The sequence below is a fragment of the Novosphingobium rhizovicinum genome (genome assembly GCF_040813635.1).
In the GTDB taxonomy this organism is placed as follows: domain Bacteria; phylum Pseudomonadota; class Alphaproteobacteria; order Sphingomonadales; family Sphingomonadaceae; genus Novosphingobium; species Novosphingobium rhizovicinum.
In genome coordinates this window covers 1-113,413 of record NZ_JBFNXR010000017.1, presented here as the reverse complement: position 1 = coordinate 113,413, position 113,413 = coordinate 1, and the positions used below count along the sequence as shown (strand labels likewise).

Genomic DNA, 113,413 nt, shown 5'->3' with positions numbered 1-113,413 from the left:
CCCCTCGGGAGCGAAGCCCTTGTGCCCGGCAACGTCGAACTGACACCACCCGGCTTCACATTCGCCCAACAGTCCCACCACGCCTGGCTCCACGCGCCACTGCAGGCCTGCGGTCGCCGTGGGCGCAGCGCGTATTTCCGCAAGCCCCTCACCTTTTACGATGGCGCTGCGTTGCCGCGACAATAGCAGGTCGCGCATCCATCCGCGGTCACCTGCGGGATCCTCGATCAGGCGCCACGGCCCTTCCCTGCGTACAACCTTCACCGGCAGATGCTGGCGACGATACACCCAGGAGATACGATAGCTGTCTCCTGGGCCGACGCGCATGTTCGCAATTTCGGCGTCAATCGACGCCCAGTATGGTACTCCGTCCTCCTCCGCCCGAGCAGGGGCGGCTAAAGCGCAGAACACGGCGGCGACAAGCAGGCAGAGGCGCTGTGCAATCATTCGCGATGCATAACCCTGCCTTGGAGCCGGCTTCAAGGCATCTTGTGTCGGAACAGTGTGCGCCAAGAGCCTCCTGAGCACACGCTTAGCCGGCGCCCACTCACGACAGCGGCCACTCAGTCGCCGGTAAGAATACGGTCGACAAGCTGCTTTACCGAAGGGGTAAAGCCGTTCGAATAGAACGGATCCTGCTTGAACTTGTAAGCCGCATGCCCTGCGAACATCAGGTTCTCATCGATCGGGCCACCGTGCGCGATGTCCTGCAGTGTCTTCTGGATGCAGAAGCTCCGAGGATCGGCGAGGCGCCCCGTAGTGTAGTCGTCATGGTCCTTCCAAGACGAAAACCCGCAGTGTGAGAGGCAGCCCATGCAGTCCGCCTGATCCTTGCGGATGACGTCCCGCTCAACCGAGTCAACGAACACGATGGTATCATCGGGAGTGCGCAGCCCTTCGGTGTGACCTTCTGCCGCCCAGGCGCGAGCCCGTTCCAGATCACGCGGGGTAACCCAGAAGTTCTTGCCTTTCACTCCGACATCCAGGCGAACCGTGTGCTCACCCGCCTCCACCTTGGAGTACGGAATTTGCCTGTCCGAACGAGCCTCCAGGTTGCGCAGGAACGGGTTGCGAACGGCCGAGGAATAGAAGCCCGTTGGTGAGAAGCGATGCAGAAGAACGTCGCCGGGCTCCAAGTCGCGCAGAGCATCCTTCCACTGCTGCGGGATCGGGCTCTCATGGGTGAGCAAGGGGCGAGTTCCGTACTGGAATGCAATCGATCCCAGTTCCGGATTGTCGATCCAGTCCTCCCAGTCGCGCAAGTACCAGACGCCGCCCGCCATGATGATTGGCACGTCGTCCGAGATCCCCTCTTTGCGCATGGTGTCGCGCAGCGCCTTGACGCGGGGATAGGGGTCCTCGGGCTTGTTCGGGTCCTCTGCGTTGGAGAGGCCGTTGTGCCCACCGGCAAGCCAGGGATCCTCGTAGACCACGGCTGCCATGAGGTCCGCGACCTTGTGATAGGCGCGCTTCCAAAGAGCACGAAAGGCTCGGCCTGAGCTGACGATCGGAAGGTAATTGACGTTAAAACGGGCCGCGATCTCGGACAGCTTGTAAGGCATGCCGGCCCCGCAGGTCACGCCGGTAACCATCCCGCGAGTCTTCTCAAGCACGCCTTCAAGCACGGCCTGCGCGCCGCCCATTTCCCAAAGAACGTTGATGTTTATCGCACCTTGGCCCCCGGCAATGTCGTAGGCGCGGCGCACCTGTTCCACGCCGCCGTCGATCGCGTATCGGATCAGCTGTTCGTGGCGTTCCTTGCGGGTGAGTGCATCATAGATCTGAGGGACGATCTTCCCCTCGGCATCGTAGCTGTCGGCATTCACCGCGCTTACGGTGCCGATGCCGCCTGCCGCCGCCCACGCTCCCGAACTTGCGTGATTGGTCGCGGACACGCCCTTACCGCCTTCCACCAACGGCCAAACTTCGCGGCCGCCGTAAATGATCGGCTTGAGACCCTTGAAACCCATCTTTCCTTCGTCTTTCCTCTGGAGCGCGCCTGTTCAGCTTGCTGCGGCCGGAGCGCTGCCAGCCAAACGGCACGGACGTATCGCGTCAGGCGCAGGCGCGGGTCCCGCCGCCTCAAGACGCGCATAATAACCTTGCATCTGGGGCTTACGCACAAATTCGGCCAAACGGAAGCCCACCGCTTCGAATTCGCAGAAAAGTAAGGCGGGCGAGATGCCGTGACTGTCGGTGGGTCGATCCACGTCGACCACAATCACGCTGCCCCCTTTGCGCAACGCTGGTCGCAAGCGCCACAGGAACGCGTAAGGCTCCGTCACTTCGTGGTACATATGGACGAGAAAGACCCTGTCGAAACTGTTGGCCGGCAGACGCGGGTCATCCTCAGCGCCCAGCTTGATCGAGACGTTATCAAGGCGTTCGCGTTCGATCCGCAGCCCCAGATCACGCACCGCGTCCGGATCAATGTCCTGTGCAAGCACACGTCCCTCGGAGCCCACGCGTTGCGCCAGACGGACTGTATAGTACCCCTCGCCCGCGCCAATATCCGCTACGGACATGCCCTCGGTGATATCCGCCAGATCCATGACCGTCTGCGCCTCGTTGACGCTATCGCGTTCAGTCTCGGACGAGAAGCCGTTGGCGCCGAGATTTGACACAGGACGATCGGCGCGAGGGAAGGCGCGCGCGCTGGACAAGCGGCCATCGTCCTGCGGCTTGTCACAGCCGGCGATCACCCCGGTGAATGCCAGAACGGCAAACAGAAAGATGCTTCTACGCGCAGGCATGCCGCCCCTTAGCGGCTCACTTGCTGCTTGGCAAAAGACACTCCTTGCCGGGTCCGCATCAGTCGACGTCTTCTACCTCAACCTGTTCGCCCGAAACCCGCTGCGACAGCGCCGCTGCCATGAACGCATCGAGTTCGCCATCGAGCACATCGCCAGGCGCTGTCGAAACAAGACCGGTGCGCAGATCCTTCACCTGCTGGTAGGGCTGGAGCACGTACGAGCGGATCTGATGCCCCCAGCCGATATCGCTCTTGCTGGCATGCTCGGCGCTGGCCGCCGCCTCGCGCTTCTGCATCTCTTCTTCAAACAAACGCGCCTTGAGCATGCCCATGGCAATTTCACGGTTCTTGTGCTGCGAGCGATCGATCTGGCTGGCAACAACGATGCCGGACGGCTGGTGTGTGATGCGAACGGCTGAGTCGGTCGTATTCACGTGCTGACCGCCCGCGCCCGAGGCGCGATAGGTATCGATCTTGAGATCCGCCGGGTTGATGTCGATCTCGAAGCTGTCGTCGATCACTGGATAGACCCAGACGCTGGAGAAGCTGGTGTGACGCCGCGCGGAGCTGTCGTAGGGGCTGATGCGAACCAGGCGATGCACGCCGCTTTCCGTCTTCGCATAGCCGTATGCGTTCTCACCCTTGATCAGGAGCGTCGCGCTCTTGATCCCGGCGGCCTCGCCCACGTGATAGTCGACCAGTTCTACCTTGTAGCCTTTGCGCTCGGCCCAGCGGGTGTACATGCGCTGGAGCATCTCTGCCCAATCCTGGCTCTCCGTCCCGCCGGCGCCTGCGTGGATTTCAAGATAGGTGTCGTTGCCGTCGGCCTCGCCGGCCAGCAGTGCCTGCACCTTGTCGCGATCGGCACGCTCGGCCAGAGCCGCGAGCGTCGCATGTCCCTCATCGACGGTGGCGGCGTCGCCTTCCATCTCACCAAGCTCGATGAACTCGACCGCGTCGTTCATCTCGCCCTCGATCTCCTTCACCGCTCCGATCGAAGCCTCGAGCCGCCGACGCTCCTTCATCACGGCTTCGGCTTCCTTGGGCTTGTCCCAAAGGGTGGGATCCTCCACGCGAGCGTTCAACTCGTCGAGCCTGCGCACGGCGCGGTCCCAGTCAAGGAACTTGCGGACGAGCGCCATCGCCTTGTGAATACGCTCAATATGGGCCTGCCCTTCGGCACGCATGACGGCATAACTCCAGAACAAAGGGGATCGCCTCGCTTAGCGAAGCGGCCAGGATTGTAAAGCGACCGCGCGGCAGTCGGTTGCGCGTCGGCTAACGCTTGCCTGACTTGAGCGCCTTTACAGCCTCAAGTGTGAGCCGGACATGGTCTCGATAGTCCAGATCAGAGTGGACGAACGCAATACGGCCATCCGGCGCAATCACGTAGCTCGTACGGTCAGTCATCTCGGAAGCCATGCCGGGCCGCTTCAAAGCGACATCGTAGGCTTCGATCAGGGACGGCGTTGCAACCCCGACCGCAAATTTGTCCCGGCAGGCCTCCGTCGAGAACTTGCGCAATGTCGGCAGGTCGTCCGCGGACATTCCGACTACTGATGCGCCATGCTTCGCAAACTGAGGCGCCGCTTCCGCAAAAGCGTGAGCTTCCAGCGTGCAGCCTTGCGTGAAAGCCTTGGGATAAAAGTAGAGGACGACCGGTCCTTTGCGCAGCGCCGTACGCAAGTCAAACGTGAAGTCCTTGCCCGCAAGCGCAGCACTGGCCTTGAAAGCCGGAGCCTTGGCGCCGATGGGCAAATCGGCATTCGCCACCCCGGGCAGTGCCAAGGCGGCGAATGCAGTGAATGCGATTAGGATCGTGCGCATTCCGGTAGTCTGGACCCGGTTACTGACCGCGTCCAGTCCTGGAAGCAACTTATTCGATATAGCCGAGAACCGTACCGACCTCGTAAGTCTCACCCGTGGATGCGGTGATTTTCAAGGTACCCGACGCAGGGGCTTCCACTTCGTTGGTAGACTTGTCAGCCTCAAGCGAGAACAGCGGCTGTCCTTCGGTGACCTGGTCACCATCCTTTGCGAGCCACTCAGCAATCTGGCCCTCCTGCATCGAGAAGCCAATCTTGGGGAGCAGGATTTCAACGGCCATGTCTGTTCGATCCTCTTGTAGCGGATGAGCCGGTCAGTCACGACCGGTGTAATTATCGTCCGTTTGCGTAGCGCATACGGCGCCGCAGGCAAGCCCCCGATGGAAACGACCCGAGGGGGCTTGCCAAATTACGGCACGGCGATGCTTCGCCTCCACTCACAAGATCGTAGCAGAGGACGTTCAAACAGGGGCCGTACCATCCTCGTGCGCCATCCAGTGGACGAACCGGTGCAGCGGATACATCGCGTCATGCGGATTGCCGATGGTGGAAGGCCCTGCCTCGCCAAGATGAACGATCCGCTGAGCCCCGCCGGCAGCCAGCCGATCACGGTAGTCAGCCATGCGATCGAACGGATAGAAGCCGACGGTCTGCGTCGCAACATTGATCCACTTCACCGCATCGTCAAGCGAATCTACACGCACCACGTTTGCAGTCTTGTTGATGGGGTGGAAGTCGACCGGCTCGTCGGAGCGAATGACGAGGCCTTTGCCGTCAGTGCGCCCCCATACGCCATACTCGTCGTCCATCATCAGCATGGATTCGACCTGCTCGCGCATGTCCATGTCGAGCGGGCGTATGTCTCCGCTCGCAGCCGCGCGGCGGGCGATATGGTGATGAAGGCGCTCGCAGAAGCGATCCACTTCCTCCTGAGGCCCCTCCACAAACTGGAACCGGCTCGCAACGCAAGCCTCCTGGTTCAGCGTCATCACGTCCGCCGAGCACAGGTCGGCCACGCGGTCCATCGTGGCCTCGTCCGCGAGCGCCTCTTTGCCGACCATCGAAATCGACGTCTTCGGATCGAACGAAACGAGTTGAAAGCCTGGGCCCAAGTACTTGATGACGTTGTTGATCGCATCGCCACCGCCCCAGGCAACGATCTTGTCGAAGTACTGGGGCCGATAGAGCACCCGCTCCACTGCGTCGTCACCGCCACGCCAGTACACTGCCGACATGGATCGGACGATGGGATGGTTCGGATCTATGTCCGCCATCGTGCGCAGGATCGCCACCATGGTAAACGGGTCGGCCGAAGGCATCTTGAACAGATTGACCGCCTTGACCATCGCACCCTGGGCGATCGATTTCACCGCCACGCCAGGAGAGTTGCCCGGCATCACGTGGATCAGGCGTGGCGCGAAGGCTCTGACGAAGCTTTTGCGGCCGGTAAAATCCTGCTTGGGCACCCATGTGTCGAGCGCTCGCGGATCGGGGAAGCTCTGCTCGACTTCGGCCATGAGCACACGCTTGTCGAGGTAGCTTGCGGCGTGGTGCACCGAGTTCTCGACCACCGCGCGCGGCAGGATGTGCGTCGTGCACATCCGCTCAACACACTCCTGCATATACGTGTTATCCGGAGCGAGGAGCCGCTGGCCGGTCTCGACCAGGAAGTCTACGATCTCCGCAAGCGGTACATTAAGCAGCGGCGGCACCTCGGTCCGGGGAGCGACCGCTTTATCGAGGGGAATCTTGGGCGTCGCGAAAGTCACTCCCAGATCCCGTGATTTCTGGATCACATCGTCTCCGAAGAGCACCTCGCCACGCAGGAAGAACGGTGCGGAGATCGCGGCTTCTTCTGGCTTCATTTCTTGAACCTGGCTCATGAAAGCCCCCTTACGTAGGCGTCAACGGTTCCTGCGCAGCCGATCTTGTCATCACCTTCAAGGTCAGCATAGCGTGCGATATCATCGCGGATTGAGGGTGATTTGGAGCCGCAGGCACAGGGGCTGAAATCAACGTGAATTCGGTCTCCCGAGATCACGCCGCCCCAGCGGCCATCCAGCGATAGGTCGAAGAACGCGGCTCTGCACTCAATCTCGCCCTTGCGCTCGAGAAGCGCGTCGCCCTCCTTGTTGAGCGGCAGCATCACAACCCATGGCGGCACGTGATAGCGGTGCCCCGCCTGGCAACGCGGCATGGAAGAGCTCAACTCCTGCATGCCATACATATGATAAATGAATCGCGGGTGGAGATTGAACGTCTCGTAGATGAACTCGCGATAGTCGTCCGGCAGCTGCGCCCGCTTCAGGCCGCCACCGACGTACAAACCATTCTCGGGATGGAAGTCGCTTCCGCTGAAACCTCTCTCCCGCACGGCCTTCGCAAACGGGTAAAGCGCGCCCCACATGCCGGTGATGTAGAGCCGCTGCCCCCGCTTCGCGATGATGTCCTCAACCGCGCCCTGCTGGGCTGCATCGAGAGCGGCCTGCCGGCCAGCTGACTCCGCTTCAAAAGCTGCCACCTCGTCGGGCTTGGCGTTCCCATCGGCGATCGCCTTGCGCAACAGGACCATCTTCATCAGCGAACCGATGGTGACAGGCGGCAAGCCAGAGTCAAAGCGGGGCGCCGAAGGATCGACAAACGCCTGCATCATTGCCTGCCCCGTAGCCGCATTGCGCGGCGTGTAGGCCACGGCACTGGCTGCACCGGCCGGCGTGCGCATGTCGCCCGTGCGGATATCCGAGCCCCACTCCACGGCGTCGACACCGTCACGGCTGACGAAGTCGAGATCCGCCCGAGACGCGACCAGCATCGCCGACTTGCCGGTCGTGCCGCTGGAGCAAGAGACATACAGCCCCGCGCGCCCGCACGCCTCCACCCACTGGTCGATATTTTCAACACCGGTGAGATCGACATTATCGGTCGGGTAGCTTGAAACCGTGCCCAGCCACTTCGTCAGCTTGTCCCATTTCCCGCCAGACAGAAAGCTCTCGGGATAGGACTTGTAGGCCGTGTGCGGCAGCAAAAGAGGCACGGCGTCTTCCAGGCGCCGGATCGCCGAGATCTCGGCGTCTCTTGCTCGGAAGCCTACCAGACGGATGCGCTCCACACGATCCTGCAGCCGCTCATCAAGGGCGGCGATCTGTGTCTCCAGAAGCTCTTCGGCGGAATGTTGGTAGCAATCATCCTCTTCCAGCATGGCCACCAGCCGATCGACATTCTTTCCCATGATCTTCTTCCCCTACACTGTTTGCTTGGCGCCAGGGCATCGACTCATTAATAGCACCTTGTGAGTTTCGTTTTTCATGATTCGATGTTGGGAGCAAGCGTTTTCGAACGAGCAGGCGTGAACCTCCTCCATTCGAAAACGAGCGCTCATCGCCGTTGCCTTTAACGCGAAGCTATCTCTACAAGAGCCCAGGCCGCGCAAAAAAGAACAAGGCCGAATGGAGAGATGTGATGATGTACTTGGTTGGGCTTCCCGCACTCGGCTTCAGCCGTATGCGCGGCGCGCTAAGCACCGATGGGGCTGAACACCCACCCACCACATGACCCGCCTGCTTGCTTCGTCGCTTCTGCCAAGGTCGATGACCGGATGCCGTGCTGATGGGCTGACGTGCCCGCCCAACTTTTGGTGATCGGCTAGCCACACCACCGCCATATCAGCGGACCAAACCCATTGAGGAGTTCCAATCCATGAATGCAGTTGCACCAGATCGCGTGGTCGTCATCTCAGGTGCAAGCTCCGGTATAGGGCTTGCCAGTGCGGAGGCTTTCGCGCGTGACGGGTGGCACGTGATCGGCATCGGAAGGGATCCGGGCCGCAGCGAGCAGGCAAAGGCAAAGATCCGAAGTGTCGCAGCACCTGGGGCCAAAGTGGATTTCCTGCGCGGCGACTTCTGCGAAATGAGCGAGGTAAAACGCATCGCCTCTGAGATTGCAGGCCTTACCGACCGTATCGACGTTCTGGTGAACAATGCCGGCGGTGTGCGCGACGCGATCTATACCACAAAGGAAGGTCTGGAGGCGACATTCGCTGCCAACCACCTCGCCCCATTCCTCCTCACACGTGAGTTGCTGCCGCTGCTGGAGCATGCCGCCGCTGCCCGTGCGCCCGGCGCCGTCCGTGTTATCGCAGTTTCATCGCTGGCGCACGAGTACTGCCCCGGCATGAACTGGGACGACCTCATGTTCCGTAATGGCCCTGCCGGTGCAGCCTACTGCCAGGCGAAGCTCGCCAACGTGCTTTACACGCGGGAGTTGAACCGCCGCCTCACGCAGAAAGGGATCGTGGCGCAAGCGATGCACCCGGGCATGGTGCACTCCAACTTCGCCAGCCATGGCGACGAAGCGATGCAGGAGCATTTCACGACAAATGCAGACAAGGGCCTGCAGCCCGCCGACGCCGCGCGCACAATCTTCTGGCTGGCGACGTCGGAGGAAGGCGGCAAGGACGGCGGACGCTACTTCCACGATCTCGCAGAGGCGCCCATCGCTCCTCAGGGCCGCGATGATGAGGCAGCAGCGCGCCTCTGGAACGAAAGCGAGGCACTGTTGAGCACGCTTGGCTACTGAGCCGTCTTTGAGTTCGCCGCCAATCACGCTAGCACGCGCCGATGGAAACGAACCTGCGTCCGCGCCGCAGCGCGCTTTATCTCCCCGCCTCTAACGCCAAGGCCATCGCCAAGGCGCGAGCCCTGCCATGCGACATGGTCATCCTCGATCTTGAGGATGCCGTCGCACCGGAGATGAAGGCAGAAGCGCGGGCCGCGGCAGTGGCTGCGGTAAACGAAGGCGGTTTCGGCCACCGTGAGGTGGCCATCCGCGCCAACGGATTGGATACCGAATGGGGCGAGGCAGATCTCGCCGCCATTGCCGGAGCAAAGGTGGACGCCGTACTCGTCCCCAAGGTCAATGGCCCAGAGGACATAACCACTTATGAGAGAGCGCTGGCAGGTGCTCCAGCGCACGTGCAGCTTTGGACGATGATCGAAACCTGCGCGTCCGTGGCCAACTTGCCTGCAATTGCGGCAATGGCTGGAACCACCCGCCTCTCGCTATGGATCATGGGCACCAACGATCTGGCGAAAGAAATGCGCGCGCAGTTGACGCCGTGCCGCACACCCTTCCTTCCATTTCTGTCCATGGCAGTGGCTGCCGCACGCGCAAACGGCGTCGCCATCCTTGACGGCGTATGCAACGAATTTCGTGATCTGGAAGTCTTCGAGGCCGAAGCCCGTCAGGGACTGATGTTCGGCTTCGATGGCAAGAGCCTTATCCATCCCGCACAAATCGAACCGTGCAACACGGTCTTCTCGCCAAGCGAGGCAGACTTGGCCTGGGCCAATGCGGTGATTCAGGCGTTCTCGCTTCCCGAGAACACCGGCAAAGGCGCCATCAAGGTGGACGGTAAAATGGCCGAACTGCTTCACCTGGAGCAGGCTCGGCGACTGGTGGCCGTGTCAGAAGCTATTACCGCTAACGGCTGACCGGCGCGTACGTTTGGCGGCTTCTCGCGGGAGAGGGAGTGAAGGCCACGCCCTCACTCCCCGCATTCTCCCGCAATGACCGAAGGCTGCGTGCGATCAGACGCTCAGTTTTCCGAACGCCTTGGCACCTGCATAGTGCGCAGACCTGCCGAGCTCTTCCTCGATGCGGATCAGCTGATTGTACTTCGCGAGCCGGTCCGAGCGGGCGAGCGAGCCGGTCTTGATCTGACCGCAGTTGGTTGCAACCGCCAGGTCCGCGATTGTCGCGTCCTCGGTCTCTCCCGAGCGGTGCGACATGACGGCTGTATAGCCGTTGCGCTGCGCGATCGACACGGCCTCCAGCGTCTCGGTGAGTGAACCAATCTGGTTGACCTTGACCAGCAGCGAGTTGGCCAAGCCCTTCTCGATACCCATCGTGAGCCGCTTCGGATTGGTGACGAACAGATCATCCCCGACCAGCTGCACTTTCCCGCCGACCTTGTCGGTCAGCGCCTTCCAGCCCTCGAAGTCGTCCTCGCTCATGCCGTCCTCGATCGAGATGATGGGGTATGCGTCGCAAAGGTCAGCGAGATAGGTAGCGAAGGCCTCAGGCTCGAGCGAAAGCCCCTCACCGCTGATCTCGTACTTGCCGTTCTTGAAGAACTCGGTCGAAGCACAATCGAGCGCTAACTGGATCTCGCTACCGGGCTTGAAGCCGGCTTTCTCAATTGACGCCATGACGAAGTCGAGCGCATCGCGAGTGCTGGCAAGGTTCGGGGCGAAGCCGCCCTCGTCACCGACAGCCGTGGCGAGGCCTTTCTCGTGCAGACCTTTCTTGAGAGTGTGGAAGATCTCGGCGCCCCAGCGCACGGCCTCTGCAATGGAGTCCGCGCCAACCGGCATGATCATGAATTCCTGGAAGTCGATCGGGTTGTCGGCATGTTCGCCGCCGTTGATGATGTTCATCATCGGCACCGGCAGCACGTGTGCGGAAACGCCGCCGACATAGGCGTAAAGCGGCAAGCCGCGCGCGTCGGCTGCTGCCTTCGCCACGGCGAGCGAGGTGCCAAGGATTGCATTGGCTCCCAGACGGCCCTTGTTCTCGGTACCGTCAAGCTCGATCATGGCGAGGTCCAGGTCGCGCTGGTCCTCGGCGTCCATCCCCACAAGCGCTTCTGCGATCTCGTCGTTGACGGCGTTGACTGCCATGGTAACGCCCTTGCCGAGGTAACGCCCCTTGTCGCCGTCGCGCAGCTCGACAGCCTCATGTGCGCCTGTGGACGCGCCCGAAGGCACCGCGGCCCGTCCGAAACTGCCGTCCTCGAGCAGAACATCGACTTCGACAGTCGGGTTTCCGCGGCTATCGAGGATCTCGCGGCCATGGATGTCGATGATTGCAGTCATGCGGCTCACACTCCTTGTTGGGCATCGGCCCGGCTTCGCGCGAGGTCGCGCGGTGGAACTGCCGCGCTCTTAGCAGGGGAACTTTCCCTGACAAGTTGCGTTGCAGCAAGGAAGCTCACGTTGTGTTACACATTGCGGACAAGCCGCACCGTTGCTTATGAGCGGGGCAAGATTCAGGAGGATGGACCATGGTCGAGACTGTAGCGAACCCGGGCGCGACTGCTAGCGGAACCGATGCCGCCAAGAACCACTTCGCCAAGGCCATGGAAGAAGCGCTGGCGGGCGCCCGCGCCTTGGGTGAAGAGGCGCAAAGCCGTGCAGGCGAGTACCGCGAGAAGCTGTACCAGAAGAAGGACGGACTCTCAGGCGAAGCAAAGGTCCGCTCTGACGAGTATAAGGACAAGGCCTTCGGTTTTGCCAATGATGGGAAGAGCAAGGCGTGCACGGCACTATCCAGCCTAGGCCAGCTGATCACCGAGAATGCCGGAGCACTCGATGAGAAAGTCGGCGTCAAGTATGGCGATTACGCGCGCAACGCGGCACAGTCCGTGCAGGACACCGCCAAGCGGCTGGACGAGAAGAGCCTCGACGAACTAGGCGACGACGCGATTGAGTTCGTGCGGACGAGTCCGGCTCTTGCACTCGGCATGGCTGCCGCAGCGGGTTACCTGATCGGCCGCGTGCTGAAGTAAGCGCGTCATTACCAGTAGCCTGGACATGCAGGAAATCGATCCGGCGGCCGCTCCCTTGCTGAGCGAGGCGAGGGAACGCTCGCTCAACGAGGACCTCCAACAGCTAGCGCAGGACGCACGCGCCTACGCGGAAGCAGAATTCCAGTTCCAGAAATCGCGTGCAGCCTACACCGCTAACTCGGCGAAAAGCATAGCGGTTCTCGGCATTGCAGCGCTGGTTGTGCTTTTCTTCGCAGCCATCGCGCTGGTAGTTGGGCTTGTGATCGCACTGGCCCCTCTGCTTACCGCTTGGGGATCGACTGCCCTGGTGACGCTCGGGCTGCTCGGTTTGGCCGGCTTCCTTCTTCTGCGCGCTAAGAAGCGTTATGATCGGATGATGGCGGTCGTGGGAGAGGAGAAGGCAGCATGATGGCGGGCACAGAGAGCAAGGTGCTCGCCGACAAGGCCCTGCGGGACCGGACAAAGGCCGCATTCGATACGCGGCTCGCTCAGGTCAAGCTCGATCTTGAAGCGCGAGGCGTAGCCGGGAGAGTGGCCGACGAAGCGGTCGAGAAGGCGAAGGTCGTGTTCGATGAGGCCGCTGACGTAGCGCAAGAGCACCCCGGAGTGATTGGCGGAACTATCGCCGCACTGATGCTTTGGATCTTGCGTAATCCCATCATCGGCTGGCTCGACGAACTCCTCGGGCCGCGTCGTTAGTAGCACCTAAATCTTGCGAGGTATGTGTGACCGAGAACCAAGTCGTCCCGACCAATGATGGCGAAGCGACCTCCAACAATGTCGTTACGCTGCCGGCACGTTCTGAACCCGAGACTTCATCGGAGAAGGCGCTAAGCTTCGTTAAGAGGCATCCCGTGATGACAGTGGCAGGCGGCGTGGCTTTGGGGTTCGCAATCAGTGCGCTCATCCCGCGCAGCTACAGCCGCAAACTGGCCAAGCGGGCCTACCGGATGGCCGAGGCAGGCACTGCCGCAGCGCTCGCGCTCGGTAAGGATGCTCTGGACCGGGCGGAGGATGGAGGAGCCGTGGCTCGTAAGAAGGCTGGTGTCCTCGCTCATCGCGCCGAAGATCTCGGCGAGCGGGCGATGACCAAGGCAGAGAAGCTCAGCGTCGCTGCGCTTGGCACTGCGAGTGTCTGGGGCCACGCCGCAGCCGAGCGCGCAGAGCAGCTGGGGCATTCAGCCGCTGAACGGGCGGAAAACCTCGGTAGCCGAGCGTCGGAACGCCTGAGCCAACTGGGAGACAAGGCGCGCGTCCAGTCCGGCAAGCTGCTGGGTCACCCCAAAGCCCCTGAGAGCATTGCCGACCGGATTATGGACAAGGCGCATGACCTAAAGGCAAGGGTTCGCGCCTGAGGTTCCGCCTGACGCTTGCGCATCGCCCCGGCGAACGGTTAGGGGGCCGTATTGATTAAGACAGGAATCGGTCCTCTCCATGCAGAAGCTCCACCTCGTTATGGGCGGACGGGTCAAAGATCCGCGCACGCTCGAATTCGCTGACCTCAATTCACTCGACTTGGTTGGCGTGTTCCCGGACTACCATTCAGCTGAAGATGCTTGGCGCGCGAACGCGCAGCGCACGGTTGACGACGCCGAAATGAAGTACGTGATTGTCCACTTGCACCGGTTGCTCGAACCCGATCTGCCGGGCGAGTGATCCGCACCTTCCGGCCGGGCGATCAACACGCGCTCCGCAATATTCACCTCTCGTCGATTACGCGGGTTGGTCCGTTAGCGTATAGTCCAGCTCAGGTTGCGGCTTGGGCTGGACGTATTCGCGACACCGAAGAATGGCTGGAATGGCATAGATTCGGAGATCGCATCACGGTCTCCGTGGCGTCCGATGGCCAGCCAGTCGCCTTCGCGCTCCTGGAAGCCGACGGGCACCTCGACATGCTTTACTGCCACCCTGACCACCTTCGGCAGGGGCATGCTCTGCGTCTTGTCGAAGAGGCCAGCGCCTTCGCCCGGTCCGTGGGACTGTCTATGCTCTATACGGAAGCAAGCGAACTCGCCCGCCCCGTGTTCGAAGCGGGCGGCTACAAGGTCGAACACCGTCAGGATTTCCTCCTCGACGGTGTTCCGATCCACAACTATGCGATGAGCAAGGTTTTCACGCCAGCCGCGACATCGCAGCTGGCCGTGGCGGTCAAATAAACTCGATTTTCTCGACCACGAAAAACTTGTCTCCGGACGGGACAGTCACCTCGACCTCGTCGTCCACCTTCCGGCCGATCAGCGCCTTGCCCAAAGGCGAGTTGTAGCTGATCCGGCCGGCCTTGGCGTCTGCCTCATACGGACCGACGATCTGATACTTCACCGGCTTGTCATCATCGTCGAGCAGAGTGACTGTCGCGCCGAAGATGATCTTGTCGCCGGAAAGTGTTGCCGGATCAATGATCTGCGCTCGGCTGATCTTGTCCTCCAGATCAGCGATCGTGGCTTCAACCTGCCCCTGCCGCTCTTTCGCAGCATGATATTCCGCATTCTCCGACAGGTCGCCGTGAGCACGCGCCTCCTCGATCGCATCAACGATGCGAGGGCGCTCTTCACGCAGCGCCTTTAGGTCGGCGGTCAGCCTTTCATAGCCTTCCGCGAGCATCGGCAACTTCTCGATACTGGCCATCGCTTCGCTTTCATCCTTGTATTGCCGCCCACTGCGACTAGTCCGCTACCCCACCCCGAACGGAGCGGGCCGATCGCTAATAATGTGGGGAAGGCGATATTGGTTTCAGCTATAATAATCTTGTAGTGATCGCACTTCAAGCTGCCTGCCGCGCAGAGCGGCTATTGCCTCGCTGGCCGCTCTGCTTGCCGCCGCAGTGGTGAAGTAAGGCACCTTCGCGGTCAGCGCAGAAGCACGGATCGACTGTGAATCCTGAAGGCTCTGCCAACCTTCGGTCGTGTTGAAGATCAGCGCGATTTCGCCGTCGACGATCTTGTCGACGATGTGCGGACGCCCTTCCGCAACCTTGTTTACAAGCTCCACCGGGATGGCGGCATCTGCAAGGTACTTCTGCGTCCCCGCCGTTGCGAGGATGCGGAAGCCCTGCTCCACAAGCCCACGTACCGCAGGAAGGATAGCCGCCTTGTCACTGCCCTTGACCGACACGAAAACCGTGCCGCTCTCTGGCAGACGCATCCCCGCACCAAGCTGGGCCTTGAGAAACGCCGTCGCGAAATCGGCGTCGATACCCATGACTTCGCCAGTCGATTTCATCTCCGGGCTCAGGACAGGATCAACTCCCGGGAAGCGGTTAAACGGGAACACCGCCTCCTTGACCGCCATGTAAGGCAGGTCGCGCTTGAACGGCGGGAAGGTAGACAGCTTTTCGCCCGCCATCACCCGAGCGGCCACCTTCGCAACCGGCTGCCCGATAGCCTTCGCAACGAAGGGCACGGTGCGGCTGGCACGGGGGTTCACCTCGATCAGATAAACCTGACCGTCCTTCACGGCGAACTGGACGTTCATCAGCCCCCGTACACCAAGGTTCATCGCCAGCAGTTCAGCCTGGCGCTCCATCTCCGCGATGACTTCAGCGGGAAGGCTATAAGGCGGCAAAGTGCAGGCGCTGTCACCCGAGTGGATGCCCGCTTCCTCGATGTGCTGCATCACGCCCGCGACGACCACCTGCTCGCCATCGCACAGGGCATCGACGTCGCACTCGATCGCATCGCGCAGATACTGGTCGATCAGTACCGGGCTTTCGCCGGAGACCTGCACAGCAGTAGCGATGTAGTTGTCGAGTTGCTGCTCAGAGTCGACAATCTCCATCGCCCGACCGCCCAGAACATAGCTGGGCCGCATCAGAACCGGATAGCCGATGCGGTTCGCCACGGCCACGGCCTCATCACGGCTGCGGGCGATCCCGTTCGCCGGCTGTTGCAGCTTGAGCTTGGTGACGAGCGCGGCGAAGCGCTCACGGTCTTCGGCCAAGTCGATCGCATCAGGCGAGGTGCCGAGGATCGGAATGCCCTCACGCTCCAAAGCCGAAGCGAGTTTGAGCGGGGTCTGGCCGCCGAACTGCACGATCACGCCGACCAGCTCGCCCGACTGCTGCTCAACGCGCAGGATCTCCAGCACGTCCTCGGCGGTCAAAGGCTCGAAGTAGAGGCGGTCCGACGTGTCGTAGTCGGTCGAAACCGTCTCAGGGTTGCAGTTGACCATGATGGTCTCGAACCCTGCCTCCGCCAGCGCAAAGCAGGCGTGAACGCAGCAGTAGTCGAACTCAATGCCTTGACCAATACGGTTGGGACCGCCGCCCAAGATGACGATCTTGCGCCGGTCCGACGGCATCGCCTCATCCTCAGGCTCACCAAAGAAAGGTGCCTCATAGGTCGAGTACATGTAAGGCGTGATCGCCTCGAACTCAGCTGCGCAGGAATCGATGCGCTTGAACACTGGCAGCACGCCGAGCTTGTGGCGCAGCTTGCGAACTTCCTCTTCGCTGGTGGCCCCGGCCATTGCGCGCAGAGCGTCATGCAGCAGTCCAGAACGCTTCGCCTGGGTTTCGGCAAGTCCCCCAGCCACATGCACCGAGCGCACGGCGAGGGTCGCCAGCCGCTTGTCCGAGAAGCCCATTGCTTTCAGGCGCCGCAAACCAACCGCGTCGATCGGCAGACCATCGGCGATGATCTTTTCTTCTTCGCGCACGATCTCTTCGATGTGGCGGAGGAACCAGCGATCATAATGCGTGATGGCGTGGATCTCCTCCACGCTCAGCCCCTCACGCATAGCCTGCGCGGCGACGAGCAAGCGGTCCGGCGTCGCTTTCGCAAGGGCAGCGGTGATCACATCGCGACCCGCGCCTTCCAGCGCCGGAACGCGATTGAACCCGTCGAGTCCGGTTTCAAGGCCACGCAGCGCCTTCTGGACTGACTCCTTGAAGTTGCGGCCAATGGCCATGACTTCGCCGACCGACTTCATCGCGGTAGTGAGCTGCGGGTCGGCCCCCTTGAACTTTTCAAAGGCGAAGCGCGGGATCTTGGTGACGACGTAGTCGATCGTCGGCTCGAAGCTCGCCGGGGTAGCGCCGGTGATCTCGTTCATGATCTCGTCGAGGGTGTAACCCACCGCCAGCTTGGCCGCGACGCGAGCGATCGGGAACCCGGTAGCCTTGGAAGCCAATGCAGACGAGCGCGACACGCGCGGGTTCATCTCGATCACGATCAGGCGCCCATCCTCGGGGTTGACCGCAAACTGGACGTTCGAGCCGCCTGTCTCCACGCCAATCTCACGCAACACCGCGATGCTGGCGTTGCGCATGATCTGGTATTCCTTGTCGGTCAGCGTCAGCGCTGGCGCGACAGTGATGGAATCGCCCGTGTGGACGCCCATCGGATCGACGTTTTCGATCGAACAGATGATGATGCAGTTGTCGTGCCGGTCGCGCACGACTTCCATCTCGTACTCCTTCCAGCCGAGGAGCGATTCTTCGATCAGCACTTCGGTGGTTGGTGAGGCGTCGAGACCGGTCCGCACAATCGCCTCGAACTCGGTCTTGTTATAGGCAATTCCGCCGCCGGTGCCGCCAAGCGTGAAGCTGGGACGAATGATTGCCGGCAGCCCCGTTCTCTCGAGAACCGCAAGCGCCTCTTCCAACGTATGTGCGACGCCCGAGCGGGCCGACTCGAGCCCGATCTTGTCCATCGCTTCCCGGAAGCGCTGACGGTCCTCCGCCTTGTCGATAGCGTCGGCGTTGGCGCCGATCATCTGCACACCCAGCCTGTCCAGCGTACCATCATTGAAGAGCGCAAGTGCGCAGTTCAATGCGGTCTGACCGCCCATCGTGGGCAGCAGCGCATCCGGCCGCTCCTTTTCGATGATGCGGGTGACGACCTCTGGCGTGATCGGCTCAACATAGGTCGCATCGGCCATGTCCGGGTCGGTCATGATCGTTGCTGGATTCGAGTTCACCAGGACAACGCGATACCCCTCTTCTCGCAAGGCCTTAATCGCCTGCGTGCCCGAATAGTCGAACTCACAGGCCTGTCCGATGATGATCGGACCGGCGCCGATGACGAGAATGGTCGAGATGTCGGTGCGTTTGGGCATGGGTATACCTTGATAATCGGGTGTGCGGCGGTGAAATCAGGCAACCAGCTGAGCGAAGGCCTTTTCCCAGTACTCGGGTCCTTCAGCTTTCGCCTTCGCGATAATCGGATCGCTGTTCTGCCAGTCGCTCAAGGCCGCTCTGTACTTATCGGCCTGGAACTGATGCATCTGGCCGCCAAAGTCGTTGGTTTTGGCCTCCCAAGCGTCCTTTGCGATCATGCTGTCCAGGAAGACAGTTCCGGCCGCCTTCGATTTGCCCCGTACCTTCGAGCCGAACTTACGCGTGGCGACCGAAACCTTGTCCTCAATGATCAAGACCAGCTCGCCATAAGGATACCAGCGTGTGGCGACGTTCAGATCGTTTGCGGCGCCTGCGACGTAGTAGGCCACCACATGATCAATCAGATCGGTGTCGCTCATGCAGCGTTCCCTTCTTTCATCATTCCGACGAATTTCTCGAACAAGTAGAAGCTGTCCTGCGGACCCGGGCTCGCTTCGGGGTGATATTGCACTCCGAAAGCGCGCTTGCCCCGGAGGGCGATCCCGCAGTTGCTGCCATCGAACAGAGAGACATGCGTCTCGACCACATCCTCCGGCAAGTCACTGTTATCCACCGCAAAGCCATGGTTCATCGAGGTAATCTCCACCACGCTATCATCCAGGCGTTTTACCGGATGGTTGGCGCCGCGGTGCCCCTGATGCATTTTGAGCGTCCGCGCACCGGCGGCAAGTGCGAGCAGCTGATGGCCCAGGCAGATGCCGAAAATCGGCAGATCGCGCTCCATCAGGGCCTTGATGACCGGGACCGCGTACGCCCCAGTGGCCGCTGGATCTCCGGGTCCGTTCGAGAGGAACACGCCGTCCGGCTTGAGTTCCAGGATGGCCTCTGCGGATGCTTCCGCCGGGACAACCGTCACGCGAGCGCCCGCCTTCACCAGGTTACGAAAAATGTTGTCCTTGGCGCCGTAATCGATCGCTACCGCGTGGGGACGTTCGTCGCGGGGGGAGCTGCCATAGCCTTCCCCCAGCGTCCAGGTAGAGCCTTCCCAGCCTTCCTGGATTTCACGACTGACGATCTTGGCGAGATCCATGCCCATCAACCCGGGCCAATCCCGCGCGCGCTGGATCAGGGCAGGAATATCGAAGCGACCTTCCGGATCATGCGCGATCACGGCATTCGGAGCGCCGCCAAGCCGGATCCGCCGCGTAAGCGCACGAGTATCGACACCTGCGAGGCCAATCTTGCCCTTGTAGGCCAGCCACTCGCCGAGCTCGCCGCTGGCACGGAAGTTTGACGCGCTGGTCACATCCTCGCGCACGACACAACCGACCGCACCGTCAACTTTCGATTCGAGATCCTCATCGTTGATCCCGACGTTGCCAATATGCGGAAACGTGAAGGTCACGATCTGTCCTGCATAGGAAGGATCGGTCATCACCTCCTGATAGCCGGTCATGGACGTGTTAAAGCAGAGTTCGCCCACCGCCTCGCCGACGGCGCCAAAGCCTCTACACCAAATGACGTGCCCGTCCGCGAGGACGAGAACGCCGGTGGCGCCGTCTGGTTTGGGCGCGTGCGGAAATACGGCGTCGGCCATGAAGGGTCGCTCCGGTAGGCGGTTCGGACAATGGGTGCTAAGGCGCTGCGGCTAGTCGTGGTTGTGCATCACGTCAAGGCACACAGTGGAAAATGCGAGCGCACGCGTCTACTTTCAAGGCACACCACTCCCCACAATTTCAGGAACTCATACCGTCATGATTCGCGACTCCATCAAGGCCGCCCAGATCGCAGCCATGAAATCCGGCGATAAGCCGCGCCTCGCTGCGGTGCGCCTCATCCTCGCCAAGCTGAAGGATCGCGACATCGAACTGCGTACCGCCACCACCAAACCCGACGACGACGCGATGGTCATTGAGGTGCTTCAGAAGATGGTGAAACAGCGGCGCGAATCGATCCAGTTGTTTGAGGAAGGCGGACGCCCCGAACGTGCAGAAGAGGAAAAGGCCGAACTGGTCGTCATCGAAGAGTTCCTGCCTCAGCAGCTCAGCGAAACCGACACGAAGGCCGCGATCGAATCGATCAAGGCTGAGACCGGCGCCTCTGGCATGAAGGACATGGGGAAAGTCATGGCCGAACTGAAAGCACGTCATGGCACGCAGCTCGACATGGGCAAGGCCAGCGGCTGGGTGAAGGAAGCATTGAGTTGATCCAGCAACAGCCCCTTTGCGAATCGGCAGACTGCCGATTGCCGAGAGGCGCCACATGCTAACGCCGCAATGGCTCGATCAGCTGCGGTCCCGCGTGACGCTGTCCGCGCTGATCGGGCGCACCACGCGGCTGCAAAAGGCCGGTCGCGAGTTCAAGGCGTGCTGCCCGTTCCACAACGAGAAGAGTCCCAGCTTCACCGTCAACGACGAGAAGGGCTTTTATCACTGCTTCGGCTGCGGCGCGCATGGCGATGCCATCCGCTGGATGACGGACCATCAGGGCCTTGCCTTTATGGATGCCGTGAAGGAGCTTGCCGCCGAAGCCGGCATGGATGTGCCTGCACCCGATCCGCGCGCGGCACGCGCGGCGGAAAAGCGCGACACGCTCCACGATGTCATGGCAGCAGCGCAAGCCTGGTTCGCATCCAACCTAACAGCACCAGAAGGAGCGGAGGCCCGGGCCTATCTTGCGACCCGCGGCTTTGACGCTCACACGATCGAACGCTTCGGCTTTGGCTATGCGCCAGAGGGACGCCAGGCGCTGAGTGGCGCCCTCTCCCGCTTCCCATCCGCGATGCTGATCGATGCTGGCTTGCGAATCGCTGTTGACGACAAAGAACCCTACGATCGCTTTCGCGGGCGGCTCATGCTCCCGATCGAGGATGCGCGGGGCCGGGTTATCGCCTTTGGTGGGCGCATTCTCGCCCAGGAGAAGACGGACGCTCCCAAGTACCTGAACTCCCCCGATACACCGCTCTTCGACAAGGGGCGCACGCTCTACAATCTTCACCGCGCTGCACCTGCCTGCCGTTCGTCAGGGAGGATGATCGTGGTCGAAGGCTATATGGACGTGATCGCGCTGGCGGCCGCAGGCATCGGTGAGTGCGTGGCTCCCCTGGGCACCGCGCTGACCGAGCACCAGATCGAGTTGTTATGGCGCCACGCTGAGACGCCGATCCTGTGTTTCGACGGAGATACTGCCGGCCAACGTGCCGCGATGCGAGCACTTACGCGCGCCCTTCCTCTGCTGAAACCCGCACACTCCCTACGTATTGTCCGGCTGCCAGAAGGCCTCGACCCCGACGATCTCCTTCGATCCAAAGGGCGCGCGGCGCTGGAGTCGCTGCTTGACCAGGCAAAGCCGCTGATCGATGTGTTGTGGGAGGCGGAGCAGGCCGCCACCGCGCTGACCACGCCGGAGGCCAAGGCGGGACTGAAGGCCCGTCTCCTGGCACATGTCGAAACGATCGGTCACCCGGACGTCGCCAACCTGTACCGGCGCGATCTTCTCGACCGTTATTCAGCCTTCGCCTTTCCGCGCCGGCAGGAGCAGCCGCGCGGCGCCCCTCGCAAGTTCAACCGCCGAAACGGGCGCGATTCTTATCCGGCTCAAGCTGCCTCCGACCCGGATTCGATTGCACGGCTGAACCGCGCGATGGATGGCGGGACCGATGCACTCTCCGCTGCCGTGCTGTCAGGATTGTTGCGGTGGCCCAGCGAGATCGCACGGCATGCAGAGGCTCTGGCCTCCACTCCTGCACTCGACTCGCGATTCGCCGCATTGGTGGACTGCTGCGACGCTGCTCCACTGCTTGAAAGCGAGGCCGTGGCAACCATATTGGCTCGGCAAGGCATCGAACTGCCCGGGTCGGGTGCTTGGTCCGACGTGCGTTTCGGTTTTCTTCAACCCGATGCGCAGGAGAACCAGGCCAAGGCGGAACTGGCGCAAGCAATAGAGCTTTTGGTAGAACGGCCGGCGCTTGAGGCCGCGCTCGCAAGGGCAACGGCGCGGTTTGAAAGCGAGTTGTCGGAGGAAGCCTTCGGCGAGCAGCAGCGGCTACTCAAGAGAAAGCTGGAATTTGACAATCGTCTAAGGCAAATGGCCACCCGGCAAGCGGCGGCCTCCTGATGTTTACCATTACGTGAATATACTACAGAAGCGCGGCACGAGTTAACGGCGGTAGAATGAGCAAGAACGACACCAACGGCAGCGAAATCGGCAATGACGGCAATGATGCTCCGTTGATCGACCTCAATGAGGCGTCCATCAAGAAACTGATCGCGCGCGCCAAGCGCCGCGGCGTGATCACGTATGATGAGCTGAACGAGGCTCTGCCGCAGGATCAGATGTCCACCGATCAGATCGAGGACATCATGGCCGCGATTTCGGAAATGGGCGTCAACATCGTCGAGAACGACGAAGATGCGGCCGCCGACGACGATCGTGAATCGGATGACGAGGCGGATGGCGACGATTCCAGCCCGCGCCAGGTCGCCGACCCCAAGAAGAAAGAGACGATCGAACGCACCGACGATCCGGTGCGCATGTACCTGCGCGAGATGGGCGCGGTAGAGCTCCTCAGCCGCGAGGGTGAGATTGCGATCGCCAAGCGCATCGAGGCTGGGCGAGACATGATGATCCTGGGCCTCTGCGAGAGCCCGATCACGTTCCACGCCATCATTCTTTGGTCGGAAGCTCTCAACAACGGCGAGATGCAGCTGCGCGAGATCCTGGATCTCGACGCCATGCTCTCGAAGGAGCCCGCACCCGAATCACTGTCCGACGACGCTGAAGGCGATGGTGACGGCGAAATCAGCGAGGCCACCGCTGGTCCGTCCTACAAGGAAGAGGACGACGTCGAGGAAGAATCAACCTCCGACGACGAGGATGAGGACGGGATCGAGCGCCGCGCGAAGCGTCCTGCCGAAGAGGAGGAAGAGGACAACACTCTCAGCCTCGCGCAGATGGAAGCGGCTCTCAAGCCGGAGGCTCTGGAGAAGTTCGCCCAGATTACCGAGATGTTCCAGACGTTCGAGAAGCTCCAGTCGGAGCGGCTCGAAGCACTGGGAATGGGCATTGATTTCCCCAGCGCCAAGGAAGCGCAGTACCATCAGCTGCGCGAAGATCTGACCGCTCAGGTCGAGTCAGTGAAATTCCACGCGACGAAGATCGAATTCCTCGTCGACAATCTCTACGCATTCAATCGCCGCCTCACCGCCCTTGGCGGTCAGATGCTGCGTCTTGCCGAGCGTCACAAGGTCAAGCGGACCGACTTCCTCGCCGCTTACGTTGGGCACGAGCTCGATGACACGTGGCTTGCCGAGATGTCCAAGAAGGACAAGAAGTGGCAAGCCTTTGCTCAAAGCGAAGCTGACGCGGTTGAGCGCATCCGCTCCGAAGTTGCCGACATCGCAGCAGCTACCGGCATGGCGCTCCCCGAGTTCCGCCGCATCGTCAACATGGTCCAGAAGGGCGAGCGCGAGGCGCGCATCGCCAAGAAGGAAATGGTCGAGGCGAACCTGCGACTCGTGATCTCGATCGCCAAGAAGTACACCAATCGCGGTCTTCAATTCCTGGACCTGATCCAGGAGGGCAACATCGGCTTGATGAAGGCCGTCGATAAGTTCGAGTATCGCCGGGGCTACAAGTTCAGCACCTATGCGACGTGGTGGATTCGTCAGGCGATCACTCGCTCCATCGCTGATCAGGCGCGGACGATCCGCATCCCGGTCCACATGATCGAAACGATCAACAAGCTGGTACGCACCAGCCGCCAGTTCCTTCACGAGCAGGGCCGCGAGCCCACGCCCGAGGAGATGGCCGAGCGCCTCTCGATGCCGCTCGAGAAGGTTCGCAAGGTGATGAAGATCGCCAAGGAGCCGATCTCTCTCGAAACGCCGATCGGTGACGAGGAAGACAGCCATCTGGGCGACTTCATCGAGGACAAGAACGCGATCATCCCGGTGGATGCCGCGATCCAGGCGAACCTCAAGGAAACCGTCACCCGCGTCCTTGCCTCGCTCACCCCGCGCGAGGAGCGCGTGCTGCGCATGCGCTTCGGCATCGGAATGAACACGGACCACACTCTTGAAGAGGTCGGTCAGCAGTTCTCCGTTACCCGCGAGCGTATCCGTCAGATCGAGGCGAAGGCATTGCGCAAACTCAAGCATCCGAGCCGCAGCCGCAAAATGCGCTCGTTCCTGGACCAGTAAGAAAAACCCCGCCTCGGCGGGGTTTTTTACATTGGCGGGTAAGTGCTTCAGGCGCCTCCAATGCCCCTGATAACTTTCCCGGTGCCGCCACAGTTTTTGCAGTCACCACCGTCGAGACGACCGCTGCCACTGCACTGAGGGCAAACGTCCTCGCCAGTTCCGGGCGTCCCCGGAGGAGCTTCATCTCCCGGGTTCATGGGCAAGTCGCTCATGGCGTATCCCGATCCTTGCGAAGTCTGGGCGCACCGTCGCTTTCGGTTGTCGCGCGTTCTTGAGGCTGCACAGCAGGCAGGAACGTGTCGTCGTTATCGTCGTCATTCGGTTCGCCAGCATAAGCCGAATTGTCGATGCGACCGCTGCTGACCATCTGGCGCATGTGGTCGACGGAATCCTGTACGTCGTCTCCCTCCTCACCGGTGGCAACCTTCTCGCTATCCTGCAGGCCGTAGTCGTCAGCGCCCTCCTTTAGACGCTCGCCAGCAAGCGTCTGGGCCTGGAACTCTTCGTCTTCCTGCTCGGAATTGTGCACTTCCGGGGCGATGTCATTCGTCTGCCGGTCTTCACCTTCGAAATCTCTGGGGCGGTCGGTCATAGAGGATCTCCTTCTCGCTCTTGACAACAGATCGGCGGCGCGCCCGGTTCCCTTAAGGGTCGCAGCGGCGCCACAATGAGAGTTGCTCAAGCGCGAGGCTGGCCACGGATCAAACTCGGGACTAAGGGGAGCGCAAACGACTCCCGCAAAGGACCAGCCGACCGCCATGCGCATTGCAATTGCTTCGGATCACGCCGCTGTGGACTTCAAGGCTGAGCTCCGCGAGCACCTGCGCAGCCTCGGTCACAAAGTCACCGATCTTGGTCCCGACACTGCAGACCGAGTCGACTACCCGGATTTCGGCTACAAACTCGCCCAAGCAGTCGCCGACGGCGCAGTAGAGCGAGGCGTTGCGCTGTGCGGCTCTGGCATCGGCATCTCGATTGCTGTGAACCGCCACCCGAAACTCCGCTGCGCGCTCGTCGCTGAGCCGCTTTCCGCCGCGCTCGCGCGCGAACATAATGACGCGAATGCCATCGCTCTCGGTGCGCGGCTGACGGGTGTAGACATGGCCAAGGCCTGCCTGGACGCGTTCCTGACCACCGAATTCGGCGGCGGCCGCCATGGCCCCCGTGTCGACAAGCTATCCAATCCACAGATCACCGATCAGACTACCCAGGAGTCCGCCGCATGAGCACCGTCACTGATGCCCCGATCCGCTCGGCAGGCTTCTTCACCGCCTCTCTCGCCGAAGCGGACCCGGAAGTCTTCGCCGCTGTTCAGGGCGAACTCAAGCGTCAGCAAACCAAGATCGAGTTGATCGCGAGCGAAAACATCACCAGCAAGGCGGTGCTCGAGGCGACGGGCTCGGTCTTCACCAACAAGTATGCCGAAGGTTATCCGGGCAAGCGCTACTACGGCGGCTGTGAATATGCCGACGTGGTGGAGACGCTGGCGATCGAACGCGCCAAGAAGCTGTTCGGCTGCCAGTTCGCCAACGTCCAGCCAAACTCGGGCAGTCAGATGAACCAGGCGGTGTTCTTGGCCCTGCTGCAGCCGGGCGACACCTTCATGGGTCTTGACCTGAACTCCGGCGGCCATCTCACGCACGGATCGCCGGTGAACATGAGCGGCAAGTGGTTCAACCCGGTCGCGTATGGCGTGCGGCCCGACGACCACCTGATCGACATGGACGAGGTCGCCCGCATTGCGCGCGAGAACAAGCCCAAGCTGATCATCGCAGGCGGCACTGCCTATTCTCGCATCTGGGACTTCCAGCGCTTCCGCGAAATTGCCGACGAAGTGGGCGCCTGGCTGCTGGTCGACATGAGCCACTTCTCAGGGCTGGTTGCGGGCGGTGCCCACCCCTCTCCGTTCCCCCATGCCCATGTCGCCACTACGACCACTCACAAGTCGCTGCGGGGCCCACGCTCGGGCGTGATCCTGACCAACGACGAGGATCTGGCGAAGAAGTTCAACAGCGCAGTTTTCCCCGGCATGCAGGGTGGGCCGCTTGTTCATGTGATCGCTGCGAAGGCAGTTGCCTTTGCCGACGCCCTGCGCCCCGAGTTCAAGAACTACGCGCGCCAGATTGTCGAAAATGCACGTGCCCTTGCCGCGAGTGTAGAGGAGCAGGGCCTTTCGATTGTCTCGGGCGGAACTGACAACCACCTCATGCTCGTCGACCTTACGGCCAAGGATGTTACCGGTAAGGCGGCCGAGAAAGGCCTCGACCGCGCCTGGCTCACTTGCAACAAGAACGGCATACCGTTCGACAAGCGGTCTCCATTCGTCACGTCGGGCATCCGCCTCGGCACTCCGGCCGGCACGACACGCGGGTTTGGTGTCGATGAGTTCCGTGAAATCGGCCAGCTCATCGCCCAGGTCGTCGATGGTCTTTCGCGCAACGGTGACGAAGGCGATGGCCAGGTGGAACAAGCTGTCCGTGCACGCGTAGAAGCTCTTTGTGAGCGGTTCCCCATCTATGAGGATCTATGAGCATGGACGATTTCAACACGCCTAAAGACAATGGCGACTTCCTGACCGACGCGCGGCAGGAGTTGGCGGGCATGCTGCAGGATGGCATGAGCCATCCTTCCACCAAACCGGTCCTGCTTTGGGGTGCAGCAGGAGCGGCAGCTGCCATTGTCCTGCCGTTCGTCACCATCCCTCTTGGTCTCGCCGCGGGCGCAGGTTACAAATTCTACAAAAGGGTGCGTCCCGATTGAGCAAGCCGTTCTGAATGCGCTGTCCCTTTTGCGCCCACGAGGATTCGCAGGTCAAGGACAGCCGACCGACCGAAGACAACACTGCCATTCGGCGCAGACGCCAATGCGGTAGCTGCGGCGCTCGGTTCACGACGTTCGAACGCGTGCAACTGCGCGAGATCACCGTGGTGAAAAGCGATGGCTCGCGCGAGTTGTTTGATCGATCCAAGATCGAACAATCGGTTGCGCTCGCCTGCCGCAAGCGAAACGTGGATCGGGATCGCATCGACCGCTTGGTATCTGGCGTTCAGCGCCAGGTAGAGACACTGGGCGACTCTGAAGTGTCCTCCGTCGCCATCGGCGAGATGGTCATGGAAGGTCTCCGCCAGCTGGATTCTGTCGCTTATATTCGCTTTGCCTCGGTCTACCGGGACTTCAGCGAAGCCCGCGACTTCGAGGCGTTCGCCAGCACCGTGCGCGATATCAGCCAGAGCTGACGATGGCACAGAAACCCGTTATCGTTCTCGTGCGCCCGCAGCTTGGTGAGAATATCGGCAAAGCCGCCCGCGCAATGCTCAACTTCGGCCTTACCGAAATGCGGCTCGTCGCGCCGCGCGACGGATGGCCCAACCCCTCCGCAGGACCTGCTGCAGCCGGCGCCAACGTGGTGCTGGACACTGCACAGGTGTTCGACTCTCTTGCGGAAGCGGTCAGCGATTGCGCGAACGTTTATGCAACAACAGTGCGCAAGCGCGGGGTCACCAAGCCAGTCGTCACACCTGAGCAGGCCGCTAGCGAAGTGCACGTCGCCCCCGGCCGTTCCGCTTATGTGTTCGGACCAGAGCGTTCTGGCCTCGAAACGGAGGATGTCGCGCTTGCCCGTGCGATTTTAACCGTCCCGATCAATCCGGAGTTCGGCTCGCTCAACCTCGCCCAAGCGGTCATCCTCTGTGCGTACGAGTGGTCGAAGCAGATCGGGCTAAGCCAGCCCACTGCGGAGGATCTACTGCCGCCGGCGCCGCAAGATGAACTCGAGGGGCTGATCGGCCACTTTGAACGCATGCTTGATGCGAAGAACTACTTCTGGCCGGAGCCGCGTGCGGAAGCGAACCGATTGACCTTGCGGAATCTGCTGACGAAGCCTGCCTGGAACCACCTGGAAGTTCGCACACTGCGGGGCATCCTCAGCACTCTCGAGCGCGACCGGCGCGAACGCTAGAGGATGGGGCTCCGCTCCTAGCCGCTTCTTAGCGCTGTCGGCGCTCGTCCCAGTGCGTCAGTTCATAAGCAATCGATGCTTCGACCAACCCTTCCCACAGGGTCGCAATCGCGTCGCCAGGGAGGTCTACGGATTCCGCGTGCGAGCGGGCATTTGCGATCACTTGCGCCTTGCGGGCTTCGTCACGCACCAAAGTGCGCTCAGGCTTGATCCGCGCCGCCGCACGCATGTAACCAAAGCGGGTGCCGAGCATCTCGACAAGTTGCTTATCGAGCGCATCGACCCCGGCACGCACGTCGGCCATCGTCTGGCAAGCTTCAGGAGGCAGCGGATTGTCTGGCATGCCCTTCGCCCTAGCGGCGCCTCCGCTCCGCGTCGAGAGTACGCAGGAGGTTGACTTTCCCTCAGGTCCCGCTAATTGCGCGCGTTCACTTGGACCCTGCCTGGAAAGGCGGGCTTGTCCGTTCGGCCTCGCACCCCGGTGAAGCGATGGCCGCATCAGGCTCCTTTTCAAGAAGGAAGGCCTGGTGGTGCACCCCGGGATATCGGCAACGTCACGGTGGCGTCGCCTGCAGATACGGAGATGACATATGTCGAAGCGCCATAGCGCCAAGCACAAACTCGACCGCCGCATGGGCGAGAACATCTGGGGCCGCCCCAAGAGCTCGGTTAACCGCCGCAGCTACGGCCCCGGTCAGCATGGTCAGCGCCGCAAGGGCAAGCTGTCCGACTACGGCATTCAGCTGCGCGCCAAGCAGAAGCTCAAGGGCTACTACGGCGACGTGACCGAGAAGCAGTTCAAGCGCACGTACTTCGAAGCCTCGCGCATGAAGGGTGATACCGGCCAGAACCTCATCGGCCTGCTTGAGCAGCGTCTGGATATGGTCGTCTATCGCGCCAAGTTCGCGCCCACCATCTGGTCGGCCCGTCAGATCGTCTCGCACGGCCACATTCGCGTGAACGGCGTGAAGTGCAACATCGCCAGCCGCCGCGTCTTCGTCGGCGACGTCATCAGCCTGGGCGACAAGGCCAAGGAAATGGCGCTGGTTATCGAGGCACAGGGCCTCGCCGAGCGTGAGGTGCCTGACTACATCGCGCAGGACGGCACGGACAAGATCACCTTCGTTCGCGTTCCTTCGCTGGACGAGGTGCCCTACCCGGTGAAGATGGAACCCAACCTCGTGGTCGAGTTCTACTCACGCTGATCGGCGCAAGCACATTCAGATCAAGGAAGGGCGGCCCTCGGGTCGCCCTTTTTGTATTTGCAGCAATTCTGCAATAAACTGTTTCTAAACAGCGACATGGGAACCAAAAGGCGCCTTCAAAGTTGTCACTATGCCATGTCAAAGTATCGTTTCATCACACCTCACCGCACGGGTAAGTGGTACCCCGATCTCAGCCTTGCCAAGCGTTTCGCCAATGTGATTGGGGCAGGTTTTCTCGACAGTCGAAGCGGCCAGTTCGTCGCCTACCCTGGGACCAAGCTCGAAGTGGCGGACGCAAGCTCTCAGACAGCCTGATCCAGGCCGAGGCATCTGCCGTCGCGCGCTCGTCTGATCAACAAGACGTACTCAACCGCGCGCGAAGTAGTCCGACCGGAACTGCAGCACGAAAGCGGCGAACCGCTTTTCGGCGATGGCAGCGCGCATCGCTTGCATAAGCTGCTGATAGAAGCTCAGGTTATGCTCCGTCAGGAGCATCGCCCCGAGCATTTCACCTGACTTGATGAGATGGTGGAGATAGGCTCGACTGTATGTACCGCATGTCGGGCAATGGCATCGGTCGTCAACTGGCCCCAGATCCTCCGCGTGGCGCGCATTGCGCAAGTTCAACGGACCACTCCAGGTAAATGCCTGCCCATTGCGGCCAGATCGCGTGGGCAGCACACAATCGAACATGTCGACGCCGCGCTCGACTGCGCCCACCAGGTCGTCAGGCTTCCCCACGCCCATCAGATAGCGGGGGCGGTCTGCAGGGAGCTGGGCCGGTGCGAAGTCGAGCGTGGCAAACATGGCCTCCTGCCCTTCGCCAACGGCCAGGCCGCCTATGGCGTAGCCGTCGAAACCGACCTCGGCCAGAGCCTCGGCCGAGGCCCGCCGCAGTTCCTCGTCCAATCCGCCTTGCTGAATACCAAACAGGGCTGCACGCCCGGCGTGCTCGCCACCGGAGTCAAAGGCGTTGCGGCTCCGTCTGGCCCAGCGCATCGACATTTCCATCGAGCGTGCGATCGCATCACGGCCTTGATCAACCTTGGGGCACTCGTCGAAGGCCATGACAATGTCGGAATCCAGCAAGCGCTGGATCTCCATCGAACGCTCGGGCGTCAGCAGGTGACGTGAACCATCCAGATGGCTCGCGAAAGTGACGCCCTCTTCCGTGATCTTCCGGAGATCAGAGAGGCTCATGACCTGATAGCCACCGCTATCGGTCAGGATTGGCCGTGACCAGTTCATAAAGCGGTGCAGACCACCCAGGCGGGCCACCCGCTCCGCACCTGGCCGCAACATCAGGTGGTAAGTGTTCCCCAGAATGATGTCGGCACCGGTCGCGCGGACTGCCTCCGGCTTCATGCCCTTCACCGTTGCGGCCGTACCCACAGGCATGAACGCGGGCGTGCGAATAGTTCCCCGCTCCATCCGAATCTCACCAGTGCGGGCGCGGCCATCGGTGGCGTGGATATCGAATGCGAAGCGGGTCATGGGATCAGAAGCCGTAAACTAGTGTGAAGCGCGACAAGGTGTCAGTGCGGCCAGACGCATCGGGCGGGTCCGTCTCATGCTCGTAGCGATACGAGATCCTCGCCTTGAGGCCCTCCATCATGCCAGCTTCGATAGCCGTCGTAGAGGAGAAGGAACTGTTGATCGTCTCGACATAGGCGCTGGCTTGCTGCGTGAGCCGGATCATGGGCAACGGCCGCCACGAGAAGTCGAGCGAACCCAGCCCTGAGACCGTCTCACGCGAGGGCTGATCAACGAAGTTCGTGTAACGCAGTGCCGGACCGCCTTCCACTGAGAGACGCAAGTCTTCTGCGTCAAGCACGCGATAACCAAAACCGGGAGAGAGGGAATACCGGCTGCGGTAGCCCTGAAACTCGTCCTGCTCGAACTGCGCCAAGCCATAGACGTAGAAGCGGTCGTTCAGCGTATACCGCGGACTGTACGCCGCCATGTACTGCTCGCGCGTCACCGCACCATCGGATTCCTGATAGTCCGCCTGAAACTGCAGCTTATGCCGCCAATAGACCCCTTCACGGTCAAGCTTCAGCCCAGCGGACACGCCGATGTTCCGGGTATTTCCGGTCGTGCGGAAGGCACCTATTTCGCCTTCGCCACTCCATAGGTCCAACGGTCCGGAAGCGAGTATGCGTTCACGCTCGTGGTCCGCCTTCTCCGCGACCACAAGTTTGTGCGTATCGTCGAACTTCTGCTTCATGGCGTCGATTTCGGCGCTGTCCTGCGGCTGCGTCTCCTTCGCCGCCTTGACCACCGCGTCGACCGCCTTGGGATCGCCCGACTGCATCGCAGCTTCCAGCATCGCTCGCACCGGACCGGGTAATTCGGCACGCGCTGGCTGCGCTGTGGCAGCGAGAATACAAGTCAGAAAAGCGGTGCGGGCGAACATGCGCCGCGCTCTTAGCTGCTTAGCTCCTGAGGCGCCAGCCGGTGCGGAATATGAACGCGATCACTCCCACGCAAAGCGCGAGGAACGCCAGCGTAAGCCCAAGCGAGAGCCAGATCGAAACATCTGAGGTGCCGTAGAATGTCCAGCGCAGACCGTTGACCAGGTAGACGACTGGATTTGCGAGCGCGACCGTACGCCACGGCTCTGGCAGCATGTCGATCGAGTAGAACGTCCCGCCCAGGAAGGTCAGCGGCATCAGGATGAGCATGGGCACGATCGACAGTTTCTCAAAGCTGTCTGCCCAGATCCCTAGAATGAAGCCGAATAGCGAGAAGCTGGCAGACACCAGAATGATGTACCCCAGTGCGTAGATGGGATGCGCTATTGTGTAGTCGACGAACAGCGTCGCCGTTCCCAGGATGATCGCGGCCAGGATCAAGGATTTGGTAGCCGCGGCTCCGACGAACCCCGCCAGTGTTTCGGCGACCCCGACAGGAGCCGAAAGCAACTCGTAGATCGCCCCGGTAAATCGCGGCATGTATATGCCGAAGCTGGCGTTGCTTGTGCTTTCGCCCAGCAAAGTGAGCAGAAGCAGGCCCGGCACGATGAACGCGCCGTAGTTCACACCGCTCATGCCGCCTTCCATCTGGCCACCGATCGCAGCGCCGAAGACAACAAAGTACAACGAGGTCGTCAGGACCGGCGCGAGAATGGATTGCATCGCGGTCCTGAAGGCGCGCAGCAGTTCCTGCTTGTAGATAGTCCAGGCGCTGCGGCCGTTAAACAAGCTCATGCCCCTGCTCCTGCAACGCGGCCTTCGACCAGATCGACGAAGATGTCCTCGAGGCTGGATTCATGTTGATCGATAGCGATGTAATCGATGCCGGCGAGCGTCAGGGCCTTGGTGATCTCGGCCACATCGGCCTTGCCCTGGCCCGAGCCATCACCGCCCCGATAAGTCAGCACCGTCCGCTCGCTACCGAGGGTCAACGGAAACCTTGAGAGGCTCTCTGGCACCACAAGCAGGGGCTCCCTGAGTGTGATATGGGCTTCGGTCCGCCCGAGGCGCCTCATCATCGCCTCCTTTTCGTCGACCATGACGATTTCGCCCTGCCGGATAATCCCGACGCGGTCCGCCATCTCCTCGGCTTCCTCGATGTAGTGAGTGGTGAGAATCACCGTGGTTCCGCGATCACGCATGTCCGCGATCTGCTTCCACATGTCGCGGCGCAGTTCGACGTCCACGCCAGCGGTCGGCTCGTCCAGAAACAGCAGCTGCGGCTCGTGTGCCATGGCCTTGGCGATCAGAACGCGCCGCTTCATGCCCCCCGATAGAGCGCGGATCTGCTCATCGCGCTTTTCCCAGAGTGACAGGGACTTGAGGATCCCTTCGATGCGGCCCGGATCGGGGCGAAGTCCGAACAGGCCGCGCGAGTGGCTGACGGCCCGCAGCACAGGCTCGAACATGTCAGTCGCGAGCTCCTGGGGCACAAGGCCGATCCGCGCGCGCAGGGAGCGCCAGTTCGCCTGCATATCCTCTCCGAAGACCCGGATCGTGCCGCCGCTTGGTCTCACCAGTCCGCAAACAGCGCCAATCAGGGTCGTCTTCCCTGCGCCGTTCGGCCCTAGCAGAGCGAAGATTTCACCTTTGCGAATCGTAAGGTCGACGCCCTTGAGCGCCGTAAAGCCACCCTTGTAGGTTTTGGTAAGGCCGCGAATCTCGAGAATTGGTTGCATCGCCGCATAGATGTACGTCTGCGGCGCATGTGCCAAGTCTATCGCCCGTGTGGGCACGCAATGGCACTGACAGGGGCCAAGAGATCAGGGCAGCAGGAGTGACGAGTCTCCGTAGGAATAGAACCGGTAGTCATTCCCTACGGCATAGGCATAGACAGCCTTCATACGCTCCAGCCCCATGAGAGCAGAAACCAGCATAAAGAGCGTCGAGCGCGGAAGATGGAAGTTGGTCATCAAGCCGTCCACCGCGCGGAAGCGATAACCCGGCGTGATGAAGATCGAGGTGTCTCCCTCGAAGGCACGGATCACGCCGTCCTCTCCCGCCGCGCTTTCGAGAAGACGAAGGCTGGTGGTGCCCACTGCGATCAGCCGACCGCCCGCACCTCTTGCTGCGTTGAGGCGATCCGCGGTTTCCGCATCGATACGTCCCCATTCGGCGTGCATGCGGTGCTCGGCAGTGTCCTGCGCCTTCACCGGCAGAAAGGTGCCCGCGCCCACGTGAAGGGTCAGCGTTTCTCTTGCAACGCCCGCTGCATCAAGGGCGGCAACGAGGTCCGGGGTAAAGTGTAGCGACGCGGTGGGTGCGGCGACAGCGCCATCCTGCCGCGCAAACATGGTCTGGTAATCCTCGCGATCCGCAGCGTCCGTCGGCCGCTTGCCGGCGATGTAGGGAGGCAGAGGCATCTGTCCGGCACGTTCCAGCAGCACCTCCACTGGTTCCTCGCCAGAGAACGCCAGGGTCCAGCTGCCATCCTCGTGTCGCTGCTCCGCAACGGCCTGGACCTCGGATGGGAATGCGATGCAGTCACCCTCACGCAGGCGTTTGCCGTTGCGTATGAAGGCCTGCCAGCGCCTGAGGTCTATGCGCTTGTGCAATGTTGCGCCGACTCGCGCTTCGCCCCGATGTCCCTCCAGCTGAGCCGGTATGACGCGCGTGTCGTTGAATACGAGCACGTCGCCTCGACGCAGCAGCTGCGGCAAGTCGCGGACGTGGCGGTCCCCGAACGGCGCGCCGTCGCCTGTAGCGACCAGCAGACGCGCTGCATCGCGCGGCCGCACCGGCCGCAAGGCGATGCGCTCGGCCGGCAGGTCAAAGTCGAACAGGTCGACGTTCACAACCTCATCCTCTCAGGCGCGAGCGCCCTCAGTCTGACTTCGAGTTGTTGAGTTGGGCTGTGCTGATGGCGGCAGCCGGGCTGACCGGCGCTGCAGGCGCAGGCTTTTTCTCGCTTGCCAAAGAAGCCTGGAGCACACGGGTGGGATTGGCCGGCGGCTCGCCCCGCTCGATCGCGTCGACGTGCTGCATGCCTGAGATCACGCGCCCAAAGACGGTGTATTTGTGATCGAGGGCAAAGCGCGGATAGAACACAATGAAGAACTGGCTGTTCGCGCTGTTCGGATCGTTGGTCCGCGCCATCGAGACCATGCCCCGCAGATGCGGGATCGCGTTGAACTCTGCAGCAAGGTCGGGCAGCTGAGAGCCCCCCTGCCCCGTGCCCGTGGGATCGCCGGTCTGCGCCATGAAGCCGTCGATGACGCGATGAAAGAGAACCCCGTCGTAGAATCCCTGACGAGCCAGTTCCTTGATGCGGTCGACGTGCTTTGGCGCCCACTCCGGCATCAGGCGGATGGCGACCCGCCCGCCGTTCGACAGATCCAGCAACAGCACGTTATCCGGTTCATGTGCCAGGTCGAGGTCGACAACAGGTGAAAGGGGAGCCGGAGCAGGCGTAACCGGCTCTTCGCTCTGAGCAAAAGCGGGCGAAGCGGCGAGCGCCAGACCCATCAGCGCAGGGACAAGCAGGCGAAGTTTCATCAGCAACTCTCGATAGGGCGACATGCATGCATGAGCCGCCTCAGTGAAATGCGGGACGCACGCGCGATAATGGCAGTCCGCTGTCGTGGCAATGAACGGATAGTCTCAGTAGTCGCCGCGCAATCCCGTCTTGGCGATCCGGGCGACCACGTCCTCACGCACGGCGGGGCTTACGAAGCTCCCGATCTCACCTCCAAACAGGGCGATTTCCTTAACCAGCTTGGATGCGATCGGCTGAAGGCTGACGTCAGCCATCAGGAATACGGTTTCTATCCCTGCATTGAGCTGCTGATTCATACCGGCCATCTGATACTCATACTCAAAGTCGGCAACGGCGCGCAGCCCTCTGATGATCATCGTGGCGCCCTGCTTTTCAGCAAACTTCATCAGGAGCGCATTGAAGCCGACGATCTCGACATTGCGGAGGCCCAGGCTCGCAACCTCGCGTTCAACCATCGCGATGCGCTCGTCGGGCGTAAACATCGGGTTTTTGGACGGGTTTGTCGTCACGCCCAGGATCAGCCGGTCCACCAGCTTGGCGCCCCGCCGGATAATATCCGCGTGTCCCAAGGTGATCGGGTCGAAAGTGCCTGGATAGACTCCGATGCGCTCACCACCTGCCATCAATGATCCCTTTCGACGATGTAGCGCGCGACGGCGCGCAGCAGGTCGGCTTCCTTTCCGTGCGGAGCCAGATGCGCGATCGCCTGTTCCACGAGCAGACGGGCCTGTTCACGAGCGCGATCCGGACCAAGTAGCGACACGAATGTCTCCTTGCCAGCCTTCGCATCCTTGCCCACGGCCTTGCCCGCGACAGTCGCATCGCCCTCGTGGTCGATCAAGTCGTCCACGATCTGAAACGCAAGTCCGATATCGCGTGCATAGCCCCGCAGATGCGTGCGGCCTTCGTGAGGTACGCGCCCCAGAATCGCCCCAAGCTCCACGGCCGCGCCGAGCAAAGCTCCGGTCTTCAACTGCTGAAGCCGCGTAACAGTCGGCAAATCGAATTCGCTCTGCTCGGCAACCAGATCCATCATCTGACCTCCTGCCATGCCTGAGCAGCCGCTTGCGCGACCGAGCGTCCGGACCAACTCAACCTGCACAAATGGGTCCGCACTTGTCGCGGGGTCGGCGAGGACTTCGAACGCGAAGTCATGCAGCGCATCACCTGCCAGAACGGCCGTTGCCTCATCGAACGCGAGATGCACGGTCGGCTTGCCGTGGCGCAGGTCGTCATTGTCCATGCACGGCAGATCATCATGGATGAGAGAGTAGACGTGAATCGCCTCGACCGCTGCTCCCGCACGAAGAGCCGCATCGCGATCCACTCCATACATCGCGGAGGTTGCGCAAAGCAGCAGCGGACGCAGCCGCTTGCCACCGCCAATCGCCGCATAGCGCATGGCTTCCACCAGTCGTGCCCGGGGATCTGCCGGAACCGGCAGCAGCGCGTCGAAGACCGCATCCACATCGCGGGCGATCGCGGTCATTGCATCCACAAGCAGAGAGCCCGAGGTCATGGCATGGGCCTCATGCATCGAAGCCACGCGTCAGCGATCCGCAGCATCGAAGGGTTGCGTTGCCGTCGGCAGCCCGTCCGGACCCGCCACGATCTTTTCAATCCGCGCCTGCGCAGCATCCAGCCGTGCCTGGCAGTGACGGCGCAGCGCCTCTCCGCGTTCGTAGAGCGTGATCGAATCATCCAGCGGCACGTCGCCACTCTCCAGAGCACGCACCACGTCCTCAAGCGCGCGAAGTGCGTCCTCGAAGCTCATGCCGGTTATATCGACGCTTGTTTCGGTCATCGCCGGCAGCAATGACGCCGCGCGGCTCCATGGTCAAGCACGGCCAGGGGGCAGTTCCCCCGCGCCGGGCCTAGCGCCAACCGTGCAGGGCCGCTAAGGCGCGCTGCATGTCCGGAATCACGAACCAAGCAATCACGGCCGATGTCGTTGCGGCGCATGGCCTCAGCCCCGAGGAATACGATCGCGTCCTGCACGCGATAGGCCGAGAGCCAAACCTCGTTGAGCTCGGCATATTCTCAGTCATGTGGTCGGAGCACTGCTCGTACAAGTCCAGCCGCGTGCATCTCAAGAAGCTGCCGACCAGCGCGCCGTGGGTAATCTGCGGCCCGGGCGAAAACGCCGGGGTGATCGACATTGGCGACGGGCAAGCTGCCATCTTCAAGATGGAGAGCCACAACCATCCGAGTTACATCGAGCCCTACCAAGGTGCAGCGACAGGCGTCGGCGGCATTCTGCGCGACGTCTTCACGATGGGCGCACGCCCGGTGGCGAACATGAATGCGCTGCGTTTCGGGCGCCCCGACCACCCGAAGATGAAGCACCTCGTGCAAGGCGTGATCTCCGGCATCGGCGGCTACGGCAACTGCGTCGGCGTGCCGACGGTCGGCGGCGAGACCAACTTCCACAAGGCTTACGACGGCAACATCCTCGTCAATGCGATGACAGTGGGTGTCGCAGACCAGAACAAGATATTTTACTCGGCCGCGACCGGGCTGGGTAACCCGATCGTGTACGTCGGGTCCAAGACCGGCCGCGACGGCATTCACGGCGCCACCATGGCCAGCGCCGATTTCGATGAGAAGAGCGAGGAAAAGCGCCCCACCGTGCAAGTGGGTGACCCGTTCACCGAAAAGCTCCTGATTGAAGCCTGCCTGGAACTGATGGCGACTGACGCCATCGTCGCGATCCAGGACATGGGTGCGGCGGGCCTCACGTCTTCCTCGGTCGAGATGGCGAGCAAGGGGGGCGCCGGTATCCGCCTCAACATGAACGCGGTCCCTTGCCGCGAAGAAGGCATGACGCCTTACGAGATGATGCTGAGCGAAAGCCAGGAGCGCATGCTCATGGTGCTCAAGCCGGGCAAGGAAGCGATGGCCGAAGCCATCTTCCGCAAGTGGGAACTCGATTTCGCGGTCATCGGCGAGGTGACGGATACCGGGCACATGGTGCTCGAGTTCAACGGCGAGGTCGTGTGCGACATCCCCCTGGGCCCTCTGGCCGACGACGCGCCGGAGTACGAGCGCCCTTACATCAGCCGCGAGGAATACGCCGACTGGGCGAAGGTGCCGGACCTTGTTGAGGTGCCGGAGAACACTGACGTGGCGGCCGACCTCGTGAAACTGATGGGAACGGCGGACCTCGCCTCTCGCAAGTGGATCTGGGAACAGTACGATTCGCAGGTGGGCGCGGATACGTTGCAGAAGCCGGGCGGTGACGCTGCGGTCGTGCGCGTGCACGGCACGAAGAAGGCGCTTGCGATCAGCACCGACTGCACGCCCCGCTACGTCTATGCCGATCCCTACGAGGGCGGAATGCAGGCCGTCGCCGAGACCTGGCGCAACATCAGCGCCGTGGGCGCCAAGCCGCTGGCCATCACCAATTGCCTGAACTTTGCCAATCCCCAGCGTCCGGAAATCATGGCGCAGATCGTGCACGCACTGCATGGCATGGGCGATGCGTGCCGCGCGCTCGACTATCCAATCGTTTCGGGCAATGTCTCACTCTACAATGAGAGCAAGGCCACGGGAGGTGGCTCTGCGATCCTGCCCACTCCCGCGATCGGCGGCGTTGGCTTGCTGGACGACCACGATGGTATGGCCACGGTTGCGTTCAAGGTAGTGGGGGAAACTATCGTCCTTATAGGGGGCGAGAGCGGGCACTTGGGTCAGTCGCTGTGGCTACGCGAGGTCTTGGGGCGCGAAGAAGGGCCGCCGCCGCCGGTTGGACTGTCCTTGGAGCGGCTTGCCGGCGATACCGTGCGCGGCTTGATCGCTGACAGCCAGGTCACCGCCGTACATGATTGCTCGGATGGCGGCATCGCCGTGGCTCTGGCCGAAATGGCGCTAGCCGGGAACATCGGCTTCGCTGTTGCGGCACCAGAAGACACGGTGAGTGAGCCGGCATTCTGGTTCGGCGAGGACCAGGCGCGCTATATCGTGACCACCAGCGATCCCGCCAGTGTGCTGAAAGTCGTGGAAAGCGCCGGACTTGTCGGCGTGGCCTTGGGTGAAACGCAAGGGCAGACGCTGACCTTCCGGAGTACCCGGGGAGAGAGCAGCACTGAACTCGGCGTGCTGCGTGAAGCTCACGAAGCGTTCTTCCGCGACTGGATGGACGCCTGAAGCTAGATCGTGCGCCATCCCGGACCAGGATGGCGCACGATCTCATAGGGTTAAGTGTAAGCTGGCGCCGCGCGGCAGAGTCGGCAAAGTATCAGCGGCATGAGCGGCTTGATCAGTTCGTCCAGTCCCGCATGGGAATGCCGAGCAGCTTGAGCACCTTGCTCAGATCCCCACGATCGATCCGGCCATTCGCTGCTGCTCGCGCCTTGGGCTTGGCATGGTAGGCGAAACCGTAAGTCGCCGCCTCGATCATCGGGATGTCGTTGGCACCATCCCCGATGGCCAGCGTCACAACGCCCTCGCCCAGCGCCTCGGCCTCGGCGAGAAGCGTCGCTTTCTTCACGGCACTGTCCACGATGTCACCGACCAAGCCGCCGCTCAGCTTGCCCGATGATACCTCGAGGCGATTGCCTACCACGAGATCGAAACCGAGCAACTCGGCGACCGGATCAGCGAAATGGTGAAAGCCGCCGGTGACCAGCACGGTGCGGCACCCACGTGCCTTCAGCGTTGCGACGAGAGTTTTCGCACCCTCCATCGGCTTGATCCGGCTCGTGAGGCATTCGGTGATGGCACTCTCAGGCAGGTCGCTGAGTAGCCGGACTCGCTCCCGCAACGCCGCCTCGAAGTCGAGTTCACCCTGCATCGCCCGCTCAGTGATCGCAGCTACCTTGTCCTTGAGGCCGGCGAAGTCCGCGAGTTCGTCGATGCATTCCTGACCGATCATGGTCGAATCCATGTCCGACACGAACACGCGCGGGACCTGAATGTCATCATTCGACACCAGAATGTCGGCAGGTGCCAGATGCGCGTCCAGCACCTCGAGCATGACCGCAGCGTCATCATCGGGCGAGGTCATTTCCACCGTCTCCCCGCAGTGGTCGAGCATGGCGATGCCGGCCAGACGAATGCCACGCGCTTCGAGGTCAGCGCGCGCGGCGTCGATCCTTGCGGACAGGCCGTCCGGGTCTGCTATCAGCCGGGCGATGAGCAATACGAATTCCTCTGACTGGTTCCTTAGGCCGGACCCTGCCCGGCCACCGCTGGCGCTCATCGCAGGGCCGACCGCCAGCGGCAAGAGCGATTGTGCAGTCGCGCTGGCCCAGGCGATCGAGGCACGGGGCAAGCGCGCGGTGGTGATCAATGCCGATAGTGCGCAGGTCTACAGCGACCTTGCCGTGCTGAGCGCCCGCCCGTCCGTGGAGGAGATGGGTGGGATCGAACACCGCCTCTTCGGCACCTGGGACGGCGCCCAGGGGTGTTCGGCCGCCAACTGGGCTGCTGCCGCGCGAGCAGAGATCGAAGCCGTGCACAGTCAGGACGGAGTGCCGGTGCTAGTCGGCGGCACCGGTCTTTACATCCGGACTCTGCTGGATGGGATCGCGCCCGTCCCCCCCATAGACGAGACCGTGCGCAGCGAGGTGCGTGCCCTCCCGGTCGCAGCGGCATATGCAGCATTGTGCAAGGAAGATCCCGAGCGCGCCGCGCGCCTCGCACCCGCGGACGCGACTCGCGTAGCTCGGGCGCTGGAAGTCATCCGCTCCACCGGTCGGTCGCTCACAGCATGGCAGGCGCGCATGGAGGGCGGAATTGGCGACCGGATAAGCCTCCGGGCTGCTATTCTCCTGCCTGAGAGAGAGGCGCTCTACGGCCGCTGCGACGCGCGGTTTACCCGGATGATCGAGCATGGCGCGATAGAGGAAGTCAGCCGTTTGCTAGAGCGGCAACTCGATCCTGACTTGCCGGTGATGCGAGCCATAGGAGTGCCTGAGCTAGCCGCATTCCTGCGCCGAGAAATCCCCCTTGAGGAGGCGCGACGGCGCGGCGCGCAGGCCACTCGCAATTATGCGAAGCGTCAATTCACCTGGCTCAGGCATCAGCCTCCGCCAGAATGGTCGCGGATCATGGCTTCGAATTACACCTCAAACGACCTTCATATAATAATATTGCGCACCTTTGGCTTGACCTGACATTTTTAGTCTTTTAGGCGGCCCTGGCGTGCTGCAGCTGAACTCGCGGCAGCGCCACACTTCGAGCCCGGCCCGCCATTGTGGTGCCGGGTTCCTTTTATTAAGAGCCACCTTAGCCTTCCGGCGGCCAAGGCGCACAATCGGCGTGCGCCGCAACAGTAAGGAACGTGTTGTGACCGAAGAGCGCAGCGGCGCGAACATCCTGGTCGAAAGTCTCGTGCGACAGGGAGTCGAATTTGTATTCGGCTATCCAGGCGGTGCGGTGCTTCCGATTTACGATGCATTGTTCGACGACGAGCGCATTCGGCACATTCTTGTACGCCACGAGGCCGGAGCGGCTCACGCGGCGGAAGGATACGCACGCTCCACCGGAAAGCCGGGTGTGGTTCTCGTCACCTCGGGTCCGGGCGCGACCAACGCGATGACGGGCGTGGCCGACGCTTTTCTCGATTCGATTCCGCTTGTGGTCATCACCGGCCAGGTTCCGACCGGCCTGATTGGGTCTGACGCCTTTCAGGAAGCCGACACCATCGGCATGTCGCGTCACTGCACCAAGCACAACTATCTGGTGCGTGATCCGGCCGAGCTTGCGGCGACCATCGACGAAGCCTTTCAGATCGCCACCAGCGGTCGCCCCGGCCCCGTGCTGATCGACATTCCCAAGGACGTCCAGATCGCCTCGGCTCTCTGGCACGAAGGCGCTCCTCAGCGTCGCAACCGCTACAGTCCCTGCGAGCAGGCCCCGGCGGACGAGATTGCCCAAGCCGTGGAAATGATTGCCGCGGCTGAACGCCCGGTGCTTTATACCGGCGGCGGCGTGATCAACTCCGGTCCACGCGCCTCGGCGCTGCTGCGGGAGTTGCAGGCCAAGCTCGACGCCCCCGTCACCTCCACGCTCATGGGTCTGGGCGCCTTCCCGGCCGATAGTGCGGACTGGCTCGGCATGCTGGGCATGCACGGCACGTACGAAGCCAACATGGCGATGAATGAGGCGGACCTGATCATCTGCGTCGGCGCACGTTTCGATGACCGGGTCACCGGCCGTCTCGATGCTTTCGCGCCGAACTCAAAGAAGATCCACATCGACATCGACCGGTCGTCGATCAACAAGACGGTGGCTGTCGACCTGCCTCTTGTCGGTGATTGCGCCCGGATCCTCGATCAGATCCTGACGGAGTGGGGCAGCCGCAAGGGTCGCGATATGAGCGCCTGGAAGGCCCGTGTGGACGAATGGCGCCTGCGCAAGAGCCTGTCCTATCCTCGGTCCGAACTGGCGATCGCGCCGCAGTTCGCCGTGCAGCGTCTGTTCGAACTGACCCGGCACCTCGATCCGATCATCTCGACCGAAGTCGGGCAGCATCAGATGTGGGCGGCACAGCACTTCCACTTCTTCTCGCCCAACCGCTGGCTCACCTCGGGTGGTCTCGGCACGATGGGTTACGGCCTTCCCGCCGCGATCGGCGCGCAGTGTGGCAACCCCGGCAAGCTCGTGGTCGACATTGCCGGCGACGCCTCGATCCAGATGAACATCCAGGAGATGGGCACCGCCACGCAATACCGCCTGCCGGTCAAGGTGTTCATCCTCAACAACGAGTGGATGGGCATGGTTCGCCAGTGGCAGGAGCTGACTTACGAAAGCCGGTTCTCGAACTCGTACTCCGACAGTCTTCCCGACTTCGTGAAGCTGGCAGAGGCTTACGGTTGGAAGGGCATTCGCATCGAGGATGAAAGCCAGCTCGATGCCGGCATCCAGGCGATGATCGATTACGATGGTCCGGTCATCGTCGATTGTCTGGTCGCCAAGGATACCAACTGCTTCCCTATGATCCCGAGTGGGGCGGCGCACACCGAGATGCTGCTCCATGGCGACGTGGTGGCCGGCACGATGGATGACGAAGCCAAAGCGCTGGTCTGAGGACAACCGAACCATGAAAATCACAAGGGCCGCCGAGGAGCGGCACGTCCTGACTGTGACCGTCGACAACGAAGCGGGCATTCTGGCTCGCATCGCCGGCATGTTCACCGCTCGGGGCTATAACATCGACAGCCTGACCGTGGCCGATATCACCGACAATCATGCGGTGAGCCGGATCACCATCGTTACGCACGGTCCGCAGAACGTCGTCGACCAGATCCGCCATCAGCTCGAGCGCCTCGTGCCGGTTCACAAGGTCGTCGACCTTACGGAGAACGGCCCGTATGTGGAGCGGGAACTGGCGCTGATCAAGGTAGCCGGCACCGGAGAGAAGCGCGTCGAGGCGCTGCGCGTGGCTGAGATTTTCCGCGCTCGCCCGGTCGATACCACGACGGAGAGCTTCGTTTTCGAACTCACTGGCGCTCCCGACAAGATCGACAGCTTCGTGGCGCTGATGCGCGAGCTCGGCCTCGTAGAGGTGGGGCGCACCGGCATCGTGGGTATGATCCGCGGCGCCAGCGAAGCCTGATTATTTCCCACAATCACCCCTCGTCGTTGTCCGCATGGATGGGCCGACGGAGCAGAAGGATCGAATGATGAAGGTCTATTACGACGCCGATGCGGACATCAACCTGATCACCGGCAAGAAGATTGCGGTGCTAGGCTATGGCAGCCAGGGCCATGCTCATGCACAGAATCTGCGCGACAGCGGCGTCAAGGAAGTGGCCATCGCGCTTCGTGAGGGCTCGGCTACGGCCAAGAAGGCTGAGAGCGCCGGCTTCAAGGTGCTGTCCAACGCCGAGGCCGCCAAGTGGGCCGACATCCTCATGATCCTGGCGCCCGACGAGCATCAGGCGGCCATCTACGCCGACGATCTGCACGCCAACATGAAGCCGGGCGCCGCCCTCGCCTTCGCGCATGGCCTCAACATCCACTTCGGTCTGATCGAGCCCCGCGCCGACATTGACGTGATCATGATCGCCCCCAAGGGCCCCGGCCACACCGTGCGCTCCGAATACCAGCGTGGCGGCGGCGTGCCCTGCCTCATCGCAGTGGCGCAGGATGCCACCGGCAACGCACACGACCTCTGCCTCGCCTACGCTTCCGGCGTCGGCGGCGGCCGCTCCGGCATCATTGAGACCAACTTCCGCGAAGAGTGCGAAACCGACCTGTTCGGCGAGCAGGCGGTGCTCTGCGGCGGCGCCACCGCGCTGGTCCAGGCCGGTTTCGAGACGCTGGTCGAGGCGGGCTACGCTCCCGAGATGGCCTACTTTGAGTGCCTGCACGAGCTAAAGCTGATCGTCGACCTCATGTACGAGGGTGGCATCGCCAACATGCGCTACTCGATCTCCAACACTGCGGAGTACGGCGATATCACGGTCGGGCCGCGCATCATCACCGAAGAGACCAAGAAGGAAATGAAGCGCGTCCTGGCTGACATTCAGTCGGGCCGCTTCGTGAAGGCCTTCGTATCGGACAACCGCGCCGGCCAGCCAGAGCTCAAGGCAGCGCGCAAGGCTGCCCAGCGCCACCAGATCGAGGAAACCGGCGCCAAGCTGCGCGGCATGATGCCTTGGATCGCCAAGAACGCACTCGTCGACAAGGCGAAGAACTAAGAAGCGCAGCGCTCGCCCGGCAGCTTAGGCCGTCGGGCGAGCGTAAGGAAACGCTTTGACATGGAACATCCTCCCGGGCAGCAAGTTGCAAGCAGGTTCGCTTCCCGGGAGGATTTTTCATGCGCCGCTATCTCGCATCCGCAACTGCGCTCGCGCTCGTCGCCACAGCGCCCATCTGGGCACAAGGGGCGCCCAGCTCACCTCCAGGAAAGCGTGACGCCACGCAGATTACCGGCGGCACTTACCAGGTCGATCCGGCGCACACGCTGGTTGCGTGGGAAATCGACCACCTCGGCTTCTCACCTTACTACGGACTGTTCGGAGACGTTACCGGCACGCTCCAGCTCGATCCCCAGGCGCCACAGAACGCCAAGGTTTCCGTGAGCATCCCGATTGCCAAGGTCACAACCGCAAGCGCGGGCCTCACCGACCACCTGCTACGCGCGCCCAAGGACGCGGGCGCCAAGCCCGACTTCTTCGGCCCCTCCCCCGCACCCGCCACGTTCGTGTCCACCTCGGTTCGACCGACCGGAGAGGGCGAAGCCGACGTCACGGGCAACTTGACGCTCAACGGCGTCACGAAGCCAGTGACGCTCGACGTCGAGTTCTACGGCGCAGGGAAACTGCCCGCGCAAATGGGTGGATCGGAGAACGTAGGCTTCGAGGCTGAGACCATGATCAAACGCAGTGACTTTGGCCTGGACACAATGGTCCCGATGCTGGGCGACGAAGTCGAACTGAAGATTGCTGCGGCGTTCACGAAAAAGTGATGACACGACACAGCTTCTCGATTGCGAGCGTTCTCGCCGCAGCTGCGCTTGCCGGCTGCACGCCCACCGGTGAAGTGCGCCCGGACGCAGCCACTCCACCGGCACCGTCTGAGGCGCTGAAGTCATGTGGCGCGGACAAGCTGTCCAGCTACATTGGCATGATCCCAAGCGAGTCCGTTCTTGCGAAAATGAAAATGGAGTCAGGAGCCCAAGCTGTCCGCGTCGTTGGCCCCAATGATGCGATGACGATGGACTATCGCGAGGACCGACTCACCATTCACACCAACGCGGATGGGCGCATTGATCGTTTGCGTTGCGTCTGACATAAACCGGACTGCGCTCCACCGGAGCGCAGTCCTCAACTGAATGGCCGGCACGCAATGCTTGGCTGCACTCTTTACATCCGCGCGCGCAATGCCCATAGCGGGAACATGAGCATTCGGCTTGGCCTTACCCTGCGACTTACTCGCCCTTGGGCGTGAGTTGACGCGTCGATCTCGGGCGCGAAACGGCGCTCAAGGGACATAGACTCCGCACCGCAAGCCGCACTCTCCCAAGCGAGTTTTCGCCATGACCATGCTGAAAGATCCCTCGGTCAAGTACCGTCCGTTCCCGCAAATCGCCCTGCCAGATCGCCAATGGCCCGGCCGCGTCATCGATAAAGCCCCGCGCTGGCTTTCAACCGATCTCCGCGACGGCAACCAAGCTTTGATCGATCCGATGGGCGCAGAGAAGAAGACGCGCTTCTTCGACCTGCTGCTCAAAGTTGGACTCAAAGAGATTGAAGTTGGCTTCCCAAGCGCGGGTGCGACCGAGTTCGATTTCATCCGCGGACTGGTCGACGGCGATCGCATCCCCGAAGACGTGCTGGTTCAGGTACTCACCCAATCGCGTCAGGACCTGATCGAGCGATCCTTCGAAAGCCTCGCCGGGGTGCACGCCGCCATCGTTCACCTCTACAACGCCGTGTCCCCGCTCTGGCGGCAGGTCGTTTTCGGCATGGAAAAGCCCGAGATCCGGGCCATTGCTGAAAACGGCGCCAAGGTGCTGCGCGACCAGGCTGCGAAGTACCCGCAGACGAAGTGGCACTTCGAGTACAGTCCTGAAACCTTCTCCACCGCCGAACTCGATTTCTCGATCGAGTGCTGCGAGGCGGTCATGGCGATTCTGCAGCCTACGCCTGAAAACCCGATCATCCTCAACCTGCCTGCGACAGTCGAAGCGGCGACGCCCAACATCTACGCAGACCAGATCGAATACTTTTGCCGCAACCTGCCTAACCGCGAGAGCGCGGTCGTGAGCCTGCACACGCACAACGACCGGGGCACCGGCGTGGCAGCGGCTGAGCTGGGCCTCATGGCCGGCGCGGATCGCGTGGAGGGTTGCCTGTTCGGCAACGGAGAGCGCACCGGCAACTGCTGCCTCGTGACCGTCGCGCTCAACCTCTACACGCAAGGCGTCGATCCCGAGCTGGATTTCTCGGACATCGATGAGGTGATCCAGACAGTCGAATATTGCAACCAGCTCAAGGTCGCAGAGCGCCACCCCTACGGCGGCGAACTCGTATTCACCGCGTTCTCCGGAAGCCATCAGGACGCCATCAAGAAGGGCTTTGCGGCGCAGGAGAAGCGCAACGACCAGATCTGGTCCGTGCCTTACCTGCCGATCGATCCGGCGGACCTGGGCCGCAGCTACGAAGCGGTAATCCGCGTCAACTCGCAGTCCGGCAAGGGCGGCTTCGCCTGGGTAATCGAACAGGACCAGGGCCTGAAGCTGCCCAAGCGCATGCAGGCGCACTTCTCGCGCCACGTACAGGAACTGGCTGATGAACTCGGCCGCGAACTGCAGGCAGGCGACATTTGGGATGTCTTCCGCCGCACTTATCGCCTCGATGATCCGCAGCACTACCAGTTGATCGATTGGGACGAGGCCAAGGCTGCCGACGGCACCCGCATGTTCTCGGGCAAGATTGGCGTAGACGGACGGGAACGCACCGTCTCGGGTCGCGGCAATGGCCTGATCTCATCCGTAGTCGCAACGCTCAAGGACAGCTTCGGCGTGAACCTGGAAGTGCGTGACTATGCGGAGCACTCGATGGGCCACAGCTCGGAGGCCCGTGCCGCGGCTTACGTGGAATGCGTGCTGGCGGATGGGCGCACTGTCTGGGGTGTCGGCATCGACGAGGATGTCGCGACGGCCAGCGTGCGTGCCGTCTTGAGCGCTGCCAACGCCGCCTAGAAACGGCGAGAGCGACTTCGGTCTCTCTCATCCGCAGCGTGGCTCGCGCGATTGGCTGCGTTTACCAAAGCGTCTGGTCAGCTTGCCTCTCTCAAGCAGAGACGCGTAGCCGCCAAACAAGGAACGGGGCGACGTCCTTCTGGACCTCGCCCCGCTTTACCTTCCAGAGGAAGACGAGTTACCCCGCCTTCTTCGGCAGCTTGATCTCAGCCGTACCGTTGCACATCGTCACGCCGCGCTGGTTCACCATCTTATGCTTCACGTGCACGAGGTGGCGTCCTTCCTCGTCAACGGTCTTGTCGACGACTTCGGCAGTCTGGATCGTCACGTCACCGGTGAGAGCCGGACCGCGATAGTTCGCGATCGAGTGAACAACCATGCCATGCTCGCCGGCCCAGCCCGAAAGGAAGTCGGTCACCCAGCTGCCCATGGACGCGCCGTAGCCGTAGCCGCGCGGCATGCCGATGCGGCGGGCGTACTTGGGGAACAAGTGCCCGCGCGACGGGCCGTAGTACGCGCCGTCAGTCAGTTCCGGATTGATCAGCATCATGTCCGGATCGTTCTCGTACCCGGCCATCTCCTTGGTGAAGCCGAGTGCCTCCAAGTCGTTCTTGCGGAAGCTCAGAGCACCCCAGGTGTTCATCAGGAACGCGCGCCATTCAGTGGTGAAGCTGGCAATCGAGTGCGGGCCGAAGACGCGCTCGGGCAGCTCGTCGCCGACGTTCACGTCATCCCACCAGCGCTCCTTGTGACCGAGGTCATGGAGCATCTGCACCCAGGCGAACTTGCGGTCCTCAAGCGCGGCGAGTTCCTCATCGCTCCAACTCGGCTCTTCGAAGTCGGCTTCGTTGACCTTCTCGCCGCCGGTCGCAGCCGAATAGCGCATCGAGGTCGAGCGCTGCTTGGCAATCGGCTCGCCGTTCTGGTTGGCGTAGTTGTTATCGCCGCGCTGGAATACCGTGGGGCCGAGACCCGTCTGCTTCAGCGTGTAGTCGAAGGGGATGCGGGTGTTGGTGAGGATATCTCCGGCCACCACCTTGGTGTCATAGAACCACCATTCATCTCCGCCGAACAGCAGGTGCGAGCCGGGAATGCAGCCGACGCAGGCAGGTGCGGCACCGTGGCCGTCGTCCGTTGCGATTGCGAAGCTCTGCGGCGCAACCAGCTTACCGTAGCGGCTCTCCGAGGCGTACTTCGGGTCGAAATGCAGCAGGTTGGGATAGTGCATCGCGTGCACCCAGCGGCGGATGTCGTTGTTGCCAATGGGCTCGCGCAGGGGCGAGAAGTCCATGGTCTTGCCGAGGTATTGATCAATGTCCGACGTATCGAGCGTCGTGGGGGCGGTTGCCATGCATTCTCCCTTTCGCAGACTAACTAATCGACAGCAGTGTCTATTACATCGCGCATAGCAGGTCATCCCCGTTTGCATAGAGCAAGGACAGCAACGCCACGGCGGATGTGCTGGCTCGACAGAACCGGCTTGTGGCACTATGCCCCAATTTAACCGCTCGATTAAACGGACTTGCCGATGCCCCTTCCCGCGCCATTCGAAGCTCTGCGACTGCCGGTAATCGCCGCCCCCATGTTCATCGTTTCGAACCCCGCGCTGGTGATCGCCCAGGTAAAGTCCGGGATCGTGGGCAGCTTTCCAGCGCTGAATGCCCGCCCCGCTAGCCAATTGGACGAGTGGCTGCACGAGATCAGCGAGGGCACGCAGGGCTCTGCCGTTCCGTTTGCCGTTAATCTGATCGTTCATAAGACCAACACGCGGCTGGAGCAGGATCTGGAGACTTGCCGCAAATGGCGCGTCCCAATGATCATTACGTCACTTGGCGCTCGGCCCGATGTGAACGCAGCGGTTCATGAATGGGGCGGTATCGTCCTGCACGACGTCATTGATGACGCCTTCGCCCGCAAGGCCATCGAAAAGGGCGCCGACGGCCTGATTGCCGTCGCTGCTGGAGCAGGAGGGCACGCCGGCGTACAATCGCCTTTCGCCCTGATGCAGGAGATCCGCAGTTGGTTCGACGGCCTCGTTGCGCTGTCTGGCGCAATCGCCTGCGGACGCTCCATCCTGGCGGCCCAGGCCATGGGTGCTGACTTCGCTTATGTCGGCACGCCCTGGATCGCCACACCTGAGGCAAATGCGGTCGAAGGGTACAAGCAGGCGATCGTCGATGGGCGAGCCTCCGACATCGTCAATTCTAACCTCTTCACCGGCGTCCACGGGAATTACTTGCGCGCCTCCATTGCCGCAGCGGGCATGGACCCGGACAACCTGCCTCAGGGCGACCCCAGCATCATGAACTTCGGATCTGGCGGGAACATGGACGCCAAGGCATGGCGGGACATTTGGGGCGCTGGCCAGGGCATCGGAGCCATTCGCACAGTCGAGCCCGTGAGTGCGCGTGTCGATGGGCTGGCGCTGCAATACGAACGTGCAATTGCAGACCTCGCCGAGCGTACTGGCGCCAAGCAGTCCGCCTGACGAGCGCCTGTCAGGCCGACGAACGCCCGTCAGGCCGACGAACACCCGTCAGGCCGACGAACGCTGGTCAGCTTGCGGGCCAGACCAGAACCCGCGTACCCTGTTGCGCAGGCTCGGCGCAGAACGTTTCGCCGCGGATCTGGAGTTGCGTGGCCATTTCAATGCGTCCTTCCTGAACCAGACGATCAACCACATGCGCCGCAAGTCTGAGCGTCGCCTCCGGTTTGCTTGAGGGACGGTTAGAGACGGAGATCTCCTGCTGCACGAAATGCGCCAGCCCCCGGCTAACAACGGTTCCGTCAGCAAGCGCAGAAAGCGCCGTGAAGCTGTGAGCGGGAAAGGCGCCGCCGGCCAGCCAAGCCAGGACCGTGTGGGCAAAGACCCCCGTCTCAGTGGCGGTGTTCGCGGGTAACCAGACGATTGCAACGACTGGCAGAACGGTGCTCAGTTCCGCGGCAAGAGCGGCCATCGTGCGCACCACCGGGGGCAGCGCCAGTCCACCCGAGAGGTGATGACCGGGGTAAAGCCGCACCGGTTCCAGTCCATCGAGCCCGGCGAGGTCAGCGAAGCCGTGGGAGCTTTCTGGTGTCGGTATCTCGCACCGCACCGCAGGAGCCAAGCCGTCAACGTCGAACGTGAGCCCTCTGGCGACGACTTCCGCAACGCCTGCACCGGTATCGACATGCGCCGACTGGGCCGGTGTCTGGCACTTATCGAGTGCAGCCAGAATAGCCGACGCATCCGGCCTCTCATCTCGCCTGAAGAGCAACGCGAACCCTGTGCCTGCCCGTCGCTCCACGTCGCTCATGTCCATGCCTGCTTTCATAGGTTTAAGGGGCCACCCATGCCCTTACCGGCCAGGTTCGTCGAGACATTCAGAAGATGCCCAAACGCAGCCCCTCGGCCATGGCAGCCCCCAGTTCGCGGCAAGCGTCCGCCGAAGCTTCAGGAAGGACTTTCGGAGCGAGGATCGCTTCGGGTGCCTGTACTCCGAAATTCACGATGAGCGGCTCTGCCACCCGCCGTAAACGCCAGCCCGTCACGATCCGGTCGATCTGCGCCTGTGCGCCATGGCCGTCGGATCCCGCAGCGATCGCCGTTGCGTAGGGGCGCCCTTCGATGCGCCCGAGCAGCGGATAGTAGCTGCGATCGAACATCTCCTTCATCATCCCCGACATGGACGCCAGGTTTTCCGGACAGACGAAAACATAACCTTTTGCGGCGAGCAGTTCGCTGGGCCGTGCCGATTCAGCTTTCAGCAGGCGGCAGTCCGCTCCAGCTCCTTCCGCCACCGCAGCCGCCATAGCGGCTGCCGCACCGGTTCGGCTGTGCCAGACGACGGCGAGCAAGGTCTCACTCACCGCTGCGAACGGTACTGGCGGCATGTGTCATCACAACGCTTTATCATGTTTGCCCCTCTGGACAGCCTCAAGGATACGACACCGGACCGAGGAGAGGGCATCCGTCCGTCGCATGCGCAGAACCCACAGGCTTTCCGCTTGTAGAGCGGTGCTATAGAGGCGCGCGCATGACATCGTCCCTGTCTCTTCCCGTCTTCGGTATCGAACGCTCGCTGTCCGGAAAAGCCTGGCGCTGGCGGGGCGGCAACATGGACCTTAGCTCCGGCCCTGTGGGACTGGAGGACGACATCGTCACGCAATTGCTGCTTTCGCGGGGTGTCGCGCGTGAAGACCTGGAGCGCAATCGCACACCGTCGCTTCGCGCTTTTCTGCCCGACCCATCTGAATTCCGCGACATGGATGCTGCTGCCGAGCGGCTGGCGCAGGCGGTGATGACCGCTGAGACCGTGACGGTCTATGGCGACTACGACGTCGATGGTGCCACGAGCGCAGCCCTTCTGATCCGCTTGTTGCGAGCGCTCGGCCACGATGCCCGCTATTACATCCCCGACCGCTTGCTTGAAGGATATGGCCCTTCCGGCGAGGCACTGGTGCGCATCGCAAAGGAGGGCTCCAGCCTCATCGTAACGGTGGATTGCGGGGCTATGGCGCACGAGGCGCTGGCGATGGCCCATGACGCAGGCGTGGACGTGATCGTCGTCGATCACCACAAGTGCTCAGCCGAGCTCCCGCCCGCTGCGGCCCTGGTCAACCCCAACCGGCTGGACGAAGGTGTGATCGCCGCGGGTCATGGGCACCTGGCAGCGGTAGGCGTAGCCTTCCTTCTGGCAGTCGCGACCGTGCGCGCCCTTCGCCGGCGCGGCTGGTTCGAGGCACGGCCTGAGCCCGACCTCTTCGCTCTTCTGGACCTTGTAGCTTTGGGGACGGTCGCTGACGTGGCAGCGCTGCACGGCCTCAACCGAGCCATGGTCGCCCAGGGCCTGAAGGTTATGGCACGCCGCGAGAACATCGGCATGTCGGCGCTGATCGACGCCAGCCGGCTCTCAAGGGCACCGACTTGCAGCGATCTAGGCTTCGCTCTTGGTCCTCGCATTAACGCCGGAGGACGCGTCGGCGAATCGACGCTTGGCGTTCGCCTGCTGACAACTCATGACCCCGATGAAGCCCGCGAAATTGCCGCGCAGCTCTCCCGCCTGAACGATGAGCGCCGCGCCATCGAGCAGGCGGTGCAGGAAGCTGCAGAGGCTGAGATGGAACGCCAGCACAACCGATCGGTCCTCGTGCTCGCAGGATCCGGCTGGCATCCCGGTGTGATCGGCATCGTGGCCGGACGGATCAAGGAGAAGACCGGCAAGCCCGCCCTCGTCATCGCGCTCGATGCGGACGAGCACGGCCATGGGAAGGGCTCCGGCAGATCCATCTCCGGCGTCGACTTGGGTGCGGCGATCATAGCTGCACGGGAAGAAGGGCTTCTGATCGCGGGCGGTGGCCACGCCATGGCGGCGGGGCTGACGATCGCACCGGACCGTTTGGAACCGCTGAGCGACTGGCTCGACGACAAGCTGGGACGCGATGTGGGCGCGGCGATGGGTAACCAGGCGATGCTGCTGGACCTTGCGCTCGCCCCGGCAGGCATGACGCCACAGCTTGTGGCGACGCTCGACAGCGCCGGGCCCTTCGGGATGGGCTGGCCCGGCCCGAAAGTGGCCGTAGGGCCGGTAAGACTCATCAAGGCGGACCTTGTCGGCAACGATCATGTGCGCCTGATCGTCAGCGGCAACGATGGCGGGCGCTTCAAGGCGATCGCCTTTCGTGCTGCGGAGAGTGAGATGGGCCAGGCGTTGCTACACGCTTCCCAGGGACGCCGTCTCTGGCTCGCGGGGCGTGCAAAGATCGATGATTGGGGCGCACGCCCGCAGGCCGAGCTGCTGCTGGACGATGCGGCTTGGGCCGATTGAGCCGCATCGTGATAAAAGGACAAGAAAGATGCTTGACCCCCCTGCCCACCTTGCCTAAAGGCGCGGGCCTGCCTTCGGCGCAGCACGAGAGATGGCCCCTTCGTCTAGCGGTTAGGACGCGGCCCTTTCACGGCTGAAACACGGGTTCGATTCCCGTAGGGGTCACCATCCCGTGCGCGGCCGAGGCACTAAAGGAAAATGGCTACAAGGCCCCTTCGTCTAGCGGTCAGGACGCGGCCCTCTCACGGCTGAAACACGGGTTCGATTCCCGTAGGGGTCACCAGAACCGCCGAAAATGGCGGAGTTGCGGAAAACCGCGAGATTCACGATCGCTTTACCCGTCCTTGTGTACAAAGGATGCGTACAAAGTGATCAGGTTGATGGCGCTCCACCAAGACCCCCGCACCGGTATCTACTACTTCCGCAAGGTCATCCCCGAGAAGCTGCGTCCCGTGTTCGGGAAGCGCGAATTCAAGGTGAGCCTTGAGACGCGCAGCTTGGCCGAGGCCCGACAGAAAATGGCCGAACCAGCAATGCGCTATGCGCAGCTGGCGGAAGAAGCTGCTATCTTCGCCACAGGCGGTTGGTCCGAGGCCGGCCGCCATCTGGTCGAGGCCTGGTTGGCCGACAAGGAACGGCCGGATCAATGGCTGCGGGAATGCCTCGCACGCATTACCGCATTTCACCGCGCCATGAACTCGACCGATCGAGGGACACTGGTGCCGCCAGCCTACGCCTTCGAGGCGGTCGAGAAGGCGCCAGACGACGATGAACTCCTCCGGGTTAGAGCGAGTCACACCCGTGCGCGAATGAACTGGCCGATGCGGCTGGGGGTATTGAAGACCATTCCGACGGAGGCGTTCGGCTGGATCGTTGAACAGGTCGCGATCCATTCAGGCAAAGAGATCAGATCGGACGGACCGCTTTTTGGCGAGGTCGCCAGCGCATTTCGCCACCGGCTCCTCGTGACGGCGCTCGAGGAAACGACGCCTCGGCCTCGCTCAGGATCTCCATTGCCATCCCTGATCGTCATCGAAGGGGGGCGCTCGCAAGACGAGGCGATCGGTACGGCGACCAGGCGCGACCCGGGTTTCCAGGTTGGCCTGACCATCAGCGAGGCTTTCGATGCTTGGAAAAGCTACACAAAGGGTCGGCCTCGCAAACCCCAGCTCGTCCAGGAATGGGATCTCGCCATAAGGCGGTTCGTCTCGATGTATGGCGACATCGACATGGGCGAAATTAGGCCCCAGATGGTTCGCGATTTTCGGGAAAAGCTCCTCGAGATTCCTGGCCGTACGAAGAAGTCGATCAAGGCGCTGCCGCTCGAAGAACAGGCCGCCATCGCCGCCAAGGAGGGTCTCGACACCTTGTCTCCGGCGACGGTGAACAAGTCGCTTTCGGCGCTCCGGTCGGTGACAGAGCACGTGGTCGACAAGATGTCGAAGGTGCCGCTCGAGTTCAACGCGGCGAAACAGGCCAAGTTCGTCGAACTCGACGACAGTGAGGAAAAGCGGCTGCCGTTCGACGAGGGCGACATGGAGGCGATCTTCCGAAACCTCGCCATCACGGACAGAACCGGTATCAGCGAGGAGACGCTCTTCTGGATCGTACTCCTGGCCCCGTTCACCGGCTGCCGGCTCGAAGAGCTCGGCACGCTCCGTCCTTTGAATGTCCGTTCGGAACAGGGCATCTGGTTCATCGCGATCGAGCGCGATCGGGCCCAGGTTCGTGCCGAGCAGGGCCAGGAGGAAAAAGGCCGGAAGAACCAGAACGCGGAGCGCGACATCCCGCTACATCCGATCCTCCACCGTGCCGGCTTTCTCGAATATTTCCAGCGCCGGCGCGATGAAGGGGCAGAGTGGCTCTTCCCGGACCTGAAGCCCAATAAATACGGCAAGCGGACCTATCGGGTGTCCCGCCTTTTCGCCCAATACCTCGAAGGTCTCGGCATCACGGACGACGAGAAGGTTTTCCACTCCTTCCGACATTCGATCCGCCGTATTCTCCGCGGCCGCGCCCCTGAGGAAATGGTGGATCTCATTTGCGGCCATTCCGACGGGAAGGTGGGCCGTCGCTATGGTCGCGGAGCCGACATGCGCCCGCTACAGGTGGTGATCAACCTCATCGACTATAACGGGCCGGACTGGGGTTCGGTGGTGGCGAAGGGACGACATTTCGTCGGTCTGCCGCCGGAAAAGCCCGTATCGGGTGGTCCGACGCAGCTCGGGCTCTCTCTTTAGGCGTCCAGCGCAATCGATCAAGGGATGGCTGAGTATTTCGACCCAGCCATCCCCTGATGTTGCTCAGGAGTAGTTGGCGCAATACCGCGCGACGAGCCGGCCGGTCCTCGCCGCGATCGAACGCTTTCCAGGTCGATCGAAAGCTCGGCGAGAGAAACATGGTCGCGGAAGGCAGGCTCGCGCCGGTGCCCTCCCGGATCGCTGCCCGATCGGCAAGTTCGCGCCCAGTTCCAGCGCGATGCTCCTCCGGAACGCGTTCTCGCCTCGGGCAAAGCCTGCGACGAAATAGACGCTCAGCCCCTCACCCGTGGCGAAATCGTCCACAACCGCGAGGCATACGCCCGGCAGAGCGTCCGACGGCGGGTCGTCAGCAGTCTCCCAAGCATAGCGGGACGGCTCGATACCGGCGGCCGGGGGCACGAGACCCTCGGCCAACAACTCACGAGCGCGAACGCTCGCCTGGATCTGCTCGATAGCGGCACTCCCCTTGAGAGCGAGATGCCAAGCGGCCGATTCGGACGGCTGCGCACCAGAACCGGCTTTCGGCATCACACCTTCCTGTACGTTGCCGTGAGGGAGTGATGCGCCTGCCAGGCAGCCCACGCGTCGGCGTGTCCCTTGTCGGAGCAGAGGTGGTGGCAGGCTCCTCCGAACCCGTTGATCCCCAAGGGGCGCGACAGCACCACGCAATGCACGTGGCTGCCATTGCCGTCGAGGCCAGCAGTGCCCGGCACATGCGCGACCAGGATGACCGCGTGGCGCGCGAAGTGGCTCCTGGCGTAGGCTCGCACACGCTCATATCCGGCGTGCCAGGGCTCGCGGGGATCGAGCGTCACCTTGACCTGGATGAACGCGTGCCGCTCGAACGGCGGCAGCGTGCGGTTGAACCGCTCGAGCAGGAAGTCGAGATCCGCATAATCGCCGGGCGCGTCGGACGGCACGAGCACCTCGCATTTCGCGGCATAGCCGAAGTCCGGATCATCACCCGGACGAATCTTCTTCCGGATCCAGAGCGTGATCCCGTCGCGCGGACCTTCACCCTGCCACCAATAGCGGGTGAAATCGAAGCCGGGGTGCGCTCCGCCTCCATTGGTGAACTGCTTCAGCTCGGCCGGCCTTACGGCGGTGGAGGCCTGCAGGGCCGGCTTGCTCGTGCGGCGCTTCCTGTTGCGGATGGCCATCGTCAGATCCTCCCCATGAAGCTGGGGATCGTCCGCGCCCGGACAATGCCGGAGGCGCGTTCGTCCGCCAAGACGAACGGCGGCTCATCCTCGATCTCGAGGCCCCACGCGGTCACGCGAATAAACGGACCCGTGCCGACTTCGGGCACCAGCCAGAGGTCGCCATCGCGGCGCCAAGCCACATAGTGGCAGAGCCATTCCGACCGCTGCTGCAGCCGGATGTCGAAGGTGACGCCGCGCTCGGCATCGAAGCGGAGCAGGCCAAGGTCCAGCCGGCTATGGCGAGCCACTGCGTCGCCTTCGCGAAAGATCAGCGGCCGGCGGCAGGCAGTGCCGGCCACGACCAGGCCGGCATAGGGCATCACCACGCTACCGGCGAACATCGGATCGCGCGCGGCAGCGGTCGTATCAACCAACCCTCCGATGGCGCCAGCAAAGGCGTGCACGCGCAACGCCACCGCACGGCTGGTGGGCGGCAGGAGGGAGGCGCCCGCAACCGGGCGCTCGAGCAACATAGTTTCCATTTGATAATCTACCTGTGTTGGGTGACGCGACGGCGGAGCGGGGTCGCGGCAAACACCCTTTTTCATCTTTGTGCTCAGCCACTGGCCGAGCTTCTTCTCTTCCGGGGACAGCCGCGCTGCGCGGTCAGCGCCACTCCAGCTTCTTCGCCGCCAGCATCAGCGCATCGGCATTGCCGAAGCCGAACCCGTGCTCGAGAGCGTTGGTCCAGGGCGCCTCAGCGGGCACGATCCCTTGCCGGCTCACGGCGAAGCAACTGCCCTCGGGATCGTCGCCGTAGGGATCAGGCACGAGGCAGAGAGCGTCGCTGAGGCTCGCCCACAGCCGCAGTGCAGGGTGCCGGTGCACTTTCCCGCCGGCGCAACGAACAACGGTGAAATAGCTGGTCGCCAAGCCAGCGTTCGTGGCACCGGGCTCGAGGATCAGCGCAGTGCATCGCGTCTCGCGCACCGCCGACTCGACCCCGACCATCCGCTCACCAGCCCAGGGAATCAGGACGAGTTGCGCCGACGGTTCGTAGAAATAGTCGCGCACCGCGGGCGGGAGGAGCTCGGGGCGGGATGCGAAGGCCCACCCGACGTGGGCCGCGAGTTTGCTCGCGCAATCGCGGGCATGCGCCTCGCGCGCGCGGTGAACGTCATTTTTGTACTTCATGTAGAAGAGCCTCAGGCGGCGCTGAGGCTGGCTGCATGCCTCGGCGCAGGAACTTTTCGCTTCTCAGCGTCAGCCACCCTGCTCCTCTCCAACTCTTCCGAGGGCTCCGCCCTCAGATGAAGTCTTCCGCCTTCGGCGCTTCGGCGATGATCCGCCGGATCTCGGGACTGTCGGCGTCCTCGCGGGCGCGAAGGATGGTGAGGACGTCGTTCACCTGTCCCCAGGTGGGGATAAGCGCGGTCGGCGACTCCCACCACCAGTCGACCAAGATATTCTCGAGCCAGCTGGACGCTTTCGTCGCTACCTCATCGCGGGTGGGCACGTAGCAGCCTGTTCGGATCAGCCCCCGATGCTCCTTCATAACCGTCATGATCGTGCTCTCGGCGACACCGAAGCGATCATCCATATCGTTCTGCTGACCCATTTCATCTCTCCCACCGCTGACGGCGATGGCTTCCCACAATTTCCGTCGATTGTTAGGATCTCCCGGGCCCCCTGCCGCCTAACTCATGCAATTTTGCAGCCACGGCATTCAGCCTCCGGCGTTCTGCCGTGTCGAGAGTCCCACGCATAATTTCGGCCTGCTTCATTACATCGTGTACTGATGTGAGGTCCGGGAGCAGCGGCAAGGTCGAATAAACGATCTCTTTATGATCGAACGTCTCTTCTTGGAATTTTACGGCCGCATCCAGTGCCTTGTCCTTGCGAAGGCCTACACCATGCTCGTAGGACGTTGTGCGATAGATAAGCCCTTCCGACCAAGCGCGAATGGTGGATCTGATAACCCTTTTCACTTTGTCCAACGTTCTGTCGAGGCGATCATAGAATAGAGAATTCAAGCTCTTCACCGCATCAATCAACCACCTCTCGACAGGCTGGAGCGATGCGAGTTCATCGTCAGGATTACGTCCCGCCCTGGGTTCAATAATAATCAGACGATCATTTGCGTCGAGGTCAAGGCGTCCATTCGCCCAGGCGGCCATACCCCGAAGTTTTGCCTTCACGTCGCGTTCGCGAATTTTGAGCGCGACCTTCTCGTCGTTGATCTTTATTCTCTCGGAGCGGACGAACTCCTCTCGCTGCTCCAACGACACTACCGCTGCCTCGGCTCGTTCGCGACGTCTCTCCGCTTGCGCAGCGGCTGCCTCCGATTTCTTGCGGACGGCTTCCGCATCCTGTGCTCGCCTCAGCTTATGGTCTGCTTCGGCAATATCCGCCGATATGGCGGCAAGGCGTAGGCGCCCGGCCTCCTCCTCCGCTTCAAGGGTTTGGATGATGTGCGGGAGTTCGTCCGCGCGACGAATCGTATCGTTCGCGGCGGCAAGTTCTGTCTTGAGGGCCTCGACCTCGGCCTTGAAGCGAGCTGCCTCGTTCTCCGCTTGCCGACGCTGTTCGTCCACGACCCTAGCGTGGCCAGCGAAGTTGTCGGCGACGGTCGCCAGCGTCGTGGCCAACTCCTTCTTCTCAAGGACTGCTTCGCTCTGGGTCTGTCTTTGCCACCATGCCCTGCGACTAAGACGTTCCAGGCCCGGACCCACCCGCGCCAGCCCATGCCTGAAGTTGAGCGTCTCATAGAGATGGCTCTGCCATCCGCGCATCGCAGCCTTGTAGGCGCGGGTGCCGACCTGATTGACGAGTTGTTCGAGGGTGGCGGGCTCGCCCGCCTTCTGCCCGGCTTTTCCCCGCTTGGACGGCGCGGGGCTACGCCGCCCGAGGTCGATTCCGCGCCTACGCCGAGTCCGGGTCCGCTCGACGGGTTCAGGTTCGGCCGCGACGGCCTTAATGGGCACTGCCGACGACAGGCGCTCCCTGGCCTGCGCCCTGCGTCGGACCTGGGCTGCATATCCGGGATGGGTAGCCTTCGCGTCGAGGCGCGGATTTTTTGGACTGCGGCGTGGGACCAGTAGCGCATGGATATGCGGATGAGCTTCATCCAGATGCTCGACGACGCACAGCATATCGAGGCCGCGTCGATGGGCATCGTGTTCGATCCATTGGATGAGTTCGGAACGCCACGTCAGGTAGCGGGTGCGCCAGAGAGGATCGGCCATTGAGGGACGAATTTCACCCTGGTGATCGGGCGGCGGGGCCTTGGTATAGATCGGATGGGAATGGACCTGCGCCTCCATCACATGGGTGTCTTTGCGAATCCGCTGGATCTTCCCATCAGCGGTGCGCACGCCCTTGAGCGCAGCCTTGGCCTCGGCGACGCGACGGCGAATTTCATCCGGAACCTGGTCCGGAGTGAAATCGCCAGCGAGGAGCGTAGGCGGAAGTGGCTCGGCCACGTGCGGATGGCTCCCCGGTAACCGGGCAGCCTCCGCGGCAACTTCGTCTATGGAGAAGTTGACGCTGTTGCCTTCGAAGGAGAAGGTGGAGATGTGTCCGAATTGAAAACCGGCCATCGACCATCCTCGCTCCAAGGGGTTCAGGGGAAGCCCCCCTGACCGACATTTCTGGGGTGGCGCCGACGGTGCCGGGCCCCCAGAAATTACAGTCGGTCACTATAACTTCTGTATACTGCTGTTTCTTAAAGATTTCTTTCCCCTTGGCCTGCGCCGGCAGGCCGATGCCTAACCACCATATCCTTGGCCGGACGTGGGGCATGGCCCAGCTCGATCTTGATGTTGCATTCATGCCCGGGCCCGATAAGCCTGCAGGACAGAACGGGGTGATTGAGCGTGTTTGAACAGGTTTTCAGGAACATTGACGACGTCCTTTGGAAAGAGGCCGGCTGCACCACCGAGCTCGACTATGTCGAGCAGACCAGCTGGCTGCTGTTCCTCAAATATCTGGACGATCTGGAGGCCAATCGCGCGATCGAGGCCGATCTCGCCGACCGCCCCTTTATGCCAATCCTCGATGCCGCGCATCGCTGGAGCTACTGGGGGGCGCCCAAGGATGCCGCGGGTAAGCTGGACCATAATCGCGCGCTCACCGGCCCTGACCTGATTGACTACGTCAACCGCGAGCTGTTCCCCTATCTGCAGGGCTTCCGCGGCCGCAGCGAGCCGGACACGATCGAGTACAAGATCGGCGAGATCTTCGCCGAGTTGAAGAACAAGTTCACCAGCGGCTATTCGCTGCGCGACGCGCTCGACCTGGTCGACCAGCTCCGCTTCGGCAGCCAGGCCGAGAAGCACGAGCTTTCGGAGCTGTACGAAGCCAAGATCCGCAAGATGGGCAATGCCGGGCGCAACGGCGGCGAATATTACACGCCGCGCCCGCTGATCCGCGCGATGATCCGGGTGGTGAAGCCGACGCTGACCGACCGCATCTATGACGGCGCGTGTGGGTCGGCGGGCTTCCTGTGCGAGGCGTATGATTATCTGAACGCGCGGGTGAAATCGACGCGCGACAAGGAATGGCTGCAGACCCAGGCGCTGCACGGCAAGGAGAAGAAGAGCCTCGCCTACGTGATCGGCACGATGAACATGATCCTGCACGGGATCGACGCGCCGAACATCATCCACGCCAACACGCTCAGCGAGAACGTCCTCGATATCCAGGAGAAGGACCGGTTCGACGTGGTGCTCGCCAACCCGCCGTTCGGAGGCAAGGAGCGTCCAGAAATCCAGCAGAACTTCCCGATCAAGACCGGGGAGACCGCCTACCTGTTCCTGCAGCACTTCATCCGCTCGCTGCGCGCGGGTGGCACCGGCGCGGTCGTGATCAAGAACACCTTCCTCAGCAACTCCGACAATGCCAGCGTGGCGCTGCGCAAGGAGCTGCTCGAAAGCTGCAACCTGCACACCGTGCTCGACATGCCGCAGGGCACCTTCCAGGGCGCCGGTGTGAAGACGGTGGTGCTGTTCTTCGAGAAAGGCGAGCCGACACGGCGCATCTGGTATTATCGGCTCGATCCCGGCCGGACGCTGGGCAAGACCAATCCGCTCAACGATGCCGACATGGCGGATTTCGTGGCGAAGCAGGCGAGCTTCGCGAGGGGCCTGAACAGCTGGAGCGTGGCGGCGGACAGCCTCGACCCGGCGACCTTCGACCTGACGGTGCGTAACCCCAATGCGCCCGAAGCCGAAGCGCTGCGCAGCCCGGCTGAAATCCTCGACGAGATCGCGCGTTTGGATACGGAAAGCGCCAAGGTGCTCGCGCGAGTGAAGGAATTGCTGTGAAGGGATGGCAAACTGTCCGGATCGGTGATGTCTGCGAGATCAAGCCGTCTAAACGACAGGCGCGCGCCGCATTATCGGATAACGATCCTGTCTCATTTGCGCCCATGGGCGATCTTGGGATCGGCCAGAAATACCTGAGTGCATCTGACGAGCGCCCGCTCTCCGAGGTGGCGCGGTCATACACCTACTTCGCCGACGGCGACGTGCTACTGGCGAAGATCACGCCTTGCTTCGAGAATGGTAAACTCGGTATCGCACGCCACCTGAAGAACGGCGTCGGCTTTGGCTCAAGCGAGTTTATGGTCATTCGTCCGGGACAAGAGCTTCTCGCAGAATACCTTTACCTTTTTTTGGATCGAGACGAGTTTCGCCAACGCGGTGCGAAAGTAATGACCGGCGCTGTCGGTCACAAGCGTGTACCTCAGGAATTTGTAGAGGCGTCAGACATACCTCTGCCGCCTCTCGAAGAGCAGCGGCGGATTGTGGCGGTGCTGGATGAGGCCTTCGCCGCTATCGCCACCGCAACCGCCAACGCCGAGAAGAACCTCGCCAATGCGCGGGAGTTGTTTGAGCGCTGCCTCGCCGACGTGTTTGAGGCCCCGAGCAGCGATTGGATTGTCGAGCCTCTTAAGGCGAACGTTCGGTTCATCGATTATCGAGGCAAGACGCCTCCCAAACGAGAGGCGGGCGTCAGGCTCATTACGGCAAAGAACGTCAAGATGGGCTTCATTCAGCGTCAACCGGAGGAGTTTATCGATCCCGCAGCATACGACAGCTGGATGACGAGAGGCTTTCCCCGGCAAGGCGATGTGCTCTTTACGACCGAGGCACCTCTCGGGAATGTGGCGCAGTTAGACACTGACGAGAAAGTCGTCATCGGCCAGCGGCTGATCACAATGCAGCCTAATCCGGACAGGCTCAATCGAACGTTTCTCAAATATATGCTCTGCTCAGCACCGCTGCAGCGCGCAATCCTAGAGCAGGCAACTGGAGCGACGGTGTCCGGGATCAAGGCAAAGCTGCTCAAGGAAATTTCTATCTGCTACCCCCGTTGGATGGATGAGCAACTTGCAATCGTTGAGCGACTGGACAGGCTGTACGATCTTTCCCAGTCGCTCGCAGACTCAGCGAAGACAAAGATCAAAAGATTAGAGAGCCTGAAGCAATCCCTCCTCCAACGCGCCTTCTCCGGTGAACTCACGATGCGAGAACCCCTCGCAGCATGAACGAGGCCGAAACCCGCGCCGAGTTGATCGACCCCGCCCTGCACGCCGCTGGCTGGGGCGTGGTGCCGGACAGCCGGACGCGGCGCGAGGTGATCGCGCCGGGGCGGATCATGGGCGGCGGTCGGCGAGCAAGCGCCAAGGCCGCCGATTACGTGCTGGTCTATCGCAACACCAAGCTCGCCGCGGTCGAGGCGAAGGCAGGGGCCAAGAGCTATACCGAGGGGGTGGCGCAGGCGAAGGACTATGCCGCCTGCCTGCAAACCCGCTTCGCCTTCGCCACCAACGGCACGGCCATTTACCGCATCGACATGCAGACCGGCGCCGAGGGGCTGGTCGAGCGCTGGCCGACGCCGGACGAGCTGTGGGCGCAGACCTTTGCCGAGTCCAATTGCTGGCGCGATCGCTTCGCCGCCGTGCCGTTGCAGACCGACGGGCGGTTCGAGCCGCGATACTACCAGTACAACGCCATCCAGCGCACGCTTGATGCCATCGCCGATGGGCGCGACCGTATCCTCCTGACGCTCGCCACCGGCACGGGGAAGACGGTGATCGCGTTCCAAATCGCGTGGAAGCTGTTCCAGACACGCTGGAACATCAGCGACTGGAAGACAGACGGCGAGCCGACACGCCGCCCGCGCATCCTGTTCCTAGCCGACCGCAACATCCTAGCGGACCAAGCCTACAACAGCTTTGATGCTTTCGGCGACGATGCCCGCGCGCGGATCAGCCCCGGTGAAATCCGTAAGAAGGGTGCGGTGCCGAAGAACGCCAGCGTGTTCTTCACGATCTTCCAGACCTTCATGTCGGGCACCGACGAGAAGGGCGACCCAGCGCCGTGGTTCGGCGAATATCCGCCCGACTTCTTCGACTGCATCATCATCGACGAATGCCATCGCGGCGGCGCCAAGGATGAGAGCGAGTGGCGCGCAATCCTCGAATATTTTGCGCCCGCGGTGCAGATCGGCCTCACCGCGACGCCCCGGCGCAAGGCCAACGCCGACACCTACGCCTATTTCGGCGAACCGGTGTACACCTACTCCCTCAAGCAGGGGATCAACGACGGCTACCTGACGCCCTTCAAGGTCCGCCAGATCGGCACGACGATCGACGAGTATGTCTGGACGTCGGATGACCAGATCGTCTCCGGCACAGTCGAGGAGGGTCGTCGCTACACCGAGCGCGACTTCAACCGCTCGATAGAAATTCGCGAGCGCGAAGCTTACCGCGTGCGCACCTTCATGGACATGATCGACCAGCGCGAGAAGACGCTGGTGTTCTGCGCGACGCAGGAACACGCCGGGATAGTGCGCGACCTGATCAATCAGGCAAAGACGAGCGCCAACCCCCACTACTGCGTGCGGGTGACAGCCAACGACGGCGCGATTGGCGAGCAATGGCTGCGCACGTTCCAGGACAACGACAAGACAATCCCGACGATACTGACCACCAGCCAGAAGCTCTCGACCGGGGTGGACGCGCGCAACGTGCGCAATATCGTGCTGCTCCGGCCGATCAACTCGATGATCGAGTTCAAGCAGATCATCGGCCGCGGCACGCGGCTGTACGACGGCAAGGACTACTTCACGATCCTCGACTTCGTGAAGGCCTATGAGCATTTCAACGATCCCGAATGGGACGGCGAGCCGCTGGCGCCCGATGCGCTGGGGGAGCCGAGGCCGAAGGGCGAGCCCGAGCCGAAGGCGCCAGGCCCGGACGAGCCGGAGCCGCCGAAGAAAAAGCTCGTCATCAAGCTGGCTGATGGCAAGGAACGGACGTTCCAGCATATCAGTGGCACGACCTTCTGGGACGCCAGCGGCAAGCCGATCTCGGCACAACAGTTCGTCGAGCAGCTGTTCGGCAAGCTGCCCGAGCTGTTCCGGGACGAGGACGAGCTGCGGCGGATCTGGAGCGATCCCGATACGCGCAAGGCGCTGATCGAGGGGCTCGCCGAGCGGGGCTTCGCCGGGGAGCAACTCGGCCAGATCCGGCGGATGATCGACGCCGAGGCGAGCGACCTGTTCGACGTGCTGCGCTACATCGCCTTTACCCGCGCGCCGCTCAAGCGCGCCGAGCGGGCGGAGGCGCGACGGGCCGACATCCTCGCACGACGGGACACGAAACAGGTGGAGTTCCTAGAGTTCGTGTTGTCGCAATATGTCGAACAGGGCGAGGCGGAACTTGCGGCCGAGAAGCTGCCGGACCTGCTCGGACTGAAATACGGCACCCCGGCGGATGCCGTGCAGCGGCTGGGGAGCGTAAGTGATATCCGTCAGACTTTCCGGGGTTTTCAGCATGAATTGTACAAGCGAGACTGAAGGGCCGCCTAAGCCTTAAACAACCTGCAAAGCCGAGCGACCGCTCACGACCCAGGAGCCGCTAGACCGCTCGCGGCGTGAGCTGCCGGTCGGCAACGCGCCTTCCTTTCAGCCGTTCAGCTCGGGCCTGCGCGTACCCAAGAGATGGTGTATCGCGGCGGCTGCGTTTCGACAGCAGATGGAATGGCAGCCCCTTCACGTACGATGCCTGGATCGGGGTCGAACCTGACCTCGTGCATCGAGGGAAGGAGTGAGAGCGATGGCGCATTTCGTGGGTCTAGACGTCTCGGTGAAGGAGACGTCGGTGTGCGTAGTGGACGATGCCGGCAAGGTGCTGTGCGAGCGCAAGGTGCCGACGGAGCCGGATGACATAGCTGTGCTGCTGACCTCGATTGGCGGCGACTATGCGAGGGTCGGGATCGAGGCTGGGCCGCTATCGCAGTGGCTGGTGAACGGTCTGAGCGAGGCAGGCCTCCCGGTAATCTGCGTAGAGACACGGCACATGAAGGCGCTGTTGCAAGCGCAGCAGATCAACAAGTCCGACCGCAACGACGCACGCGGCATTGCGCAGATGATGCGGGTCGGCCTGTTCAAGCCGGTGCATGTGAAGACGCTGGCGGCGCAGGAGCAGCGGATGCTGTTGACCAGCCGCAAGCTCGTCCAGCGCAAGCTGATCGACATCGAGTCCGACATGCGCGGCACTCTGCGCAACTTCGGCCTCAAGGTCGGCGTCGTCAGTACGGTCGGCTATGAGGCCCGTGTCCGTCACCTGGTCGAGGGTTTTCCGCGACTAGCTGCGATCGTCGAACCGTTGCTGACGGTGCGGCGGGTGATGCGCCAGCAGCTGGCCACGCTCCACAAGATGCTGCTCGACACAGTCCGGCACGATCCGGTGTGCCGGCGGTTGATGACCGCGCCCGGCGTTGGCCCGGTGGTTGCGCTCACCTATCGCGCCTCGATCGACCAGCCCCAACGCTTCGTCCCTTCCAGGGCGGTCGGTGCGCATGTCGGCTTGACCCCGCGACGGCATCAGTCGGGCGAGCTCGACTATGATGGCGGCATCTCCAAATCCGGCGACACCATGCTGCGAACGATGCTGTACGAAGCGGCGCAGATCCTGATGACACAAAGCCGGCATTGGTCGTGGCTCAAGGCTTGGGGGATGAAGGTCGCACAGCGCAGAGGCATGCGGCGCGCCATCGTCGCTGTCGCGCGTCGCTTGGCCGTCATCCTCCACCGCATGTGGACAGATGGCACCGACTTCCGCTGGGGCAGGGAACCCGACACCACGGGCACGGCCGCCTAATACGAGCCAGACAGGAGCTTCCAGTTCTGCCTCGGCAGGAAGAGGTCCTCACGGGGACGAAGGTGGCGTGAGATCGTAACGGCTGCAGCCCTGTCGCCAGCGGCAAGGGCGTCCAAAAGATTGATCCACGCTACTTTGTCTTACCCCATCATGGGGCGGCTACGTGCCGACCCCGGAGAGAAGCACGAACCCCGTGTGGCTATCTCAAGCTCGGCAGAAACCAGTGTTGTATTGTCGCCTTCCGATCCGCCACACCGGTGCCCTTGCGGCAGCGGAGGGTGGCCTTCGCCTGTTGACTCGGGCCGCGATAGAGAAGCTGCCGTTCATAATTTTATTGGAGCGGCGGCTCGAACGACCGAATTTGGGGACAAACCTGTCATTCCCGTGCCGCAGGTTGAGCGTCAGCTCTTGTCAGGAGCCGACGTTCAGCCATTGTCCGCGCCACGTAGGGTTACGACTGAAGCCGGCGGTTTGCTGACTGACAGCTCTTGGGCATTCGGTTTAAGAGACCGGACCTTCATGTCGCCGAGGGGGCCTGCTACCCGCATGCGTTGATCATCGATCGTGTATCAACTTGCTCGACCCAAGTAGCGGGCCGCCTCGGAAGGGGCTACGATCGACCCATGAACATGCGTCACCGATCGAAGCACGTCGTACACGATACCTGGGGTAGGATCACCCGCGAAGAGACCTCCGCCAGAGAACACGCTCGCATGTTCCTTCGGCTCGAGTACCTCCACCGACCGCCTTTTGGGGAGGAGGAGATTGGGAGGGCATCTAAGGAATGGGACCAAATCGTCCGCGATGATACGCCTATCTCAGAGATGTACGCTCTTCTTACCGACGAACAGAAGGCAGCCTTTGCCGAACTGACGAGGAACCCATCCGTGCACTACATCGTAGATGGGGTGAATGTTCTAAATGTCGGAAACCTTCATCTGCTGAGGCGCTTGCAAGCGGGGGAGCGGGTCGGAAGCGTCAAGGAAACTCAGGTCAAGCGCGCACCCGGAACGCAGGCGATCAAGCCGAGCGAATGAAAAGCTGCGGTGCGGAACAGCCCGCCGAGCCTTTGCCAGACCGGATCTGCTGATGCACTGCATTCGGCCGGGCGCTCGCCCCGTACGCCCCGCGATGAGCGCCGTGCCGCTCCTAGACAGGGGCGCCCGTCTGCGCGCAGCCGGATTGCACTTCCGAGTGCCTGTGTATGTTGAGGCTGATCTCACCCACGAGCACGTCCTCGGTCGCGGTGATCTTGCCTTCCACCATGAGCGGACCTTTGATGGTGACACCCGCCGGCGGAGCGCGACGCCGCGCGCACGCCAATGCAATGGTCGAACGGCGTGAACGGCGGCTTCACCCACAGCGACAAACCGATCCGCCCCTCGATCGATCGCGGCCCTTATGCCTTTGGCGAGGTGAACGTGGCGACGCAGCGCGCTTCAAGCGACTCACTGCTGAACTGGACGGAACGCGCTCTGCGGTTACGCAGGGAGGTGCCAGAGATCGGCAGGGGAATCTGGACGGTTCTGGACACGCCTGAGAGCATCCTCGCCCTCCGCTTCAATTGGGAAAGCGAGACTTCGGTGATCGTCCACAATTTCGCTGGCGAAGCGACCGACTGCACCCTGCCTTACTTCTCCGACGATGGAGATGCTCGCGAGTTGGTCTGCCTGCAGACCAACGAGCGTCTCATCACCGGGCCGAGAGATGCAAAAGCATTCGTCTTGCAGCCTTACGGTTACCGCTGGTTCCGCCTGGGTGGGCTTGACGAGTTTGTCCACTCGCATGCGGAGAGGCACTGACCGAAAGGGGGTCAGGCTCGAACCTGGCGGCCTACACGTTGCTCGCGAGAGCACGGACTGGTTTCGCGGGTGCTGTCAAAGCAACCGCGCCAAGCCCAATCAGGGCGAGATCCTGCCCCCGTTTGCCTGCCATCAGCAGGCAAACGGTAGCGCTTTCGGAAACTAACCGAGGAAGTTTGCAGGACTGACAGCAAAAACGCCGTACAGGGCGCACGCTGAAGAACTCATTAGCGACTGGCCTTCAAGTGTCGGTGCGTTACGTTTAACAGCACCGACCGAACCTGTTCCACCAGAGCCTCACGGTGTCATGGCACACGTCGATCCCGCGCTCGAACAACAACAGGTCTTCGACATTCCGCAACGAGAGCGGAAAACGCACATACATCATCACCACCAGGCGGATCACCTCAGGCGACGAGTTGAAGTACCGGAACGGACTGGCTGGCTTGCGCGAACGAGGCATCCACCTGCCCTACCCTGGCCTGCTTACCAGCAGGTGCATTTGGTTTGACAGTGCCCTCAGAGCAGTACGGGGTGAAGGCATCAAAAGTCCGCGCGCAGCTCGATTCCGTAGGAGCGTGGTCGACCCGGCACTGCTGTATTGATACCGAGCGCCGGCCCTACTGCGTTCCCGCCCGCCCAGTAGCGCCGGTCGAATATGTTCTGCGCGTAGAACGCAGCCGTCAGCGGCGTGTCGAGAAGCTGTGACCAGGCAACCCGGGCATTTGCCAAGACGTACCCAGGTATGGTCGTGAAAGGAGCCTGGGTAGCGGCCACGTTGGAGAAGTACATCTTGGTCTGGCCGAACACTTCGAAGTGAAGGTTCAGGTCACCCATGCCGCCGCCGAGCGAATGGTTGATATCCGCGAAGGCATTTCCGCTCCACTCGGGAGCATCCGCATAGGGGCCGTAGACCGTCGGCGATCCCAAGAGGGTGACAGCGCCACTCGTGTATCTTGCATTTGTATATGCACCGGATGCCCCCAACCTCAGCCACGACGCGGCTCGCAACGACATGTCCACCTCCGCTCCCGTAATCTCAGCTTTAGGTACGTTGACCGTGAACAAGGTAGGGCTTCCGCCAACACCGACAATGTAGATCGACCGCTGTACGTCGCTTGCCCACTGATTGTAAAAGGCAGCATTGAAGGTCACCGGCATTCCCATACCGGACCCCGAGTACTTAAAGCCCACCTCAACATCGCGCGTCGTTTCGGGAGAAAAGCGGTTCCCGCCATTCACAGCCGTCTCATTCACCGGCAGCACGCTATAGTTGTACCCACCGGTACGCCAACTCCCACGCTGGGCAGCATAGACCATTAGGTCGGCGCTGAGCTCGTAATCGAGCGACACGGTCCAGCTCGGTTTCCGCCAGCTCATGCTCTCGCGCGGGAAATCGGTCCCGAAGATGGAGCCGGGGAGCTGCCTGGCGCTGACCTTGTCCCAGGTATATCGCCCGCCGAGGGTCAAGTTCAGCTTATCGGTGACGCCATAACTTCCCTGCGCGAAGATCGCCCGCGACTTCGTGGTTGTCCGCTGGTGGTATCGGAAAGGCAGCCCAGCGGCGATGGGCGTCAGATCGAACGAGTACAGGCTTGAGTTGTTGATATCGGACTGATCGAGGTAGTAAGCACCCAGAACGTAGTTCAGCCTTTTGTCGAAGGCTTCTCCTTGTAACTGTAGCTCGTCGGAAATCTGCTCCGTGCGCCGGACGAAAAGGCCGCTGGTGTCGCTCATCCGGGTGGCGTCGACGACGTTGGTCGCGGCATGGAAGATGAGGTACGGCGTTCCATCATAGTCGAAACCGTCGTCGGCGCTTGTCTTGTTGTACCCGAAGATGTTCTTGAACGTCACGCCGGGCGAAGCTTCGTAGGTCGTCGTGTTGATGATGGACGTACTCTTAGCCTCATGCGGCAGCGGCGTGTTCACATCGACCCGCCGCTGGCCCAGCTGCTTCTGAAGCTCTGCATAGCCCGGCACCCCGCCGGCATAGAGGTTCGGATTGGCGGCGACATACGCATCGAAGGGCGCCGAGCCTGGTTGATAAAGACAGGGCGCACCGGAGAAGAGCGGAGCTCCGTTGAAGGTGGAACCACACGGATAGTATGAAAAGAAGACGCTTGGCAGATTGGTCCCGCCCTCGTCGGTGTGTTGGACAACAGTGGTATTGCTGAAGGTGGCAGTCGGCTCGAACAGCAAGGTGCCGCGCACGGATGTGCTGATGCGTTTGCCCAGGCGCTCGCCGGAGCTGATGTCCTTGACGAACGCCCCGCCCGCTGCGTGCACGGCCGCGACGCGCAGCCGCAAGGCTTCGCTGACCGGCAGGGTTACGGCCCCCTCGAAGTGGCGCATGTCGTAGTTGCCATAGCGCGCCAGCGCATAGCCTTGGACCTCGTTTCCAGGCTTGGCAGTCTCAAACAGAACGGCGCCACCGGTGGTGTTGCGGCCGAACAATGTTCCTTGTGGCCCCTTGAGCACCTGAACACCTTCGAGATCATAGAGACTGGTCGCCGTGTGGTTCACCAGCTGCACTTCGTTGGTATAGGCCAGAACGCCCGGAGGCGAGTTCGTGTAGGTATCGACGCTTTGACCGCGAATGGCATAGTTGAACTGGTTGGCGTTGCCGTTTTGGCGGATGATGAGCCCAGGCACGGCAGACTGAAGGTCCAGGTCCGATGCGATTTGCCGCTGCCTGAGCTCTTCGCCCCCGATCACGGCCACGGCAAGCGGCACATCCTGCAAGCTCTCCTGACGACGCCGGGCGGTCACCACGATATCACCGCCGGTAGCAGCACCGTCCCTCAAAACGGCGGACGCAGCCGCCTGCTCCTGGACCATCGCAGAGCCGTCCTGCGCCGATGCCGGAGAGACGATCATGATTGAAACGACCGGCACAGCCACGCTTGTCAGCAATACTCTCAACACCCTTCCCCCTTTTGTTTTCTTCGCGTTCGCGGCTACAAGTTGCCCTGCAAGCACCCCCGATTCGAACCGGAACGTAGCAGGCCGGTAGGCGGAGAGGATTGACCGAAAACGACAATTGCTGGTGTCTCTCCAGACAGCCCGAAATCACTCATCGCCTTGATTGCGCATAGGCAGAAAACAGTGCTGCGCGAGTCGAGCGCCCGCCAGGAGCCGCACGGCCGATGCTACGATGGCTGACCACGCACAGACGCCAGCCTGTAAGTTGCGGCCCAGAGATGAAGAAAGGCCAGTTCATGGAACGCCATCAGTCCAAAGAGACGTGTGAACTTCTGACCGAGGGCTACTGTATCATCCCCGACGTCATCGCCCCGTCGGAGCTCGTCAGGATCAAGAACGCCATCGACGCCGCGATCGAAGAGTCTCGTCGTCGCGGGGTGGCAACTTACACCCCCTTCATGGACCCGAACGACAGGAACATCCGGTTGTACACCCTCCCGGATTTCGACGATGTCTTCATGGAACTGCTGCGTGCCCCCGTGGCCCTCAAGCTAGTCCGCGAACTGCTCGGCGAGCACTTCATCGTGTCGAGCTTCACTGGCAACATCGCCTTACCAGGATCGGGGTCAATGAACCTGCATGCGGACCAGGCGCTCGTCGTGCCGCCGCCCTGGACCGCGCCTTGGGCGATGAACGTGATCTGGTGCATCGACGACGTCCATGAGGGGAACGGAGCGACCCGCTTCGTGCCCGGGAGCCACCACTATCAAGACTTCCGGGATGTCCCGCCCGATGCACTGGAGAAAAGCCAGGCGTTTGTCGCCAGCGCGGGCTCCATCATCGCCATGGACGGTCGCATGTGGCACACCTCTGGATGCAATACGAGCGAGGACGAGCAGCGCGCCATGCTGTTTGCCTATTACACTAAGGACTTCCTGCGTCCGCAAACCAATCACGATGCGGCTCTTTCCGAAGCGACGAAGGCGAGGCTCGACGAAGAAGCAAAAGCGCTGCTCGGCATGGGGGCGGCCGCCAACGTACGGATCGGCGGCGGCTTGGTGCAACTTGCCAAAGGGCCCCCAATCGACACGGGAGTGACGCTGGGCCGGACCCTCTGATCGCCAGACAACTGCTCCCCTGGGGTTAGCGAGCAGCTTGCGCGGGCACGAGTGCGTGAAGGCTCCTGATCTCTGCGGCGACGTCATCGATAGAGGGCAGCGACGCAGCTTCGAGCGGCTGCGAGAATGGGACCGGCGCGTACTTCGCACCGATGCGCCGCACCGGGGACCGCAGTGCGCCAAAGGCCTCCTCATGGATCAACGAACTGATCTCTGCACCCACTCCGAACTTGCGCACCGCCTCATGCACGACAATCGCGGCCCCGGTCTTGCGGACGGATTCGAGTACCGTCTCCTTGTCGATCGGGGAGACGGTCCTGAGATCGATAACCTCGACGGATATCCCCTCTTCGCGAAGCTCGTCAGCCAGGCCGGCCACCTGCTGGATGATACGGCCATAGCCGATCACGCTCACGTCGGTGCCCGGTCGCAGCACCTTCGCCTTGCCTAACGGCACCCTCTTCCCCCGCTCGGGAGCTTCTCCCTTGTTGTAGAGCGCGGGCAGCGTCTCAATGAACATGCTGGGATCAGGATCGTCGATGCAGCTTAACATCAACCCATAGGCGTCGGCGGGCGTCGAAGGCAGCACGACCTTGAGGCCGGCGGTGTGGGCAAACCAGGATTCGAGATAGTCGGAATGCTGGCCACCGTTGCTCACGCCTGCGCCGGTCATCGTGCGCACTACCAGCGGCACACTCGTCTGGCCGCCGGACATGAAGCGCAGCTTGGCCGCGTGATTGACGATCATGTCGGACGCCACCGTGGTGAAGTTCATCAACATGATCTCGGCCACGGGCTTGAAGCCCTTCAGCGCGGCACCCACCGCGGCGCCCATGATCGCCTGCTCGGAAATCGGCGTTGACTTGACCCGCTCCACGCCGAACTTTGTAGATAGCCCCTTGGTGATGCCTACGACGCCGCCGCCCTCTGCGTCGGCAACGTCCTCGCCAAGCACAAGCACCTTGCCATCGGCCTCCATGGCATCGTGCAGGGCCTGGTTGATGGCCTGGACGAAGGTGATTCGGCTCATTCGAAAACCTCCTGCGCATAGACATCGATCGCGACTTCGCGAGCCGAAGGGAATGGACTGTCGAGCGCGAAGCCGATCGCTGCCTCAATGCGCTGTGCATTCGCAGCTTCGATTTCGGCAAGCTGCGCTTCCTCGGCATGGCCTTGCTCGATCAGCAACGAGCGAAAGCGCGGGTAGGGGTCGGACTGCATGCGTGCGGCCTTCTCGCCCTCGTCCATGTAAGCGTCATTGTCGCCAAAGACGTGGCCGTGATATCGGAAGGTCATGGCTTCTATGAGCGTAGGACCCTCCCCCGCTCGCGCTCGGGCGATAGCTTCGGATGCTGCGTCGTGGATCTCGAGGACATCATTACCGTCGATCTGCATGCCCGGCATCGAGTAGGCGGCAGCACGTTTCGCTACTGAGTCGATAGCAGTTCCGACTTCGAACTTGGTGTGTTCGGAATACCTGTTGTTGGAGCAGACGAAGAGCACCGGCAGCTTCCACAGCGAAGCTAGATTGAGGGACTCGTGAAACGCGCCGATGTTCGAGGCACCGTCTCCGAAATACGCCACCGTGACAGCGTCGGAACCCTCCAGCTTGGCGGCCCAAGCCAATCCGTTCGCGATGGGCATGGATGAGCCGACGATACCCGTGGTGACCATCACGCCAGATGCAGGATGTGTGATGTGCATGGGCCCGCCCTTGCCTTTGCACGTCCCCGTCGCCCGGCCACCGAGCTCCGCCCAGAGTTGGTCCAACGGGCACCCTTTCGCCAAAGAGTCGTGAGTGCCTCGATAGATCGTGCAGATCGTGTCGTCGCTTCGCAGCAAGGCCGAGATGGTCGCCGGAATGGCCTCCTGTCCGCGGTAGCTGTAGTAAGGCATGACGAGGCGCCCCGACGAGATGGTAGCGCGCATCCGCTCATCGTTCTGCTTCAGCAGCGACATCTTGTCGAATATCGTGAGCAGAAGTTCGCTCGATAATTCGTGCATGGCGTGGCGCTCCTTTGGCGCAATTTCGAGTTGCAAGCGTCTCGCTAGGGGTCTCGCCTGCTGCGCGAGAGCCTTGGAAGCCCAGGTGGTCGCGAGATCTCAACCTAGCGAAGGGCCCAGGCTGTCCGTTCAAGCGAAGCCCCCCGGGACACCGCGCTATTCCGCGGCGATTGCCTGCTCGGTTTCGCGTTCCGGGCCAATGAAGCGCCCCGGGAATTTGCCCGTGAATGCGCCCTGATCAAAGGTCGGGATGCCGTTCACCATCGTCAGCCGCATCGGCGCGGCGGGACGAATGTAGCGGTAGGTGCGTCCGCCAGTGCCATCGGGGATATCCCAGATCTTCTCCTCCGGGCGCCGCTCGATCTCGTCAAGGTTGAAGACGCAGATGTCGGCAGCCATGCCCACCGTCAGCACACCGCGGTCACTCAGCCCGAAGAACTCGGCCTGTCGCCCGGTAAGCGCGTTGATACCTTCCTCGATCGTCAGCTTGCCGGTGTCGCGTACGTATTCGCTGAGCAACAGAACATTGTCCCCCGCCCCGCAGAACATCTTTCCGTGGGCACCCGCGTCGGAGACGTTCGCGACGGAGCGCGGATCTTTGAGCAGCCTTACGATGGTCTCGTCCACCTTGGCCCAGCCGTCCTGCAAGGCCACGGAATCCGTTCCGTTGCGGATCACCCAATCAGCCAGCGCATCGGACGGATGGACGATGCCCTCGGCCGCCATGAATTCCTTGAGCTTCACGCCGACCGGCCCCGAGCCGTTCTCGCTTTCCCGCAAGAACACGGACTCAGCCGTGAACGCGTTGTTCGCGAACCCAGAGTCCCAGGCTTCACGGGCGGTGGCACGCCAGACCGGGTCCGCCAGTCTCGCGAGCTTCTCGGCGTCGTCCTTGATTTCGACGATGTCCTGCCAGGCCTGGAGGCCCAGTTGAGCGAACAGGAGCGTGCGCTTGAAATCGACGGAAAACATGAACTGGACGTGGGTGAACCCGGTCCAGAAGGGGAGGCCCTCCTCCTTGAAGCGCTCATGCAACTCCCACTGCTCCGCGGCTGCCCCCTGTTGGAAATCGAGCGTGGGCAGACCTGCCCATTGGAACGGTACCCCGGCCTGCTCGCAAAGGCGGCCCATGCGATCCACCACTTTGGTAGCGGTCATGTGCATCCAGTTGTCGATAATCAGCTGGAATGTCGTCCCCGGATGGCGGGACAGAACCGCGAGCAGCGCCGCGTACTCGTCATCTTCGGCAAGTTGTGTGGGAAGAGGGCGATCGTGCTTGTCTCGGTCGAGCTGATTGGAGGACATGCCCATCGCGCCTGCGCCCAGCGCATCTTCCAGCAAGGCGCACATCTGTGCGATCTCGTCCACCGTAGCTGCACGCTCCCACGCCTGCTCGCCCATGACGCATAGCCGGATCGGAATATGTCCGCAGAAGGAAGCGAAGTTGGCCGGCGTCCTCACGTTCCGCTCGTGCGAGGCCTTATACTCGCTCCACTTGTGCCAGTCCCAAGGAATCATCGTCCTCATAGGCACTTCGGGGATGTCCTCGAAGAAGTTGAAGATGTCGATGATGTCGTCCCTCCCCGTGCCGTTCTGCGGCAGAGGCGCGAGCGAGAAACCGCAGTTGCCATTGATGGATGTGGTCACGCCGTAGCCAGGGAACGGTTCCATGTTCGGCGACCACCAGACTGCGGCGTCCCAATGATTATGCGCTTCGATAAAGCCAGGGGTTACGTAACAGCCATCGGCATCGATCACCCGCTCGTTCTCACGGGGCTCGAGACCCGCGGCGATCTCGGCAATGCGCCCGGCGCGGACTCGTACGTCCGCTTTGAAGGCCGGCTTGCCCGTGCCGTCAACGACGGTTCCGTTCCTGATGAGCGTACGGTAATCCATGTCCTTCTCCCGTTTCCTTGGGCCCGATTGCCAGGAGACAAGCCCCACCATTTCCCTTCTGCTATCCGGCCTTGCGGGGGCATGCCATGACCGAGCGCGACAAACTCCCTGGCTCCCTGCGACAGCCAAGCGTGCGCTCGCCTTCGGGATCCAGCACTCCCGAGCCGCCGAACGCACTGAGCGGATTGCGCGCGCGGAAGTGACAGGCTTCGCACGCAGATTGTCGCCTGCGGTCATGTCCGCGCCTTCGCCTATCGCAGCACCATTCGCTACCATCGTGCCAGGAGAGCCCCCTTCCCGGAGCGGCCGTTGTTGGAGTTTGGGATGACCGAATATGTGCCTGAGGAGGTCCGTGACGACTGGGTTCCAAAAGCGGATTTCCTCGACCGTGCTTTCCACGAACTGGAGAAGGAACACCTATGGCCCAAGGTATGGCAGATCGCGTGCCGCGAGGATGAGATCCCGGAGGCCGGCGACTTCGTCGTGTACGATATCGTGGACGATTCCATCATCGTGGCGCGTGGCGGCGACGGGAACCTGCGGGCATTCCACAATGTTTGCCCGCACCGGGGCACGGCACTCGCAGAAGGCGCAGGAAACGCCAAACAGTTCGTGTGCCCGTTTCATGGCTGGCGGTTCGGGAACGACGGACGCAACATCAAGGTCATCGACCGACAAGACTGGGGTACTTGCCTGACCAAAGAGGACGTCGACCTCACCCCGGTTAAACTGGGCACCTGGGGAGGGTTTGTCTGGATCAACATGGACCCGGACTGCCAGCCTCTCGACGCGTTCCTTTCGCCGATGAAAGAGCGGTGCGAGCTTTTCGAATTCGAGAAACTCCATCCGGCTTGGTACAAAACCGTGACTGTTCCTGCCAACTGGAAAACCGTGCTTGGCGCCTTCACCGAATTCTACCACGTCCAGACCACACATTCTCAGATGCTAACTTATACCAAGGATTACTCCATCAGCCGCGCTATGGGACGGCACGGCTGGATCAGCTACACGGGCAGCGCGGGCGTCCCGGTCGGACGCAGCGATCGCTTGCCTCAAAAGGAGGTTCCCGACTTCCGCGAGCACTTGTTCGAATATGCAGAACAATTTCGCGACAACTTGAAGGCCATGCAGACGCAGCGTGCCTACGAGGCAACCCAGCGCCTGCGAACGGAAGTTAGTGCCGACGCAAGCCCCGAGGAAGTCCTGAGCAAATGGGGCCAGTTCATCTACGAGGCAGCAGTCGAATCCGGCGCCGGCTGGCCTGAAGGCCTGACACCCGAATATATGGCCGAAAGTGGCTTCGACTGGCACGTGTTTCCCAACACGGCGTTTCTCCATCCTGCCGTCGAGGCAATCATCTGGTATCGGTTTCGCCCGTGTGGCGATGCTCACGACAAGACGATCTTCGATGTCTGGTCGCTTGAGCGGTACCCCGAGGGACAGGCTCCCAAAGTCGAACACGGGATCTACGAAGACTGGCGCGACGGCGATTACCCGCTGATCTTCAAGCAGGACTTCGAGAATATTCCGCGCGTACAGAAGGGCATGAAGTCACGAGCGTACAAGGCAGGACGCCCGAGCCCGATCCAAGAGCGCGCCGTCTCGCATTTTCACCGCACCCTGCGCCGCTTCCTGCAAGACCCCCACGCGGACGACGAGTTGCGCGCAGAACCCCTGGTGGAAATTCCACAGCCGACGGTCTAGCTCGGGGAGCACCAGTCGGCCACGACGGACCCAAGTTGCGCCACGACCCTCAGGCCGACTGGCGCAATTCCAGCTCTCCTGCGCCGGCGTCTATCAGCGAGAAATTCTCGATGTGCCGCACCGTACTGGGCGACTCGCCGAACCACCGCTGGCAGCTCCGATACAGGACCGACAGCTCGCTATAACCTAGGAGGCCGGCGACCGTCTTGAGCGGGAGCCGAGTCTGTCGCAGGTATCGGACCGCCGCATCGCGCCGAACTTCGTCCTTCATCGCCTCGAAGTTTTCGCCCTCGCTGCGCAACCTGCGCTGTAGGGTCCGTGGGTGCATGCGAAGCGCTGCGGCAACTTCGACTTGCGTGCAACTGCCCTGCGCGAGCTGTTTTTCGATGGCGATCCTCACCCGCGTCCGAATGAGCGAGTCCACGGACGGGAACTGTGCATCGATGAAGTATGTGGCCAGTTGCAGCACGCGGTCGTCACGACCTACGACGGGTACGTCGAAATCCGACTGGGCGTAAAACAGCGCGTTGCATGGCTGCCCGAACCGCACTCTGCACCCAAAGTATTCGCCGTGCGCGCTACCCCCTTCCAGAGGCTCATGCGTGAACCAGACCTCTTCGGGCTGCGCGCGCTCACCCGAGAACATCCTGGTTGCCAAGTGCGATAGCAGCAATGCGTGCTCTACCGCCTGCCGTTGGCGGTATACTCGCGGAAGGATGATCTCGAACCTAATCCCGGTCCGAGCGGCCTCACTTTCACGAACGACACTCAGGTGCGCTCCTGAACTATAGGTGTGCACATGATCTGCGCAGTAGCGCCATGCGTCGCTGACCGTCTCGGAGTTGCGCATAGCGATGTCGAGCGGGCCAAGAATGCCCTCGGAATACTGCCGCTTGGCAAGTCGCAAGCCGAGATCGGGGCAAAGAAGTTGTTCGGCGGCGTTTTCCAGCAGCTGGATCATCTGCCGATATGGAATCAAGTGGTCACGTCTATGGATGTCCGCCGGATCAATCCGCGCTGCTTCAATCAGCGGGTTGGGATCATGGCCCCGCGATCTCACAAGTTCCGCAAAGCCCGTCAAGCTTTCGGCTCGGACCATTGCGGGCGCGGTGCTCTCCGTTGACGTGTCCATCTTCGCCCCGGGACTGGCTTTCCTGGCCGCCACTGCGACTCTCCTCTCATCCGGCTGCTTCATTTCCCTTCGCTCATTACGGCGAAGCTGCCACACAAGAATGCCAAACACGAACCGGTCTGGCAATCGATTGCTGCCTGTTTCTCACCTCCACAACAATCTCACGGGTGTCGGCAATGCTCAGCCGAATGTCGTCTAACGTCAAAGACGGCGCCAATGGACGGTCCTACTTTCGGGGAGCGTAACGGAACGACCGGCCCGTCTTAGGGCCGCCTGCCGTATTGCGCCGCGGGACCGGGGAGTGGCTGAATGAACTTCGACGAGACTTTCGACCTAGTGATCGTCGGCAGTGGATGCGCGTCCGTGACCGCAGCGCTTGCCGCCAAGGCGCAAGGCGGTCGCGCGGTCATTCTGGAGAAGCAAAACCTGTTTGGCGGCTCCACCGCCTATTCCGGCGGTATCGCATGGATACCCAACAATCCTCTGCTCGACGACGATACGGAGGAAGCCTCCCGCACTTACCTCAACCACGTCGTGGGCGCACCGACAAAGGCTTCGCCGATCGCCAAGCGCGAGATGTTTCTCAAAGAGGGGCCGCGCGCCGTACAGTTTCTGCTCGATCAGGGGGTAAAGCTCGTTCGCGTCCATTGGCCCGACTACTATTCAGCAGCGCCCGGGGGACATGATTATGGCCGGACCATCTCGGCGGAGTTGTTCGACCTCAACGAACTCGGCGAGTGGCGGGATCGGTTGGGAAGCTTCTACGGATTCCCCGCCCTGCCGATCAGCAGCCATAAGTTCGTCGAGCTGACGCTCGCCAAGCGCACCTGGAAGGGCAAGAAAACGGCGCTTCGACTCGGGTGGGATGTCTTGCGAGACAAGGTGACGCGGGCTCGGCGTAGGGGCTCCGGCAACGCCGTACAGGGTCGGATGCTAAAGGCCGCGCTGGAAGCAGGAATCCCGCTGCGCATGAACACCGAACTCGTCGAGCTGCTGACGGAGGGCGGCGCGGTCACGGGCGTCAGAGTCCGGACGCCAACTGGTGAGCGTACCCTCGGCGCCAAGCAAGGCGTCCTGTTGAATGCTGGTGGCTTCTCGCGCAACCAGGCGATGCGCGACAAGTACCAGCCGCAGCCATCAAGAACCGAGTGGACGATGGTCAATCCGGGCGACACGGGAGACGTCATGCAGATGGCGATGGCTCTAGGCGCCGACATCGACTGCATGGAAGAGGCGTGGTGGACGCCGGGTTCACTGCTGCCTGACGGCAAGTACGGCGGCTTCCACGTGCCGGGCGAAAGCGGCAAGCCACACATCGTGATTGTCGGGCCCGACGGTAAGCGCGTCGGCAACGAGGCCGGGTCGTACATGGAGTTTGGCCAACGCATGTATGCGAAGGGTGCAGTGCCCTCGTGGGCGATCCTCGAGAGCAGGGCCTTGAAGAATTACACCTGGGGCCCGATTCAGATCGGGAAAACGCCAGAACCGTTCGTCGAAAGCGGGTATTTGGTCAAAGCCGCTTCGATCGAGGAACTCGCCAGCAGATGCGGTATAGACCCGGTTGGTCTAGCCGATGAACTCAGGCGCTTCAATGCGTTCGCCAGGAGCGGAGTCGACGAAGACTTCGAACGGGGCGCGAGCGCCCACAACAAGGTCATGGGTGATCCCACGAACCGCCCGAACGCCTCGCTGGGCGCAATCGAGCGCGCACCGTTTTATGCAACCCGCATCTGGCCTCTAGACGTAGGCACGTCCGGTGGGCTGGTTACCGACGAATACGCGCGCGTCCTCACGTCGGAGGGGACACCGATCACGGGCCTCTATGCCGCCGGCAATATCGCTGCACCGGTGGTAGCACATAGCTACCCTGGTGCAGGGGCGAGCATAGGCGGTGGCATCGCCTTCGGCTATGTCGCCGCGCGCCATGCAATGCGCTCGAATTCCGTCGGAGAGGCAGAAGCGGCATGAGCGCTGAACATGCCTTGGCCGACGCACTCGCAGATGAGTTCTTCGGCGCTCTTGAAGATGGATCGGTTCAGGGCGTCCTTCGGTGTTTCGCCCCCGACGCGATAATCTGGCACAACTTCGACGGTGTGAGACTGTCGCCTAGCGACAATGTGCCGGGCCTTGAGGCCTTGTTCCTGAACTTCGTACGCCGCGAGTACCGCGATGTCCGGCGCCAACCCACCCCGAGCGGCTTCGTTCAGCAACACATTCTGCGCCTTGAAACGAAGGAAGGTCAGGTCATCGACTGGCCGGCATGCATCGTCTTCGAGATCGACGGCGGCAAAATCGTTCGCCTCGATGAATACGTCGACCTCGGACAACTCAGAACGGAAGGTTGATGGCATGAATGCCACTTTGGCCGAGCCGCACTCCCGAAGCATACCAGCCTCAGCGAGAGCCTTGCTGGCGCGCGACGGGTACTGCGTGATTGAACGCGTTCTGCCTTCTGGTGAGTTGGAGGAGCTTCGAAAGGCTCTCGACCACATCGCGAGCTTTGAGCGGCACTGTGCCCGCCAGGCACATTATGCTTATGACCGGGAGACCAATGCCAATCAGCGCATCTGGAACCTCATCAGTCGCGACCCGCTGTTCTGCCTGCTAGTCGAGCACCCGCTGGCTCTGGCCTTCGTCGAGGCCACTATCGGCTGGCCGGCCCTGCTTTCGGGATGCTCGGCCAACATCGTCCACCGCCACGGGGCGGACGAAGTCCTTCATTGTGACCAGACTTATATGCCAGAGCCCTGGGCCGCCCCGCACGGCGTCAATATCTGCTGGTGCCTCGACGCCTTCACCGCAGAGAACGGCGCTACCCGGCTGGCACCTGGAAGCCATCTCTTGAATCGCGGCCAGCGCGAGGGCGAAGGTCTTCCAGAACTCGTGCCGGTCGAGGCTCCAGCCGGCTCACTGGTGGTGATCGACGGGCGCTGCTGGCACCGTACTGGTCGGAATGAAACTGATGCACCACGCGCCGGCGTATTCAACTGGTACACGATGCCGATCTACTTGCCGCAGGAGAACTGGTTTCTCTCTCTCAACCCGTCGATCAAGCAGTTCGGATCGGAAACGCTGCTGACCCTTCTGGGCTTCCGGCCGCAGATCGTCGGTCGAGTTAACGGGCTATCACCAGCCGGCTTGTGAGATCGCACGAAGGGATACGACAGATGAACGACGACGATAGCGCAGCAAGGTTCACGATCTTTCGCCGCGAGGACAGTCCAAGCTTGGCAGAAGCGGGATTGATGAGCTTCGAGCCGTTCAAGGATTCAATCCTACCCATCCTGGATCAAGTGCAGGAAGCCGGCGTCTTCGCTGGCGAAGACGCGCGCGTCCTCTTCGCTATTCCCGGCTTCAGCCTTGTCCATGTGTGGTTCAAGCCGGGCTACCCACTGCCGCTGCATAGCCACGACGCGGACTGCCTGTATTACATCATTGCCGGCTCAATCCGCATGGGCTCGCAGGATTTAGGTCCTCGGACCGGCTTCTTCGTACCGGCCAACGTCCCCTACGCATACACCCCGGGGCCGGACGGAGTGGAACTGCTAGAGTTCCGACATTCCGTGTCGTTCAATTTCATGAACCACGCGAACGGCCTCGCCTTCTGGCAGAAGGCGCTAGAGACGGTGAAGGCCGCGCAGCCCACCTGGGACAAGGCGCAGATGCCCGCGTTACAGCCGGAGGGGTGAGCGTCATATGACTGCCGTCGAGACCGCACCCACTATCCGCGATTACGACCCTTTCAGCCAAGCGGTCATGCGTAACCCTTTGCCCTTCTACGAACGGTTGAGGGAGGAAGCACCCGCTCTCTATCTGCCGAAATACGACACTTGGGTTTTCTCACGGTTTCAGGACGTCACCGATTTGCTCACAATCGGCGACAACACCTTTATCGCGACGGACACCACTCTGCCGACACCCGAGATCCTTGCATCTCACCACCGAGGTGAAGTCAGCCAGCTGCCGCTCGAGCCGCTTCCAATCGGCGCAATGCTCGGCTCACCGCACTTCGAGGTGCTGCGCAACGCGCACATCAAACCTTTCCGTCCCCGCGCCGTGCGAAGCCTTACCGAATTCATCCAGCAACTTGCCGATGCGAGGCTCGACAGCTTGCTGACACAGCAAAGCTTTGATCTCACGCAGGACTACGCCGGTCACGTCACCGCTGGCGTGATCTGCCACCTTTTAGACATGCCGGCGGAGCGCACCGCAGACGTGCTTGAACTCGTCAACTCGCTAAGCCGGACCGACCCCGATTCGGGTGGCACCGACGTGCCTACGATCATCGGCAACTGCATCGGCATGATGAGCGAGTATATTGCGAAACGCCGGGAGGCAGGGGCGGACGGCTCGGTGCCGCTGATCGACGGCCTGCTCTCGCTCGCCTACTACGGTCGTCCGCTGACCGACGCCGAAGTCGCGACCCAACTGACCTGCGTGTTCGTCGGCGGCGTGGAAACGGTCCCCAAGATCACCGCGCATGGCTTGATGGAACTGTGCAACGCGCCCGAACAACTCCAAGAGGTGCGCGCGGACCTCGATACCCATGTACCCGTCGCGGTGGAGGAGATGATCCGCTTCTGCGCCCCGGCCCAGTGGTTCGCCCGCACCGCGCACAAGGACGTCGAAGTCGCGGGCGCGCGGATCAGGAAAGGGCAACGCGTTATGGTGCTGTTCGGCTCGGCCGCCCGTGATCCGGCGGAGTACGACGAGCCAGACCGCTTCATCTGGAATCGCAAGATTGATCGCGTGCTCTCGTTCGGCACGGGCCAGCACTATTGCATCGGCATTCACTTGGCGCGTCTCGAACTTCGCATTCTTGTGACGAGCTTCCTCCGGCGCGTCGCTAAGTTCTCCTTCGACTTGGAACGCGCAGTGCGGTTGCCCTCGAGCTTCCAGTGGGGCTGGAACGAGTTACCGGTCGTTGTCGAGGAACTCAGCTGATGGACGTGTCGGAGCCGCAAGTTCGGCGCATCGGCGCGACCCAAGACGCGATCGGCGAGACCCCCGTCTGGCGCGAAGACGAACGTGCGCTTTATTGGATCGACTGCGAGGGGCCCTGTCTCCGAAGGTGGCTTAGCGACACAGGCGAGGTGAGCCAGTGGCCCATGCCCGAACGCATCGGCGGTTTCGTCTTCAAGCAAGACGGGGGGGCGCTGATAACGCTTTCGTCAGGGATCTTCGATTTTGATTTCGACAGCGGCACCCTTACTCTGCGGGTCGCGTCGCCGTTGGGAGAGGAAGCATCACTGCACGAATGCGCCTGCGATCCTGCGGGACGGCTGTGGGTGGGATCGATCGACCACCGGGTGGGGCACTCCAACCTGCACCCCGGTGGCGCCAAGCTGTTCCGACTGGACGGCAACAAGCTTACGCCCGTGATCGAGAACTTCTCGTGCGCGAACGGCCTTGCTTTCAGCCCGAAGGGCGACGCGCTCTACATTTCCGACTCCACCACCCTGCGCTGCGACCGGTACGCGCTTGACCCGGTCAGCGGACACCTTGGTGAGCGTAGTACTTTGTTCAAACTGGGGCCGGGAGACGGTTTCGTAGACGGCGCGGCGGTTGATGCCGAGGGTGGTTACTGGGCCGCCCTCGTCTACGCGGGCAAGTTGCGCCGCTACCTGCCGGATGGCACGGCGGATATCGAAATACGCCTGCCGTTCGCCAACCCGACCAAACTGGCATTCGGGGGTGCGGACATGCGCACAATGTACATCACCACCATCCACCATGGGCTGGACGGAAAGCCACCCACCCCGCTGGATGGCGGCCTGTACGCGATCGAGGCCCCAGTCGCCGGACGACCGGACCCGGCTTTTGCAGGCTCGGCTAATGCCCACCCTTAGAGAAAGACTGAGCGGACCGCCGCTGGCGCTAGGAACTTGGCTCGCGATCGATAGCACTCTCAGCGCAGAGACGATGGGCCGCGCAGGCTTCGACGCGGTCTTGCTCGACATGCAGCACGGCGGGATCACGGAAGCTACTTTACTCCCGATGCTGCAGGCGCTTGATGCAACGGGCACTCCCGCGCTTGTGCGAGTGCCCTGGCTCGACCCCTCGAAGATCATGCGGGCCGCGGATCTCGGCGCCGCCGGTGTAATCGTGCCCATGGTGAACACCGCCGCAGATGCCGAGGCGGCCGTCTCGGCGATCCGCTACCCTCCGCGCGGAATCCGCTCATTCGGTCCTGTCCGCAGATGGTACAGCGCCGAAGGTGCTGCCGAGCCCACCTTGTGCATCGGGATGATCGAAACCCATGAGGGTCTTGAGAACCTCGGCGCTATTGCCGCCACGCCCGGGCTGGACGGCCTGCTAGTGGGACCAGTGGACCTTGCCCTGAGCCTCGGATTCGAGCTCTCGCTTGAAATGCCGGGAGCCGTACTCAACGCGGTGAAAATGGTAGCTGAGGCTTGTGCTGCAAAAGGTCTGATATGCGCCTCAGTCTCGTTCGGATTAGAAAATGCGTCCCGCCAAGTTGAGTGTGGCGTCACCTTCATGACGTCCGGGAGCGACACGATGTTCATGCGCCGTGCCGCAGACGTTGACCTCGCGGCACTGCGTGGGCTCGGCGGCAAGCCTGGCGACGCAAGTGCCTGATTGGGCGCAACTTGACCGCGCCCTAGGCGAAGCTGTCGGCCCGCAGTACGTCGGTAGCGGCGATTGTGCGGACGCACGATTCCGCTGCGATGTCCTGCAGAAGTACGTGCAGGACCCGCTTTTCGTAGTACGACCCGGCTCCACGCTGGAGGTCGCCACGTGCGTTCGGATCGCGGCGGAGCATGGCGTGTCGGTTACCGCCGTCGGGGGGCAAACGGGCACCGTTGGTGGAGCAATCACTCGGCCGGGAGGCATTGCCCTCTCGCTTGAACGGATGGCGGCTATCACTGCGGTCGACACCCGCGCGATGGCCATGACTGTCCAGGCGGGCTGCATCCTTCAGGTCGCGCAAGAGGCAGCAGAAGCGCAAGGCGCCTTCCTGCCGCTTGATCTCGGATCCCGCGGATCCGCGACCATTGGCGGCTCGATCGCGGCAAACGCCGGAGGCAATCGCGTGCTGCGATGGGGCATGATGCGCGACATGGTCACCGGCCTCGAGGTCGTGCTCGCAGACGGCACTGTCGTGTCCTCGCTTACAACGATGTTGAAGGACAACGCCGGCTTTCCTTGGAAGCAGTTGATGATCGGCACCGAGGGTACTTTGGGCATTGTTACCCAAGCCGTGCTCCGCCTGCGGCCAAGACCCGTCACGGATCAGACCGCGTTGCTCGCGGTGGCGAACTTCCATGATGTTGAACACCTCCTGCGCATGCTGGAAGTCCGACTCGGAGGACGCCTTTCCTCCTTCGAGCTCATGTGGGGCGAATTCTACTCCGCAATGACGCAGGCGCAGCTCGCGTCCAGGAGTCGCCCATTGGAAGAAGGGCACGCCTTCTACGTTCTCGTGGAAATGCTCGGGGGCGATCCCACCCACGATGCGGTTCAGTTCGAAGAGGCCTTGACGGACGCAATCGAGGACGCCCTGGTCCGCGACGCGGTCGTGGCCAAGTCCGGCAAAGAGCGCGAGGCCCTGTGGGCCGTACGCGAGGACATGAGCCCCGGACTCGCGGGCTACCGCCCGTTCAGTGTTTACGACGTCAGCATGCGACTGAGCGACATGCCCGCATTCACGACTGACGTGCGCAAGCAGCTCGAAGCCGTGTTCCCTGACGCGCGCGTGCTCTTCTACGGGCACGCCGGGGACGGGAACCTGCACGCCGTGGTCAATGTCGGGCCGGACGGCCCCGCACGCGAGCAAGAGATCGATACTATCGTGTACGAGGCTACATCTCGCGTGGGCGGTTCGATCGCTGCGGAGCACGGCATCGGTCAGTCGCGCGCGATGTATCTCAGCCTTTGTAAATCAAAGGCGGAAATTGAACTCATGCGTCGCATCAAGCGCGCTCTGGACCCCCTTGGTGTCCTCAACCCCGGTAAGGTCCTGGAATGAAGGGTCGGGTCGCGATAGCCGGCGCGAGCGGCGTCATCGGCTCAGCAGCTGTCCAGGCATTCGCCAGCGCAGGGTTCGAAGTGCTGGCAATCTCGCGCCGTCCGCCGGTCGTTCCCGAAGGAACTGCGTTCAAGCACGCAGCCCTAGACCTTACGGACGCGGATCAGTGCCGCGCCTGGGCCGCACATACCGCCTCCGTGACACATCTCGTTTATGCCGCCGTTTCTGAAGAGCCCGGGCTCGTGAGCGGCTGGTCCGACCCTCGGCGCATTGCGGAAAACGCGGGAATGTTCGAGAACCTTGCGGCCCCATTGACTCGTAAGGGCACGCTTCGCTGGGCCGGTTTGCTTCAAGGCACCAAGGCTTACGGCGCCCATCTGCATGCCATGCGCCTTCCCGCCAGGGAAAGCGCTCCACGCGATCCGCATCCAAACTTCTACTTCGCCCAGGAAGATTGCCTGCGCGATCTCGCAAAGACACACGGGTTCGGTTGGACGGTCCTGCGCCCTCAAGTCGTTTTCGGCAGCGCACCTGGCTCCGCGATGAACCCGGTCGCTGCCATCGGAGCATACGCCGCTCTCTGTCACGCAAAAAAAATTGCCTTCTGCTATCCGGCTGGCGGCCCCCTGATCTGGGAAGTGACGGATGCCGAACTTATCGCTGAAGCCTTTCTTTGGAGCAGTTGCGAACCGACGGCTCGAAACGAGATCTTCAACCTGACCAACGGTGACGTCTTCGTCCTGCACGACGACTGGGATGAGTTAGCCGCTCACCTCCAACTCTCCCCTGGCGACGCTCACCCCCTGAGCATCGCACAAGTTCTTGCGACCGACGAGGCTCAGGAGGTCTGGCGAGGGATCGCAGCGGAGCACCAGCTAAGATGCACGGAGCTTGCGGATCTGCTGGGCCAGTCGCATCACTACCTGGAGATGCTTCTCAATGAAAAGACGATCGCGAAGCGTGCGCTGCCTACCCTCGTGAGTTCTCTGAAGGTGCGGCAGGCGGGCTTCGCCTCATGCCGTGACACGTTCGAGAGTCTAATTCGAAGTCTGGCGCAGATGGAGAACCTGCGGCTGCTGCCGCCGATGACGGCACGTCGCAGCGCCGGTTGCCCGTCCCGAGAGGCAGCTGCTTACCAATGCGCGGCTGACGTACGCGACTCAAGCCACATAGACGGGATAGCGCCATGAGTTTTCGTGAGGTCGGTAAACGTCTGAGCAATTGGGGGCGCTGGGGCGACTGCGACCGGATCGGCACCCTTAACCATCTTACGCCGGAACGCACCGCCTTCGCCGCGCAGAGCGTGCGCTCGGGACAGATTGTCAATCTTGGCCTTCCGCTGACCAACCAGGGCATCCAGGTGGGCCTGGGCGGGCGGGTGAACCCCATTCACATGATGAACCTGACGCCGCCCGATTTCGCCGGTCGTTCGGACCGGATGATCGTTGCAGACGACTCTGTGTTCCTGCCGTTGCAATCTGTTACGCAGTGGGATGGCCTCGGCCATGTCGGCTATGACGATATGCTCTACAACGGTGTACCTGCTGCTTCGATTACGACTGCCGCCGGGTCGGCCAAGCTTTCAATACACCAGATCGCCGAGCGAGGGGTCATAGGACGTGGTCTGCTGCTCGATATAGCGCGGCTCCGCGGCAAGGACCGGCTCGAGGCAGGAGAAGCCATCACCCCGGCAGACCTCGACGCGGCCCTAGCGGCGCAGAACTGCGAAACGCTGCCGGGAGATGTCATCATCCTGAGGACGGGCTGGATGCGCTGCTTCACTGTCGACGGCGACGCTGCCCGCTACTGGAACGGTGAACCCGGGATCAACCTGGCTTGTGCCGAATGGCTGCACGGCCGTCAAATCTCTGCGTTGGCCAGCGACAATTGGGGCATCGAGGCAATGCCCGCCAACGATGCCACCTTCGAGATGCCGGTGCACTGCGTCCTCATCCGTGACATGGGGATGACTCTGGGCGAAGTCTTCGTTCTCGAAAAACTGGCCGAGGCGTGTGAGCGGGAGAACCGCTGGACGTTCCTCTTCACGGCCCCGCCCCTACTCGTGGTCGGGGGCGTCGGATCGCCACTGACACCCCTAGCGATACTGTGAGCCCATCGGCATGAATCAAAAGGACGTCCTGCCGCCACCCACGCGTGCGTTCGAACAGATGTTGGCCGACATCGCCGAGCATGGAATGGCCATCGTTCCCGAAGTGCTCACCGGAACAATCCTCGCGCGAACACGAGCGGCACTCTACGCGGCTGCCGAGTCCGACCGGACGCGCGGGCGCGAGCAGCGGCTGTTGCTGGACTATCCCGAAGACACCAGCAACCAGCGGGTGGCGAACGTGCTAAGCCGCGATCCCCTGTTCGAGGATCTGGCCTTTCACCCGCTTGCCATCGACCTGCTCAAGGCTGTCGTGGGCTGGCCTGCCCTGCTGTCGAACCTTTCCGCGAACATCACCGGCCCTGGCGGCGGCGAAATGGTGTTGCACGCGGACCAGCTTTTCGTGCCCGAGCCTTGGCCAGCCCGGCCGCAAGGGCTGAACGTAGGTTGGTGCCTGGACGATTTCACAAGTGCGAACGGGGCGACCCGCATCGTGCCCGGCAGCCATCGGCTGAATCGAATGCCGCTGGGTACGGAATCGCAGTTGCAAGGCGTCCCAGTGGAGGCGCCCGCCGGGTCCATGATCGTCTTCGAGAGTCGGTTGTGGCACAAGACGGGCAACAACATCACGAACAGTGACAAGAGGGCCGGGGTTTTCGCCTGGTATTCATCCCCGATTTATCGCTCGCAAGAGAACTGGTTTCTCTCGTTGCGTCCGGAAATCCGCCAGTTCGCATCCGAGGAAGTGCTGATCCTCCTAGGATACAAGGCATCCGGCTTTGGCGTGGTGAATGGCGCCTCAATCGTGTGAGGCGGGGCAGCGCATGGGCTGCCCCTCCCCTCACCCCGCCCCATTCAGAACCGGAAGGTGCCCTGCACTACGACTTCACGCGGCCGCAGCGTGAAGCCACCGTATTCGCCGGGCGTGGCGAACGTCTTGTCATTGCTGACGAGCTGATAATACTCGTTCGTCAGATTGCGACCAATCAGTGCCAGTTCCCAGCGATCATCGATATCAGCCAGCCTCGCGCTGGCGTTGAGCCGCCAGAAGTCGTCAACGAAGCCGTCAGGCGCGCCCTGCTCATCGGTGAAGAACTTGCCTGTATAAACCGCTTCGGCATTAAGCCCCGCTTTCAAGCTGCTCCCAATGGTCTTCTCATAATCGCCTCCGAAATTGAAGGTCCATTTCGGAGCTCGCGGCAGTGGTTGCCCGCTGCGGTCGTAGAAGCCGTTTGTACAGGCTGGTGTTCCGACGATCTTTAGATAGCACTGCGCATTCGGGAACGAGAGGTACTTGGCTTTATTGTAGGAGCCGCTGGCATGCACTCCCAGTTCGGGCGTCAGCTGCGCCGCCACTGAGGTCTCCACGCCGGAAGTCCGCGATCTGCCCGCATTCTTGATGAAGTAGGCGATTAGTCTCGGCTCAAACGAGGTCAACTGAAGGTCATCGAAGGTATAGCGATAGGCGACCAAGTCGAACCGTAGCCTGCGATCGCGAGTTTCACCCTTTATGCCGGCCTCAAAGCCCTTCGACTTTTCAGGATTGAACGCGAGCAGTGACGGATCTGCGCCGTAGATCGCGGAGATGGTCGCTGGCGTGGACAGCCCACCTGATTTGAAGCCAGTCTTGTAGGCGACGTAAGTCATCAGGTTATCGGCGGGTTTGTAGGTCAGCGTGATTTCCGGCGACCAGTTGGAGAAGCTTAGGCTCTCACGAATGGTTTGGCCGACGGGCAGCAGACCGAAGGCTTGCCCGAGGAGGTTGGAGTAGAGGTTCCCGCCTGCGATCTTCTTCTTCTCGTTAGTGTATCGGGCACCGCCAGCAAGCTCTAAGTTCTCGAGTACAGACCAGCGCAGTTGTGCGAAGGCCGCAATCGTCCGCCCCGAGTTGTCCCACCGATTCTCGTAGGTGTATGCCGAGTTGCCATTCGCGGGATCGAAACCGACGAAGCCCAAGATCGGCTGGAAGGTGTTGTAGCGCTTTGCGTCTTCGAAGAATCCGCCGGCAGTAAGATTGATCGGGCCATCATAATCCGTGGATACGCGAAGCTCCTGTGACCAGGTACGGGTATCCTCGACGAGATAGGACGCCACGCTGGCGAAAGACGTCAGGTCATAGAACCCGAGGTTTCGTCCTTTCAGCTTGGTATAGCCGCTCACCGACGTAAGCGTAACGTCTTCGATCCGGTAGTTCAGCGCCAGGCTTCCGATGTACGTGGTCAGCTTGTTGTAGGATCGTCCGTCCCGCGCTCCGGGCCAATTGTTGAGGACCTCAGGAGGTAGAGCACCCTGTGCGCGAACCTGATCGAGACGGCAGTCGCTGTTCGGGTCAAATACCTGCTGGCCCGTCGCAAGGTTGGTCGTCGAGAGCTGGCCCAATGCGAGCGCAGGCGGAGCGCAGAAACCCTCTATGTAATCATCACCGTTTCCGCTGAGATGGCTCCCCGAGAACTTGAAGGTTGCATCAAAGTCGCTCGACGGCTCCCACCTCAGCGTCACACGACCCGAATAGCTCTTGTAGGCCGGCGCATCCCCCGTAGAGGGACCCGGGATTGGAAAAGGGTAAATGGGATTGGCGCCGCCGGATGCCACGTTCTTTAGCCAGCCATTGATATCCGAGAACTTACCCGCCACGCGGAAACCTAGCTGCTCGTTCAGCGGACCGGAGATGAAGGCCTCGACGTATTTCTCTTCCGCCTCGAACTCGTACCCGGCCCGCACCATACCTTGCAGATCCCGTGTCGGGCTGGCGGAGGTAATCGAGATCACGCCGGCGGGAGAATTCTTGCCGAAGAAGAGCGCTTGTGGGCCTTTGAGGATTTCGACCTGTTGCAGGTCGAACTGCGAGGCGAGGATGAAGCGTCCCCTGCCCACCGAGACGTTGTCAACCAACACGCCCACCGACTGCTCAATGCCCGGATCGAGATAGGAAGAGCCGACGCCGCGAATGGAGATCGTACCTCCACCGCCGCCCGATGCAGGAGCAATCAAGACTTGCGGCGTCATCTGTGCGATTTGTGTGACATCCGTAACGTGTGCGTCCGCAAGGGCTTGCGCCGAGATAGCCGAAACCGCCACTGGAACGTCGAGCAGGGACTCCTCGCGTCTGCGGGCGGTGACCACGATCGCGTCCAGTGCAGCGGCATCTTGCGAAGACGCACCAACCCCGCGTCCCGTCTCCTGTGCGGCGGCGCCCGCCGGCGCGGCAAGCGCAAAGAGGCTCACGGCTAGGCCCAGGCTATGACGGACATTGCTCATCGGCTTTTTCTCCCTCCCACAACGGCTTTGTATCAGTTGTTCGATGCGAACGGCCTCCAGATGCCCCAACGTGAGAGCCGGAGCTTCTCGGATCTGCCCGCTCGTGATCGCTTTCCGCGCAGGCGGCAGCAATGGCCGCTAGCGACAATGGAATGGTGCCAAGCGACAGGCGGCGCATATGGCGTTGCGGCGGGCCGTTCCACCTCCCTAGCTCCACGTAGATAGGCGCCGCGGGGAGGCTGCGCAGGGTCGGGAGGATGAATTGGTCACGGACGGAACGAAGGTCCCCAGTCTCGACATCGACCTTTTTGCTGCGCAGCATCTGGTCGATCCCTGGGGCAAACTCCGAGAGATCCGTGCGGCTGGTCCGCTGGTCTGGAACCAGCAGGGCTATTGGATGTCGGCGAGCGACAAGGTCTGCCGTCAGATACTTACGCAGCCCGATCGGCTGGGGCAGGAGGGCTTGATCGCGTCCCTCTTCGGCGAAGAAGCGTTTATCTCCATCGATGATCGTACCATGCACAACGGCTTGCGGAACGTCTGGACGCGGGCGTTCGGGCACGCCGGAGTAGAGGCTCTCGTGCCGTTTGTGCGCGATCTGCTCGGCGAAATGGTCCGGTTGGTCTCGGCAGATCTCGACGAGCACGGCGAAGCAGATCTCGTGCCACATTTGTGCCGGCCGCTCCCCGCACACGTGATTGCCAAGATGATGGGGGTAGGCTCGGGCATGATAGCTCAGGTGATCGCGTGGAGCGACGTCATGTCTGACGCCACCTCCGGCGGGTTCCCCATCGATTACGCCAACGATCCCGCATGGCTCGCCTCCGAGGAGGCGAAAGCAGAACTTGCCGACTACATCCGGGGACAAGTCCGTTATCGGCAGACGAACCCAGGGGACGACCTGATCAGCATGCTCGTCCACTCGCCCTGGTCCGCCCGGTTGTCCGAGGAGGCGATCATGGTGAACATCCGCCAGCTCCTGTTCGCGGGGAACGAGACAACCTCGAAATGGCTAGGTCACATTGCGGCTGTCCTCGGGGAGCGCACTGACGTTCGCGAAATGCTGCGCAGACAGCCTAGCTTGATACCGGCAGCGCTGGAGGAGATCATGCGGTGGCAGGGCGTCACGCAGGTCTTGCCGCGGGGCGTCCGAGAAGAAGGTGCCGAGATCGCGGGTATTGCGCTCCCGCCGGGAGCGGAGGTCATCCTGCTCATCGGCGGGGCAGGTCGCGATCCGGAGCGATGGGACCGCCCGGATGAGTTGGACGTACGCCGCGAACCCAAACCGCATCTGGGCTTTGGCTTCGGCCTGCACAGCTGCCTCGGCGCAACCCTGGCCCGCATGGAGGCGCGCGAAGTGACCTTGGCACTGCTGCAGCATCTGCCTGACTTCACCGTCTGCCGGCCCGTCACATACGGCAACTTCAGCTTACGCGGCCCCACGTCCGTAATGATCTCCAAGATCTCATGAGTGCCTTTCGTTTTCACCTGCGCGCGCCGGCGCCCCGGGTCAGTGTGGCTGATTGGCGTAACGCGGCTCGCAAACGGCTTCCGGACATGGCCTGGAGCTACATCGAAGGCGGAGCGGACGACCTCGTCACGGTCGAGGAAAACATGCGCGGCTTCCTCGAGCATCGGTTGCGAATGCGGTCGCTCAAGGGAGCATCGGCGCCGGCAATGAGCACGATTGTGGCAGGAACGGAACTCTCAATGCCCTTGGCTCTTGCGCCCGTGGGCGCCACCGGCATAGCCCATTGGACCGGCGACATCGCCGCCGCCCGAGCCGCCGAAAAGTCGGGAATCCGTGCCGTCCTCAGCACGGCCTCAAGCTACTTGCTGGAGGAGGTAAGCCGGGCGACCGAGGCCGCGCACTGGTTTCAGTTATACCCGATCGGGGGCCGCGCCCGGATCGCGGAGCTCATGGGTAGGGCCCGCGCGGCCGGTTACACGGCGCTGTTCGTCACTGTTGACATCCCGGTCCTCGGAAACCGCGAAGGTGAGCGCAAGTGGCACTTTCAGTTGCCATGGTCGGTAACTCCGGCACGCGGCTTGCACCTCGCCCGACACGGTCGCTGGGTGTGGGAGGCTCTTCGACACAAGCGAATGGCGGCGGTCCATTTTCTCGAGACCACGGGAGAGAACTCCGCGCGCACAAGGCCGCCAGGCGCGATGGCTGCCGCCGCGAACTCGAGCGCGGCGCTGGCCAGTCAGATCCAGGCCGATTTGTGTTGGGACGACGTGAAGTGGATGCGGGATCAGTGGGACGGGCCCTTTTACGTCAAGGGCATCCTGGATGCCGACGACGCAGCTCACGCGATCGACGCGATTGGCGCCGAGGGTGTGGTCGTGTCCAATCACGGTGGCAGGCAATTGGACCGCTGTCTGGCCAGCATTCACGCTCTACCGCAGGTTGCCGCGCGCGTGGGTGATCGCGCCGAAGTCTTGCTGGACGGCGGGGTACGAAGGGGCACCGACATTATCACCGCTCTTTGTCTCGGCGCCACGGCCGTACTCGTGGGAAGGTCCTTCCTCTACGGCCTCGCGGCGGACGGCGAGGCTGGCGTGAGTTCCGTTCTGGAGATTTTCCGGGAGGAGATTGCACGTGCCCTCACGCTCATGGGCTGCAGCTCGACAGCTTCGCTGGGCTTGAACTGGTTAGCCAGGCGGACTTCACCCGCAGACTAACTGGCCTGCATAAAGGTCAACACTACTTTCGTCCAAGATCCCAGCAAAGGTGAAGGAGAGACTATGGCTTTAAAACTGCAGGAGATACTCGAGCACTACCGGGTCACCAAAGTCAGCAACGAGCAGTGACGTAGCCCTGCTTTTCGAGCTTAGCCTGACCTGTTGGCCGCCCCTCTCACGAGTAGTCCAGATATTCGTTCGATCCGCCTTCGATGTCGTCAATAGAGTGAGCCAGCGTGCTGGGCAGCGAACCACCGCAGTTTGTGCCAATGCAGTATACGTGAGGCGATCGCCTGCAACTTCTTTTCTCTGTGGATGACGGGCCGGCTCGGGATGGCAGCTAATGGTTATCGCTGGCCCGAAAGTCGCCTGTCACCTCCGCTCAATTCCGCTGCTGAGCATGCGAGGGCGGTGCCTTTTACCCGTCGTATCGGTGCTGTCATCTGTGGATGTCCCCTATGCTGCAAGGGGTAAATTGAGTTGATGATCTGATCTGTCGGGGTGCGGTCATCTGTCCGGCCTACTGGCGCGGCGCACGATGGCCGCTGGCCCTGATGTTGTCCGCTGGCCGGTCCCACTCAGTCTAGCGAGCTCGAAGCTCTGACAGCACCTCGGGTTGTTCCGGCCTTTGCGGCCGCGTTCAGATCGTCATCATCAATTCAATGGGCACCCTTACAGTTTTACAGTTCGACGCGGCCGCGCATGTGCGCCGCGATTATTCTTAGGCTGTGACAGGCGAGCGATAGGTCTCGCCGCGCGCCAGCACCGCCCAGACGATCCGGGCGTTCTTGTTCGCCATGGCAACGGTGACGAGCCGGGCCGGCTTGCGCTCGAGCAGACTGCAGACCCATTTGGCAGCAGTGCTATCGGCAGTCCGGGCCCTTCGCACCACCGATGTTGCGCCGACCACGAGCAGCTTCCTGAGATAGCGATCTCCCATTTTCGAGATGCGTCCCAGCCGGTCCTTGCCGCCGGACGAGTTCTGGCGCGGGACCAAGCCCTGTGGTGCCACCGCTTCAACCAAGATTTCCTGTGCGACGAACATCGCGCCGGTACAGGTAGCGGGTAGCCGCTGCCTTTTCTTGCACAAACCATTCGACTTGGCCGCGCAGCAGAGCGACAGCGGTGGTGTGAACACCGCAGCCGCTGACCGGCTGCCCGCCCCGCCAGCGTGATGGACGGGGCTCCGGCTGGTGGGAGCGGCATGAGGCCGCTCCATGAACCGGAAAGTATCTCCATGACCAAGTTGACCGATATTCAGAGCCTGCTGCTCAGCCACGCTGCGCAAAGCCCAGGCGCAAGCCTGCTGCCGCTTCCTGCCGGGTACACGCTTGATGAGGAGCGTGTCGGCAAGGTGATTGCCAGCCTGTTGCGCCGCAAGCTGCTGGAGCCGGACCGAGCGGCAGATGCCGCATCCACGTGGCGCACCACAGAAGATGAGCCAATCGGCCTTTTCGTCACGCCTGCCGGGCTGGTGGCGATTGGCATCGGGGCACAAGAGGATGCAAGCAGCGGAGCGCCCGCCGATGCAACTCCCCCTACCCCACAGCCGCCCCGCAGCACCAAGATCGCGCATGTTCTGGCACTGCTCAGCCGGGCTGAAGGTGCAACGCTGCCCGAGATGATTGCTGAAACAGGCTGGCTGCCACACACCACCCGTGCTGCGCTCACCGGTCTACGCAAGAAGGGTCATGCCATCGACCGCTTCACGCGAGACGAGGTGACCTGCTACCGCATCGCGGAGACGCACTGATGCCGCGGGTCGATGATGCGCTGGCCGAACTCGGCTCGCTGTCCTCCACGACGTTGAAAGCGCGCTGGGTGACACTGACCGGTGCGCCTGTACCGCGGATCAGCCCTGCGCTGCTGCGCCTGGTCCTTGCCTGGGAGATCCAGGCGCGGGCATACGGCGGCCTGCCACGGCCGGCTTCCCAGCGGCTGGCGCAACTGGCGCGCGCAAAGACCGCCACTACGCCTGCGGGGGCCGGCATGCGGCTGGTGCGCGAGTGGAACGGCACCGCCCATGTCGTCACTGTCAGTGAAGACGGACGGGTCAGCTGGAATGGCCGTGACTGGCGCTCCTTGAGCGAGGTTGCCCGCGCGATCACCGGCACCCGCTGGTCGGGACCGGCCTTCTTCGGTCTCAAGACGCGAGCGGCGGCATGAAGCGGATCCGCTGTGCGATCTACACTCGCAAGTCGAGCGATGAAGGGCTTGAGCAGAGCTTCAACAGCCTTGATGCCCAGCGCGAGGCGTGTTCGGCTTATATCCTCTCGCAGGCGTCTGAAGGCTGGATGGAAGTTGCCGGCCACTATGACGATGGGGGCCTCTCCGGCGGCACGCTCGAGCGCCCTGCCCTGCAGCGACTGCTGAGCGACGTCGCGGCAGGCGGCATCGACATCATCGTCGTCTACAAGGTCGATCGCCTCACCCGCTCGCTGCTCGACTTCTCCAGGCTGGTCGAAGCCTTCGATGCCAACGACACCTCGTTCGTCTCGGTGACCCAGTCGTTCAACACCACCACCAGCATGGGCCGGCTGACCCTCAACATGCTGCTCTCCTTTGCGCAGTTCGAGCGCGAGGTCACTGCCGAGCGCATCCGAGACAAGATTGCTGCCAGCAAGGCAAAAGGCATGTGGATGGGTGGCATCCCGCCGCTCGGCTACAAGCCCGATGGGCGCAGCCTCGCTGTGGTCGAGGAGCATGCCGCGCTCGTGCGCACGATCTTCACTCGCTACCTTGCCCTTGGTAACGTGCGGGTCGTGGCCGATGCGCTTGCTCGTGACGGCATCCCCTCCCCTCCTCGCACCACCGCCACCGGCAGATGCATCGGTGGAGTGTCGTTCAGCCGCGGGCAGCTCTACCTGATCCTCAAGAACCGCATTTACCTTGGCGAGATCGAGCACAAGGGTAACATCTACCCCGGGCTGCATGCCCCCATCCTCGACGTCGCTATCTGGGACCAGGTGCAGGCGATGCTCGCCGCCAACCTCCAGGGCAAGCGCACCGGCACCTACCATCGCAAGCCCAGCCTGCTTGCCGGGCTCATCGTCAAGGCGGCGATGAGAGCCGCTACAGGCGGCGCATGCCAGCAAGGGGCAGGCCCGCTATCGCTACTACGTCAGCCGCTCGCTCCAGGAGGGCGGCGCTAACAAAGGCACTGGCGGCTGCCGCGTGCCTGCGCCGGAGATTGAAACGCTGGTCACCGAGCGCGTGGCGCAAGTGTTCGACGATCCGCTCGAGCTCATGGCATCTGCCTGCCTTGAGGTACCGGCCGATCTCCATGCGAGCGTCACCGCCTCTGCCCGAGCACTGGCTGCCAGACTGCGCAGCAAAGAGCACAGCCTTGTCCGTGACCTGATCGCCGGGGTCGAGGTGCAGCAAAGTGGCATTGTCATCCACTGCACGCCTGCTGGTATCGCAGCAGCGCTTGGCGTCGATACGGCTGCCACTGCACCTGACCGGCTGACGCTGGGTGCGCAGGCGCGACTGACCCGCTCCGGCCGCGCGCTGCGCCTGGTGCATGACAGTGGCACCCAGGCAAGCTGTCGGCCCGAGCGCTCGCTCAGCCGCCTACTGGCTCAAGCGCACGGCTACTGGCGTGAGTTGCGCAGGGGCGAGCTGGACATCAAAACGCTCGCCGCTCGCGAGGGCGTATCGGCTTCGTGGATCACGAGGGTGCTGCGCCTGGCGTTCCTTGCTCCTGATATCACCACCGCTATTCTCAAGGGTGCGCAGCATGGCAAGCTGGAAGCCGGTGCCCTCGTCTCCACCGGCGCGGTCGATCCGGACTGGTCTGCACAGCGCAAGCTCTATCTTCCTGCAGCGAAGTGACGCGCGGGAGCCGCGCGCCTGCAAGGGGCGTCCATTGCAAACATCAATGAGCGGGGCGCCTCCTGCCGCTCAGTATCGCGGTCACCCGCAGAATACCAACCGGCAGGGGCAATTTGCGATCTGCGTCGATGATCCCAGGCTCGAACGCTCCGTCCAGATCTGCAACCGCACCAAGGCTATCGTGCATATGGTAGCGATCATCCTCCGTGAGACGCCGATAGCTTTTCGGATGTGTCAGGTAGCGCAGGAGCCACGAGCCGAACCCGTCCGTCCAGGTCTGATGGACCGTGTCTGACATTCGGGCGAGTTGATCATATGCAACCAGCGATCGACGCCAACGGTGTTCGTCGAAATCAAGTGCATTGTTCGCGAAGCGACGCCCGACTTCAAGGCCGCGGTGCATGAGCGCCCGCGCGCGCTCAGGCGGCATGGTGAGGTTGAGACCGCCTTCGTTGGCAGAGAGCAGCACGTGGGCAATGCGTTCGCGCTGTCCTGGCATGGTACTCAGCAACTGGTCCTGCCAGTCTTTCGCTGCCCTCACAATTGATCCAAACAGACCACCAAGCGACCCGGTCTCACGTGCCGGCAACCCGAAACCATGGCGAGCGGTCGCCGGAATGAACACCCGCTGGTTCCCGGTCGCCATTCCAGGGGGCAGGTCGTCCAAGCTGAGCGCGAAGGTCGGCCGTTCAGGCAATAAGGCATCGAACAGGTGAATCGGGAAGTTGCTGCGGATGCCACCATCAGCAAACAAAATACGCCGGTTCTGGATTGCCGGTGTTGCGCCGGTTGCGCGCTGGAGCTCGGCGTTAGCGAAGTCGCGGACATGCACAGGCACCGCTGCGAACAGCAGTGGAAAGGCAAGGCTCATCCGGGCGGCAACGAGTACTGGCAGATCGTTTGACGACGGAAAGCTGGACAGGCCCGGCATGTGCGCGGGTTCAGTAACCCTTGCAGCGATCCAGTCGCACACGTCGCCAGGAAACAGTCGGCGCCACTCGGGATCGCTGTACGCGGCAAGAATACCGAGGGTGGGCAGAGTGTGCGGCCGCCCCATCCCCAGGTTGGTCGTGATGACCCGCAGGTCGATCTGCCGGTCCGTGCTGGATCCCAGCAAGTGCCCGAAGGTCAGCGGCGGGCTGCTCTGCCAGTCCTCGCCGAACGCAATCTCCTGAATGGCTGCGTGGAGCCAGGTGGTGAGCGCGGGTCCACGACCACCTGGCTGATCGGTGCCTGGACAGAGACCGAAGTCGCTTTCTGGCAGATCCGTTCGGACAAGCCGTAGTGCATGCGCGATGAGGGCGATGACCAGCCCAACGATGCCCCCGAGCAGGATGCCAGCCAATCCCGCCCGTAGCGCCCACATGGTGACAGCGCCGGCGATGGCCCCGACGGCTGCCTGGACCGGAGCGATTGATGGCAAGCCCGCAACCAGCCTCCATGCACTGCGTCCGCTTTGAGCGCGCAGCAGATATGCCAACAGACGGCGGTAGCGTGGCTCCGGTTGAAACAGGCCGGGCATGTGCTCGGGTAGCTCGTCGCAGTAGCGCTGCAGGCGGACGAAGCCGGCAGGATCGCCGCGCACAGTGCGCGCATATTCTGCAGCCACTGCCAGCGATGCCGCGATAGCACCGGCTGAGGTGCCGCCAACCGAGCGGAACCGATAACGCCGGGCAAGCTCAAGGATGGCGTAGGGGTAGACGATGCCGCTGGTGACCCCGCCTTTCATGACGATGTCACATTCGTCAGTCGGGGATGCGAACATCGCGGCTGTATAGACCGGAAGTTTCTCGTCGGTGCGCATAGGGGGTCCTCGCGTATCCGGCGATCGTCGCATAGGCGTCATCGGCCAGCTATAGGCTTTGAATATGCATGTTGATTACGACACGTCGATGATCCGCCCGGATAGGCGCCTCGGGCGCTGGGCAAAGGCGCTTTGGCCCGCCGCGCTGATTGCGGCAACGGCATTCTCATCTCCCGCGTGGGCGGCCGATGGCGAACTACACAGTTTCCATTGCCTGTTCGGCTGCCCTCTGGGAGCGTCGGCAACCAACGACACCGTGGTGCGAGAGATATACACATTATCGTCCAACGACCTCACCAAGCTCGCCGACTGGGTCGCGTACCGCGTGACGCCGGCGTCGATTGGACGGTCACCGGATCGCGAGTGGCGAACCGATCCATCGCTGGCAGCCGACGAAACGCTCACACCTGACGCATATGACGGCGCCAACCGCGTGCTGCGAACGGACCGCGGTCATCAGGCGCCGCTCGCTTCATTTTCTGGCACGCCGTTCGCAACAGACACCAACATCCTCTCGAACATCACCCCTCAGGCTTCGGCCCTGAACCAGGGGCCGTGGAACGCGCTGGAAGGACAGGAGCGGTCGCTTGCGAAACGACTGAACACTCCCGTCTATGTCTACACAGGACCACTGTTCGAACGTCTGATGGCGCCGGTGCCTTCAGGGCCGGTACTGGCACGGGTTCCGTCCGGCTACTGGAAGGTCGTGGCGCTTGCAGACGGTCGGGTCAGCACCTTTGTCTTCGACCAAGCGACGCCGCGCAACTTCAACTACTGCGACGGTCGGGTGTCCTTGACTCATGTTGTGCTGCGCAGCCGGTTCATCCTCTTCCCGATGGCGAACACAGCGTCGTTCCGAAGCCTCGACGCCGAGATCGGTTGCACATCGCCGCGCCCGCTGGACCCAACCCCATCGGTGATCCCGGCGGAGTGACAGGCAAGCCAGCGACGGTCAGAAAGCTCGGTCATCGAGCGGCGGCCGGTTCGTAATCGCGCGGCGACGAAGGGCCCTTACGAGGTTGGCAGCGCTTGAAATCATGGCCGCGAACGCGAGCAACATCGGTGGGTCAAAGACAGGCATAAGGCGACTCCTTTGTTCCTGTTATGTACCTACCTGGTTCGCTGTAGGAAAGTTCTTGTTTGCCGGTCCAGAGCCAGTCGCAATTTGACCCATAAGGCGCCATTCGAGCCGCCCTGCCCCCTCCCCGACTCCGGCCATCCGTTAATGTGCTGCGAGCTCGATCTTCCGTAGGGATTTAGGAAGCTATAAGGTCGCAAAGTGGGACTCAGCTGCCTTTCGCGAGGACGAATGCTAACGGCGGGTTTCGGCGACACCCGACGTTCGCGCGGCTGCGTCAATCAGGCTATGAATGAGCAAAGCTGACGGTTAACTACCCGGCAGTTCCCAAATGAACAGCCAGAAGACCGGACCTTCCTCTGGCTCGTAGCGACCTATGAGGCGTAGACAACACCTAATACAAGGCGAGCATTGATCATCACAGGTAGGTCCGGTGCCCCTTCTACTCGTTCGGTTGCGAGAACAACGGAGGCTCCGAGCCCGCCGATTGTTTCGAACTGCCGGAGATAGGGCAGACTCCTCGCCAGCGGCGCGCCGATTCGCTTCAGGATGCTGTCACCGTCTTCCAGAGTGACAGCGACCATCTCGCCTTCCATGGCATCCAGCTGATCTGGGGTCAGGACCGCTCCACCAAGGATGATCTGCCCCGGCATCACGCGGGGGACGGCGCTTTCCTCGCGCACGCGATATGCGACCTCGATCCGCCCAAGGGCGGGATGTCCTTCGAGCAGAACTGCCTCTTCCCGCCCCGCCGGCGGAGGAGCCTGAACGAACAGAGCTCCGACGACGCGATGCAAATCGAGTTCATGATTCTCGAAAGCCAGCGTTGGCCGACCGCCGCGAGGGTCGGTCGCTTCAGCGGCCAAGGAGTATCCCTCACCGTTGCGCGGACGTAGCAGCCTGCGAGCGAAGGCTTGCGTGCCGCGGCGGCCAATAACCAGCTCATGATCGGCCGGCGAAGAAGGCGTCGCCTCAACGATCGCGATGGATCCGGCTGGGATTGTGAAGCCCATGGTGTCTCTGCGGACGTAAAACAGCGACTTGTCATCAAACCACTGGCTGGAGAGCATCTCAAAGCTGCTATCTTGGCTGCCACCGCTCGGAACGTGCCGGCTAAACGCAGCAATGTCCTGGACGATCGGGACGTTGAACGCTGGTGCGGTAACGACAGTCAGAGGTACGACATTGTCCGGGAGGGCCTCCTGAAGCGGCTCCCGCCAACGATAACGCCGGAATTCTTCGTGGACCCGTTCAACTGCCGAACGCAATCGCTTCAGGTCCGCATCAACGTTCTGCACGTCGATGTAGCTCAAGGCGTTGGCGTCGCGGTGATGCGCTTGGTTGAGCACTCGTCGCGGCTCAGCGCCATCGGCCAATGCAGGATCATCGCAGAAGCGCGAGAGTACCGGGCTCCTGAAGAGTTCGTTGCTGCGAGCGGTGACCAATGAACGGAGCCGTCCCAGCAGCTGCATCAACGTCGGTGCGTCTGTGGGCGCCGAAAACGCGGGATAAGCTGGGTCGTCGAACAAGTCCCCGAGGCGCGCCTCCAAGAAGATGCGAGCCTGATTGGCATAATCCTGCGCGTGAGCTGCCGAGTCGGGGTTCGAGACGAACTCGTTCCGCTTCCGATCCAAGTCCTCGATAGCCAAAGAAGTTTCGAGGGTGCTACGAGATGCGTGCACCGGATGGATGGCACGGTGCTCAACACGATTGGTACCTCGTGCCTCAGCGACGAGGATACGGCCGAAGCTACGGTCATAGGTGGTCGCCAGAATCTGGGCTCCCCCAGCCGCCAGTTGGTCTAGGGCACGCGCTAGACGAGCGCGATTGTCATAGTCGAGTAGATCCTGGGGATCATCCAAGATCATGAGCGACAGGCCACCATCCGTCAGGAGGACATGTTCCCGGAACGCGAGATAGAAGCCCATGAGTGACGCTCTCAGAGCCGAAGCGTTCGATACATGTTGGGCAGGCGCAAGAACGCCATCGCGTCCCGCCTGGATTGCAATTGCTCCTTGGGGCGTCATCCCGGTTCGATGCGGTTTGGGCGATAGGGTCGTCGCATTCTGGTAAATCGCGTTCCGCCAAAATTCCGCTCGATCATGCAAGCGGGCCTGCAAGCCTTCGACCTGCGCGGTGGCAAGATCGCCCACGGGAATGATTTCATCCAGTGCTGCTGCAGCCGTCCCGCAATCTTCGATCCCTTTCAGCTTGCGCTTGTGGGCGGTCTGAGCAGTGCTCATGCGCTTCGATAATTCGATGGCCGCACTAATGGGCGCAACGCCCTTTACGATGGCATCGAGGCGTAACAGCTGCGCTCGAAGGCCAGTCGCCTGGCCGTCGCCGCCATCGGCTTTGCCGCGAACTTCCTCAAGCGCTGCAGCAAGTTCTACGCGGTGGGTCGTCATCCAGTCGACAAATGCCATAGCTCGGATAAGGCGGTTCAACGTCTTGCTCAGCTTAGCCGAGTGAGCACCAACTCGGCTCGGCAGAACTCGCTGCGCCGGCTCTGTGAACGACGGCAGGTCGGCCATCGCCTTGTCCGTTAGCGCTTCCACGTTGGAACGCAGCGAACGAAGGACGCCTGTAAAGCCTTCCGTGCTGAAGAGGTCGTCCAGCAACCCGGTTCGCAAGATTGCACCGGGAGATTCGGGCAGGTCCTTCTGCAAATGGCGTCGAAGCGTGTCGGGCAGATCACGGGCCAGTTTGCCGGTCCAGGCCTCGGCCCATTGCACGACCGTCTTGGAGAGGATTTCGCTGTCCTCAGCAACCTGGCGAAGATGATTGGCAACAAGCCCGCCAGTCTCGGCGTCGACGACGCCCGAGAGGGAATGGTGGCAGACCGCACAATGATCATCATGGGGCTTCCCATGCTCGCGCATCCAGTCGCTCACGCGTGCGTAAAGCTGAGTCCGGCGCTCCAGCACTGGGTTCGCCGAGAGCTCTTCAAGGGTCGTCGCCTCAACGAACATACGATTGATGAGGGCTTCCACATCTTGGCGAGCGTCGGCCTCCAGCTTGAGAGCATTCAGCCTTTCCATTGATGGGAGCTGCGACAACCGGCGCACCTGCTCTAGCGCAGGGGCGATGCATTGCTCCAAGCTCTGCCGCTGCGATTCCTCCGAGGCGTCAAAAGTATCGCCAAGAACGTCCCGGGCATGGGCGAGACCGCTGGCTTTCAAATCGTCGAAATGCTGTCCTAGCGCGATGAACGCAGCCGGCTCATCCGTGATCGCCGGGAGAGCGGAGGCAGGCGCCATCTCCGAGAACTCGGAAATCCGCTGCTCGAGATCGCTGCGATGCTGCCGATAATCTTTCTCGATCCGTTCAAGCTCGGTTTTGCGCTCCTTAGTGATGTCCCCCGCAATCTTCGTTCTCGCACGCGCAGCGTGCTTTGCCAGGGCGACAAGTTCGGAAAGGCCTGTCAGCTTGGCCACCGCGAGCCCCAACTCCGAGGGGTTTCCCACCTGAAGATAGGGCAGCAGCCCTGGCATGGTGGTGCCGAGATTGAACGCGATCGGATCGAGGCCAAGATCCGCCGCATTGGGCCCGACCTCTTCCAGCTTGCCGTTCGTCTTTCGTGACTGCGTTCGACGGATCGGCGGAAGGCAAGTCCCGTCCTCCAGTTCGAAGGTCAGCTCAACCCAAGTATCCGCTGGGACGGTTTTAGCTGATGCCGCAGGCGTCCAGTGCTGGGCACTCGGCAGGGGAGTCACCGCGCTGATCTTGTGCTGGGACGCCTCTTCAGTAACCCCGCGATCGATCTCGCAGTCGAATTCGGCTTCGCCGCTTTCGGGCAAGCGCTGAGGCCGGAGCAGCTTGCCGGTGAGGCACCAGATCACCGAATTCATCAAGCTTGTCTTGCCCGATCCGTTCCAGCCTTCGAATACCGTGATGGGGCTGTTCGGTTCGAACACGAAATCCGTGCTCGGCTCGTCTGCGGACCCGTAGGCATGGAGCCCCGCGAACCTATGTGCGACGATCTTCGCCAGCCTAAGAACTCGGCGCTCCCGATCTGCGGAAGTGGAAGGAGGCGGCACTTGGGCTGGGGTAGCGTTGATGCTGGTTATGATCGCTTCGCAGTCAGGCGTCATTACATTGCCGGCCCACTTGGAGCGCGCGCCGCGATACCAGGACAGCACGCCTCGAGCGGCATCGCTACCGAGCACCAGCCGGTGGCCCTCATCGGTGGCGATCGGACGTCCGGAAATGAGCTCAGCAAGAAGCACGTCAGTAGTGAGCAAGTGAAGTGCGCGTACGGGCGTCACGCCCGACGAATCGGCATCCGAATCGGTCAATTGTGTGGCCCCCAATTCCTAGCTCAGGGTAGCCTCCGATGGATTCCGCGTCATCTGCGAACTAGTCGGACGTCGCCATAAGCCGTTGTTGCCCGCGATTATCGTCCCCCTCCAAGCCTTCAGAGCTCCCCAGTATCGCGGCAGGATATGACAGCTGACAGGATCGATGATGGGACCGACTAACGACAGCATCGAGGGCGTTGCCGCCCAGTGAGTTTGCGTGAAGCGAATGGCAGGTTCCAGCAAAATCGACCGTTCATAGTGACGTCCTCCCAATTTTTTCATCCATTCTGAGTGAGAGTTTTCCGGCCTTGTGAAGCCTTCGGGCAAGGAGCTGGGAAATGAAGAAGTCGAGGTACACTGACGAGCAGATCGCCTTTGCGTTGAAGCAGGCGGAGACGGGCACCCCGGTTGCGGAGGTGATCCGCCGGATGGGGATCTCGGAGCAGACGTTCTACCGTTGGAAGAAGGTGTACGGTGGACTTGGTGTCGGCGAGCTGCGGCGGGTTAAGCAGCTCGAAGAGGAGAACCGCAAGCTCAAGCAGCTGGTTGCGGACCTGAGCCTGGACAAGCACATCTTGCAGGACGTCCTTGCAAAAAATGTATGGTCCGCCCCCGTCTGGCAAGCGTGAGATGTGGTTTGGCGGCACAGTCTGCGTAAATGTATCCGGCCTGTGTGTGGGACATCTCGATCCCTGGCCATGATGGGATACGCGTCACGATCGGCCTTTCAAGCTGGTCCAGCCTTTTGACGGCTGCATTTTTGGCCAGGCTTTGATCGTGTCACCATCGACTGTTTGCCATCACTCCTCTCGCTGCAGACCTCTTTGTGCGGGTGCCCGGCTCAGGCGGCGATCGGCATGTGTGGCCGATACTCTTCCTGCCGGGCTAGCACCGCCCAACTGATGCGTACGATCTTGTTCGCCAGGGCGACGACGGCGACGTTCTTGTGGGTTCGCGTCTCGAGCTGATCGAGCCAAGGGCCGAGGCCGCGGTCACGCTTCATGTGCATGCTCGCTGATCTGGCGCCGTGAATGAAAAGTCGGCGCAAGGAGCTGTTCCCCCGCTTCGACATGCCGAGCAGCGTCGGCTTACCGCCGGTGGAGTGTTGGCGTGGGACAAGGCCAAGCCACGCGGCGAGGTCGCGACCGCGCTTGAAGCCGGTGCCATCAGCAACTGCGGCGACCAGCGCCGTGGCGACCAGCGGTCCGACACCCGGGATGGCGAGCAGGCGACTGCAGCCGGGATCAGCAGCCGCGATCGCCTCGATCTCCTTGGTCACCGCGGCGGTGTCGGCATCAAGTCCGCGCCACTCACTCCATAGCTGCCGGAGGATGAGCCGCATCCGCGGCGAGAGCGTTGACCGCTCGTCGGTGAACAGCATCGGCATCTCGCGTGCCATGTGCTGCCGGCCAGTGCGGAACACGATACCACGCTCCAGGAGGAACGCGCGGATCTGGTTGATGACTGCCGTCCGTCGGCTCACCAATCGCTCACGCACACGGTGGAGCGCTTGGAGATCGAGCTGCTCGACAGACTTTGCCGGCACGAACCGCATCGTCGGCCGCTGCACGGCTTCAGCGATCGCCTCGGCATCAAGGTAGTCGTTCTTGTTGGACTTGACGAAAGGCTTCACGAACTGAGGCGCCATCAGCCGGACATCGTGCCCCACGGTCATCAGTTCGCGCGCCAGATGATGCGCGCCGCAGCACGCCTCCATACCGATGAGGCATACAGGCAGGGATGCCATGTGCCGCATCAACTGGGTGCGGCTGAATTTCTTCTTCCACTGAATCGCGCCGGATGCGTCTAGCGCAACCAGGTGGAATGACGTCTTGCCAATGTCGATGCCGACTACTGCTACCTCTGTCATGACGGTCCTCCTCAATGAAGACGGTCAGCATGCACCTGACCGTGTCGCTCCGTAAGGGGGCGGACCATCCCACAAGCTCTGACGCCTGGGCGGCGGCGCGAGCTTGTTGCGCACGTCCAGGCGTCTCACGGGGTGAGTGAAAGGCGTAGCTGCTCGGTGCTCGGCGCCGAGCGATCGTCGGTGCGCTACACCTCGCATCGACCGGACCAAACGCCATTGATGATGCGCATTCGCGATTTGGCTGCGACGCGGACGCGGTATGGCTACTTCAGGATCTATATCCTGCTGCGCAGGGAAGGATGGCTGGTGAATCATAAGCGCGTTTACCGGCTCTACCGGGAGGATGGACTGAGCCTTCGGCTCAAGAAGCCGCGGCGCAACGTCAGTGCTGCCAATCGTGAAAGGCAGCCTGCAGCATCGGCGGCGAACGAGATGTGGTCGATGGATTTCGTCTCGGACGCGCTGTTCGACGGCCGGCGCCTTCGGGCGCTGACAGTCGTTGACGCCTTTACCCGAGAGGCGCTGGCGATCGAAGTCGATCAGGGCATCAAGGGCGAGCAGGTTGTTGCTGCGATGATGCGGATTTCGTCGATCCGCGGCGCACCCAGGACCATACGGGTGGACAATGGGCCCGAGTTTATCTCCAAAGCGCTGGACCGCTGGGCCTACGAGAATGGTGTGACGCTCGATTTCAGTCGACCAGGCAAGCCCACCGATAACGCGTACGTGGAGTCGTTCAATGGTCGCTTGCGCGACGAGTGCCTGAACGCTCACTGGTTTTTGTCGCTCGCCGACGCCCGAGCCAAGATCGAGGCTTGGCGACGGGACTACAATGAGAGCCGTCCTCACACATCGCTTGGCTGGCTGACGCCGGTAGAATATGCTGCTGCTACGGCCGCCCAAGCGGCCGAATAAACGCCGGATACTCACCCTCAGAATGGATGGGAAACCGGGGGACCCTCACTATCAGGCCGGACTCTAATCACACTCGGAGGAAAATCAGGGGGTCACGTCAGTGACAGTGATTTCCGGAGCCGGGGCTTAAATGACATTCGAGGAGACGATCAGGCTGTTCAGCGAGGGATCGTTGGAGATCGACCTTTCGAGCATCGTGTTCACTCGCCGGGGAGGCGCTTCTCGCGAGAAGTTGACCGGGCCTGGCTCACTGTCGCAGAATCGGGATGGAGAGATTGAATTGAAGGCGCACGTCGCGTTCAGCGAGCCCGATACCATGGTTGCGCTCTTGAACCGCTCCATGAAGTCCGAGGCAGGGGCGCTCGTGCCCGACGACGGCTATCATGATATCGAGGCGACCGATGTGGTCGCCGCCGTTTGGGATTGCGGACGGGCGATCGTGAGTCCCTCTGTATCGTTCCCGACATCGTCGGCTGTTTTCCAGGCCAAGCCGAGGGTGCTTCGTCGGACGAATGACGTACACAGTCCAAAGCGAAGATTGAGGCTCTACTTCTTCGATCAAAGCGCTCGCGATTGGAAGGGCCTGCTGGGCGGGCCACACGAGATGGAGATTGACAGACTAGCGTTTGATCTGACGATCGACGAAGCGGGAGATGGGCAAATCCGAGTTGAGGCAAGGTCAGCAACAGACCTTCCTGAGGCGTTCGAGCGACGTCTCATCGAAGCACTGCAGTTCGTTGTTGGGCAGTCGCTACATCCAGCGATTGTGGACGAGTTCACGTCATCGGTTCGGACACTTAGGCTATATGGATCATCCTCACACATCAGACGCGTTCCCGCCTTTCCACCGCTGGAGATTCACACTTCTCAATACGCAGCCCAGCATGTGGAGCTGTTACGATGCTACCTGACCTATCTGTTCTCCTTGCCCGATGAAGGCATCTGGAGTCCCCCGTCCAGCTTCCTGTTTCTCCTACGCAGTGCCAGCGAGGGATCGATTGATAGCTGGCTGATCGGGATCTGTGTCGCCGTCGAGGGGCTTGCTGGACTAATCGAATATACGCCGGCCCCGGTGACGGTCGAACTTGCCAAGTTTCAGGTGCATGTTGGAAAGTGGATCAAAGATGAGGGCATATCGGAGAGCAGCGCGAAGCGGATCACGGGTTTAGTGGGGCAACTCGGGTCCGCTAGGCCCATTGATCGCATGATGAGCCTTGTGCCTCGCAAATTGTTGTATGAGGCCGACATCAAGACCTGGTCGAAGGCGCGCAACTCCGCAGTCCATACCCGGAAGTCCGGTGCAGCAGACTTAAAAAGCGAAAAACTGCAGGGCCGGATTGACCAGCTCCATGACGTGTATCGGCTCCTCTACTTCATCATTTTCCAAGTCATTGGCTACGACGGGGAATACACTGACTATGCCGAGCGTCATTTCCCAGTGAGGGCCTACCCGCCGGGGCCGCTATGACGGCGCTCCGGCTATGGTCTGGCTGGCGAACCTGCCGAAAACCCGTAACGTCTGCGCTACGGATACATGATTTTCTGGTGAGCCCAATTGGACCTTAATCGACTGACAGCTCCTTGGTGCGCTCACTTCTAAGAAGCGGCCCCGGTACGAACGGCTTGATTGAAGGCGTGCAGGGATCGCGGCCGACCCAACGCTTGCGCATCACCAACTAGGGCACCTCGGCCCGCGTCGCGAGGAGCGCGACCCCTGCTGCCCGACGCTTCTGCGCTGGGGTGCGGTTCTTAATCTTGTCGAGGTAGAAGCATCGGAAGTCGTGCAACCGACGATCGATCTCGCCGTCCAGCTGATCGAACAGATCGGGGCAGTTCGAGCTCTTGAACGAATTGCGCCAGCCCCGGATGGTATAGTCGATCCGGACCAGGGTTTGGGCATAGCACCGGTCCTCGCTAGTCAACGCACGGCCCGAGATCGCCTTGATGATTGCCTTCTGTCCGCTCGCGATCAGGGCGGCGATTCGCTCGTGCAGTTTCTCGCGCGCGGCGAGCGAGGGGGGATAGCGGCCCGGCCGCAGCTCGTAGCCGAGAAAGGCATGGCCTTCATCGACGGTGCCCGTGAACGCCTTGTGGGGCGATGCCACCGGATCATAAATTTCCATACCGAACTCGCCGAGCAGCGCCCCCGCGGCGCGCATCGCCGTATCGACGGCGCGGCGGGTTCTCCCCATGACGAGGAAATCATCGATATAGCGGATGCAGGTGATGCCGCGGGCGTTCATCGCGGTATCGAAGGCTTCAAGGACGATATTGCCCGCGAGGGCCGACAGGGGACAACCCTGCGCAACGCCGTCCGCCCCGGTCGGAAACAGCTTCAGATCGTCGTCGCTCAGCTTGTCGGCGTTCGACAGCTCCACAGTCAGGCCGGCCCGGACAAGCCGGAGGAAGTCCGCTTCCACACCTTCCGCTTCCAAGAAGGCCAGCACCCTTTCGCGCGGTATCTTTGTAAAGAAGCCCGAGATGTCGGACCCTGCGACATAGCGATCGCCAGCCTTCACCCGCTCGTCGAAGATTGCGATCGCGTGGTCCACCCCGCGCCCCTTGATACCGCCGATCGACGTCGGTGTTTGTAGAACACGCTGCACGCCGGTGATTTCGGTCGCTTCCTGTAGGACGTCGAGGATTGCCCGCTGCACAATCCTGTCTTCGAGGGGAGCAACGACAATCGGCCGCTTGCCCACCTTGCCAGGCCCTTTGGGCGGCGTGGCCCCATAAGCGGGGGCGAAGCTATAGCCCGCCTTCAACCGTGCCTGCAGCGTCCGCAGGTTCTTTGGCAGATCTTCGCCGAACAGCTTGACCTTGTTCTTGGTCGCTTCCTGCCGGGACGTCTCGGCATTGCGCCGGATGGCGTGCCAAGCCCGCACGAGTGCCCGTGTCGATCGGACGCGTCTGCAGAGCGATTTGTAGGTGCGTTGTCTAGCTATGGGGCCTGCCGACATAAATTCCCCCCGGCCAGATGCGTCCTTCAGGCGAAGCGCCGACGATCAGTGTCGCCGAAGCATCGACCTGCACCGCGAGGCTCATCGCCACGCGATGGTCCCCGCCTTCCGAACCTGCACCCACAAGGGGCCAAGCGGAAACAAGGGCCAGTGACCAAACGGTCGCGACCAAGCGGGACCAGCCCGTCCAGCGCGCCGAACCAACTCCGCGTCCACGCATCGCAATAACTCCCCGGATCAGCTTAGCAGCTTTTTCGGCGCGTCAAGCCCTTGCGCGGCTCGCCGCCTCGGCCGACACTTATGTTCGGAGACTGTTCGGCAGGCCGTCAGTGACGGAACCCCAGTCTCGCACGTTAAGGCCGAGGCGTGCGGGCGTCCTTCAGGCGAAGCGCCGACGATCAGTGTCGCCGAAGCATCGACCTGCACCGCGAGGCTCATCGCCACGCGATGGTCCCCGCCTTCCGAAC

The 113,413-nt window shown here is 62.0% G+C and carries 101 protein-coding genes, 2 tRNA genes and 5 pseudogenes (1 of these 108 cut by a window edge); 60 read left to right on the top strand and 48 right to left on the bottom strand.

What is annotated here, in order from left to right; translation table 11 throughout:
* The 8 genes from ABUH87_RS02025 to ABUH87_RS01990 all read right to left on the bottom strand — a co-directional run.
* Positions 1-447: the 5' portion of an SH3 domain-containing protein gene (locus ABUH87_RS02025; RefSeq protein WP_367768637.1), read on the bottom strand. The gene continues 27 nt to the left of window position 1, outside the view; 447 of the gene's 474 nt are visible here — the first part of the coding sequence; it begins with the start codon at positions 445-447; its stop codon lies off the left edge, out of view.
* 116 nt (positions 448-563) lie between these two features.
* Positions 564-1,970, bottom strand: a complete 1,407-nt coding sequence (locus ABUH87_RS02020; protein WP_367768635.1) for an NAD(P)H-dependent flavin oxidoreductase — start codon at positions 1,968-1,970, stop codon at positions 564-566.
* Between the two features lie 33 nt (positions 1,971-2,003).
* Complete coding sequence (locus ABUH87_RS02015; RefSeq protein ID WP_367768632.1) at positions 2,004-2,753, bottom strand: class I SAM-dependent methyltransferase; 750 nt, start codon at positions 2,751-2,753, stop codon at positions 2,004-2,006.
* A 58-nt stretch (positions 2,754-2,811) separates the two neighbouring features.
* Positions 2,812-3,939, bottom strand: coding sequence for a peptide chain release factor 2 (prfB, locus tag ABUH87_RS02010; RefSeq protein ID WP_367768626.1), 1,128 nt, complete (start codon positions 3,937-3,939; stop codon positions 2,812-2,814).
* A 91-nt stretch (positions 3,940-4,030) separates the two neighbouring features.
* Positions 4,031-4,579, bottom strand: a complete 549-nt coding sequence (locus ABUH87_RS02005; RefSeq protein ID WP_367768620.1) for a peroxiredoxin — start codon at positions 4,577-4,579, stop codon at positions 4,031-4,033.
* 49 nt (positions 4,580-4,628) lie between these two features.
* Positions 4,629-4,859, bottom strand: coding sequence for a biotin/lipoyl-containing protein (locus ABUH87_RS02000; protein ID WP_367768614.1), 231 nt, complete (start codon positions 4,857-4,859; stop codon positions 4,629-4,631).
* Positions 4,860-5,039: 180 nt separating this feature from the next.
* Positions 5,040-6,461, bottom strand: coding sequence for an acyl-CoA reductase (locus tag ABUH87_RS01995; protein WP_367768611.1), 1,422 nt, complete (start codon positions 6,459-6,461; stop codon positions 5,040-5,042).
* A complete protein-coding gene (locus tag ABUH87_RS01990) occupies positions 6,458-7,807 on the bottom strand; it encodes a long-chain-fatty-acid--protein ligase (RefSeq protein ID WP_367768608.1) in 1,350 nt (449 codons plus the stop codon). The genes ABUH87_RS01995 and ABUH87_RS01990 overlap by 4 nt, the downstream gene beginning before the upstream one ends.
* 467 nt (positions 7,808-8,274) lie before the next feature.
* Between ABUH87_RS01990 and ABUH87_RS01985 the strand changes: the two genes are divergently transcribed.
* On the top strand, positions 8,275-9,153 hold the full coding sequence (locus ABUH87_RS01985) for an SDR family NAD(P)-dependent oxidoreductase (RefSeq protein WP_367768605.1): 879 nt from the start codon (positions 8,275-8,277) through the stop codon (positions 9,151-9,153).
* 41 nt (positions 9,154-9,194) lie between these two features.
* Positions 9,195-10,067 (top strand): HpcH/HpaI aldolase/citrate lyase family protein, encoded by an 873-nt coding sequence (locus ABUH87_RS01980; protein WP_367768602.1) that lies wholly within the window; start codon positions 9,195-9,197, stop codon positions 10,065-10,067.
* A gap of 96 nt (positions 10,068-10,163) precedes the next feature.
* Here ABUH87_RS01980 and eno read toward each other — a convergent pair whose 3' ends face one another.
* Positions 10,164-11,450, bottom strand: coding sequence for a phosphopyruvate hydratase (gene eno, locus ABUH87_RS01975; RefSeq protein ID WP_367768597.1), 1,287 nt, complete (start codon positions 11,448-11,450; stop codon positions 10,164-10,166).
* 188 nt (positions 11,451-11,638) lie between these two features.
* Here eno and ABUH87_RS01970 point away from each other — a divergent pair, with 188 nt between their 5' ends.
* From ABUH87_RS01970 to ABUH87_RS01945, 6 genes are all read left to right on the top strand, one after another.
* Positions 11,639-12,142: a hypothetical protein gene (locus ABUH87_RS01970; RefSeq protein ID WP_367768591.1), complete on the top strand. Its 504-nt coding sequence runs from the start codon at positions 11,639-11,641 to the stop codon at positions 12,140-12,142.
* Positions 12,143-12,167: 25 nt separating this feature from the next.
* Positions 12,168-12,551, top strand: a complete 384-nt coding sequence (locus tag ABUH87_RS01965; RefSeq protein WP_367768585.1) for a phage holin family protein — start codon at positions 12,168-12,170, stop codon at positions 12,549-12,551.
* Positions 12,548-12,841, top strand: coding sequence for a hypothetical protein (locus ABUH87_RS01960; protein WP_367768581.1), 294 nt, complete (start codon positions 12,548-12,550; stop codon positions 12,839-12,841). The genes ABUH87_RS01965 and ABUH87_RS01960 overlap by 4 nt, the downstream gene beginning before the upstream one ends.
* Positions 12,842-12,867: 26 nt before the next feature.
* The gene (locus tag ABUH87_RS01955; protein WP_367768578.1) at positions 12,868-13,497 is read left to right on the top strand and encodes a hypothetical protein; all 630 of its coding nucleotides are present in this window, start codon (positions 12,868-12,870) and stop codon (positions 13,495-13,497) included.
* Positions 13,498-13,576: 79 nt separating this feature from the next.
* Positions 13,577-13,798 carry a DUF4170 domain-containing protein gene (locus tag ABUH87_RS01950; RefSeq protein WP_367768575.1) on the top strand — a complete coding sequence of 74 codons (222 nt, stop codon included), beginning with the start codon at positions 13,577-13,579 and terminating at the stop codon, positions 13,796-13,798.
* Positions 13,795-14,298, top strand: coding sequence for a GNAT family N-acetyltransferase (locus ABUH87_RS01945; protein WP_367768573.1), 504 nt, complete (start codon positions 13,795-13,797; stop codon positions 14,296-14,298). The genes ABUH87_RS01950 and ABUH87_RS01945 overlap by 4 nt, the downstream gene beginning before the upstream one ends.
* On the opposite strand, the gene greA is transcribed toward ABUH87_RS01945, so the two are convergent.
* The 4 genes from greA to carA form a co-directional block, all read right to left on the bottom strand.
* On the bottom strand, positions 14,291-14,767 hold the full coding sequence (gene greA, locus ABUH87_RS01940) for a transcription elongation factor GreA (protein ID WP_367768570.1): 477 nt from the start codon (positions 14,765-14,767) through the stop codon (positions 14,291-14,293). The two genes, ABUH87_RS01945 and greA, sit on opposite strands and share 8 nt — an antisense overlap.
* Before the next feature lie 105 nt (positions 14,768-14,872).
* Positions 14,873-18,196 carry a carbamoyl-phosphate synthase large subunit gene (carB, locus tag ABUH87_RS01935; RefSeq protein ID WP_367768567.1) on the bottom strand — a complete coding sequence of 1,108 codons (3,324 nt, stop codon included), beginning with the start codon at positions 18,194-18,196 and terminating at the stop codon, positions 14,873-14,875.
* A 36-nt stretch (positions 18,197-18,232) separates the two neighbouring features.
* Positions 18,233-18,616, bottom strand: coding sequence for a hypothetical protein (locus ABUH87_RS01930; RefSeq protein WP_367768564.1), 384 nt, complete (start codon positions 18,614-18,616; stop codon positions 18,233-18,235).
* Positions 18,613-19,794: a glutamine-hydrolyzing carbamoyl-phosphate synthase small subunit gene (carA, locus tag ABUH87_RS01925; RefSeq protein WP_367768562.1), complete on the bottom strand. Its 1,182-nt coding sequence runs from the start codon at positions 19,792-19,794 to the stop codon at positions 18,613-18,615. The genes ABUH87_RS01930 and carA overlap by 4 nt, the downstream gene beginning before the upstream one ends.
* Positions 19,795-19,951: 157 nt before the next feature.
* On the opposite strand from carA, the gene ABUH87_RS01920 reads away from it, so the two are divergent.
* The 3 genes from ABUH87_RS01920 to rpoD are packed head-to-tail and all read left to right on the top strand — an operon-like array spanning position 19,952 to position 24,397.
* Positions 19,952-20,404, top strand: a complete 453-nt coding sequence (locus tag ABUH87_RS01920; protein ID WP_367768559.1) for a GatB/YqeY domain-containing protein — start codon at positions 19,952-19,954, stop codon at positions 20,402-20,404.
* Between the two features lie 55 nt (positions 20,405-20,459).
* Positions 20,460-22,313 carry a DNA primase gene (gene dnaG, locus ABUH87_RS01915; RefSeq protein ID WP_367768556.1) on the top strand — a complete coding sequence of 618 codons (1,854 nt, stop codon included), beginning with the start codon at positions 20,460-20,462 and terminating at the stop codon, positions 22,311-22,313.
* Positions 22,314-22,369: 56 nt separating this feature from the next.
* Entirely contained in the window at positions 22,370-24,397 is a 2,028-nt protein-coding gene (gene rpoD / locus ABUH87_RS01910) for an RNA polymerase sigma factor RpoD (protein WP_367768553.1), read from the top strand.
* A 208-nt stretch (positions 24,398-24,605) separates the two neighbouring features.
* On the opposite strand, the gene ABUH87_RS01905 is transcribed toward rpoD, so the two are convergent.
* Positions 24,606-24,989 (bottom strand): hypothetical protein, encoded by a 384-nt coding sequence (locus tag ABUH87_RS01905; RefSeq protein ID WP_367768549.1) that lies wholly within the window; start codon positions 24,987-24,989, stop codon positions 24,606-24,608.
* Between the two features lie 166 nt (positions 24,990-25,155).
* Here ABUH87_RS01905 and rpiB point away from each other — a divergent pair, with 166 nt between their 5' ends.
* The 5 genes from rpiB to ABUH87_RS01880 are packed head-to-tail and all read left to right on the top strand — an operon-like array spanning position 25,156 to position 28,355.
* A complete protein-coding gene (gene rpiB, locus ABUH87_RS01900) occupies positions 25,156-25,623 on the top strand; it encodes a ribose 5-phosphate isomerase B (RefSeq protein ID WP_367768545.1) in 468 nt (155 codons plus the stop codon).
* Positions 25,620-26,927 carry a serine hydroxymethyltransferase gene (glyA, locus tag ABUH87_RS01895; RefSeq protein ID WP_367768543.1) on the top strand — a complete coding sequence of 436 codons (1,308 nt, stop codon included), beginning with the start codon at positions 25,620-25,622 and terminating at the stop codon, positions 26,925-26,927. The genes rpiB and glyA overlap by 4 nt, the downstream gene beginning before the upstream one ends.
* A 2-nt stretch (positions 26,928-26,929) precedes the next feature.
* On the top strand, positions 26,930-27,157 hold the full coding sequence (locus ABUH87_RS01890; RefSeq protein ID WP_367768540.1) for a hypothetical protein: 228 nt from the start codon (positions 26,930-26,932) through the stop codon (positions 27,155-27,157).
* Between the two features lie 14 nt (positions 27,158-27,171).
* Positions 27,172-27,633, top strand: coding sequence for a transcriptional regulator NrdR (gene nrdR / locus ABUH87_RS01885; protein ID WP_367768537.1), 462 nt, complete (start codon positions 27,172-27,174; stop codon positions 27,631-27,633).
* Between the two features lie 2 nt (positions 27,634-27,635).
* Complete coding sequence (locus tag ABUH87_RS01880; RefSeq protein WP_367768534.1) at positions 27,636-28,355, top strand: RNA methyltransferase; 720 nt, start codon at positions 27,636-27,638, stop codon at positions 28,353-28,355.
* A gap of 28 nt (positions 28,356-28,383) precedes the next feature.
* On the opposite strand, the gene ABUH87_RS01875 is transcribed toward ABUH87_RS01880, so the two are convergent.
* Complete coding sequence (locus ABUH87_RS01875; RefSeq protein WP_367768531.1) at positions 28,384-28,698, bottom strand: chorismate mutase; 315 nt, start codon at positions 28,696-28,698, stop codon at positions 28,384-28,386.
* Positions 28,699-28,945: 247 nt separating this feature from the next.
* Between ABUH87_RS01875 and rpsD the strand changes: the two genes are divergently transcribed.
* Positions 28,946-29,560: a 30S ribosomal protein S4 gene (rpsD, locus tag ABUH87_RS01870; protein ID WP_367768529.1), complete on the top strand. Its 615-nt coding sequence runs from the start codon at positions 28,946-28,948 to the stop codon at positions 29,558-29,560.
* A 135-nt stretch (positions 29,561-29,695) separates the two neighbouring features.
* Positions 29,696-29,875 carry a hypothetical protein gene (locus tag ABUH87_RS01865; RefSeq protein WP_367768526.1) on the top strand — a complete coding sequence of 60 codons (180 nt, stop codon included), beginning with the start codon at positions 29,696-29,698 and terminating at the stop codon, positions 29,873-29,875.
* Between the two features lie 51 nt (positions 29,876-29,926).
* On the opposite strand, the gene tgt is transcribed toward ABUH87_RS01865, so the two are convergent.
* From tgt to ABUH87_RS01820, 9 genes are all read right to left on the bottom strand, one after another.
* The gene (tgt, locus tag ABUH87_RS01860; protein ID WP_367768520.1) at positions 29,927-31,054 is read right to left on the bottom strand and encodes a tRNA guanosine(34) transglycosylase Tgt; all 1,128 of its coding nucleotides are present in this window, start codon (positions 31,052-31,054) and stop codon (positions 29,927-29,929) included.
* Between the two features lie 4 nt (positions 31,055-31,058).
* A complete protein-coding gene (locus ABUH87_RS01855; protein WP_367768517.1) occupies positions 31,059-31,976 on the bottom strand; it encodes a DUF481 domain-containing protein in 918 nt (305 codons plus the stop codon).
* Between the two features lie 19 nt (positions 31,977-31,995).
* On the bottom strand, positions 31,996-32,769 hold the full coding sequence (locus ABUH87_RS01850; RefSeq protein ID WP_367768513.1) for an ABC transporter permease: 774 nt from the start codon (positions 32,767-32,769) through the stop codon (positions 31,996-31,998).
* A complete protein-coding gene (locus ABUH87_RS01845; RefSeq protein WP_367769145.1) occupies positions 32,766-33,713 on the bottom strand; it encodes an ABC transporter ATP-binding protein in 948 nt (315 codons plus the stop codon). Before ABUH87_RS01845 ends, ABUH87_RS01850 begins: the two co-directional genes overlap by 4 nt.
* A gap of 84 nt (positions 33,714-33,797) precedes the next feature.
* Positions 33,798-34,829 carry a tRNA preQ1(34) S-adenosylmethionine ribosyltransferase-isomerase QueA gene (queA, locus tag ABUH87_RS01840; protein WP_367768503.1) on the bottom strand — a complete coding sequence of 344 codons (1,032 nt, stop codon included), beginning with the start codon at positions 34,827-34,829 and terminating at the stop codon, positions 33,798-33,800.
* Between the two features lie 28 nt (positions 34,830-34,857).
* Positions 34,858-35,529 (bottom strand): peptidylprolyl isomerase, encoded by a 672-nt coding sequence (locus tag ABUH87_RS01835; protein ID WP_367768500.1) that lies wholly within the window; start codon positions 35,527-35,529, stop codon positions 34,858-34,860.
* Between the two features lie 105 nt (positions 35,530-35,634).
* On the bottom strand, positions 35,635-36,153 hold the full coding sequence (coaD, locus tag ABUH87_RS01830) for a pantetheine-phosphate adenylyltransferase (protein ID WP_367768492.1): 519 nt from the start codon (positions 36,151-36,153) through the stop codon (positions 35,635-35,637).
* A complete protein-coding gene (locus ABUH87_RS01825; protein WP_367768489.1) occupies positions 36,153-37,049 on the bottom strand; it encodes a polyprenyl synthetase family protein in 897 nt (298 codons plus the stop codon). The genes coaD and ABUH87_RS01825 overlap by 1 nt, the downstream gene beginning before the upstream one ends.
* Positions 37,050-37,079: 30 nt before the next feature.
* Positions 37,080-37,334: an exodeoxyribonuclease VII small subunit gene (locus ABUH87_RS01820; protein ID WP_367768486.1), complete on the bottom strand. Its 255-nt coding sequence runs from the start codon at positions 37,332-37,334 to the stop codon at positions 37,080-37,082.
* A 107-nt stretch (positions 37,335-37,441) separates the two neighbouring features.
* Between ABUH87_RS01820 and purL the strand changes: the two genes are divergently transcribed.
* Complete coding sequence (purL, locus tag ABUH87_RS01815; RefSeq protein ID WP_367768483.1) at positions 37,442-39,676, top strand: phosphoribosylformylglycinamidine synthase subunit PurL; 2,235 nt, start codon at positions 37,442-37,444, stop codon at positions 39,674-39,676.
* Positions 39,677-39,788: 112 nt separating this feature from the next.
* On the opposite strand, the gene serB is transcribed toward purL, so the two are convergent.
* Complete coding sequence (gene serB, locus ABUH87_RS01810) at positions 39,789-40,670, bottom strand: phosphoserine phosphatase SerB (protein WP_367768480.1); 882 nt, start codon at positions 40,668-40,670, stop codon at positions 39,789-39,791.
* Here serB and miaA point away from each other — a divergent pair.
* The 7 genes from miaA to leuA all read left to right on the top strand — a co-directional run bounded on the left by miaA (position 40,663) and on the right by leuA (position 48,185).
* Entirely contained in the window at positions 40,663-41,646 is a 984-nt protein-coding gene (gene miaA, locus ABUH87_RS01805) for a tRNA (adenosine(37)-N6)-dimethylallyltransferase MiaA (protein ID WP_367768478.1), read from the top strand. The two genes, serB and miaA, sit on opposite strands and share 8 nt — an antisense overlap.
* Before the next feature lie 172 nt (positions 41,647-41,818).
* Complete coding sequence (ilvB, locus tag ABUH87_RS01800; protein ID WP_367768475.1) at positions 41,819-43,561, top strand: biosynthetic-type acetolactate synthase large subunit; 1,743 nt, start codon at positions 41,819-41,821, stop codon at positions 43,559-43,561.
* Positions 43,562-43,574: 13 nt separating this feature from the next.
* Positions 43,575-44,090, top strand: a complete 516-nt coding sequence (gene ilvN, locus ABUH87_RS01795; RefSeq protein ID WP_367768472.1) for an acetolactate synthase small subunit — start codon at positions 43,575-43,577, stop codon at positions 44,088-44,090.
* Positions 44,091-44,157: 67 nt separating this feature from the next.
* Positions 44,158-45,177, top strand: coding sequence for a ketol-acid reductoisomerase (gene ilvC / locus ABUH87_RS01790; RefSeq protein ID WP_367769141.1), 1,020 nt, complete (start codon positions 44,158-44,160; stop codon positions 45,175-45,177).
* 119 nt (positions 45,178-45,296) lie between these two features.
* Complete coding sequence (locus tag ABUH87_RS01785; protein WP_367768470.1) at positions 45,297-45,947, top strand: YceI family protein; 651 nt, start codon at positions 45,297-45,299, stop codon at positions 45,945-45,947.
* Positions 45,947-46,270: an I78 family peptidase inhibitor gene (locus tag ABUH87_RS01780; RefSeq protein ID WP_367768467.1), complete on the top strand. Its 324-nt coding sequence runs from the start codon at positions 45,947-45,949 to the stop codon at positions 46,268-46,270. Before ABUH87_RS01785 ends, ABUH87_RS01780 begins: the two co-directional genes overlap by 1 nt.
* A gap of 247 nt (positions 46,271-46,517) precedes the next feature.
* A complete protein-coding gene (leuA, locus tag ABUH87_RS01775; RefSeq protein WP_367768465.1) occupies positions 46,518-48,185 on the top strand; it encodes a 2-isopropylmalate synthase in 1,668 nt (555 codons plus the stop codon).
* Between the two features lie 178 nt (positions 48,186-48,363).
* Here leuA and ABUH87_RS01770 read toward each other — a convergent pair whose 3' ends face one another.
* The gene (locus ABUH87_RS01770; protein WP_367768462.1) at positions 48,364-49,536 is read right to left on the bottom strand and encodes an FAS1-like dehydratase domain-containing protein; all 1,173 of its coding nucleotides are present in this window, start codon (positions 49,534-49,536) and stop codon (positions 48,364-48,366) included.
* A 177-nt stretch (positions 49,537-49,713) separates the two neighbouring features.
* Between ABUH87_RS01770 and ABUH87_RS01765 the strand changes: the two genes are divergently transcribed.
* Complete coding sequence (locus ABUH87_RS01765; RefSeq protein ID WP_367768458.1) at positions 49,714-50,673, top strand: NAD(P)H-dependent flavin oxidoreductase; 960 nt, start codon at positions 49,714-49,716, stop codon at positions 50,671-50,673.
* Between the two features lie 67 nt (positions 50,674-50,740).
* Here the strand turns inward: ABUH87_RS01765 and ABUH87_RS01760 are convergent, their stop codons facing one another.
* On the bottom strand, positions 50,741-51,481 hold the full coding sequence (locus ABUH87_RS01760) for a hypothetical protein (protein WP_367768455.1): 741 nt from the start codon (positions 51,479-51,481) through the stop codon (positions 50,741-50,743).
* Positions 51,482-51,548: 67 nt separating this feature from the next.
* The gene (locus ABUH87_RS01755) at positions 51,549-52,058 is read right to left on the bottom strand and encodes a flavodoxin family protein (protein WP_367768452.1); all 510 of its coding nucleotides are present in this window, start codon (positions 52,056-52,058) and stop codon (positions 51,549-51,551) included.
* Between the two features lie 143 nt (positions 52,059-52,201).
* Between ABUH87_RS01755 and recJ the strand changes: the two genes are divergently transcribed.
* From recJ to ABUH87_RS01735, 4 genes are all read left to right on the top strand, one after another.
* A complete protein-coding gene (gene recJ / locus ABUH87_RS01750) occupies positions 52,202-53,992 on the top strand; it encodes a single-stranded-DNA-specific exonuclease RecJ (RefSeq protein ID WP_367768449.1) in 1,791 nt (596 codons plus the stop codon).
* 93 nt (positions 53,993-54,085) lie between these two features.
* Positions 54,086-54,160, top strand: a tRNA-Glu gene (locus ABUH87_RS01745).
* Positions 54,161-54,200: 40 nt separating this feature from the next.
* Positions 54,201-54,275: transfer RNA gene (locus ABUH87_RS01740), tRNA-Glu, on the top strand.
* A 97-nt stretch (positions 54,276-54,372) separates the two neighbouring features.
* On the top strand, positions 54,373-56,232 hold the full coding sequence (locus ABUH87_RS01735; protein WP_367768446.1) for a DUF6538 domain-containing protein: 1,860 nt from the start codon (positions 54,373-54,375) through the stop codon (positions 56,230-56,232).
* 63 nt (positions 56,233-56,295) lie between these two features.
* Here ABUH87_RS01735 and ABUH87_RS01730 read toward each other — a convergent pair whose 3' ends face one another.
* From ABUH87_RS01730 to ABUH87_RS01705, 6 genes are all read right to left on the bottom strand, one after another.
* Positions 56,296-56,781, bottom strand: a complete 486-nt coding sequence (locus ABUH87_RS01730) for a hypothetical protein (protein ID WP_367768443.1) — start codon at positions 56,779-56,781, stop codon at positions 56,296-56,298.
* Positions 56,781-57,413, bottom strand: coding sequence for a hypothetical protein (locus tag ABUH87_RS01725; protein ID WP_367768440.1), 633 nt, complete (start codon positions 57,411-57,413; stop codon positions 56,781-56,783). Before ABUH87_RS01725 ends, ABUH87_RS01730 begins: the two co-directional genes overlap by 1 nt.
* 2 nt (positions 57,414-57,415) lie before the next feature.
* On the bottom strand, positions 57,416-57,937 hold the full coding sequence (locus tag ABUH87_RS01720) for a hypothetical protein (RefSeq protein WP_367768437.1): 522 nt from the start codon (positions 57,935-57,937) through the stop codon (positions 57,416-57,418).
* A gap of 124 nt (positions 57,938-58,061) precedes the next feature.
* Entirely contained in the window at positions 58,062-58,589 is a 528-nt protein-coding gene (locus ABUH87_RS01715; protein ID WP_367768433.1) for a hypothetical protein, read from the bottom strand.
* A 112-nt stretch (positions 58,590-58,701) separates the two neighbouring features.
* Positions 58,702-59,013 carry a hypothetical protein gene (locus tag ABUH87_RS01710; protein ID WP_367768430.1) on the bottom strand — a complete coding sequence of 104 codons (312 nt, stop codon included), beginning with the start codon at positions 59,011-59,013 and terminating at the stop codon, positions 58,702-58,704.
* A gap of 52 nt (positions 59,014-59,065) precedes the next feature.
* Positions 59,066-60,769, bottom strand: coding sequence for a hypothetical protein (locus ABUH87_RS01705; RefSeq protein ID WP_367768427.1), 1,704 nt, complete (start codon positions 60,767-60,769; stop codon positions 59,066-59,068).
* 501 nt (positions 60,770-61,270) lie between these two features.
* Between ABUH87_RS01705 and ABUH87_RS01700 the strand changes: the two genes are divergently transcribed.
* The 5 genes from ABUH87_RS01700 (at position 61,271) to ABUH87_RS01680 (ending at position 68,603) form a co-directional block, all read left to right on the top strand.
* Positions 61,271-62,719, top strand: a complete 1,449-nt coding sequence (locus tag ABUH87_RS01700) for a class I SAM-dependent DNA methyltransferase (protein ID WP_367769138.1) — start codon at positions 61,271-61,273, stop codon at positions 62,717-62,719.
* Positions 62,716-63,945 (top strand): restriction endonuclease subunit S, encoded by a 1,230-nt coding sequence (locus ABUH87_RS01695; RefSeq protein ID WP_367768425.1) that lies wholly within the window; start codon positions 62,716-62,718, stop codon positions 63,943-63,945. Before ABUH87_RS01700 ends, ABUH87_RS01695 begins: the two co-directional genes overlap by 4 nt.
* Positions 63,942-66,260, top strand: coding sequence for an EcoAI/FtnUII family type I restriction enzme subunit R (gene hsdR, locus ABUH87_RS01690; protein WP_367768422.1), 2,319 nt, complete (start codon positions 63,942-63,944; stop codon positions 66,258-66,260). Before ABUH87_RS01695 ends, hsdR begins: the two co-directional genes overlap by 4 nt.
* Before the next feature lie 259 nt (positions 66,261-66,519).
* Positions 66,520-67,566, top strand: a complete 1,047-nt coding sequence (locus ABUH87_RS01685) for an IS110 family RNA-guided transposase (protein ID WP_367768419.1) — start codon at positions 66,520-66,522, stop codon at positions 67,564-67,566.
* A 713-nt stretch (positions 67,567-68,279) separates the two neighbouring features.
* Complete coding sequence (locus ABUH87_RS01680) at positions 68,280-68,603, top strand: hypothetical protein (RefSeq protein WP_367768415.1); 324 nt, start codon at positions 68,280-68,282, stop codon at positions 68,601-68,603.
* 112 nt (positions 68,604-68,715) lie between these two features.
* Here ABUH87_RS01680 and ABUH87_RS01675 read toward each other — a convergent pair whose 3' ends face one another.
* The gene (locus tag ABUH87_RS01675; RefSeq protein ID WP_367768412.1) at positions 68,716-68,832 is read right to left on the bottom strand and encodes a hypothetical protein; all 117 of its coding nucleotides are present in this window, start codon (positions 68,830-68,832) and stop codon (positions 68,716-68,718) included.
* A gap of 44 nt (positions 68,833-68,876) precedes the next feature.
* Between ABUH87_RS01675 and ABUH87_RS01670 the strand changes: the two are divergent.
* Positions 68,877-69,368: pseudogene (locus ABUH87_RS01670) on the top strand (trehalose synthase); the annotation flags it as partial.
* Positions 69,369-69,642: 274 nt separating this feature from the next.
* Here ABUH87_RS01670 and ABUH87_RS01665 read toward each other — a convergent pair.
* Both ABUH87_RS01665 and ABUH87_RS01660 read right to left on the bottom strand, forming a co-directional pair.
* Positions 69,643-69,831, bottom strand: a pseudogene (locus tag ABUH87_RS01665) (IS6 family transposase); the annotation flags it as partial.
* Between the two features lie 80 nt (positions 69,832-69,911).
* On the bottom strand, positions 69,912-72,290 hold the full coding sequence (locus ABUH87_RS01660; protein WP_367768407.1) for a TonB-dependent receptor: 2,379 nt from the start codon (positions 72,288-72,290) through the stop codon (positions 69,912-69,914).
* Between the two features lie 296 nt (positions 72,291-72,586).
* On the opposite strand from ABUH87_RS01660, the gene ABUH87_RS01655 reads away from it, so the two are divergent.
* Positions 72,587-73,408 carry a phytanoyl-CoA dioxygenase family protein gene (locus ABUH87_RS01655; protein WP_367768405.1) on the top strand — a complete coding sequence of 274 codons (822 nt, stop codon included), beginning with the start codon at positions 72,587-72,589 and terminating at the stop codon, positions 73,406-73,408.
* A gap of 25 nt (positions 73,409-73,433) precedes the next feature.
* Here ABUH87_RS01655 and ABUH87_RS01650 read toward each other — a convergent pair whose 3' ends face one another.
* The 3 genes from ABUH87_RS01650 to ABUH87_RS01640 all read right to left on the bottom strand — a co-directional run bounded on the left by ABUH87_RS01650 (position 73,434) and on the right by ABUH87_RS01640 (position 77,308).
* Entirely contained in the window at positions 73,434-74,438 is a 1,005-nt protein-coding gene (locus ABUH87_RS01650; RefSeq protein ID WP_367768402.1) for an alpha-ketoacid dehydrogenase subunit beta, read from the bottom strand.
* Positions 74,435-75,412, bottom strand: a complete 978-nt coding sequence (locus ABUH87_RS01645) for a thiamine pyrophosphate-dependent dehydrogenase E1 component subunit alpha (RefSeq protein WP_367768399.1) — start codon at positions 75,410-75,412, stop codon at positions 74,435-74,437. Before ABUH87_RS01645 ends, ABUH87_RS01650 begins: the two co-directional genes overlap by 4 nt.
* Positions 75,413-75,568: 156 nt before the next feature.
* Positions 75,569-77,308, bottom strand: a complete 1,740-nt coding sequence (locus ABUH87_RS01640) for an N-acyl-D-amino-acid deacylase family protein (RefSeq protein WP_367768396.1) — start codon at positions 77,306-77,308, stop codon at positions 75,569-75,571.
* Positions 77,309-77,632: 324 nt separating this feature from the next.
* On the opposite strand from ABUH87_RS01640, the gene ABUH87_RS01635 reads away from it, so the two are divergent.
* Positions 77,633-79,012, top strand: coding sequence for an aromatic ring-hydroxylating oxygenase subunit alpha (locus ABUH87_RS01635; protein WP_367768393.1), 1,380 nt, complete (start codon positions 77,633-77,635; stop codon positions 79,010-79,012).
* A 49-nt stretch (positions 79,013-79,061) separates the two neighbouring features.
* Here the strand turns inward: ABUH87_RS01635 and ABUH87_RS01630 are convergent, their stop codons facing one another.
* Entirely contained in the window at positions 79,062-80,144 is a 1,083-nt protein-coding gene (locus tag ABUH87_RS01630; protein ID WP_367768389.1) for an AraC family transcriptional regulator, read from the bottom strand.
* Positions 80,145-80,453: 309 nt separating this feature from the next.
* Between ABUH87_RS01630 and ABUH87_RS01625 the strand changes: the two genes are divergently transcribed.
* The 11 genes from ABUH87_RS01625 to ABUH87_RS01575 are packed head-to-tail and all read left to right on the top strand — an operon-like array spanning position 80,454 to position 91,052.
* On the top strand, positions 80,454-82,112 hold the full coding sequence (locus tag ABUH87_RS01625) for an FAD-dependent oxidoreductase (RefSeq protein ID WP_367768386.1): 1,659 nt from the start codon (positions 80,454-80,456) through the stop codon (positions 82,110-82,112).
* A complete protein-coding gene (locus tag ABUH87_RS01620) occupies positions 82,109-82,489 on the top strand; it encodes a nuclear transport factor 2 family protein (RefSeq protein WP_367768384.1) in 381 nt (126 codons plus the stop codon). Before ABUH87_RS01625 ends, ABUH87_RS01620 begins: the two co-directional genes overlap by 4 nt.
* 4 nt (positions 82,490-82,493) lie before the next feature.
* On the top strand, positions 82,494-83,288 hold the full coding sequence (locus ABUH87_RS01615; protein ID WP_367768381.1) for a phytanoyl-CoA dioxygenase family protein: 795 nt from the start codon (positions 82,494-82,496) through the stop codon (positions 83,286-83,288).
* Between the two features lie 23 nt (positions 83,289-83,311).
* Positions 83,312-83,833 (top strand): cupin domain-containing protein, encoded by a 522-nt coding sequence (locus ABUH87_RS01610; protein ID WP_367768378.1) that lies wholly within the window; start codon positions 83,312-83,314, stop codon positions 83,831-83,833.
* Between the two features lie 7 nt (positions 83,834-83,840).
* Positions 83,841-85,088, top strand: a complete 1,248-nt coding sequence (locus tag ABUH87_RS01605; RefSeq protein WP_367768373.1) for a cytochrome P450 — start codon at positions 83,841-83,843, stop codon at positions 85,086-85,088.
* On the top strand, positions 85,088-85,993 hold the full coding sequence (locus tag ABUH87_RS01600; protein ID WP_367768364.1) for an SMP-30/gluconolactonase/LRE family protein: 906 nt from the start codon (positions 85,088-85,090) through the stop codon (positions 85,991-85,993). The genes ABUH87_RS01605 and ABUH87_RS01600 overlap by 1 nt, the downstream gene beginning before the upstream one ends.
* The gene (locus ABUH87_RS01595; RefSeq protein WP_367768361.1) at positions 85,980-86,744 is read left to right on the top strand and encodes an HpcH/HpaI aldolase family protein; all 765 of its coding nucleotides are present in this window, start codon (positions 85,980-85,982) and stop codon (positions 86,742-86,744) included. The genes ABUH87_RS01600 and ABUH87_RS01595 overlap by 14 nt, the downstream gene beginning before the upstream one ends.
* Positions 86,737-88,134, top strand: a complete 1,398-nt coding sequence (locus ABUH87_RS01590; protein ID WP_367768357.1) for an FAD-binding oxidoreductase — start codon at positions 86,737-86,739, stop codon at positions 88,132-88,134. The genes ABUH87_RS01595 and ABUH87_RS01590 overlap by 8 nt, the downstream gene beginning before the upstream one ends.
* A complete protein-coding gene (locus ABUH87_RS01585; protein WP_367768354.1) occupies positions 88,131-89,324 on the top strand; it encodes an NAD-dependent epimerase/dehydratase family protein in 1,194 nt (397 codons plus the stop codon). Before ABUH87_RS01590 ends, ABUH87_RS01585 begins: the two co-directional genes overlap by 4 nt.
* Positions 89,321-90,244: a cyclase family protein gene (locus ABUH87_RS01580; RefSeq protein WP_367768351.1), complete on the top strand. Its 924-nt coding sequence runs from the start codon at positions 89,321-89,323 to the stop codon at positions 90,242-90,244. Before ABUH87_RS01585 ends, ABUH87_RS01580 begins: the two co-directional genes overlap by 4 nt.
* A 10-nt stretch (positions 90,245-90,254) precedes the next feature.
* Positions 90,255-91,052 (top strand): phytanoyl-CoA dioxygenase family protein, encoded by a 798-nt coding sequence (locus ABUH87_RS01575; RefSeq protein ID WP_367768349.1) that lies wholly within the window; start codon positions 90,255-90,257, stop codon positions 91,050-91,052.
* A gap of 44 nt (positions 91,053-91,096) precedes the next feature.
* On the opposite strand, the gene ABUH87_RS01570 is transcribed toward ABUH87_RS01575, so the two are convergent.
* A complete protein-coding gene (locus tag ABUH87_RS01570) occupies positions 91,097-93,499 on the bottom strand; it encodes a TonB-dependent receptor (RefSeq protein ID WP_367768345.1) in 2,403 nt (800 codons plus the stop codon).
* Between the two features lie 262 nt (positions 93,500-93,761).
* Between ABUH87_RS01570 and ABUH87_RS01565 the strand changes: the two genes are divergently transcribed.
* A complete protein-coding gene (locus tag ABUH87_RS01565) occupies positions 93,762-94,970 on the top strand; it encodes a cytochrome P450 (RefSeq protein ID WP_367768342.1) in 1,209 nt (402 codons plus the stop codon).
* Positions 94,967-96,184 (top strand): alpha-hydroxy acid oxidase, encoded by a 1,218-nt coding sequence (locus ABUH87_RS01560; protein WP_367768339.1) that lies wholly within the window; start codon positions 94,967-94,969, stop codon positions 96,182-96,184. The genes ABUH87_RS01565 and ABUH87_RS01560 overlap by 4 nt, the downstream gene beginning before the upstream one ends.
* A 721-nt stretch (positions 96,185-96,905) precedes the next feature.
* On the opposite strand, the pseudogene ABUH87_RS01555 reads toward ABUH87_RS01560, so the two are convergent.
* Positions 96,906-97,202 (bottom strand): annotated as a pseudogene (locus ABUH87_RS01555) (transposase); the annotation flags it as partial.
* Positions 97,203-97,421: 219 nt separating this feature from the next.
* Between ABUH87_RS01555 and ABUH87_RS01550 the strand changes: the two are divergent.
* The 4 genes from ABUH87_RS01550 to ABUH87_RS01535 are packed head-to-tail and all read left to right on the top strand — an operon-like array spanning position 97,422 to position 100,018.
* Complete coding sequence (locus ABUH87_RS01550) at positions 97,422-97,937, top strand: DUF3489 domain-containing protein (RefSeq protein WP_367768336.1); 516 nt, start codon at positions 97,422-97,424, stop codon at positions 97,935-97,937.
* The gene (locus ABUH87_RS01545) at positions 97,937-98,350 is read left to right on the top strand and encodes a DUF2924 domain-containing protein (protein WP_367768333.1); all 414 of its coding nucleotides are present in this window, start codon (positions 97,937-97,939) and stop codon (positions 98,348-98,350) included. The genes ABUH87_RS01550 and ABUH87_RS01545 overlap by 1 nt, the downstream gene beginning before the upstream one ends.
* On the top strand, positions 98,347-99,336 hold the full coding sequence (locus ABUH87_RS01540; protein WP_367768330.1) for a recombinase family protein: 990 nt from the start codon (positions 98,347-98,349) through the stop codon (positions 99,334-99,336). Before ABUH87_RS01545 ends, ABUH87_RS01540 begins: the two co-directional genes overlap by 4 nt.
* 22 nt (positions 99,337-99,358) lie before the next feature.
* Entirely contained in the window at positions 99,359-100,018 is a 660-nt protein-coding gene (locus tag ABUH87_RS01535) for a hypothetical protein (RefSeq protein ID WP_367768327.1), read from the top strand.
* 43 nt (positions 100,019-100,061) lie between these two features.
* Here the strand turns inward: ABUH87_RS01535 and ABUH87_RS01530 are convergent, their stop codons facing one another.
* Complete coding sequence (locus ABUH87_RS01530) at positions 100,062-101,822, bottom strand: patatin-like phospholipase domain-containing protein (protein WP_367768324.1); 1,761 nt, start codon at positions 101,820-101,822, stop codon at positions 100,062-100,064.
* Between the two features lie 64 nt (positions 101,823-101,886).
* On the opposite strand from ABUH87_RS01530, the gene ABUH87_RS01525 reads away from it, so the two are divergent.
* Positions 101,887-102,756 (top strand): DNA/RNA non-specific endonuclease, encoded by an 870-nt coding sequence (locus ABUH87_RS01525; RefSeq protein WP_367768321.1) that lies wholly within the window; start codon positions 101,887-101,889, stop codon positions 102,754-102,756.
* Positions 102,757-103,274: 518 nt separating this feature from the next.
* Here the strand turns inward: ABUH87_RS01525 and ABUH87_RS01520 are convergent.
* Complete coding sequence (locus ABUH87_RS01520) at positions 103,275-107,198, bottom strand: ATP-binding protein (RefSeq protein WP_367768318.1); 3,924 nt, start codon at positions 107,196-107,198, stop codon at positions 103,275-103,277.
* A gap of 341 nt (positions 107,199-107,539) precedes the next feature.
* Here ABUH87_RS01520 and ABUH87_RS01515 point away from each other — a divergent pair.
* Positions 107,540-107,797: pseudogene (locus tag ABUH87_RS01515) on the top strand (transposase); the annotation flags it as partial.
* 245 nt (positions 107,798-108,042) lie between these two features.
* Here ABUH87_RS01515 and ABUH87_RS01510 read toward each other — a convergent pair.
* Positions 108,043-109,071: an IS110 family RNA-guided transposase gene (locus ABUH87_RS01510; protein WP_367768315.1), complete on the bottom strand. Its 1,029-nt coding sequence runs from the start codon at positions 109,069-109,071 to the stop codon at positions 108,043-108,045.
* 72 nt (positions 109,072-109,143) lie between these two features.
* Between ABUH87_RS01510 and ABUH87_RS01505 the strand changes: the two are divergent.
* Both ABUH87_RS01505 and ABUH87_RS01500 read left to right on the top strand, forming a co-directional pair.
* Positions 109,144-109,986: pseudogene (locus tag ABUH87_RS01505) on the top strand (IS3 family transposase); the annotation flags it as partial.
* Positions 109,987-110,158: 172 nt separating this feature from the next.
* Positions 110,159-111,454 carry a hypothetical protein gene (locus ABUH87_RS01500; RefSeq protein ID WP_367768313.1) on the top strand — a complete coding sequence of 432 codons (1,296 nt, stop codon included), beginning with the start codon at positions 110,159-110,161 and terminating at the stop codon, positions 111,452-111,454.
* Positions 111,455-111,662: 208 nt separating this feature from the next.
* Here the strand turns inward: ABUH87_RS01500 and ABUH87_RS01495 are convergent, their stop codons facing one another.
* Together ABUH87_RS01495 and ABUH87_RS01490 are read right to left on the bottom strand one after the other, a co-directional pair.
* Positions 111,663-112,871, bottom strand: a complete 1,209-nt coding sequence (locus ABUH87_RS01495) for a reverse transcriptase domain-containing protein (RefSeq protein ID WP_367768311.1) — start codon at positions 112,869-112,871, stop codon at positions 111,663-111,665.
* A gap of 52 nt (positions 112,872-112,923) precedes the next feature.
* A complete protein-coding gene (locus tag ABUH87_RS01490) occupies positions 112,924-113,166 on the bottom strand; it encodes a hypothetical protein (RefSeq protein ID WP_367768309.1) in 243 nt (80 codons plus the stop codon).
* Positions 113,167-113,413 lie beyond the last annotated feature (247 nt).

Excerpts from the sequence above, each read along its gene's own strand:
- ABUH87_RS01865 (WP_367768526.1), top strand. The coding sequence starts at position 29,696 with ATGTCAAAGTATCGTTTCATCACACCTCACCGCACGGGTAAGTGGTAC.
- ABUH87_RS01965 (WP_367768585.1), top strand. The coding sequence starts at position 12,168 with ATGCAGGAAATCGATCCGGCGGCCGCTCCCTTGCTGAGCGAGGCGAGG.
- ABUH87_RS01730 (WP_367768443.1), bottom strand. The coding sequence starts at position 56,781 with ATGCCGAAAGCCGGTTCTGGTGCGCAGCCGTCCGAATCGGCCGCTTGG.
- ABUH87_RS01850 (WP_367768513.1), bottom strand. The coding sequence starts at position 32,769 with ATGAGCTTGTTTAACGGCCGCAGCGCCTGGACTATCTACAAGCAGGAA.
- greA (WP_367768570.1), bottom strand. The coding sequence starts at position 14,767 with ATGGCCAGTATCGAGAAGTTGCCGATGCTCGCGGAAGGCTATGAAAGG.
- ABUH87_RS01785 (WP_367768470.1), top strand. The coding sequence starts at position 45,297 with ATGCGCCGCTATCTCGCATCCGCAACTGCGCTCGCGCTCGTCGCCACA.
- ABUH87_RS01760 (WP_367768455.1), bottom strand. The coding sequence starts at position 51,481 with ATGAGCGACGTGGAGCGACGGGCAGGCACAGGGTTCGCGTTGCTCTTC.
- ABUH87_RS01920 (WP_367768559.1), top strand. The coding sequence starts at position 19,952 with ATGATTCGCGACTCCATCAAGGCCGCCCAGATCGCAGCCATGAAATCC.
- ABUH87_RS01825 (WP_367768489.1), bottom strand. The coding sequence starts at position 37,049 with ATGACCTCGGGCTCTCTGCTTGTGGATGCAATGACCGCGATCGCCCGC.
- ABUH87_RS01570 (WP_367768345.1), bottom strand. The coding sequence starts at position 93,499 with ATGAGCAATGTCCGTCATAGCCTGGGCCTAGCCGTGAGCCTCTTTGCG.
- ABUH87_RS01890 (WP_367768540.1), top strand. The coding sequence starts at position 26,930 with ATGGACGATTTCAACACGCCTAAAGACAATGGCGACTTCCTGACCGAC.
- ABUH87_RS01630 (WP_367768389.1), bottom strand. The coding sequence starts at position 80,144 with ATGGACACGTCAACGGAGAGCACCGCGCCCGCAATGGTCCGAGCCGAA.
- ABUH87_RS01575 (WP_367768349.1), top strand. The coding sequence starts at position 90,255 with ATGAATCAAAAGGACGTCCTGCCGCCACCCACGCGTGCGTTCGAACAG.
- ABUH87_RS01820 (WP_367768486.1), bottom strand. The coding sequence starts at position 37,334 with ATGACCGAAACAAGCGTCGATATAACCGGCATGAGCTTCGAGGACGCA.
- ABUH87_RS01550 (WP_367768336.1), top strand. The coding sequence starts at position 97,422 with ATGACCAAGTTGACCGATATTCAGAGCCTGCTGCTCAGCCACGCTGCG.
- tgt (WP_367768520.1), bottom strand. The coding sequence starts at position 31,054 with ATGACCCGCTTCGCATTCGATATCCACGCCACCGATGGCCGCGCCCGC.
- ABUH87_RS01990 (WP_367768608.1), bottom strand. The coding sequence starts at position 7,807 with ATGGGAAAGAATGTCGATCGGCTGGTGGCCATGCTGGAAGAGGATGAT.
- ABUH87_RS01645 (WP_367768399.1), bottom strand. The coding sequence starts at position 75,412 with ATGCACGAATTATCGAGCGAACTTCTGCTCACGATATTCGACAAGATG.
- ABUH87_RS02020 (WP_367768635.1), bottom strand. The coding sequence starts at position 1,970 with ATGGGTTTCAAGGGTCTCAAGCCGATCATTTACGGCGGCCGCGAAGTT.
- ABUH87_RS01855 (WP_367768517.1), bottom strand. The coding sequence starts at position 31,976 with ATGTTCGCCCGCACCGCTTTTCTGACTTGTATTCTCGCTGCCACAGCG.
- ABUH87_RS01980 (WP_367768602.1), top strand. The coding sequence starts at position 9,195 with ATGGAAACGAACCTGCGTCCGCGCCGCAGCGCGCTTTATCTCCCCGCC.
- ABUH87_RS01960 (WP_367768581.1), top strand. The coding sequence starts at position 12,548 with ATGATGGCGGGCACAGAGAGCAAGGTGCTCGCCGACAAGGCCCTGCGG.
- ABUH87_RS01780 (WP_367768467.1), top strand. The coding sequence starts at position 45,947 with ATGACACGACACAGCTTCTCGATTGCGAGCGTTCTCGCCGCAGCTGCG.
- ABUH87_RS01510 (WP_367768315.1), bottom strand. The coding sequence starts at position 109,071 with ATGACAGAGGTAGCAGTAGTCGGCATCGACATTGGCAAGACGTCATTC.
- prfB (WP_367768626.1), bottom strand. The coding sequence starts at position 3,939 with ATGCGTGCCGAAGGGCAGGCCCATATTGAGCGTATTCACAAGGCGATG.
- ABUH87_RS01530 (WP_367768324.1), bottom strand. The coding sequence starts at position 101,822 with ATGCGCACCGACGAGAAACTTCCGGTCTATACAGCCGCGATGTTCGCA.
- ABUH87_RS01970 (WP_367768591.1), top strand. The coding sequence starts at position 11,639 with ATGGTCGAGACTGTAGCGAACCCGGGCGCGACTGCTAGCGGAACCGAT.
- ABUH87_RS01605 (WP_367768373.1), top strand. The coding sequence starts at position 83,841 with ATGACTGCCGTCGAGACCGCACCCACTATCCGCGATTACGACCCTTTC.
- ABUH87_RS01950 (WP_367768575.1), top strand. The coding sequence starts at position 13,577 with ATGCAGAAGCTCCACCTCGTTATGGGCGGACGGGTCAAAGATCCGCGC.
- ABUH87_RS01720 (WP_367768437.1), bottom strand. The coding sequence starts at position 57,937 with ATGGAAACTATGTTGCTCGAGCGCCCGGTTGCGGGCGCCTCCCTCCTG.
- ABUH87_RS01875 (WP_367768531.1), bottom strand. The coding sequence starts at position 28,698 with ATGCCAGACAATCCGCTGCCTCCTGAAGCTTGCCAGACGATGGCCGAC.
- ABUH87_RS01930 (WP_367768564.1), bottom strand. The coding sequence starts at position 18,616 with ATGAGCGACACCGATCTGATTGATCATGTGGTGGCCTACTACGTCGCA.
- nrdR (WP_367768537.1), top strand. The coding sequence starts at position 27,172 with ATGCGCTGTCCCTTTTGCGCCCACGAGGATTCGCAGGTCAAGGACAGC.
- ABUH87_RS01635 (WP_367768393.1), top strand. The coding sequence starts at position 77,633 with ATGACCGAATATGTGCCTGAGGAGGTCCGTGACGACTGGGTTCCAAAA.
- ABUH87_RS02015 (WP_367768632.1), bottom strand. The coding sequence starts at position 2,753 with ATGCCTGCGCGTAGAAGCATCTTTCTGTTTGCCGTTCTGGCATTCACC.
- carB (WP_367768567.1), bottom strand. The coding sequence starts at position 18,196 with ATGCCCAAACGCACCGACATCTCGACCATTCTCGTCATCGGCGCCGGT.
- carA (WP_367768562.1), bottom strand. The coding sequence starts at position 19,794 with ATGGCCGACGCCGTATTTCCGCACGCGCCCAAACCAGACGGCGCCACC.
- ABUH87_RS01725 (WP_367768440.1), bottom strand. The coding sequence starts at position 57,413 with ATGGCCATCCGCAACAGGAAGCGCCGCACGAGCAAGCCGGCCCTGCAG.
- ABUH87_RS01560 (WP_367768339.1), top strand. The coding sequence starts at position 94,967 with ATGAGTGCCTTTCGTTTTCACCTGCGCGCGCCGGCGCCCCGGGTCAGT.
- ABUH87_RS01540 (WP_367768330.1), top strand. The coding sequence starts at position 98,347 with ATGAAGCGGATCCGCTGTGCGATCTACACTCGCAAGTCGAGCGATGAA.
- ABUH87_RS01685 (WP_367768419.1), top strand. The coding sequence starts at position 66,520 with ATGGCGCATTTCGTGGGTCTAGACGTCTCGGTGAAGGAGACGTCGGTG.
- ABUH87_RS01610 (WP_367768378.1), top strand. The coding sequence starts at position 83,312 with ATGAACGACGACGATAGCGCAGCAAGGTTCACGATCTTTCGCCGCGAG.
- ABUH87_RS01755 (WP_367768452.1), bottom strand. The coding sequence starts at position 52,058 with ATGCCGCCAGTACCGTTCGCAGCGGTGAGTGAGACCTTGCTCGCCGTC.
- ilvN (WP_367768472.1), top strand. The coding sequence starts at position 43,575 with ATGAAAATCACAAGGGCCGCCGAGGAGCGGCACGTCCTGACTGTGACC.
- ABUH87_RS01490 (WP_367768309.1), bottom strand. The coding sequence starts at position 113,166 with ATGCGTGGACGCGGAGTTGGTTCGGCGCGCTGGACGGGCTGGTCCCGC.
- glyA (WP_367768543.1), top strand. The coding sequence starts at position 25,620 with ATGAGCACCGTCACTGATGCCCCGATCCGCTCGGCAGGCTTCTTCACC.
- ABUH87_RS01905 (WP_367768549.1), bottom strand. The coding sequence starts at position 24,989 with ATGACCGACCGCCCCAGAGATTTCGAAGGTGAAGACCGGCAGACGAAT.
- ABUH87_RS01585 (WP_367768354.1), top strand. The coding sequence starts at position 88,131 with ATGAAGGGTCGGGTCGCGATAGCCGGCGCGAGCGGCGTCATCGGCTCA.
- ABUH87_RS01880 (WP_367768534.1), top strand. The coding sequence starts at position 27,636 with ATGGCACAGAAACCCGTTATCGTTCTCGTGCGCCCGCAGCTTGGTGAG.
- rpiB (WP_367768545.1), top strand. The coding sequence starts at position 25,156 with ATGCGCATTGCAATTGCTTCGGATCACGCCGCTGTGGACTTCAAGGCT.
- rpoD (WP_367768553.1), top strand. The coding sequence starts at position 22,370 with ATGAGCAAGAACGACACCAACGGCAGCGAAATCGGCAATGACGGCAAT.
- hsdR (WP_367768422.1), top strand. The coding sequence starts at position 63,942 with ATGAACGAGGCCGAAACCCGCGCCGAGTTGATCGACCCCGCCCTGCAC.
- ABUH87_RS01735 (WP_367768446.1), top strand. The coding sequence starts at position 54,373 with ATGGCGCTCCACCAAGACCCCCGCACCGGTATCTACTACTTCCGCAAG.
- ilvC (WP_367769141.1), top strand. The coding sequence starts at position 44,158 with ATGAAGGTCTATTACGACGCCGATGCGGACATCAACCTGATCACCGGC.
- ABUH87_RS01710 (WP_367768430.1), bottom strand. The coding sequence starts at position 59,013 with ATGGGTCAGCAGAACGATATGGATGATCGCTTCGGTGTCGCCGAGAGC.
- purL (WP_367768483.1), top strand. The coding sequence starts at position 37,442 with ATGTCCGGAATCACGAACCAAGCAATCACGGCCGATGTCGTTGCGGCG.
- ABUH87_RS01615 (WP_367768381.1), top strand. The coding sequence starts at position 82,494 with ATGAATGCCACTTTGGCCGAGCCGCACTCCCGAAGCATACCAGCCTCA.
- ABUH87_RS01545 (WP_367768333.1), top strand. The coding sequence starts at position 97,937 with ATGCCGCGGGTCGATGATGCGCTGGCCGAACTCGGCTCGCTGTCCTCC.
- ABUH87_RS01640 (WP_367768396.1), bottom strand. The coding sequence starts at position 77,308 with ATGGATTACCGTACGCTCATCAGGAACGGAACCGTCGTTGACGGCACG.
- rpsD (WP_367768529.1), top strand. The coding sequence starts at position 28,946 with ATGTCGAAGCGCCATAGCGCCAAGCACAAACTCGACCGCCGCATGGGC.
- dnaG (WP_367768556.1), top strand. The coding sequence starts at position 20,460 with ATGCTAACGCCGCAATGGCTCGATCAGCTGCGGTCCCGCGTGACGCTG.
- ABUH87_RS01715 (WP_367768433.1), bottom strand. The coding sequence starts at position 58,589 with ATGAAGTACAAAAATGACGTTCACCGCGCGCGCGAGGCGCATGCCCGC.
- ABUH87_RS02000 (WP_367768614.1), bottom strand. The coding sequence starts at position 4,859 with ATGGCCGTTGAAATCCTGCTCCCCAAGATTGGCTTCTCGATGCAGGAG.
- leuA (WP_367768465.1), top strand. The coding sequence starts at position 46,518 with ATGACCATGCTGAAAGATCCCTCGGTCAAGTACCGTCCGTTCCCGCAA.
- recJ (WP_367768449.1), top strand. The coding sequence starts at position 52,202 with ATGACATCGTCCCTGTCTCTTCCCGTCTTCGGTATCGAACGCTCGCTG.
- eno (WP_367768597.1), bottom strand. The coding sequence starts at position 11,450 with ATGACTGCAATCATCGACATCCATGGCCGCGAGATCCTCGATAGCCGC.
- ABUH87_RS01525 (WP_367768321.1), top strand. The coding sequence starts at position 101,887 with ATGCATGTTGATTACGACACGTCGATGATCCGCCCGGATAGGCGCCTC.
- ABUH87_RS01985 (WP_367768605.1), top strand. The coding sequence starts at position 8,275 with ATGAATGCAGTTGCACCAGATCGCGTGGTCGTCATCTCAGGTGCAAGC.
- ABUH87_RS01675 (WP_367768412.1), bottom strand. The coding sequence starts at position 68,832 with ATGGTGGAAGGCAAGATCACCGCGACCGAGGACGTGCTCGTGGGTGAG.
- ABUH87_RS01995 (WP_367768611.1), bottom strand. The coding sequence starts at position 6,461 with ATGAGCCAGGTTCAAGAAATGAAGCCAGAAGAAGCCGCGATCTCCGCA.
- miaA (WP_367768478.1), top strand. The coding sequence starts at position 40,663 with ATGAGCAATACGAATTCCTCTGACTGGTTCCTTAGGCCGGACCCTGCC.
- ABUH87_RS01770 (WP_367768462.1), bottom strand. The coding sequence starts at position 49,536 with ATGGCAACCGCCCCCACGACGCTCGATACGTCGGACATTGATCAATAC.
- ABUH87_RS01835 (WP_367768500.1), bottom strand. The coding sequence starts at position 35,529 with ATGAAACTTCGCCTGCTTGTCCCTGCGCTGATGGGTCTGGCGCTCGCC.
- ABUH87_RS01655 (WP_367768405.1), top strand. The coding sequence starts at position 72,587 with ATGGAACGCCATCAGTCCAAAGAGACGTGTGAACTTCTGACCGAGGGC.
- ABUH87_RS01845 (WP_367769145.1), bottom strand. The coding sequence starts at position 33,713 with ATGCAACCAATTCTCGAGATTCGCGGCCTTACCAAAACCTACAAGGGT.
- ABUH87_RS01625 (WP_367768386.1), top strand. The coding sequence starts at position 80,454 with ATGAACTTCGACGAGACTTTCGACCTAGTGATCGTCGGCAGTGGATGC.
- ABUH87_RS01580 (WP_367768351.1), top strand. The coding sequence starts at position 89,321 with ATGAGTTTTCGTGAGGTCGGTAAACGTCTGAGCAATTGGGGGCGCTGG.
- ABUH87_RS02005 (WP_367768620.1), bottom strand. The coding sequence starts at position 4,579 with ATGCGCACGATCCTAATCGCATTCACTGCATTCGCCGCCTTGGCACTG.
- ABUH87_RS01595 (WP_367768361.1), top strand. The coding sequence starts at position 85,980 with ATGCCCACCCTTAGAGAAAGACTGAGCGGACCGCCGCTGGCGCTAGGA.
- ABUH87_RS01680 (WP_367768415.1), top strand. The coding sequence starts at position 68,280 with ATGTTCCTTCGGCTCGAGTACCTCCACCGACCGCCTTTTGGGGAGGAG.
- ABUH87_RS01620 (WP_367768384.1), top strand. The coding sequence starts at position 82,109 with ATGAGCGCTGAACATGCCTTGGCCGACGCACTCGCAGATGAGTTCTTC.
- ABUH87_RS01650 (WP_367768402.1), bottom strand. The coding sequence starts at position 74,438 with ATGAGCCGAATCACCTTCGTCCAGGCCATCAACCAGGCCCTGCACGAT.
- ABUH87_RS01765 (WP_367768458.1), top strand. The coding sequence starts at position 49,714 with ATGCCCCTTCCCGCGCCATTCGAAGCTCTGCGACTGCCGGTAATCGCC.
- ABUH87_RS01600 (WP_367768364.1), top strand. The coding sequence starts at position 85,088 with ATGGACGTGTCGGAGCCGCAAGTTCGGCGCATCGGCGCGACCCAAGAC.
- coaD (WP_367768492.1), bottom strand. The coding sequence starts at position 36,153 with ATGGCAGGTGGTGAGCGCATCGGAGTCTATCCAGGCACTTTCGACCCG.